We start from the raw sequence: 112,951 nt of genomic DNA, 5'->3' as shown, positions 1-112,951 counted from the left end.
ACGGCTCCGGTCAGGCCGCGGTCGGTGAGGATCGGCGGGTGGATGCCGCGCACCACGTGCCGCAGCTCGGCCAGCGCCTCCTCGGCCTGCGTCTGCGCGTCGTCGAGGAGCCGGCGCGCGGTCGCGGGATCGGACGCGTACGCCCGCCGGGCGAGCCCGATCCGCATGGACAACGCCACCAGGCGGGCCTGTGCGCCGTCGTGGAGGTCGCGCTCGATCCGGCGCAGCTCGGCGCCGTGCGCGGCGATCGCGCCCGCCCTGGTCGCCGTGAGCTGCTCGACACGGGCGGCGAGGGCGGCGTCCCGGACGGCCGACGGGGCCGGCGTGAGCAGCGCCCGCGACCAGTCCGCCGCCAGGCCGGCGAGCCGGCCGATCAGCGGCAGGGCCACCGGTCGCCGCCCCGCGAGCCCGGTCCACACGCCGTCGACCAGCAGCGCGGGCACCCAGACGATCAGCGAGAGGTACCAGAGCACCATGCCGTAGAGCAGTTGCGCGGCGGCCCAGACCAGGTCCTGCCGGGTGCCCGGGTCGGTGACCGCGGTCCGCACGCGCGCGGGGAGGGGGCCTTCGAGCGCCGGGTACGCCTCGGGGACGGGGGTGCCGGTCCACGCGGCCGTACGGCGCCGCTGCCACCCGGCGAGGCGGCGCAGCAGCAGCACGCTCTCCGGGAGCACGCCGGCGCCGATGACGGTGAGGGTGAGGACCGCGGTGAAGAGGACGACGCCCACCATCAGGTAGCAGAGGAGGGAGACCGCGGCCCCGATCGTGAGGTGAAGCCACGCCCGTGCCGCTTCCTTGATCGCCTCGCGCATGGAGCCAGGGTAGGCGGCGCCGCGCGGGGCGGCGGTGGAGCGGGCTACACCCTCGCTCCGGGAGCGGGCACCGCTGTGCGCGGAGGCGGCGGAGACCAGGATCGAAGGGAGCCGGGAACGGCCCGGCGACCGAACGGAACCGCGTTCCGTCACCACCCATCCCACCCACCCCACGGAGGCACCCATGCGCGCGATTCTCTGGCTGCTGCTCACCGCGAGCGTTCTGGCCAACGTCTTCATCAGCACCTTCGCCGGCTGGAGCGCCGGACTCCAGATCGCCGGAAGCGTCTCCACCGGGGCGGTCCTCCTCGGCTCCGCGGCCGGACTGTGGCTGACCCGGCCCCGCAGCGGGGCCTGAGGGGGTTGTCCACAGGGCGGCGGGGGCTGTCAGAGCGCTGCCCCACAATGGAGGACGTACCTGAGGAGGGCGCAGACATGGCCGTATGGGACGACCTGGTCGGGCAGAGCCGGGTCGAGGAGCAGCTCGCCGCCGCCGCGCGCGATGCCGACGCGCTCGTGACCGCGCACGCCGCGGGCGAGCCGGAGCCCGAGGCCTCCAAGATGACGCACGCGTGGCTGTTCACCGGCCCTCCCGGGTCCGGGCGGGCGACCGCGGCGCGTGCGTTCGCCGCCGCGCTGCAGTGCGTCAGTCCCGACCGGGCGCTCGGCGGTGCCCCGGGCTGCGGTTTCTGCGACGGCTGCCACACGACCCTCGTCGGGACGCACGCGGACGTCGAGATCGTCCGCACGGACCTGCTGTCCATCGGCGTGAAGGAGACCCGCGACCTCGTCCGGCGCGCCCAGCTCTCCCCGGCGGGCGGCCGCTGGCAGGTGATCGTCCTGGAGGACGCCGACCGGCTCACCGAGGGCGCGGGGAACGTGCTCCTGAAGGCCGTCGAGGAGCCCGCGCCGCGCACGGTCTGGCTGCTCTGCGCGCCCTCCCTGGAGGACGTGCTGCCCACGATCCGCTCCCGCTGCCGGCACCTGACCCTGCGCACCCCGCCGGTGGAGGCCGTCGCCGACGTGCTCGTGCGGCGCGACGGCATCGAGCCGGAGCTCGCGCAGGCCGCCGCCCGCGCCACCCAGGGCCACATCGACCGGGCCCGGCGGCTCGCCACCGACGAGCGGGCCCGCGCGCGCCGGTCCGTCGTCCTGAAGCTGCCGCTGCGGGTCGACGACATCGGCGGCTGCCTCAAGGCCGCGCAGGAACTGGTCGACGCGGCCGCGGAGGACGCCAAGCAGGTCGCGGAGGAGATCGACGTCAAGGAGACCGAGGAGCTGAAGGCGGCCCTCGGCGCGGCGCAGGGCGGGCGGATGCCGCGCGGCACCGCCGGGGCGATGAAGGAGCTGGAGGAGCGGCAGAAGCGGCGCAGGACGCGGACGCAGCGCGACAGCCTGGACCTCGCGCTCACCGACCTGACCGGCTTCTACCGTGACGTGCTCGCCCTCCAGCTCCGCTCCCGCGCGGCCCTGGCGAACACGGACGTGCGGGACGCGATCGAGCGGATCGCCCACGACACCACCCCGGAGCGGACCCTCCGCCGCATCGAGGCGGTCCTCGCCTGCCGGAAGGCCCTCGACCGGAACGTGGCGCCGCTGCTCGCCGTGGAGGCGATGACGATGGCCCTGAGAGGCTAGATCCCTTGCGCCCCCGGGCGATTGGACACGGTCCGTACCGGTACGGATACGCTCCTGGGATGGATTCCAGGCGCTTGCTCCGTACGTCCGCCACGGCCCTCGCGGCCGCCGGTCTGATCCTCTCCGGCTGCTCGGGCGGAAGCGACGCCGCCGCCTCCAGGTCGTCCGCGCCGGCGTCCTCCCCCGCGTCCCAGGCGCCGAAGCTGAAGAAGTACTACGAGCAGAAGCTGAAGTGGCGCGACTGCGGCGTAGAGGGCTTCCAGTGCGCCACCCTGCGCGCCCCGCTCGACTACGCGAAGCCGGACGGGGAGGAGGCCCGGCTCGCGGTGTCCCGCGTCCGGGCCACCGGCCCCGGGAAGCGGCTCGGCTCGCTCCTGGTCAACCCGGGCGGCCCCGGCGGCTCCGCCGTCGGCTACCTCCAGGGGTACGCGGGCATCGGCTACCCGGCGCCCGTCCGCGCCCGCTACGACATGGTGGCCGTCGACCCCCGCGGAGTGGCCCGCAGCGAGCCCGTGGAGTGCCTGACGGGCCCGCAGATGGACACGTACACGCAGGTCGACCAGACCCCCGACGACACGGCGGAGGCCAACGCGCTGAGCGCGGCCTTCAAGGACTTCGCGGCGGGCTGCGAGAAGAAGTCGGGCAAGGTCATGCCCCACGTCTCCACGGTCGAGACGGCCCGGGACATGGACGTCCTGCGGGCGGTGCTCGGCGACGAGAAGCTCACCTACGTGGGGGCGTCGTACGGCACGTTCCTCGGCGCCACCTACGCCGAGCTGTTCCCGGACCGGGTCGGCCGGCTCGTCCTCGACGGGGCCATGGACCCCTCGCTCTCCGCACTCGACCTGAACCGGGACCAGACCGGCGGCTTCGAGACCTCCTTCCGCGCCTTCGCCGCGGACTGCATCGGCAAGTCGGACTGCCCCCTGGGCACCAAGTCCGTCGACGCGGCCGGGGAGGCGATGAAGAGGTTCTTCCGCGACGTCGACGCCAAGCCCCTGCCGACGGGCGAGAGCCGCCTGCTCGGCGAGTCCCTCGCCACCACCGGCGTGATCGCCGCGATGTACGACGAGGGCGCCTGGCCGCAGCTGCGCGAGGCCCTCTCCCAGGCGAGGGGCGGCGACGGCTCCGGGCTCCTGGCCCTGGCCGACAGCTACTACGAGCGCGAGGCGGACGGCACGTACGCCAACCTCATGTTCGCCAACGCCGCCGTGAACTGCCTGGACCTGCCGCCGGCCTACACCGGCCCCGCGGACGTCGAGAAGGCCGTCCCGTCCTTCGAGAAGGCCTCCCCGGTCTTCGGGAAGGGCCTCGCCTGGGCCGCCCTCAACTGCACCTACTGGCCCACCCCGCCCACCGGCCGCCCGCACCGCATCACCGCCGAGGGCGCCGCCCCGATCCTCGTCGTCGGCACCACCCGCGACCCGGCCACCCCGTACCACTGGGCCCGGTCCCTGGCCGACCAGCTCTCCTCCGGCACCCTGCTGACCTACGTGGGCGACGGCCACACCGCGTACGGCCGGGGCAGCGACTGCATCGACACGGCGATCAACACCTACCTCCTGGAAGGCACCCCTCCGGCTGAGGGAAAGCGCTGCTCGTAGGCATGATCCGGGGGTGGTCGGAGCACCCCGAGAAACTGTGTAGACTTGGCGACGCTGCTGCACCACGATGTGTCTGCGCAGCGCGCCGCCTTAGCTCAGTTGGCCAGAGCAACGCACTCGTAATGCGTAGGTCTCGGGTTCGAATCCCGAAGGCGGCTCAGAAGAAGGCCAGGTCAGATGATTTCTGACCTGGCCTTTTCTGTTGCCCTGTCCGGTCACCAGTTGGGGTCGAGGAGCAGCGGGGCGTCTTCGGCCGCCATCCAGGCGTCGAACTCCTCCGGTGTCAGGAAGACGGGGCGGCCCGCCTCCGTGGACGTCAGGGTCGCCAGGGCGGACAGTGCGGTCGTCGGGTCGGTGCCCGCGAGCCGGTTCCGTACGGACTCCAGGCCGGGCAGGACGACGGACGACGCGCGGGTCGTCGGGCCCAGGGCCGCCGCCGCCGAGGCGAGGAGGCCCGAGGTCAGGGAGGCCGTGAGGAGCTCGCGCTCCAGGAGGTGCGCGCCCGGTTCGTCGGTGCCCCGGATCGCCACCAGGGACGCCTGGAGGCCCTGGGTGATCAGGGCGCCCGCCGCCTGGCCCACCAGGCCGCCCACCAGCGCCCCGACCACCGGCACCGGGATCACCGTCTGGGCCACCGCCCCGCAGGCCCAGCCCAGGCCGGTCCGCAGGGTGGCCTCCGCGCTGCGGGCCGCGAACTCGCCCGCGTCGATCTGCCCGCGCGCCAGGGCCACACCGGCCTCCGCCACCGCGTACGCGGCGCCGGCCGTCGCGAACGACAGGTCCCCGCCGCCCAGCACCGCGGGCAGACGCCCTGCCCGCGAGGCCGTACGGATCACCGAGCCGAGACCCGCGACGGCCCCCGACCGCGCCGCGGCCTGCGCCGCCGAAGCGGCCGCCGTGAGGGCCGCCGCCGCGGCCGAGGTCTCGCCCGCCCGCACCCGGGCCAGCTGCCCGGCGGCGGACACGGCCCCGGTGACGAGCCCGCCGACCGCCGCCGCCGTCCCCGCCGCGGCCACCGCCTCCCGGCCGGCCGTCCGTACCGCCTCACCGCGCGCCCAGCGCATCGGGTCGCGGGCCGAGCGGTGCGCGTCGGCCAGGTCGACCGGGTCGGAGGCGACGTCCCCGTACGTCAGCCGGTCCGTCAGATGCGCGTGGGCGTCGGCGTAGTCGGTGAACCCCACCCCCTCGGGGGACATGGTGAGCCGGCGCCCGAGGAGGCCGTCCACGGCGGCGACCCGGTCGCCCGCCACCAGCCGCGTCATCCCCTCGTAGTCCGGCCGCGCCATCTGGTGCGCGGTCGTGGAGACGCGATCCACCAGCTTGGCCTGCGCCTGGCCCACGAGGCGGCCCCGGTCGACGAGGTGCAGATCGGCCGCGGCCGTCTGCGAGCCGCCTTGGGCCCACTCCGTGACCACGGCCCGGACCGACGCGCCGGCCCGGATCGCGTTCTGGTTGAAGGAGAGCGCGTGCCGGACCTCGAAGAGGTGTCCGGCGCGCTGGGCGTTGCCGATGTCGACGTACCGGCGTGCCAGTCGCTCCACCGTCTCCCGGGTGCGCAGCGTCTCCACCGTGGCCTCGGCAAGGCGGCGGGTGGCGGCGTCCGCGACCGTCCAGGCGGCCTGGTCGGCGGCGCCGGGCAGGAACGTACGGCTCATGCGGCGGAGGCCAGTTCGGCGAGGCGGGCGCGGGCGTCCGCGACGACGCGGCCGGACAGCTCGCTGACCCGGCCGTCCTCTCCGGCCGGCGGGGCTCCCATCACCGTGACCGTCGTGCAGGCGAGGTCGAAGATCTCCTTGACCCGGGCGCGCTGCCGCGTGTCGTACGTGCCGTAGTCGTCGTGGTCGGCGACCAGTTCGACGAAGGCCGGGAGCCGTTCCTCCATGGCCGCGCAGAGGTCCTTGAGCACGAGGCGGATCTCGCGGCTGCGCCGGAACACCTCGGACAGGGTCCCGCGGGCCGCGGTCAGTTCGGCCTCCGCCTCGTCCAGCTCCTCGGCGAGCTTCTTCTGGTCCTCGCGGGCCGAGCGGCCCCGCCATTCGAGGAGGGCGCCGGTCGCGAGGAGCGCGGGGAGGGCGACCGCCGCGGCCAGGACCGCCGTGCCCGCGGCCATTCCTCCGCCGCCCGCCGCGAGCGAACCGCCGCCCAGCCAGGCCAGGGTGGCGCTGCTCGCGGCGGCCCCGGAGAGACCCGAGATGGCCGTGCCGGTGGACGCGGTGGCGAAGGCGCCGACGGCCATGTAGGTGGCCGCGCCGACGCCCGCTCCGGTGGCTCCGCCCCCGACGATCGACCCGATCGCGGACACCGCGAGCTGCTGGACCTCCCGCAGCTCGACGTCGGCCGTGGCGTGCCCGGCCGGTTCCACCGGGGCCAGTTCGGCGAGGTCCACCCGCTTGAGCCGCTCGAACGCGTCCCGGAAGGGGACGAGGGCCCGGTCGTACGTGGCCTGCCGCCGCTCCTCCTGCGCCGCGCCCTCCTGGGCGACGTGCCGGTCGAGCTTCCTGCGGCGGGCCGCCAGCTTCTCGTGGCGCTGCTGGTTCTTCCGCGCGAGCATGACGGCCTGGTACATGGCGACGGCCATGCGGCATCCCCTCCCCTGGACAGTCGAACTGACCAGGCGTCAAGTTACCGCCGATCGCGCGCCCGTCCGCCACTTCCGGTCGTTCAGGCCCGTCCGCCACTTCCGGTCGTCCAGGCCCGCCCGCTACTTCCGGTCGTCCAGGCCCGGCTGGTCGAAGGTGTCCGGGACGGGGAGGCCCGACCAGTGGGGGACCGGCCAGGCGACGACGACGGCGCGGCCCACGACGTCCGTCACGGGCACCATGCCGCCGCGGGGGTCGTTCTGGTGGTAGCGGGAGTCCTGCGAGCTCTGCCGGTGGTCGCCCATCACCCAGAGGCGGCCGGCGGGCACCGTGACCTTGAACTGGCCTTCCGGGTCCGTGCTGCAGGCCGTGTTGCCCTGGAAGACGTACGGCTCCGTCAGCGCCTTGCCGTTGACCTTCAGGGGGCCCGTGCCCTTGCACTCGACCGTGTCGCCCGCCACGCCGATCACCCGCTTGATGAGGTGCTGTTCCCCCGCGGCCGGCATCAGGCCCACGAAGCCCAGGGCCTTCTGGACCGTCGTGGGCTGCTTCGCCGGCCGTCCCGCGAGCCAGTCGCCGGGGTCGCGGAAGACCACGACCTCGCCCCGGTCGGGCTCCCCGCCGAACCACGGGGTGAGCTTGTCGACGAGGACCCGGTCGTCGACCTGGAGGGTGTTCTGCATCGAGCCCGAGGGGATCAGGAACGCCTGCAGCAGGAACGTCTTGATCAGGAAGGCGAGGACGAGCGCGATCACGGCGAGGAACGGCAGCTCGATCCAGAAGGGGCGCTTCCGTTTCGGGGCGCGGCCGGAGGCCGGGGCGGCCTCGTCCGGAGCGCCGCCCTCCGCACCCTCCCCGTCGGATCGCTCCTGGGTCGCCAAGTCGCTCATGTCCACCCTGACTTCGTCGCGTCTGTGCTGTCTGCACGGACCTTATGCCTCGGTGGTGTACGGGCGGTGTCAGCGAGCCGCTCTTCACCACGTACGGGTGACCCGGCGGCCCCCGTCAGGGGCTCGGCTGTTCGCGGTCCTGCTGGGCGAGCAGGTAGCCCGCCTGGAAGCGGCTCTCCGCACCGAGCGCGGCCATCACGTCGGCGACGTGGCGGCGGCAGCTGCGGACCGACAGGCCCAGGCGTCGGGCGATCGCCGCGTCCGTCAAGCCCTCGGTGAGCAGCCGGACGATGGTCTGCTTCAGCTCGTCGGAGATGTCCATGATGGTCTGCCGGTCCCACTCCGTCTCGAACGGCAGGGCCTCCAGCCACAGTCGTTCGTACGCGCCCACCATGAACGCGACCACGTGCGGCTCGCGGATCAGGACCGCCGCGTGCGGATCGTCCGGGACCGGGATGACCGCCGTCGTACGGTCGAAGACCAGCATCCGCGGGAACTCGTCGTCCAGGGTGCGGACCTGCGCGCCCAGCCGCCCCACCCGCTCCACATAGGCGCAGGTGCCCGAGGAGAAGCGGGCCGTGTGCTGGTAGAGGACGCGCATCCGGACGCCGCGGCGCAGGAGTTCCTCGTCGCGGGCCACCGCCTCCTCCAGGACCTCGGCGCGCCGGCCGCCGCCCGGCTGCGCCGTCATGACCTCGCGCTCGCAGGTCCGGCCCAGTTCGGTGATGGCCTCCCGCACCGCGCGCAGATCGGTGAGCAGCTCCACGTACTCCGCCTGCCGCAGGTGTGTGAGGCGCAGCAGGTGCGACTCGTACAGCGGCATGAAGGCCATCAGTTGTTCGCGGGTGCGTTCCATGTGCTGGCGCCGGGCCCGCATCTCGCGCTCCAGCGGTCCCAGGGTGCGCTGGACGGCCTCGTCCGGTGCCACCGGGAGCACGGCCCGCTCCGGCGTGCGGCGCAGCAGGCCCATGTCGAGGAGGGCCGAGACGGCCGACTCCACCCGGGCGAGCGGCAGGTCCAGTTCGTCCGCGAGGTCGGCCGGGTGCGCCGGCTCGCGGGCCGGGTCCCGGGCCAGGAGGGAGGTGTAGACCCGGGTCAGGGGGTCGTCGGGGTCCTCGGAGGGCGGCGGGGGCGCGGGCGGTCCCACCGCGCCGATCGCCGCCAGGGCGGTGACCTCCGGGTCCGGGGAAGGGCCCGGCCGTGCCTCTTCCGGCGTCCCCGCGGCACCATCCGCCCGCCCGATGTCTGCTATCGCCATCTTTTCCCCCGTTTGTGACAGCGTCCTCTTGCTGCCATGCAGCCTAATGAGCCATGCACTCCGCCCCATAGTCATGCCGTGGTGGATACGTTCGTACCACCGCCCACGAGGTCAAAGCGCATCAAGCTCGCACAGCCCGCGAAGCTCGCGAACCAGCACGGAAACCCACGAATCAAGCGGAAAGAGAGCACACGACATGAAGCGGCGGATCCGCACCACCCTCCTCACCACCCTCGTCGTCGGCCTCGCGGGCCTGGCCACCGTCACCACCGACGCCGTCGCCGGCGGCACCCGCACCGACGACACCGGCTGGGGCGCTGCCGCCCTCACCGGCGCCTACGACACCGGCTGGGGCGCCCCCGCGGCCGGCGCCGGCACGAACGACACCGGCTGGGGGTGATCCGGATGACCCTGCTCGACTGCACCCTGCGCACCGGCGGACGGCTCACCGGAGGAGCCGTACCCCCCGCGCTGGCCGCCGACTACCTCGCGGTCTGCGCGCGGCTCGGCATCGACGTCATCGAGCTGGGCAGCGTCCACGACCCCGCCGACCGCACCGCCCCGCGCGGCGCGCTGCTGCCGGTCCCACCCCCCGCGCGGTACGGCCCCCGCTTCTCCGTCCTCCTCGACACCGCCGCCCTGCCCGCCACGGACGCCGCCGCCACGGCCTCCGCCGGGCGGATCGCCGACACCCTGGCCACCGGCCCCGTGCCCGTCGGCCTCGTCCGCCTCGCCGTCCGCTACGACCGGGTGGCCCGCGCCGCCGCCCCGCTGCACCGCCTGCGGGAAGCCGGCCTCGGCGTCTGCCTCTTCCTCACCGACATCGACCTCGCCTCCTACCCGGAGCTCGACCGCTGCCTCGGCGAGAGCGCGGCCCTCGGCCCGCTCGACGCCGTCTTCCTGGTCGACTCCCTCGGCTCGCTCCGCCCCGAGCGCGTCATCGAACTCGTCCAGTCCACCCGCGCCGCCGTGTCCGCCCCCGTCGGCATCCACGCCCACGACAACCAGGGCTTCGCCCTGCACAACACCGTCGTGGCCCGGAGCGCCGGCGCCACCTGGCAGGACGCCGCCGTGCACGGGATCGGCCCGGGCGCAGGACTGACCCGTACCGAGCAGCTCCTCGCCCTCCTCGGCGCGACCCCCGCCGACCTCGCGCCCCTCCTCGCGCTCATCGCCACCCACGTCGCGCCGCTCAAGCAGCGGTACGGGTGGGGGGCCGGCCCCCGCCAGGTCATGGCCGGCCTCGCCCGCATCCCGGTCGCGTCGGTGCAGGGCCTCGACTCGCCGTAGCCGGCTCGCCGCCCGCCCTTTCCGTGAGACCAGGCCGCCCCGCGCCTCATCCCTTCCGTGAGACCCGGCCGCCTCGCACCCCGATCCTTCCGGGAGACCCGGCCGCCCCTCGCATCGCCCTTTCCGGGAGACCCGACCACCCCGCGCCTCGCCCTTCCGTGAGACCAGGCCGCCCCGCGCCCCGCCCTTCTCAGGAGACCTCCATGCCCTTCACCTCGCCCATCCTGCCGCCCGGAGAACCGGCCCTCGCCCCCACTCCGTACCGCGACCTCCCCCCGAAGACCGGAGCCGCCCCCATGGCCGACCGCCGCCTCCGCATCGACCGCAGCGCCGCCACCGAGGAGTTCGGGCTCGCCTGCCAGCGGCTCATCCCCTGGCCCGGCGGGGACGCCGAGCCGCCCGTCGGCGCCATGGCCTGCTTCCTGAAGCCCGGCGGGGACTCCGACCCCGACTGCCACGACCAGGACGAGGTCATGCTCATCCTCTCCGGCACCGGGAGCGTGACCCTCGACGGCCGCCTGGAGCCGCCGTTCCGCACCGGCGACCTCGTCGTGCTGCCCCGGAACCAGGAGCACGTCGTCCACAACACCGGCGACACCGAGCTGAGCTGGGTCTCCCTCTACTGGCCGCTGCGCGAGCCCGCCGTCCGTACCGACAACGACAACGAGGAGGTCGCCGCGTGAGCGCCGACGTGTCCGCCCACTGGATCACCGCCACCCCGCCCACCCCCAACGGCGACCTCCACATCGGTCACCTCGCCGGGCCCTACCTCGCCGGCGACGTCCTGCGCCGCTTCCTCGCCGCCGAGGGCGCCGGCCCCGTCCGCTACACCACGGGCCTCGACGACCACCAGAGCTACGTGCCCGTCCGCGGTCTCAACGACGGCGGACGCAAGGGCGAGGAGGTCGCCGACGGCTACGGCGCCTCCATCGAGTCCGTGTGGCGGCAGGCCGGCGCCGACTTCGACGCCATCATCCGACCGCGCCGGGACGTCGGCTACCAGCCGGCCGTCCAGGAGTTCTTCCAGCGCCTGTACGACGCCGGGCACATCGTCGCCCGTACGCGCCCGCTGCCGTACTGCACGGGCTGCGAGCGCTGGCTGTACGAGGCCTACCTCAAGGGCGACTGCCCGCACTGCGGCTCCGGCTCCAACGGCAACGCCTGCGAGCCCTGCGGCCGCCCCAACGACTGCGCCGACCTCGCGAACCCCGTCTGCACCGGCTGCGGCGCCACCCCCGAACTCCGCGACTGCGAGCGGCTGTACTTCCCGCTCGCCCCCTGGGAGGAGCAGCTCGCCGCCTTCTGGGACGAGGTCGACATGCCGCCGCACCTGCGCTCCCTCTGCGAGCGGATGCGGGCCGGCGGGCTCCCCGAGATCGCCGTCAGCCACCCCTCCGAGTGGGGCGTGCCGGTGCCCGTCGAGGGCTTCACCGAGCAGCGGATCTACGTCTGGTTCGAGATGGCCCCCGGCTACCTCCTGGAGTGGACCGGCGCCGGCGAGACCGGACCCGCGCCCGCGCCCGTCCAGTTCTTCGGCTTCGACAACGGCTACTTCCACGCCCTGCTGTTCCCCGCCGCCTTCCGGGCGTACGACCCGGAGATCGCGCTGCCGAAGGCCTTCGTCGTCAACGAGTTCTACCGGCTCGAAGGCCTCAAGTTCTCCACCAGCAGGCGGCACGCCATCTGGGCGCACGAGGAGCTCGCCCGGACGAGCGCGGACGTCCTGCGCTACCACGTCCTGTCCGACCGGCCCAACGGCCGCCAGACCAGCTTCGGTTCGGCCGCCCTCGAACTCAGCCGCACGCGGCTCGCCGAGCGCTGGGACGGCTGGCTCGGCCGACTGCTCACGGCCGTCGCCGAGTCCGGTGGTGCCGCTTCCTCCGAGGTGCCGCAGGGCCCCGCGTGGGAGCGGCTGCGCGCCCGGCTCGTCGAGACCGTCGGGCAGCTGCGGGACGCGTACGGCATCGAGGGGTACGACGCGCGGCGCGCGATCGCGCTGCTCGACGAAGTGGTGTGCCTCGCCGAGGACTTCGGTCACGTGAACGGCTTCGAGGCCGAGCGTCCGGACGGCGCCTCCGCGTACCGCTCCGCGCTCTCCGCCCAGCTCGCCGTCGCCGCCGCCCTGTCCGCCTGGGCCGCGCCCGCCCTCCCGTACGGCTCCGCCCGGCTCGCCGCCCTCCTCGGCCTCGCGCCCCAGCCGCGCCGCGTGGACGCGGAGGCCCTCGCGCCGCTCGCCCCGGGGACGCCGGTGGCGGCCTGGCCGGGGGCGGTCTTCAGTGCCTGAGGTGGCTGAGGTCCTGCCGCGCGGTGCCGTCGTCGGGCCCTTCTCCGGGCCCCGGGCCGTCTGGGGCGAGCACCTGGAGCGGGCGGCCGAGCGGTACGGCACCGCCGTGAACTGGGAGCTGTACGACGACCGCGGCGAGGCCGAGACGGCCCGGCAGATCGCCGAGGCGGTCGTCGCCGAGGGCCGGCACGCCCTGGTCGTCGGCCACTTCAACAGCGCCGGCGCGGCCGCCGCCCTCCCCGTCTACCGGGCGGCCGGACTCCCCGTCCTCCTCCCACTGGCCACCACGCCCGGCCTCCTCGCCGACAGCGCCGGCACCCTCCTGCGCTGGTGCCCGGACGACCGGGCCCAGGCCGTCGACCTGCTCGCCGCCGTACGGGACGCGGGGCACACCCGGGTCGCCGTCACGCACGACGGCAGCGCGTACGGGGAGCGGCTCGCCCAGCTCGTACGGGACGCCTCGCGGCTCGCGAGGCCCGCCGTCCCGTCGGGGGCCGTGGTCTCCGACGGGAGCGGGCCCGCGACGGGCGCCGTGCCGGTGCCGGCGGCCCTGGCCGAGCCCTCCCTCGACGTCGTGGACGCGCCCTCGGGGCGGGACGTCACCGCGCTCGTCGTCTGCGGCACCCATGTCGGGGCCGCGCGGGTGGGGCGGGAGTGGCGGGCGGCCGGGTTCACGGGTGCGTTCTGGTTCACCGACGACTGCGCGGTGGACGAGTTCGCCGAGCTGCTCGGGGCGCCTTCCGGTGCCGCTTCCGTGGCCCGGATGCGCGGCGGGCCCGAGGCCCATGTGGACGCGGCCTTCGCCGCCGCCACGGCGGCGCTCGCCGAGGACCCGGGCCGCACCGGGCGCACCCTGCTCGCCGCCGTACGGGCCCACGCGGACCGGGGGTTCACGGCGAGCGGGGAACCGGAGGCGGGGAGCGTGGGATGGGACTTCGTGCCGGTACCGGTGCCGGCAGCGGCTGAGGCGCCGAACCGCGCCCGTGCCGGCGGGCGGCACGGGCGGGCGTACGACGTCATCGTCGTCGGCGCCGGGGTCGTCGGCTCCGCCACCGCCTCCGCCCTCGCCCGGCACGGCGCCCGGGTCGCGCTCGTCGCGCCCATGGACGGCCGCCAGGACCACGCCACCGCCTGGTCCGGCGGGCTCGTCCGCTCCTTCGAGGCCGACCCGTACCTGCGCGGGCTCGCCCTCCGCAGCCACCGGCTCGCCTGGGGGCCCGCCGCGCTCGCGCCGGGACCGTACGGCTTCATGACCACCGGGTCGCTCGTCCTCTGCGGCGACGCCGACCTGGAACAGGCCGAGAAGGGCGTCGCCGAGCTCAACGGGGCGGGTGTGCCCGCGGAGTTGCTGGACCCGGGCGTGCTCGGGGCCCGCTTCCCCGGGCTCTCCGTCGACGGCGTCACCGCCGCCGTGTGGGAACCCGAGGCCGGGTACGCCGACCCGCCCCGCACCGCGCGCGTCTACCGCGACCGCGCCCTCGCCCACGGCGCCCGGCTGCTGCCCGCCCGCGTACGCGAACTCGACGCCCCGCCCGGGGCCGACCGGGTCCGCGTCCTCCTCGAACCCGGCGGACCCGTCGAGGCCCGCGCCGTCGTCCTCGCGGCCGGCGGAGGCACCGGGGAGATCGCCGGACACCGGCTGAGCGGCGCGGACGCCGGACGCACCAAGAGCATCCGGTACGGCTTCTTCCACCACCCCGCCGCCGCCGGCCTGCCGACCGTCGTCGACATGGTCAGCGGCGTCTGGGGCCGGCCCCAGCTGTACGGCGAGGCGGCGGGCGGCTACATGGCCGGGCGGCCCGTCGACGAATGGGACGTCCCCCCGGGCGGGCTCGCCACGCTCACCGACGAGCACGTGGCGTACATCCGCACCGGCGCGGCCGCGCGGTGGCCCTGGCTCGCCGACCCCGCCACCCGCTTCCTCGGCGGCCGCCAGGGCGTCGACCTCTACACCCCGCACTCCCGCCCCCACCTCGGCCGCGAACACCCCGACAGCCGGATCGTCCTCGCGACGGGATGGTCGGGGGCGGGCTTCAAAACGGCCCCGGCGGCAGGGGAGCTGGCGGCGGCGGAGGCGCTGGATGTCCTGGGGGACGGGTGAGGCGCGCGCCCACGGTGCCGGGCCCGCCCCGGCGGAACGCATGACCACAACGATCGGGCGCAGGCCCGCGCCCGGCGGAACGCATGCCCACGACTCTCCGGAGGTGACACCATGACCGATCTGCTGCAGCGGCCCGACGCCGCCCCGGCCCCCACCCCCCTCGGCGTCCGCGCGCTCGTCGTGTTCTACGTCAGCAGTCTCGTCGGGACCGGCATCCTTCTGGTGCCGGGGCTGACCGAGCGGCAGGCCGGGCCCGCCGCGCTGCTCGCGTGGCTGGCGCTGGCCCTGAGCTCGTACCCCTTCGCCCGTTTCTTCGCGGAGATGTCGGCCTGGCGTCCCGACGCCTCCGGGCTCGCCGCGATGGTGGAGGCCGGGTTCGGCCGCCGCCCGGGCCGCGCTGCGGCGCTGCTGCTCGTCGCCACGTACGTCATCGGGAATCCGGTGATGGGCATCGTGTCCGCCCGCTGCCTGCTCGGGCTCCTCGGCCAGCCCGACGGGCCCGTGTACCCGCTCGCGATCGGCTTCATGGCGCTGTCGGCCGCGTTCACGCTGCTCGGCCTCACCGCCGGCGCCCGCGTGCAGACCGCCGCCCTGCTCGTGCTGCTCCTCGGCCTCGGCGGCGCCGTCGTGCTCGCGGTGCCGCGGTTCGACGCGGGGCAGTACACCCCGTTCCTCACGCACGGCTGGGGCGGCGTCGGCATCGCCGTCGTCACCGCCTTCTTCTCCTTCCTCGGCTGGGAGAACGTCTCCACCCTCGCCGAGCAGGTCGACGACCCGGCCCGCAGCTACCGGCGGGCGATCCGCTGGGCGGTGCCCATCGTCGGGCTGCTGTACGCGGCGGTGACGGCCGCCTACCTGGCCGTCCCCGGCGACGAGCCCGTCGTCATCACCGCCCTCCTCGGCGCCTCGCTCGGCGACGCCGGCGCGGTCGCCGGTGACCTGCTCGCCCTCGGGCTCGCGGTGGTCGCCACCAACGCCTGGGTCCTCGGCGCCACCCGCGTCGTCCGGGCCGCCGCCCGCGAGCGGATCCTGCCGCGCGCCCTGGCCGACCGCCCGGTGCGGGCGACCGTCGCCCTGGCCCTCGCCTACGCCGCCGTCCTCGGCACCCTGACCCTCACCGGCACCGGCGAGGAACTGGTGCTCGTCGTCACCAGCAGCGCCTTCCTGCTCCTGTACGTGGCCGCCGCCGCGGCCGCCCTGCGGGCCCGCGGCACCGGCCGCGCCCTGCGCGCCACCGCCGTCGTGACCCTGCTGATCGCGGCCGCCTTCCTCTCCTTCGCCGGTACGGGACTGCTGCTCGCCCTGCTCCTCGCCGCCGGATGCGGCGCCCTCGCCGGCCGCGCCCGTACTCGCTGAACCTCCCTCCACCGAAAGGCACTTCGCCATGAACGAGACCTCTGACGAGACCTCGAACGAGACCGTGAACGAGACCACCCCCGTCTACGACGTCGTCGGTGTCGGCTTCGGGCCCGCCAACCTCGCCCTCGCCATCGCGATCGAGGAGTACAACGAGCAGGCCGCGCCCGACGAGCGGCTCACGGCCGTGTTCCTGGAGAAGCAGCCGCGGTTCGGCTGGCACCGGGGGATGCTGATCCCGGACGCCACCATGCAGGTCTCGTTCCTCAAGGACCTGGCCACGATGCGCAATCCGCGCAGCCGCTTCGGGTTCGTGCCGTACCTCCACGACCGGGGCCGTCTCGTCGACTTCATCAACCACAAGGTGCTGTTCCCGACCCGCGAGGAGTTCCACGACTACCTCCAGTGGGCCGCCGACGGCGTGGACCACATGGTCCGTTACGGCCTCGAGGTCACCGCCATCCGGCCCGCGGGGACGTCCGGCCCCGTCGTCGAGGTCGACGTCGCCGCCGTCGGCGAGGCCGAGGCCGTCACGTACCGCGCGCGGAACCTCGTCATCGGCACCGGCCTCGTGCCCCGCCTCCCCGAGGGCGTCACCTCCTCCGAACGCCTCTGGCACAGCAGCGAGTTCCTGCACCGCCTCGCCGCGCTGCCCACCGCCGAGCCGCGCCGTTTCGTCGTCGCCGGGGCCGGGCAGAGCGCCGCCGAGATCGCCGACCACCTGCACCGCACGTACGAGGACGCCGAGGTCGTCGCCGTCCACACCCGGTACGGCTACAGCCCGGCCGACGACAGCCCGTACGCGAACCGGATCTTCGACCCGGAGGCCGTCGACCTGTACCACGCGGCCGAGCCGTCCGTCCGCCGCACGCTCATGGACTACCACCGCAACACCAACTACGGCGTCGTCGACATGGACCTCATCGAGGAGCTCTACCGCCGCTCGTACCAGGAGAAGGTCCGCGGCGAGCAGCGGCTGCGGATCCTCGGCGTCACCCGGCTCACCCAGGTCGAGGAGGGCCCCGACGGGGTCCGCGTCCAGGTGCGGAACCTCGCCACGGGCGAGACGGAGACGATGGACGCCGACGCCGTCGTCTACGCCACCGGCTACTCCGAGCCCGACCCGGGCCGGCTGCTCGGCGAGCTCGACGCCGCCTGCGCGCGCGACGAGGACGGCCGGCTGCGGGTGCGCCGCGACTACCAGGTGGAGACGGCGTCCGGGGTGGAGGCCGGGATCTACCTGATGGGCGGCACCGAGCACTCGCACGGCATCACGGCCAACCTGCTGTCGATGGCCGCCGTCCGCGCCGGCGAGATCTGCGACTCCCTGGCGGCGCGCCGCCGTTCCGACAGGCGGGCGCCGGTGGCGGTGTCGGGCTGATTCCCCGTACAACAACACCTACGACCACACTGCGAGGAGAGCTCACCATGAGCACCACCACCGACGCCGGCACCGACGGCGACGGCGCGATCACCGTCACCGAGCGGACCCGGCTGCGCCGGATGCGTCACAAGGGCAGCCACCGGCGGGCCGACCTGGACGCCGTGCTCGCCGCGGGCTTCCTGTGCCACCTCGGCGTCACCGTCGACGGCACGACGATGGTGGTGCCCACCGCGTACGGAGTGGACGGCGACCGGCTCTACCTGCACGGTTCGGTCGCCAGCCGCAGCCTGGTCCAGGCCCCCGACACCACCGTCTGCGTCACGGTCACGCACGTCGACGGCCTCGTCCTCGCCCGCTCCGTCTTCGAGCACGGGGTCAACTACCGCTGCGCGATGATCTACGGCGTGCCCGAGATCGTCACCGACCCGGAGGAGAAGCTCCGCGGCCTGCGGGCCCTGACCGAGCAGAGCTCCCCGGGTCAGTGGGAGTACGCGCGGCAGCCCAGCCGCAAGGAGCTGGCCGCGACGGCGGTGCTCGCGCTCGACCTGACCGAGGCCTCGGTGAAGACCGCCTCCGGCCCGCCGGACGACGGCGAATCGGAGGACGCGGCGCTCGGCCTGTGGGCGGGGGTGCTCCCGGTGGTGACCACCTTCGGCGAGCCGGTCACCGACCCGGTCCTCCCCGCGGACTTCGCCCCGCCGGCCCACGTCGCCTCGCGGGCGGGCCGGATCCTGGGAGGCGAGCCGGCGGCCGCCCAGGCGTGACCGGAGCGCGAGCCGGAACCGGAGCCGGACCAAGCCCAGCCGAGTACGGCTGGGCTTTTCTGGGTCAGGGGCCGAGGGGGCGGGCCTCAGCCGGTCCGGGATCGGTCGGGGACCGGTCGGTCCGCGGTCAGTCGCCGTGTCCGGTGCCTCCGCTGCCGAAGCCACCGCTGGAGATGCCGCCCCACTTGCGCTTCTCCTCGGTGGGTGGATCGGTGGAGGCCTCTCCGGCGTTCTTGAGCTGGTAGGGCATGAGCCGGTGCTCGCCGTCGGTCTGCGGCATCTCGGAGGGCTTGCGGTACTCCTCCACCTCGCCGGGCAGCGCGTCGGTGTCGGGCCGGTGCGGCTGTTCCTCCGGTTTCGGCTTCTTGGACTCGCGGTCGCTGATCCGGAAGCCCAGCCAGACGGCGCCGATGAGCACGGCGACGACGACGAGCCCGCCGACGACCTGGGCCAGACCTGACTGCCACACCCCAGCGGCCAGGTTCTCTGCTGCGCTGACAGTGTTCATACCAACAGGATTACCCGATTCCGCTTCTTCGGATACGTCAGGCTGAAACATTTCCTCTCCCCCGTCGCGTCAATGAGGTGTACGGCGACCACACCACGTGACCGCGAGGGAAAGGAGGGGCATGAGAAAGTCCCGCGCGGACGAGTTCCTGGAGTTCGCCTCCGCACGCACGGGGCACCTGTTCCGCTCGGCGTGCCTGCTGACCAGCGGTGACACGCATCTCGCCGAGGACCTCACCCAGGAGACGCTCGGCCGGATGTACGCCCACTGGGGCCGCATGGCCCGGATCGGGAACCCCGCCGCGTACGCCCAGACCGTGCTCGTCCGCACGTTCCTCACCCACCAGCGGCGCCGCTCGGCCACCGAGCGTCCCCTCGGCGAGCTGCCCGACCGCGCCCCCGAGCACGGCGAGGACCCCGCCCTGCGGATCGCGCTGCTCGACGCGCTCGCCGGGCTCGCGCCGAAGGACCGGGCGGTCGTGGTGCTGCGGTACTGGGAGGACCGCAGCATCGAGGAGACCGCCGACGCCCTGCACGTCAGCTCCGCCGCGGTACGCACCCGCTCGGTGCGGGCGCTCGCGAAGCTGCGGGACCGACTCGGCGGCAGCGTCGCCGAGTTCGCCACCCGCTGACCACGTACTTTTCCTACCGACCGGAGACGGTGATCTCGGCATGCCCCAGAACGAAGAAAACCAGCGGTTCGAGGAGGAGCTCGGCGCGGTCCTGCGCAGCGCCGGCGACGGCTTCGCCGTCGACGACCGGCGCGAGCTGGTCGCGGGCGGGCTCCAGCGCGGTCGGCGCCGTCTGGTGCGCCGCCGCCTCGCGGTGACCGGCGGCGTCCTCGCGCTCGCCGCCGTCGGCATCGGCGGCGCGTACGGCGGCTCGCTGCTCGGCCCCGCCGGGCAGGCGACGACGACCTCGGTGGCGGCGCCCCCGCAGCAGAGGCAGTCCAGCGGAACCGCCACCTCCGGCAAGGAGCCGCGGCCCGAGGCGCAGATCCTGGTGAAGGACATCGCCGCCGTCCTCAAGGCCAACACCCCGGCCGGCCAGTGGCAGTTCGACGACCTGAACGGCACGGGCCAGCACGCCACCGGCGTCTACGACGACGGCGACGGCAAGGCGGGCGTCAGCATCGGCTTCTACCGGGCGGGGGACACCGCCGAGTCCGGTACGGGCCAGGTCACGTGCCCCGACAAGGCCTTCATCCCCTTCGACTCCTGCACCACCGAGCACCTGCCGGGCGGTGACCGGCTCATGGTCATCCGGGGGTACGAGTACGCCGACAAGCGCGAGGAGACCAAGAACTGGCGGGCGGTCCTGCTCACCAAGGAGGGCATCCTGATCGACGCGAGCGAGTACAACGCCGCCGCCGAGAAGGGCGCCCCGATCAGCCGCGAGAACCCGCCCTTCAGCCCCGCCCAGCTGAAGACCCTCGTCACCGCCGAGGCCTGGCGGCCGCTGATCGCCCAGCTGCCCGCGTCCCCGAAGAAGCTCCGACCGGACGAGGTCCGGATGCCCGCCGTGCCGAGCGCGGCCGCCGTCCAGTCCACCCTGCGCTCCCTCCTGCCCCAGGGCCTCACCGTGAAGTCCCACGGCGGCGGGGACGGCCACGGCTACGTCGTCGTCGACGACGGCAAGGGCGCGAGCATGGTCGGCATCGACGTCCAGCCAAAGAGCGGGAAGATCGCCGATCTCTTCACCGGCGACGACGTCGTCACCCTGCCCGACGGCACCAAGGTCAAGTCCAGGCAGCAGCCCGGTGAGAAGGGCGGCGCCGGGGTCGTCTGGTGGAACGTCGACACCCTGAGCCCGCAGGGCTTCCGGGTGATCGTCTCCGCCTTCAACTCGGGCGCGCAGTACCAGGCCGCGACGCGCGCCGAGCCCGCGCTGACGATGGAGCAGCTGAAGGCGATCGCGCTGAGCCCGAAGTGGAAGAAGCTGCCGCTGAAGTAGGCGTACGAGGAGGAGGGTGGGCCGACTCGCGGTCCCGCCCTCCTACTTCGCGTCCGCGTACCGCTCGACCGTCGCCGTCGTGAACGGGAAGCGGACCGGCGTCTCCCCGAACGCGATCCGCCCGGCCTCGTCCCCCGCCGCCCTGATCGCCTCCGTCGCCGCCCCCGCCTCCTCCGCCGGGCAGTGCACGATCACCTCGTCGTGCTGGAAGAACACCAGCTCCGCCCGCATCCCCGCGAGGGAGCGCCGCAGCGCCGCCAGCATCAGCAGCGCCCAGTCGGCGGCGCTGCCCTGCACGACGAAGTTACGGGTGAAACGGCCGCGCGCCCGCGCGTTCCCCGAGGCGTACCCGGGGACGAACTCGCCGCTCTCCGCCTCCGGTTCGCCGCCCTCCTGCGGCAGGCCCGCCTCCTCGTCGTCGCCCGAGCCGACCGCCCGCGGGCTGGTCCGGCCCAGCCAGGTCCGTACGAGCCGGCCCTCCTCGCCCGCCTTCGCCGCGTCGTCGACATAGGCCACCGCGCGCGGGAAGCGGCGCCGCAGCGCCGCCAGGTTCTTCAGGCCGTCGCCGCTGGTCTGCCCGTAGATCGCGCCGAGCAGCGCGAGCTTGGCGTGGTCGCGGTCGCCGGAGAAGGCGCGGTCGGAGAGCCGGGTGTACAGGTCGTCGGGGTGCCCCGCGACCTCCATCAGGCCCGGGTCGCGGGAGATCGCGGCGAGGACGCGCGGCTCCATCTGGTCGGCGTCGGCCACCACGAGCCGCCAGCCCTCGTCGGCGACCACCGCCCGCCGGATCACCTTCGGGATCTGCAGCGCCCCGCCGCCGTTCGTCGTCCAGCGGCCGCTGACCGTGCCGCCCGGCAGGTACTCCGGCCGGAAGCGGCCGTCCCGCACCCAGTCGGCCAGCCACGACCAGCCGTGCGCCGTCCAGATCCGGTACAGCTTCTTGTACGCGAGGAGCGGCTCCACGGCCGGGTGGTCGAGCTCGGCGAGCTCCCAGCGGCGCGTCGATCTCACCCGGATCCCGGCCTGCGCGAAGGCCTTCACCACGTCCGCCGGCAGATCCGGCCGGACCCGGCGGCCGAACGACGCCGACACCGCGTCCGCGAGCTCCGCCAGGCGGCGCGGCTCGCCCCCGCCCGCGTACCGCTCGCCGAGCAGCTCGTTCAGCAGGTCCCGGTGCACGTCCGCCCGCCACGGCAGCCCGGCCCGGTGCATCTCGGCGGCCACCAGCATCCCCGCCGACTCGGCGGCCGTGAGCAGCCGCATCCTGCCCGGATGCTCCGCCCGGTCGTGGCGGCGCAGCTGCTCCGCGTAGACCGCGAGGAGCCCGTCGAAGGGCACGGAGACGGTGGGGCGCGGCTCGAAGAGGGAGTCCTGCGAGCCGGGCTCGGCGGCGCGCTGCGGCGGATCCGGCGGTACGGGGGCCTCGCGCAGGCGCGCCCAGGCGGCGGCGGCCGACCGGGGCTCGCCGAGCCGCCCCTCGTGGCCGAGGAGGAGCTGCTCGGCGTCCTCGATGTCGTAGCAGCGCTCGACGCGGACGCCGGCGGCGAGGAGCCGGGGATAGACCTCGGCCGTCGACCGCCACACCCAGCGGGCCACGTCGGGCCGCGCCCGCACGGCCGCGACGAGGTCCGGCTCGCGCCGCACGGGCCCGGCGGGCAGCCCGTCCGCCCCGAGGGGCACGAGCAGCGCTCCGTCCCCCTCGGCCTCGGCGTCCAGCGCCCACCTCTCGCTCATGGGTGCGAGTCTGGCACCCGCCACTGACAGCCCCGGGGAGGCGCTACGCGGCCGCGTGGAAGAGGGCCGCCGCTTCGCCGCGGGAGTCGACGCCCAGCTTGTTGAGGATGTTCGCGACGTGGAACTTCACCGTCGACTCGCTGATGTGCAGCTCCTCCGCGATCCGCCGGTTCCGGTGCCCGAGCGCCAGGTGCCGCAGCACCTCCACCTCCCGCTCCCCGAGTCCCGTCAGGGGGTGGGCGGCCTCGACGGGCGCCTCCGGGGTCGCGAGGGGGATGACGGCGGTGATCGTCGTGCCCCAGCCCGGCACCGCGTCCATGTCGAGCCGCCCGCCGAGGACGTCGAGCCGGTCCCGGATCGTCCCCGCCCCCAGGTCACAGGGGGCGAGCGCGCCCGCGCCGTCGTCGCGCACGGAGGCCCGGAGTTCGTGCTCGGTGAGCTGCCAGCCGACGTGCACCCGGTGCACGGACTCCTGCTCCAGGACGATCAGGAGCAGCGACCGGACGATGGCCCGCGCGCTGTGGGCGACGTCCGCCGCGAGCGAGCGCGTGGAGTCGGGCGCGCCGAGTTCGAGCCGGACCTTGCTGTGCCGGAGCATCGGCCGGAGCTCGCCGGCGAGCCGCTCGAAGGCGTCCTCGGCGGGCTCCTCCGCGATCGCCCGGTCCCGCCGCTGCTCGGCCCGCATCTCGATGAGCGCGGAGGCGGCCAGGTCGGTCGCGGTGGTCCGGGCGGTCCTGTCGTCGAGGGCCCGGCTGCGCAGCACCCCGAGGACCCCGGAGAGCGCCGCCGCGTGGGAGGCGGTGAGCTCGGCGATGACCCGGGCCCGGGTGTCTGCGGCGGCCCGTGAGCGGGCGAGGGCGCCCGGCATGGCCTCCGTGGCGAACCGGTCGAAGTGCGCGGCGACCAGGTCCCACAGCGCCTGCGCGGCGGTGAGGGCGGCCGTGTCGGCGGGGGCGGCGCCGTCCTCCCGCACGAGCACGAGGACCGCCCCGCGCCGGGTCGCGTGGCTGGTGACGGCGACGACCTCGCGCTCCCGGCCGCCGATCACGGCACGGCCCTGCCAGGGCGCGCCGGGGACGCCGGCCGCGAGCAGCGGGGCGAGTTCGGCGGCGGTCAGCAGCTCCGTACCGCCGAGGGTCTTGAAGGGGGAGTGGGCGCAGTGGGTGGAGAGTTCGGCCGCGTCGACGTGCGGGACGAGGGGGGCGAGGGCGGCCGAGACCCGGGGGAGGATCTCCCCGAGCGGCTGCCGGATGATCTCGTACGCGGTGGTCAGCGTGGGCGCGTCCATGCGGTTCAGCCTAATCGGGGGCGGTCAGGTGACGGCCCGTCTTTCGGCCAGGTGGGACTGGCCGTTGGGAGGGCGGGGGAGAGGGGTCCGTCGGCGCAGAGTGGGGTCATCGAAGAGAGATCGAAGACGCAACGGGCAGCGACGGAGGCTGACATGGAAGCGATCGTGTACGAGGAGTTCGGCGGTCCCGAGGTGCTGCGCCACGAGGCCGGCGTCGCCGAGCCGGAGCCGGGCCCGGGTGAGGTGCGGGTCAAGGTCGCGGCGGTCGGGCTCAACCCGGTGGACTGGAAGCGGCGTTACGGCTGGGTCGAGCAGTTCTACCCGACGACCTTCCCCGCCGTCCCGGGCCTGGAGTTCGCCGGCACCGTCGACGCGCTCGGCGAGGGCGTCACCGACCTGGCCGTCGGCGACGAGGTCCTCGGCTGGACGAAGACCGGCGCCTACGCCGAGTACGCCATCGCCGGCACCGTCGCCCCCAAGCCCGCCGGGCTCTCCTGGGAGGCCGCCGCGAGCCTCCCGGTGGCCGGCGAGACCGCGCAGCGCGTCCTGGACCTGCTCCGGGTGCGGGAGGGCGAGACGCTGTTCCTGCACGGCGCGGCCGGCGTCGTCGGCTCGGTGGCCGTCCAGCTGGCCGTCGCGGCCGGGATCACGGTGATCGGCAGCGCCTCGGAGTCCAACCACGGCTACCTGCGCGAACTCGGCGCGATCCCCGTCGCGTACGGGGACGGCCTCGCCGACCGGGTCCGCGCCGCCGCCCCGCAGGGCGTCGACGCGGTCTTCGACGCGGCCGGGCACGGCGTGCTGCCGGTCGCCATCGAGCTGCTCGGCGGCGGCGAGGCGGCGAAGGAGCGGATCGTGACGATCGCGGCGACGGACGCGGAGGAGCACGGCATCGTCTTCTCGGGCGTGACGGGCGACCCGGAGGCCGTACGGGCGGGGCTCACGGCCCAGGCCCGCCTGGCGGCGGAGGGCGCGCTGACGGTCCGGCTGGCGGAGTCCCTGCCGCTCAAGGAGGCGGCCAGGGCACAGGAATCGAGCGAGTCGGGGCACGTACGGGGCAAGATCGTCCTGATCCCGTAAGGCGGGTCCGGACGAGAAAGGCGATGCTGCCGATGTACGCGATGTCCCTGGGAGACGACGGCGCGGAGCTGCGCCCGCTGGAACCGTGGCAGGCCGAGGAGTTCCTCGCGCACATGGACCGGGGGCGGGAGTTCATCGGCGCGCGCAACGGGCTCCCCGACGTGGTGACGGACCTGGAGTCGAGCCGGGCGTACCTCAGGCTGTACGCGGAGAAGGTCGCGACCGACACGGGCCGGATCCACGGCATCTGGTCGGACGGCACGCTCGTCGGCGCGGTGATCCTCCGGAGGCTCGACGTGCCGGGCGGCTACGCCGAGGCGGGCTGCTGGCTGGAGCCGGCGGCCGTCGGCAAGGGCCTGGTGACCCGGGCGGCGCGGGCCCTCATCGACTGGGCGATCCGGGTACGGGGCGTCCACCGGGTCGAATGGGTCGTCTCCTCCGACAACGAACCGAGCATCGCGGTGGCGCGGCGGCTGGGGATGACGCGCGACGGGGTCCTCCGGGCGAGCTACGCGTACCGGGGCGCGCGACACGACGAGGAGATCTGGTCGATCCTGGCCCCGGACTGGCGCGGCGCCCCTGCGGGGTAGCCGTTGCGGGCCCGCGCCACACGGGGGTGGGTGCGGGCCCGGGCTGCCGCCAGGCTCCGGCCCGCTCGGACGGGGCGGTGACCCGGCTCCGACCCCGGTCACCACCCCGTCGTCCCACCATGGACGCTCAGCGCGTGAGCCGCCACGCGGGGATCGCCGACGCGGCGATCGCGACCGTCGCGCACACGCCCGCCGCCGTGCCGGCCACCGGCCACGGGACGACCAGGGCCACCGGCGCCGAGAGGGTCGCCAGGCCCGCTCCCAGGGTGCCCAGGACGACTCCCGTCACCATCAGCCCGAGCACCGTCCCGATCGCGACGGCGAGCGCCGCCTCGCCCGTCACCACCCGCAGGATCTGGCCGCGGGTGGCCCCGGCGAGCCGTAGCGAGGCCAGTTCTCCGCCCCGTACCGACGTCGCCATGAGCAGGGTGTTGGCGAGCCCGATCACCGTGTAGACGAGGGCGATGCCGAGGACCAGGACCATCCCGAGGCGGTTCGGAGAGGCGCCGGTCACCAGGTGTCCGACCGTCCCGCCGCTCGCCTCCAGGGCCCGGACCGTCGCCGCCCCGCCGCCCCGCGCGTCGATCCGGTCGAGGACGGCGCCGGGCGCGTTCGCCCGGGTGACGTACGGCCCGTTGTCGCCGGTTCCGAGCGTGAGGACGGCCACGATCCGGAGCCGTACCGGACCGCTCCCGTCCGCCCGCCACACGTCCACCGTCTCCCCGACCCGCCGCCGCTCGAACTCCTCGTTGACGACGATCGACCGGTCGTCCAGGTCCCGCAGGTCCCCGGCGACGACCGGAAGCCGGGCGAGTTCCGCGAAGGCGGCCGGGTCGGCGACCGCCCGCGCCCCGTACTTCACGACGGCCTCGTCCCCGTCCCGTACGAAGACGGAGGTCGCCCCGGTGGGGGACACCACGGCTCCTTCCGGCGCCGCCACCGCGGCCAGGCCCTCCCCCCTCGCCACGTACTGGGCCGCCGTCTGCTCCCGTGCCTCGACCTCCTTCGCGCGCGTGACGCTCGCCGCCGAGCCGAACAGCGTCCCGGCGAGCGCCACGGTCACGAGGACGGGCGCGGCGACGGCGGCGGTGCGGCGGACGGCGGCCGCGCTGTTCTCCCGTACGAGCGTGCCCACCGCCCCGCGCGCCCGAAGCAGCCGGGCCGCCGGCCGGACGAGGAGCGGGGACAGCAGGGCGACGCCGCTGGTCAGGAGCATCGGGAGCGTCGTGTACGTCTTCCGCTTGAGCAGCGCGGACGGGTCCGTGGCGCAGGTCCAGGCGAGGAGCCCGAGACCGGCCAGGAGCAGGGCCGTGCCGAGGACGGCCCGGCCGAGGGGCAGGGCGTCGGCGTCGACGTCCGCCTCGCGCAGCGCGGCCGCCGGGCCGACCTTCCCGGCCCGCCGGGACGCGGCGACGGCCCCTGCGAGGGCGACGGTCACACCGGTCCAGAAGGCCGCGTGGAACGGCCAGGCGGCGTCGCCGATCGTGAACCACGCGGGCGCGAGGCCGCCGTCGACGAGGGTCCGGGCGAGGAGGGGCGCGCCGAGGGCGCCGAGCGCGCACCCGGCGGCGGAGGCGAGCACGCCGAGCACCGCCGCCTCGGCGAGGAGGAGCCGTCGGATCTGGCCGGGGGTGGCGCCGGCGGTCCTCAGGAGCCCGAACTCGCGGCGGCGCAGTGCGACGGCGAAGGCGAAGGTGGAGGCGACGACGAAGACGGAGACGAAGGCGGTGACGCCGCCGGAGGTGCCGAGGAGGGCGTTGAGGGTGACGAGGGCGCGGGCGTCCCGCTCGGGGTCGGGGTCGGCCCGGGCCCGTTCGTTCCCGGTGAGGACCCGGGCGCGGTCGCCGACGAGCGCCCGGACGTCGGCGGCGGGCGCGTCGACGCCGACGGCGTCGGGGCCGCCGGAGGCGGTGACGGTCCAGCGGGCGCGGAGTGCGCGGAGCACATCGTCGTCCACAGGCTGTGGACGGTCGAGCCGCTGCTCCACGGGCACGGTGTCGGGCCCGCGCCGCACGTCCACCGTCAGCCGGTCCCGGCCCTGGACGACGACGGGTGAGGAGGCGAACCGCTGGGGAGAACGCTCGGGCGCGTGAAAGGTGGCGGAGAGCCCGAGCCCCATGGTGACGAGCAGCCCCACACCGAGCGCGAGCGCGACGAACCCCCCGAGGAACGAGGCCCACCGGTCACGAAGCCCGGACAGCACGACGCTCAGCACGCCGCACCTCCGGCGGAGGCGCCGACGCGGTCCGTCTCGAGGCCCGTCATCCGTGCCGTCACCGTCTCCACCGTCGGCCCCGTCAGCTCGCCCGCGACCCTTCCGTCGGTCAGGAAGACCACGCGGTCCGCGCGGGACGCCGCCACCGGGTCGTGGGTGACCATGACGATCGTCTGGGACTCGCGGTCGACGAGGTCGCGCAGCATGTCGAGGACCTCTCGGCTCGTCGTCGAGTCGAGCGCGCCGGTCGGTTCGTCGCCGAAGAGGACCGCGGGACGCGTGATCAGGGCCCGGGCGATCGCGACCCGTTGCTGCTGGCCGCCGGAGAGTTCGCCGGGCCGGTGGCGTTCCCGGCCGGCGAGCCCCACGCGCGCGAGTGCCTCCCGGACCGCGGGACGGGACACGCGGCGGCCCGCGAGCCGGAGCGGCAGGGCCACGTTCTGGGCGGCGGTCAGGGAGGGCAGCAGGTTGAAGGACTGGAAGACGAAGCCGATCCGGTCCCGCCGCAGCAGCGTGAGGCGCCGCTCGCTCAGGCCCTCCAGGGCGACGCCGCCGACCTCCACGGTCCCGGCGGTGGGCCGGTCGAGCCCGGCGGCGCACTGGAGGAGGGTGGACTTGCCGGAGCCGGACGGCCCCATGACGGCGGTGAAGGTCCCGGCGTGGAAGTCGAGGTCGACGCCGTCGAGGGCGTGGACGTCACGGTGGTGCCGGGTGAGCCGGCGGAGCCGTACGGCGGCGTTCGGGGTCATGGCTCAAGCGAACCGTTTCGGCCCGCGCCGATCACGACCACCAGAGGGCGTCCGGGGGGTGGGGCCAGGCATACCGTTCCCGTACGGCTGAGACCATCGTGAGCAGGAGGCGCACCGGTGTCGGAGCAGCATGCGGGGCCCACGGAGCGCCGCCGACGGAGTACGCGAGAACGGGACGCGAGGGGCACGGCGTGAGCACCACCATCGACAAGGCCTTCGAGGCGCTGTACGCGAGTGACGACGGCTCCCTCGACACGGCGGCGTCCCTGCTCGCCGCCACCCCGGGCGCGGACGCGGAACTGTCCCGGCGGGGCGAGGAGTTCGTACGGACGCTGTGGGTACGGGGCTGGCAGCCGGCGGACCTGATGCGCATGGCCCGCCGCGAGCTGTCGGACGAGCACGTACGGCTCCTGGCGGGGCTGATCAGGTCCGAGACGGCCGGCTACGAACGGCTCCCGCACCGCTGGCAGGCGCAGCTCGACGCACTGGACGCGGCGGAGGGGCGCCCGACGGACCGCTTCTCGCGGGCGACGGCCGTCCTGGAGCTGTACCGGCTGCTGGTCCGGCTGCCGCGCCTGGACGCGGTCGGCCCGGTACCGGGGGAGGCCCTGCCGCCCGCCGCGGCCGGCGAGCCCCGGATGCTCACCCGGATCAGGGCGCTGCTCGCCAAGGCGGAGGCCACCGGATACCCGGAGGAGGCGGAGGCGCTCACCGCGAAGGCCCAGGAGCTGATGGCCCGGCACAGCCTGGACGAGGCCACGCTCGCGGTGGGCGCGCCGTCCCCGGAGACGCCGGGCGCGATCCGGATCGGGGTCGAGCCGCCGTACGAGCAGGCGAAGGCGATCCTGCTCGACGCGGTCGCGACGGCGAACCACTGCCGGGCGGTGTGGAACGAGACGTACGGCTTCTCGACCGTCGTCGGCTTCGAGGCGGACCTGGACCCCGTGGAGCTGCTCCACACCTCGCTGCTCGTGCAGGGGACGGCGGCGATGACGCGGGCGGAGGCGGAGCAGCGGGCGGGCGGCCGCAAGCGCACGAAGTCCTTCCGGCAGTCCTTCTTCCTCGCGTACGCGAACCGGCTCGGCGCCCGGCTCTCGGCGACGTCCCGCCGGGTCGCCGCCGAGGCCCCGACGCTCCTCCCGGCCCTCGCGTCCCGGGAGGTCGCGGTCACGGCCCGCACGGACGAACTCTTCCCGGAGACCCGCACGACGCGGGTCCGGGCGGCGTGGGACGAGGCGGGCTGGACGCACGGCGCGACGGCCGCCGACGCGGCCGGCCTCCACCCGAACAGGCCCCACTTGCCGTAGGCCCCACCGAGGAGCGAAAGTCCGTTTTGGGGGGTTTCGTGGATACGCTCTCGACATGAGCTGGTTTCGGGCGCTGAAGGAGACCGCCCGTTCCGGGCTCACCGTCGAGCGGCGGCGGCTCGAGCCCGCCGTCGCGGCCCGAGGGGCACTCGGCCTCGCGCTCGTCGTCGGCGTCTCGCTCGCCCTCTTCGGCCCCGCCGTCGCCGCGTCGTCCGCCTTCGGCGCCTTCCAGGCCGCCGTCGCCACCTTCCAGCGTTCCTGGCGCCCCCGCCCCACCCTGGCCCTGGCCTCCGGCGGCAGCCTCGCCGTCTCGACGTTCCTCGGCTACGTCACGGGCGCCCACGACGCGCTCTTCCTCGCCCTCCTGCTCTGCTGGACGTTCCTGTCGGGTCTGGCCTGGGCCGCGGGCCCGACCGCCGGGATCATCGCCTCCTCCAACGTGGCGATCATGCTGGTGACGGTCACCCTCCCGACCTCCGTCGCGACCGCCGCCGGCCACGCCGTCATGATCTTCGCGGGCGGTGTCGTCCAGGCCGCCCTGGTCGTCCTCCTCCCGGTCCGCCGCTGGGGCGCCCAGCGCGACGCCCTCGCGGACGCGCTCGCCGCGGAGGCGGACTACGCCCGCCGGCTGCGCCACGACCCGGTCGCCCCGTTCGACCCCGTACCGCTCATGACGGCGAGGAGCGCCGCCGCCGTGACACCGCGCCAGGCCCGTACCCGCCCGGCGGAGCTGCACGGCGCGCGGGGCCTCGCGGAGCGGATCCGGCCGGTCCTGGCCTCGCTCGCGGACCCGGCGGTCGGCGTGCCGACGGAGGGGGCGCAGCGGGACCGGGCGCGGGAGCTGCTCGGCGCGGCGGCCGACGTCCTGGACGCCGCCGCGCACGCGATCCGGCACGGCGAACCGGTCGTGCTGCCGCCGGCGGCCCTCGCCGCCCTCCGCACCCCGGACACCGGCGCGATCCTCAAGGGCCCGCCCCGCCGCGCGGCCTCCCGTCTGGCGGCGCTGCTCGGCGACGTCGTCGAGACGGCGGAGCCCCGTACGGAGACGTCCACGGAAGCGGCAGGGGCCCGCAGCCGCCCGACCCTCCTCCGCCTCGCGCCCCTCGTCCTCGCCGCGATGCGCGCCGAACTGCGCCCCGACTCCCCGATCCTGCGGCACGCGGTCCGCGTCTCGGCGGTCACGGCGGCCGGCTACCTGCTGGGGACGTGGCTGCCGTTCGGGCACGGCTACTGGGCGCCGATGGCCTCGGTGATGGTGATGCGCCCGGACTTCTCGCAGACGTACGCCCGCTCGGTGGCGCGCTTCGGCGGCACCCTGGTCGGGGTGGCCCTTGCGACGGCGGTGGTCCAGTCGGCGCACCCGGGCACGTATCCGTCGGCCGTGCTCGCGGTGGTGTGCGCCTTCTGCATGTACCTGCTGATGCGGACGGGGTACGCGGCCGCGCAGACCTTCGTCTCCGCGTACGTCGTCTTCCTGCTCGGCATGGTGGGCGAGGGCCTGACCCAGACCGTACGGGAGCGCGTCCTGCTGACCCTGCTCGGCGGGCTCCTCGCGATGCTGTCGTACGCCGTCTACCCGGCCTGGGAGACGCCCCGGCTGCGCGGCCGGCTAGCGGACTGGCTGGCGGCGGTCGGCGCGTACGCGGCCGTCGTCACCGCGCGGTACGCCCATCCGGCCGGCCCGGCCAGCCCCGACGTACGGGAGGCGCTCCTGAAGACCCGCGAGGCCCGGGTCGCCTGGCGGGAGGCGGTGGAGCGGGCGACCCACGAACCGGTGCGGCACCGGGGGCTCTCGCACGCGGCGGTGGAACAGGCCGAGCACGCGCTCGCCGAGTTCGGCCGGGTGGCGATGCTCATGGAGGCCCACCTGCCGGAGCACGGCGCCCCGCCGCTGCCCGAGGCGGCGACCCTCGCCGAGTCCCTGCGCCGGTCGACGGAGCGGGGCGCGAAGGAGGTACGGGAACGCAGGGAGCCGCACTGGGACGACCTGCGCGAGACGGCCACCGCCTGGTCGGCCGAACCGCCGGACCACTTCCTGCTCCACAAGGGCGCGACCCTGCTCCTGGAGTCCCTGGAGGAGCTCACGACGGCCCTGACGGGGTCGAGGAGATCCGGATAGATCCTGGCGGCATGCCATCCGGGCCTCTCCTGCGGGACCCGGGCGTCCGGCCGGGTGACGCACGTCTCCCGGCAGCTATTGGCAATGGGATTCATTTTCGTTTACTCTCCACAGCATGGCACGCAATGAGCTCCGCCCCGTCGTCAAGCTCCGTTCCACCGCTGGAACCGGATTCACCTACGTCACCCGCAAGAACCGCCGCAACGATCCCGACCGTCTCAGCCTGCGCAAGTTCGACCCGGTCGCCGGCCGGCACGTGGACTTCCGCGAGGAGCGCTGAACCGGGCGGCCTACCCGTCGGTAGAACTCTCCGTCGCGTAGCCGCTACGCCACCCCCTGTGCACGTGCATCTGCTCATGCATCCGCATATGAACACAGCTATGATCCGAGGAAGTTGACACCTGCACCAAGCAACTCGGGGAGCTACCAGTGCATCATGCGCATCACGCGTACAACGGCATGGCGGCCACAGAGCTGCGAGGAGTCGTGTGGCAGAAGAGCCGGCACAGCAACTCCCAGGGATCCTGCGTGGAGTTCGCCAAGCTCCCCGGCGGCGACGTCGCCGTGCGCAACTCGCGCCACCCCGACGGGCCCGCGCTCGTCTACACGCCCGCGGAGATCGAGGCGCTCCTGCTGGGCGTGAAGGACGGGGAGTTCGACCACCTGGTCTGAGACGCGAGAAGGGCCCCGACGGTTTCCGTCGGGGCCCTTCCCATGTCCGTGGCGCTACTCCGGGCCGATCCGGAACAGCGCCCACACCACCTTGCCCTGGAGCGTGCCCGCGAGCGGGTGCCAGCCCCAGCTGTCGCTGAACGAGTCCACCAGGAACAGACCGCGCCCCGACTCGGCGGCGAAGTCCTCCTCGCCGCCGCGCGCCTCCGGGCTCTCCCTGCTGGGGTCGCGCACGGCGCACACCAGGCGCGAGGCCCAGCGCATCAGGTGCAGCCGGACCGGCGGGTTCTGGCCCTCCTCCGGGGTCGCGTCGGCGGGCACCGCGTGACGCAGCGCGTTGGTGACGAGTTCGGAGACGACCAGGGCCACGTCGTCGAAGCGCTCCGTCAGGTCCCAGCGGTCGAGCGTGGCGCTGGTGAACTTGCGGGCCCCGCGCACGGCTTCGTACCGGGCGGGCAGGGCGCAGGAGGCGGAGGTGGAGACGGCGCCGGGATCGATCGGCGGCAGGCCCTGCCGTAACGGCTCGAGCACGGTCGATCCATTCGTCCCCATGCGAGGCACTCCCGGGAATCGCGACTGTGGTGCGACAACACGACAACACGAACGAGTACGCGGCTGCGCGAGCTCCATGGTTCCGAATGCGTCCACTGGATGCAAGGGCAGATGCACGTGCACGCGCCGGACCTGTCCGCCCGCGTGCCGAATCTGTGCATAAGTCGTCCACACGATGAGGCGAACTTCCCTCGATCCGCACGTACTGTGCCCGCATTGTGCGCCCGGATGCCCGGAACTCGCCGCCTTTCCGTAATCGAATGTGTACGCGCTGAAGCGTTTGATGGCAGAATCCGGGGCTCGACGGGGGCTCGACACCGTAAAGGGGAGGCGAAGAGCCGTGACCGCAGGCGAATCGAGCGGAGCGAGCGGGAGCGTGGTGCGGCGCATCCTGCTGGGCTCCCAGCTGAGGCGACTGCGCGAGTCGCGCGGGATCACCCGTGAAGCGGCGGGCTATTCCATCCGCGCGTCCGAATCAAAGATCAGCCGTATGGAGTTGGGACGGGTGAGCTTCAAGGCCAGGGACGTCGAGGATCTGCTCACCCTCTACGGGGTCGGGGACGAGGCCGAGCGCGGCGCGCTCCTCGGGCTCGCCCGGGAGGCCAACGTCGCCGGCTGGTGGCACAGCTTCGGCGACGTCCTGCCCGGCTGGTTCCAGACGTACATCGGCCTGGAAGGCGCCGCCTCCCTCATCCGCGTCTACGAAGTGCAGTTCGTCCACGGCCTGTTGCAGACCGAGGCGTACGCCCAGGCCGTCGTCACCCGCGGCATGCCCGACGCCTCGCGCGCCGAGATCGACCGTCGCGTCGCCCTGCGCCTGGAACGCCAGAAGGTCCTCGTCTCCGAGCGCGCCCCGCAGTTCCACGCCGTCCTCGACGAGGCCGCGCTGCGCCGCCCCTACGGCGACCGGTCCGTCATGCAGGGGCAGTTGAGGCATCTCATCGAGATCTCCGAACACCCGGGCGTCACGCTCCAGATCATGCCCTTCAGCTTCGGCGGTCATGCCGGCGAGAGCGGCGCCTTCACGATGCTGAGCTTCCCCGAGTCCGACCTCTCCGACATCGTCTACCTCGAACAGCTCACCAGCGCCCTCTACCTCGACAAGCGCGAGGAGGTCGCCCAGTACCGGCGGGTGATGGAGAAACTCCAGAAGGACGGACCGGATCCGGCCGAAAGCCGGGACCTTCTCCGGGGCCTCCTTCAACTCTCCTGATACATCAGTACGATGACGCCACATCAGTCGCACTGCAGGTAGCCGGTAGAGGGGTCTCCACCATGTCGCACTTCACCGACCTGGCCCACCAGTACATCGACGGCGAGTGGAAGCCCGGAAGCGGTTCGTGGGACATCATCGACTTCAACCCGTACACCGGGGAGAAGCTGGCGTCGATCACCGTCGCCACCGCCGACGAGGTCGACCGCGCCTACCGGGCCGCCGCGCGCGCCCAGACCGCGTGGGCCGAGACCAACCCCTACACGCGCCGGCTGGTCTTCGAGCGCGCGCTGCGGATCGTCGAGGACCGCGAGGAGGAGATAGCCGAGACGATCGTCGCCGAGCTCGGCGGCACCCGTCTCAAGGCGGCCTTCGAGCTGCACCTCGCCAAGGAGTTCCTGCGCGAGGCGATCCAGCTGGCGCTGCGCCCCGAGGGCCGCATCCTGCCCTCGCCGGTCGACGGCAAGGAGAACCGGGTCTACCGCGTCCCGGTCGGTGTCGTCGGCGTCATCTCCCCCTTCAACTTCCCCTTCCTCCTCTCCCTCAAGTCGGTCGCGCCGGCGCTCGCGCTCGGCAACGCCGTCGTCCTCAAGCCGCACCAGAACACCCCGATCTGCGGCGGCACGCTGGTCGCGAAGGTCCTGGAGGAGGCCGGTCTGCCGGCCGGCCTGCTGAACGTCGTCGTCACCGACATCGCCGAGATCGGCGACGCGCTCCTCACCCACCCGGTCCCGAAGGTCATCTCCTTCACCGGCTCCGACAAGGTCGGCCGCCACGTCGCCACGGTCTGCGCGCAGAACTTCAAGCACGCGGTCCTCGAACTCGGCGGCAACAGCGCCCTGATCGTCCTCGACGACGCCGACGTGGACTACGCGGTCGACGCGGCGGTCTTCAGCCGCTTCGTGCACCAGGGCCAGGTCTGCATGGCCGCCAACCGCATCCTGGTGGACCGCACCCTGGAGGAGGAGTTCACCGAGAAGTTCGTGGCGAAGGTGAAGACCCTGCGCGTCGGCGACCCGGCCGACCCCGCCACCCACATCGGTCCCCTCATCAACTCCCAGCAGGCGGAGTCCGTCTCCTCGGTCGTCGAGCAGACGGTGGCGGCCGGCGCGACGGCCCTGCTGCACGGCACGGTCGACGGCAACCTCGTCTCCCCGTCCGTCCTCACCGGCATCGCCGCCGACGCCCCGGTCCTGAGCCAGGAGATCTTCGGCCCGGTCGCGCTGATCGTCCCCTTCGACGGCGAGGAGGAGGCCGTGCGGATCGCCAACGACACCCCGTACGGGCTCAGCGGCGCCGTCCACACGGGCGATGTGGAGCGGGGCGTACGGGTCGCCAAGCGCATCCACACCGGCATGATCCACATCAACGACGGCACCGTGCACGACGAGCCGATCGTGCCCTTCGGCGGCGAGAAGCACTCGGGCGTCGGCCGGCTCAACGGCGAGGCGATGGTGGACTCCTTCACCACCCAGAAGTGGATCTCGATCCAGCACGGCCGCAGCCGCTTCCCCTTCTAGGACAGCATCTGGCCTACATGGCCTCTACGTTGGTCGGTGTCGGGGAAACGGCACCGACACCGACCGGCGTACGGACGACAGAAGGCGGACATCATGGTGGCCCTTGTTCCCGCGGAGCAGCCCGGCGACGAGCGCGGCGCGTTCCTGAACTTCCTGGAGGCGCAGCGCGAGGCGGTCGTGCGGGCGTCCCTCGGCCTCACCGAGGAGCAGGCGTCGAGCCGCCCGAGCGCGAGCGAGCTGAGCCTCTCCGGGCTGATCAAGCACGTCGCCGAGGCCGAGCTCAACTGGCTGCGGATGGCGCAGCAGCAGCCGAACGAGCTGCGCCGGGACGAGTCGACCTGGCACGAGAGCTTCCAGCTCGTCGGCGACGAGACCCGCGCGGGCACGGTGGCCTTCATGGAGCGGGTGGCGAAGGAGACGGAGGAGTTCGTCCGGGGCGTGCCCAGCCTGGACGACACCTTCCCGCTGCCCGAGGCGCCCTGGTTCCCCAAGGACGGGCGGGTGTCGATCCGCTGGATGCTGCTGCACCTGGTCCAGGAGATGGGCCGGCACGCCGGCCACGCGGACGTCATCCGCGAGTCCCTGGACGGCAAGGGCTCCTTCGACCTGATCGCGGAGGAGAACGGCGCCGCTTAGTCAATATTGACTAACATCGACGCATGTCAGCCATCCGTCTTCTCGTCCTGGGCGCGGTCAAGCAGCACGGCCGCGCCCACGGCTACCAGGTGCGCAACGACCTGGAGTACTGGGGCGCGCACGAGTGGTCCCACGCCAAGCCCGGCTCGATCTACCACGCGCTGAAGCAGATGGCGAAGCAGGGACTGCTGCACGCGCACGAGGTCGCGCCGAGCGCGGTCGGCGGGCCGCCGCGCGTCGAGTACGAGCTGACGGAGGCCGGCGCGGAGGAGTACTTCGCGCTGCTGCGCGAGGCGCTGACCACGTACGACCAGAAGATGGACGTCCTGTCGGCGGCCATCGGCTTCATGGTGGACCTGCCCCGCGAGGAGGCCGCGGAGCTGCTGCGCCGGCGGGTGCGGGCGCTCGACGAGTGGCGGGCGTCGGTGACCGGGTACTACACGCCGGAGGGCGGCCCGGAGCAGCTCGGGCACATCGGCGAGATCATGCACATGTGGGTCCACTCGGCCGACGCCGGCAAGGAGTGGACGCTCGGCCTGATCGAGCGGATCGAGGCCGGGGCGTACGTGTTCGCGGGGGAGGGCGAGGCCTTCGTGGGGGTGCTCGCGGAGGGCCAGGAGAATCCGTACGCGAGCTAATCAAGTTTGATTAATCGCTCCGGAGGGCATACCGTCCTCCGTCATCGGTGCGTCGTCATGAGCAACTGGTCAAATTTGACTACGAGGCTACGGGAGGAAACGGATGCCATCGGAAGCGGTCCTCGTGGAGGGTGCGCGCAAGCGGTACGGCGACAAGGACGCCCTGGACGGACTCGACCTCGCCATCGGGCGCGGCACCGTCCACGGCCTGCTCGGCCCCAACGGCGCGGGCAAGACCACGACCGTACGGATCCTGGCCACCCTGCTGCGCCACGACGAGGGCCTGGTGCGGGTCGCGGGCCACGACGTACGGACCGGGGCCCGGGAGGTGCGGCGGCGGATCGGGCTCCTCGGGCAGCACGCCGCCCTCGACGAGGAGCTGGGCGGCCGGCAGAACCTGGAGATGTTCGGCAGGCTCCACCACCTGGGCGCCCGGCGCGCCGGCACGCGGGCCGACGAGCTCCTGGAGCGCTTCGGCCTCGCGGACACCGGCCGCAAGCCCGTCCGGCACTACAGCGGCGGCATGCGCCGACGCCTCGACCTGGCCGCCTCGCTGATCACCGAGCCCGAGGTCCTCTTCCTCGACGAGCCGACGACCGGACTCGACCCACGCGCGCGCGGGGAGGTCTGGGAGGCGGTGCGCTCCCTGGTCGGCGGAGGGGTGACCGTCCTGCTCACCACGCAGTACCTGGAGGAGGCCGACCGGCTGGCCGACCGGATCTCGGTCGTGGACCGGGGGAGGGTCGTCGCCGACGGCACGCCCGACCAGCTCAAGGCGCGCGTGGGCGCCGACCGCGTCGACGTGGTCGTCCGGGACGCGACCCGGCTCGACGAGGCGGCGGGACTGCTGCCCGTGGCGCGGGCCGAGGTCACCGTGGACGTCGACCGGCGGCGTGTCGGCGCCCCGGTCGCGGACCGGATGGCCGCGCTCGCCGAGACCGTACGGGCGCTCGGCGCGGCCGGCATCGAGGCGGAGGACATCGCCCTGCGGCGGCCGACGCTCGACGAGGTCTTCCTGCGGCTGACGGCGGACGAGAAGGAGGCGGCGGCATGAGCGCGGTGGGGACGACGGAGGCGGGCGCGGTGCGGGCCGGGGCGGGGGCGAGCCCGGCGTACGCGCTGAGCGACTGCCTGACGATGACCCGGCGGGAACTCGCCCACTGGGCGCGGCAGCCGGTGCAGGTCCTCGTCGGACTCGTCTTCCCGGTGATGCTGCTGCTGATGTTCGGCTATCTGGTCGGCGGCGGGCGGACCGTCGACGGCGACTACGTCGACTACCTGGTGCCCGGGATGCTCACCCTGACGATGGTCTTCGGTCTCGAAGGCACGATGACGGCGGTGACGCGGGACCTGGAGAAGGGCGTGATCGACCGGTTCCGGTCCATGCCGATGGCCGACGGGGCGGTCCTGGTGGGGCGGGCGGCCGCCGACATGCTCCAGTCGGCGGTGGGACTGCTCGTGCTGGCCGGCGTGGGGTACGCGATCGGCTGGCGGGCGACGGGCGGCCCCGCGTCGTTCCTCGGGGCCCTGGGACTGCTGCTCCTGCTCCGGTTCGCGATGCTGTGGATCGGGATCTTCCTCGCCCTGGTCGCCGGGCGGCCGGAGCTGGTGCAGGCCGTGCAGATCCTGGTCTGGCCGGTCGGCTTCCTCTCCAACGCCTTCGCCTCGCCGGACTCGATGCCGGGCTGGCTCGGCACGGCCGTGGAGTGGAACCCGATGTCGGCGACCGCGACGGCGGTGCGCGACCTCTTCGGCAACCCGGGCGGCGAGCCGGGACACCTGACGGCGGCGGTGGTCTGGCCGCTGGCGCTCCTGCTGCTCTTCTTCCCGCTGGCGGTACGCAGGTTCGGGCGGCTCGGGAAGTAGCGGCCGGTCTCAGTGCAGGGAGTGGCCCTCGTGGTCGAGCTGCAGCTCCGGACGGCCGGTGACGATCAGCCAGGCCGGGAGGGAGGCGAGCACGAGCACGGCGAGCATCGAGGGGGAGGCGGCGAGGACGGCGCCGGTGAAGAGGCTGATCCAGCCCTGCCGGGTGGTGGCGAGCAGGACGCCGAGGACGGCGGAGGAGACGGCGACGGCCGGCGGGACCTCGGGGACGAGGGCCTGGGCGCACAGGCCGAAGGCGGCGCCGATGAAGACGGCGGGGAAGATCCGGCCGCCCGGGAAGCCGCAGGAGGCGGCGACGAGGAGGGCGAGGAGTTTGACCACGGCCAGCTTGATGAGCTCGCCCGAGGACCAGCTGCCGACCGAGGCGGCGAGCTCCTTGGTCTCCGCCAGGCCCTTGAAGAGGGTCAGCTGCCCGCCGAAGGCGCCCAGGAGGCCCAGGACGAGGCCGCCGACGGGCAGCATCACCAAGGGGTGCCGCAGGCGTCGGAAGACGGCGTGGACGTACGGGAAGAGGTAGCAGGCGACGAGCCCGAACACGGCCGCGGCGCAGGCGATCACCACGGCGGCGAGGACGTCGTCGAAGCCGGGGTCGTCCAGCGGCGGGAGCCCGATGTCGAAGCTGGGCCGGGACAGCAGCTGGGTGGTCAGGGCGCCGGTGCCGGCGGCGACGAGCGGGGCGAACAGCCGGTCCCAGAGGGAGCCGCGGCCCGGCCGGCCCGCCAGGGCCTCGGAGAGGACGAGGGCGGCCGCCACCGGGGTGCCGAAGAGGGCTCCGATGGTGGCGGCCGAGGCCAGCGCGACCCAGGACGCGCCCGGCATGGCGGGTTCCGCCTTGCGGCCGAGCCAGTAGGCGAGCGCGATGTTGGTGGCGATGATCGGGTTCTCGGGGCCGAGGCTGACGCCGCCCGCCAGCACGAAGGTGGCCCCGAGCAGCAGCCCCGGCAGCACCGCGGGGGCGAGCGGCGCCCCGCCGAGCCCCTCCGAGGACGGGTCGGGGCCGGCGTGGCCGGGCACCTTCCACACGACCAGACCCACGGCGATGCCCGTCGCCGTGAGCATGGTGATGGTCCAGAGGGAGGAGTAGTTCCCGATGCCGAGCGCGTCCGGCAGGTTGTTCCAGAGCACGTGCTGGAACTTCTCCGCGAGGGCGCTGACCCCCAGGAACAGCAGGCTCGCGCCCACCCCGACCAGGAGCGCGGGCAGGATCTGCGGGATCAGGAGCCGGGCGGGCGACTCGACGGGCGGCGGAGCTTGATCGGTGGCCACCGGCCCACCATAAGTGACCAAAAGCTGCACAACGCCCTGAAAGATGGTCAAGACGGCATCCGGGCCGGGACTTGCACCTCACGTCGCGTCAGGACCCAGGCTGAACGGCGTACCGACAGAGAAAGGGCGGACGGCCGATGGGCTACTCCGTGGGACAGGTGGCCGGCTTCGCCGGGGTCACGGTGCGCACCCTGCACCACTACGACGCGATCGGGCTGCTCTCACCGGGCGGCCGCAGCACGGCGGGCCACCGCCGCTACGACGACGCGGACCTCGACCGGCTCCAGCAGATCCTGTTCTACCGGGAGCTCGGCTTCCCCCTCGAAGAGGTCGCCGTCCTCCTCGACGACCCGCACGCCGACCCGCAGGAACACCTGCGGCGCCAGCACACGCTGCTGACCGCGCGGATCGGCGAGCTCCAGAGGATGGCGGCGGCCGTCGAGCACGCCATGGAGGCGAAGAAGATGGGCATCAACCTCACACCCGAGGAGAAGTTCGAGGTCTTCGGGGACAAGGACCCCGAGCGCTACGCGGAGGAGTCCGCCCGCCGCTGGGGCGGCTCGTACTCCCACCAGCAGGCCCAGGAGCGCGCCGCCGGGTACTCCAAGGAGGACTGGCAGCGGATGAAGGACGAGGTCGACGCCTGGGGCGCCGCCTACGCCGCCCTGATGGACGAGGGCCGCGACCCGCGGTCCGAGGAGGCGATGGACCTCGCCGAGGCCCACCGCCGCCACCTCACCACCTGGTTCTTCGCATGCCACCCGAGGACCCACGTGGAGCTCACGGAGATGTACGTCGCCGACGAGAACTTCCACGCGTTCTACGAGTCGATCCACCCCGGCCTCCCCGAACACCTCAGGGAGTCCGTCCGGGCGAACGCCGAACGGCAGACGGCCTGAACTCAGGCGCGCGGCGCGATCACCACCGCCGTGCCGTACGCGCACACCTCCGTGCCCACGTCCGCCGCCTCGGTCACATCGAAGCGGAACATGAGCACGGCGTTCGCGCCGCGCGCCTTCGCCTGCTCCACCAAGCGCTCCATCGCCTGGTTGCGGGTCTGCACCAGGGTCTTCGTCAGACCCTTCAGCTCACCGCCGATCATCGACTTCAGACCCGCGCCGATCTGGCTGCCCAGATGGCGGGAGCGGACCGTGAGACCGAAGACCTCACCGATCACCTGCCGGACCTCGAAGCCCGGCACGTCGTTCGTCGTCACGACCAGCACCTCGGGATGCGGCCCCTGACCGCCCCCGTACTCGTCGATGCCCATCGGCATGCACCTCCTGACCCCCAAGCCTCGGGCCCGCGGCCGGGGTCCGCATCCCGTGAGGGCCGGGGGAACCGGGCGCCTCCGGCCCACGTTGATAGCTTGGGGCCGCCGTCCCCCACGTCACGGGGCCGGCCGTCCCCACGCCGTGGGGCTGTCGTTCCCACGCCGTGGGGCAGTCGTCCCCAAGCCCCCACCGACCGCAGGAGCCCGGAAGCCCGTGAACACGCTTGCCCTCGGACCGAGCTGGCTGGACCCGGACCATCTGATCCAGACCTTTGGTCTGATCGGTGTCCTCGTCATCGTCTTCGCCGAGTCCGGACTCCTCATCGGGTTCTTCCTGCCCGGCGACTCGCTGCTCTTCACGACCGGCCTGCTCGTCACCACGAACAAGCTGGACACGCCGCTGTGGATGGTGTGCACCCTGGTCGTGGCCGCCGCCGTCCTCGGCGACCAGGTCGGCTACCTCTTCGGCCGCAAGGTCGGCCCGTCCCTCTTCAAGCGCCCCGACTCCAAGCTGTTCAAGCAGGAGAACATCGAGAAGGCGCACGCCTTCTTCGAGAAGCACGGCCCCAAGTCGCTGATCCTCGCCCGCTTCGTGCCCATCGTCCGCACGTTCACGCCGATCATCGCCGGCGTCAGCCGGATGAACTACCGCTCGTTCATCATCTTCAACCTCATCGGCGGCATGCTGTGGGGCGCGGGCGTGACCCTGCTCGGCGCCTCCCTCGGCAACGTCGACTTCGTCCACAAGCACATCGAGCTGATCCTCGTCGGGATCGTCCTGATCTCCGTGATCCCGGTCGCGATCGAGTTCCTCCGCGCCCGCTCCCACGCGAAGAAGAACCCGTCGCACAGCGACCACGACGCCCCCGGCACCCCGAACCCGCCGGGCGGCTCCCGCGGCCGCCACGCCAAGCGGTAGTCCGTACCCCTAGAAACCCCGGGTGCGCTTCGCCGCGCGCCGCGCCGCCGCCGCGCCCGGGGCCTGCATGAACAGCCGGGCCAGCTCGCTCCCCAGGTTCACGCCGATCGCGATCGCCAGCGCGAGCGCCGCCGCCTTCGCCAGCGACGTGAAGCCCTGGTCCAGATTGTTCTGCGCGATCGCGAGCACCCCGAAGTACGTCGCGGAACCGGGCAGCAGCGGCCCGATCGCCGCCGTCACGTACGGCAGCGACGACGTGTGGTGATAGCGGGCGATCAGCTGCCCGAACAGGCCCACGAGCCCGGCCGCCACCGCCGTCGCCATCACCGCCGAACCCCCCGCGGTCACCGATATCGACGCGTAGATCACCCACGCCACCCCGCCGTTCAGCGTCGCGAACAGCACCGTCGACCGCGACTGCTGCAACAGGATCGCGAACGTCGCGCACAGCACCATCGACGCCAGGATCTGCACCACCGGCCGCTCCACCGGCCGCAGCAGCCCCTCCGGGTTCAGCTGCGCGTCGAACTGCACCGCGATGTACAGCACCGACAGCACGCCCACCACGATCGCCACGAAGAAGTACGCGACCTCCAGGAGCCGCGCCGAGGCCGTGATGTAGAAACCGGTCAGACCGTCCTGCACCGCCGCCACGAGCGCCCGCCCCGGAATCAGCGCGAACAGACCACCCGTGATCACCGCCGACGGCAGCAGCTCCGCGTGCAGCAGCGTCAGGAGCACCCCCATCGCCGCCGGCGGCATCGCCGCCACCAGGAACTGGTAGAACTCCGGCATCCCCCGCCCCGCGAACAGCCACGCCAACCGGTCACCCAGGACCGCGCCGAGCGCCGCCACGAAGAACACCGTCGCACCACCGCCCAGCAGCACCGACGCCGCTCCGGCCAGCACACCGGCCGCCGCCGTCAGTACCCAGCCCGGATACGGATGCCGGTTCCGCCGGATCTCCGCCAGCCGCCGGTACGCCTCCTCGGGCGTCACCTCGTGCGCCTGCGCGTTGATGTCCGAAAGCAGCTGGTACACGGCCGCAAGCCGCGTGTAGTCCGTACCCCGGCGCCGCACCGTCCGGTTCGCCGTGATCGGATCGTCCACCAGCGACGGCTGATACGTGACGGACAGCAGGGTGAACGTGACCGTCGGCTCCACCCGGTCGAGCCCGTACGAACGGCAGATCGCGAACATCGCCGCCTCGACGTCCTCCGCACCCTCCCCGCCCGCGAGCAGCAGCTCACCGATGCGCAGCGTCAGGTCGAGCACACGCGGCACCGAAGGCCCCGACTCGTCCTCCTTGCGCGGCGCCTCCGGCACCGGCCGCTCACCCACCGGCAGCCGCAGCATCGTCCGCATCCGGTCCTGCCACGGCGCGTCCTGCGGAAGCCGCACCAACGGCACCCCGTACGCCGGCGTGAACGCCGGAGGAGAACTCTTCGCCGAGTACGTCGCCGGCGGAGCGAACGCCGAACCCTCCGGCTCCTGCGGCGGCTCCGGCGTCAGACCCGGCGGAAGGGCGAACTCGGAGGTCGGATGCTCCTCCTCCGGCGGCGCGGGCTGCTCCACCCCGGCCGGAGGCACGAACGCGCTCCGCGCCTCGTCCGACTGCGGCTTCCGGTCCTCAGGAACACCGTCCTCCGGCTCCGCCACCACGCTCTCCGCCTCATCCCCGGGGAATCCTGGATTCCAGTATGAAGGTCCGACGGATGCGCGAAAGGCGGTGCACCCCAAGAGGTGCACCGCCTTCAGACGATCAAGGGATCAGGGGCTCAGTGGCCGCCCTGCTCCTTGGCGCGCTGGTACGACTTCTCGATCTCGGCCTCGGCCTCGGCGCGACCGACCCAGTCGGCACCCTCGACCGACTTGCCCGGCTCCAGGTCCTTGTAGACCTCGAAGAAGTGCTGGATCTCCAGGCGGTCGAACTCGGCCACGTGGTGGATGTCCCGCAGGTGCTCCATGCGCGGGTCCGTCGCCGGCACGCACAGCAGCTTGTCGTCGCCGCCGGCCTCGTCCGTCATGCGGAACATGCCGATGGCGCGGCACTTGATGAGGCAACCCGGGAAGGTCGGCTCGTCGAGGATGACGAGCGCGTCCAGCGGGTCGCCGTCCTCGCCGAGGGTGTTCTCGACATAGCCGTAGTCGGTCGGGTAGGCCGTCGACGTGAAGAGGCGACGGTCCAGACGGATGCGGCCGGTCTCGTGGTCGACCTCGTACTTGTTCCGCGATCCCTTGGGGATCTCGATGAGAACGTCGAACTCCACGGGTGGCTCCTCCTGAATCAACACAAGTGAATGCTCGCGACGACGCGCGGTGATTAAGTGTCCCTCACGCACGTGTGTGATCGCGAAAGGGGCTGGTCAGCAATGCCGGAGCCGGGAACGTGGCAGTTCACGGCGGGCTCCGCCGCCCTTGGTCTCGCCCTGGCCGCCGCCGCGGTGACCGCGGCCGGACCATGGGACGGTGGCCAGCGTACGGCCGAGCGGGCCCGCGCCGCCGCCCATACGACGGGTGGCACGCATCACGCCCCGTCCGCCGCCCCCGCACCACCCCGCCGCCCCGCGCCCGCCCCCAGCGCCCCCGGCGTCCTCACCGCCCTGCACGCCCCCGCCGCCGGGCGCGCCGCCGACCTCGCCGCCGTCCTCGTACCGCTCCTCGCCGACCCCGGCCTCGGCCCGCTCCGCACCGCCTCCGTCGTCGACACCACCACCGGCAAGCAGCTGTACGGCGAAGGCGCCGGCACCCCCATGACCCCCGCCTCCACCGTCAAGATCGCCACCACCGCCGCCGCGCTCTCCGCCCTCGGCCCCGACCACCGCATCCCCACCACCGTCACCGCCGGCCCCGACGGCACGAGCATCACCCTCACCGGCGGCGGCGACCCCACCCTCGACCCGGCCCGCCTCAAGGCCCTCGCCGCCGACACCGCCCGCGCCCTCAAGGCCCGCGGCCACACCTCCGTACGCCTCGCCTACGACACGAGCCTCTACCGCGGCCCCGCACTCCACCCGATCGGCCCCAACGAGAACCTCGCCCCCGTCGTCGCCCTCATGACCCGCGAAGGACGCCTCGACGACAGCCCGAGCGGCCCCGCCCCCCGCACCGCCGACCCCGCCGGCGACACCGCCACCGCCTTCGCCGACCTCCTCACCCGGGCCGGCATCAAGATCACCGGAACGCCCGCCCCCGGCCCCACCCCCAGGACCACCCCCCTCGCCCGTACCGAATCCGCACCCCTCGCCGACCTCGTCGAGCACACCCTCACCCACAGCGACAACGACCTCGCCGAAGCCCTCGCCCGCCAGACCGCCCTCGCCCGCAGACAGCCCGCGAGCTTCCAGGGCGCCCAGAAGGCCGTACGCGACGAACTCGCCCGACTCGGCCTCCCCGTCGCAGGAGCCCGCTTCGCCGACGGCAGCGGACTCGACCGCCGCGACCGCGTCTCCGCCGCCCTCCTCACCGGACTCCTCACCCGCGCCGCCGACCCCGCCCACCCCGACCTGCGGCCCCTCCTCACCGGACTGCCCGTCGGCGGCTTCACCGGCACCCTCGCCGGCCGCTTCGACACCGGCCCCGCCACCGCGGGCGCCGGACTCGTCCGCGCCAAGACCGGCACCCTCACCGGCGTCAACACACTCGCCGGAACCGTCGTCACCCCCGACGGACGCCTCCTCGCCTTCGCGTTCCTCGCCGGCCGCACCTCCTCCCCGTACGAGGCACAGCCCGCCCTCGACCGCCTCTCCGCCGCCCTCGCCGGCAGGAAGTGACCCCACACACCCCCCATCGAACCCTCACCGAACAGGCCCCGAGCCCGTACGGTTGACGCATGACGAGCATCGGTGGCGCAGGCACATCCGGGATGGTCGACTGGAACCTCGCGGTCGCGACCGCGACCCGCCTCGTGCGGCCCGGACCCGAAGTCAGCCGCGACGAGGCCCGCGAGGTCGTCGCCGAACTCCGCAGACACGCCAAGGCCTCCGAAGAACACGTCCGCGCCTACACCCGGATGATCCCCGAAGGCGCCGAACCGCACGACACACCCGTCCTCGTCGTCGACCGCGCCGGCTGGATCAAGGCCAACGTCGCCGGCTTCCGCGAACTCCTCACCCCGCTCCTCGGCAAGATGCAGGAACGCCGCGCCACCACCCCCGGCAACGCCCTCCTCGGCACCGTCGGCGGCAAGGTCACCGGCGTCGAACTCGGCATGCTGCTGTCCTTCCTCGCCTCCCGCATCCTCGGCCAGTACGAGACCTTCGCCCCCGCCACCCGCGACCTCCCCGCCGGAGCCGACGGCGGCGGACGCCTCCTCCTCGTCGCCCCCAACATCGTCCACGTCGAGCGCGAACTCGACGTCACCCCGCACGACTTCCGGCTCTGGGTCTGCCTCCACGAAGAGACCCACCGCACCCAGTTCACCGCCGTCCCCTGGCTCCGCGACCACCTCCAGGGCGAGATCCAGTCGTTCCTCGCCGCCACCGACGTCGACCCCGGCACCGTCGTCGAACGCCTCCGCGACGCCGCCCAGACCCTCGCCGGCGGCCGCCCCGAAGGCGAGGAGGGCGAACCCTCCCCCTCCCTCGTCGAACTCGTCCAGACCCCCGAACAACGCGAGATCCTCAGCCGCCTCACCGCCGTCATGTCCCTCCTCGAAGGCCACGCCGACTACGTCATGGACGGCGTCGGACCCCAGGTCGTCCCCTCCGTCGCCGAGATCCGCGAGAAGTTCCAGGCCCGCCGCGCCCGCGGCGCCTCCCGCCTCGACCTCGCCCTGCGCCGGCTCCTCGGCCTCGACGCCAAACTCCGCCAGTACCGCGACGGCGAACGCTTCGTCCGCGCCGTCGTCGACCAGGTCGGCATGGACGGCTTCAACCGCGTCTGGACCTCCCCCAACACCCTCCCCACCAAGACCGAGATCGCCGCACCCGCCGACTGGATCGCGAGGGTGCACCGTAAGGCAGACTCCTGAGGCGGATGCGGCACACGACACAGGAACACCTGAGAACAACCCGCCAATCACCCATCCGAGGGACCCTGGGCATGGGGTGAGGCGTGCAATGCTCGGGTAACGGCCGGGTTTCTGTCACCATCGACGCACTCTGAGTGACCGAACCCCCCTTTCCGACCGTTAAGACACCGACCGAGGCACCCCACCCCCATCACGAAGGGCACCGGACATGGGTCCCCATCCTGCGGTCGCGGCGATACGCCTGGCGGTCCGCCGCGTACTCCACGACGTCATCACCGACGACACGACCGGAACCGAACCGCTCGTACTCGTCGCCTGCTCCGGAGGCGCCGACTCCATGGCGCTCGCCTCCGCCCTCGCCTTCGAGGCCCGCAAACTCCCCGTACGCGCCGGCGGCATCACCGTCGACCACGGCCTCCAGGACGGCTCCGACACCCGGGCCGCCGAGGTCGCCGGACGCATGACCGCCCTCGGCCTCACCCCCGCCGAGGCCGTCGCCGTCACCGTCGGCCGCGAAGGAGGACCCGAGGCCGCCGCACGCGACGCCCGGTACACCGCCCTCGACGCCGCCGCGGCCCGCCACGGCGCCACCGCGATCCTCCTCGGCCACACCCGCGACGACCAGGCCGAGACCGTCCTCCTCGGCCTCGCCCGCGGCTCCGGCATCCGCTCCCTCTCCGGCATGGCCGCCGTCTCCGGCACCTCCGGCCGCTACCGGCGCCCCTTCCTCCAGCTCGACCGCCAGACCGTCCGCAAGGCCTGCATCGCCCAGGAACTCGCCGTCTGGGACGACCCCCACAACAGCGACCCCGCCTACACCCGCTCCCGGCTCCGCCACGAAGGCCTCCCCGCCCTCGAGAAGGCCCTCGGCAAGGGCGTCGTCGAAGCCCTCGCCCGAACGGCCCAACTCTCCCGCGACGACGCCGACGCCCTCGACACCTGGGCCGCCGACGCCGAGACCGCCGTACGCGACGAGGCGGGCACCCTCGAATGCGCCAAACTCTTCGGCCTGCCCCCCGCCGTACGCCGCCGCGTCCTGCGCCGCGCCGTCATCGCCGAGGGCGCCCCCGCCGGCTCCCTCTTCGCCCGCCACATCGAAGAAGTCGACCGGCTCATCACCGGATGGCGCGGCCAGGGAGCCATCAACCTGCCCGGCCGCGTCGAAGCCCGCCGCCAGGGTGGCAGACTGGTCATCCGGCAAGGCTGACGCACGCTGCAACGAAAGTGACCCGGGTGAACGAGAAGGACATGGGCACCGACCTCCAGTCGGTGCTCATCACCAAGGAAGAGATCGACGCCAAGCTGGCAGAGCTGGCCGCGAAGATCGACGCGGAATACGCGGGCAAGGACCTGCTCATCGTCGGCGTCCTCAAGGGCGCCGTGATGGTGATGGCGGATCTGGCTCGCGCCCTTTCCACCCCCGTCACCATGGACTGGATGGCCGTCTCCTCCTACGGAGCAGGCACCCAGTCCTCCGGCGTCGTACGGATCCTCAAGGACCTCGACACCGACATCAAGGGCAAGCACGTCCTGATCGTCGAGGACATCATCGACTCCGGCCTGACCCTGTCCTGGCTGCTGTCGAACCTCGGCTCGCGCGAACCCGCCTCCCTCGATGTGGTCACCCTCCTGCGCAAGCCCGAAGCCGCGAAGGTCGCCATCGACGTCAAGTGGATCGGCTTCGACATCCCCAACGAGTTCGTCGTCGGCTACGGCCTCGACTACGCCGAGAAGTACCGGAACCTTCCGTTCGTCGGCACGCTCGCCCCGCACGTCTACGGCGGCTGAGACCCCCGCCTCACGGGGAACCCGCACCGCCTTCCCTCCGTTGAACCACGGGAAGGCGGTCGCGGGCGACGATGCTGAGGTACCGTCCGAAGAACAGCTTTTTCACACAGCAGCTCTCACAGCAGCATTTACCTACGGGCAGGAGGGACGGGGCGTCATCGCTCCGTATGGATGGACGTGAAGCGATACTTCCGTGGGCCGGTCATGTGGATCGTGCTGGCCGTCCTCGCCGTGGTCGTGCTGATGCAGGTCGTCGGCTCGTCCGAGGGCTACAAGACGGTGGACACCGGCCAGGTCGTCCAGGCGATCGACAAGAACCAGGTCAAGCAGGCAAAACTCACCACCGGTGATGAGCAGCTCATCAAGATCGACCTCATCGACGGTCAGAAGATCAACAAGTCCGACAAGCTCCAGGCCAGCTACATCGGCACCCAGGGCGCGGACCTCGCGGACAAGCTCCAGGAGAAGTTCGAGGCCGGACAGATCGAGAAGGGCTACACCGTCTCCCCGACGAAGCAGTCGCCCTTCGTCTCGATCCTGCTCTCGCTCCTCCCCTTCGTCCTCATCGTGGTCGTCTTCCTCTTCCTGATGAACCAGATGCAGGGCGGCGGCTCCCGCGTCATGCAGTTCGGCAAGTCCAAGGCCAAGCTCATCACCAAGGACACGCCGAAGACCACCTTCGCCGACGTCGCAGGCGCGGACGAGGCCGTCGAGGAACTCCACGAGATCAAGGAATTCCTCCAGGAGCCCGCCAAGTTCCAGGCCGTCGGCGCCAAGATCCCCAAGGGCGTCCTGCTCTACGGCCCGCCCGGAACCGGCAAGACGCTCCTCGCGCGCGCCGTCGCCGGCGAGGCCGGCGTCCCGTTCTACTCGATCTCCGGCTCCGACTTCGTCGAGATGTTCGTCGGCGTCGGCGCCAGCCGCGTCCGCGACCTCTTCGAGCAGGCCAAGGCCAACGCACCGGCGATCGTCTTCGTCGACGAGATCGACGCCGTCGGACGCCACCGCGGCGCCGGCCTCGGCGGCGGTCACGACGAGCGCGAGCAGACCCTCAACCAGCTCCTCGTCGAGATGGACGGCTTCGACGTCAAGGGCGGCGTCATCCTCATCGCCGCCACCAACCGCCCCGACATCCTCGACCCGGCCCTCCTGCGCCCCGGCCGCTTCGACCGGCAGATCGCCGTCGACCGCCCGGACATGCAGGGCCGCCTGGAGATCCTCAAGGTCCACCAGAAGGGCAAGCCGGTCGCCCCCGACGTCGACCTCGGCGCCGTCGCCCGCCGCACCCCCGGCTTCACCGGCGCGGACCTCTCCAACGTCCTCAACGAGGCGGCGCTCCTCACCGCCCGAGGCGACCAGAAGCTGATCGACAACAAGGCTCTGGACGAGGCGATCGACCGCGTGGTCGCGGGCCCGCAGAAGCGGACCCGGATCATGTCGGACAAGGAGAAGAAGATCACCGCCTACCACGAGGGCGGCCACGCCCTCGTCGCGGCGGCCTCGCCCAACGCCGACCCCGTCCACAAGATCACCATCCTGTCCCGCGGCCGCGCCCTGGGCTACACGATGGTGCTCCCGGAAGAGGACAAGTACTCCACCACGCGCAACGAGATGCTCGACCAGCTGGCGTACATGCTGGGCGGGCGCGCGGCCGAGGAGCTCGTCTTCCACGACCCGACCACGGGCGCCGCGAACGACATCGAGAAGGCCACCGGCACGGCCCGCGCGATGGTCACGCAGTACGGCATGACCGAGCGGCTCGGCGCCATCAAGTTCGGCGGCGACAACACCGAGCCCTTCCTCGGCCGCGAGATGGCGCACCAGCGCGACTACTCGGAAGAGGTCGCGGCGCTGGTCGACGAAGAGGTCAAGAAGCTCATCGAGACCGCGCACAACGAGGCCTGGGAGATCCTCGTCGAGAACCGCGACGTCCTCGACAACCTGGTCCTCGCCCTCCTGGAGAAGGAGACGCTGGGCAAGGAGGAGATCGCCGAGATCTTCGCCCCCATCGTCAAGCGCCCGGCCCGCCCGGCCTGGACCGGCTCGGCCCGCCGCACCCCCTCCACCCGCCCGCCGGTCCTCTCCCCCAAGGAGCTGGCCCTGACGAACACCGCCAACGGCACGGCGACCCCGGCGGTCGACACCACCAAGGGCATCGACATCGCCCCGGTCGACACCCCCGAGGACTGACCGTCCCGGCACCCCGGAATGGATGCCGCGCCCCCACAGGTTCTAGCCTGTGGGGGCGCGGCTATTTCGCGCGCACACAGTCAGACGGAACGAGGCACAGGATGACCGACCCGGTGACGCTGGACGGCGAGGGCACGATCGGCGAGTTCGACGAGAAGCGCGCCGAGAACGCCGTACGGGAGCTCCTCATCGCGGTCGGTGAGGACCCGGACCGCGAGGGCCTCCGCGAGACGCCGGCGCGGGTGGCGCGGGCGTACAGGGAGCTTTTCGCGGGGCTACGGCAGACTCCCGAGGACGTTCTCACGACGACGTTCGATCTCGGACACGACGAGATGGTTCTCGTGAAGGACATCGAACTGACGTCCATGTGTGAGCATCATTTGCTGGTATTCCATGGCGTAGCTCACATTGGTTACATTCCAGCTGAATCGGGCAAAATCACCGGCCTGTCGAAGCTGGCGCGCCTGGTCGACGTCTTCGCTCGTCGCCCCCAGGTGCAGGAGCGCCTGACGACGCAGATCGCCGACTCGCTGATGGAGATCCTGGAGGCGCGTGGTGCGATCGTCGTGATCGAGGCCGAGCACATGTGCATGTCTCTGCGTGGAGTCCGCAAGCCGGGCGCGAAGACGACGACCTCGGCGGTACGTGGCCAACTTCGTGACGCTACCACCCGTGCTGAGGCTATGTCCCTGATATTGGCCCGCTAGTAGCGGACTGTCCGCCTTGCTCCATAGCGTCCTTGATCAGCGGAACTCATCGCTGATCAAGGGGGCGGTATGGGGTACGGACCGACCAGCAAGATGCTGGTCAACCTGGTGGACGGCTGCGCACAGGCCAAGAACGTGGTGCCGGGCAGCGCGATGTGGACGCTGGACGGCGACCGGACGGTGCAGACCACGGTCGTGGACGTGACGGCGGTGAAGGGGCGACAGGCCGTCGACGTGGTCACGGACCACATGACCTTCACCGCCAGCCCGGACCTGCTGCTGCTCACACCGGACGGGTGGGCACGGGCGGCGGATGTGGCGGGGACGGCGGTCGCCTGGACGCATGCGAAGAAGCTGTGCCGGGAGCGGCCGACGATCCGACCGGGGTACGAGTTCGGCTATTTCGTCGGTGCCACCTGCGCGGACGGAACCGTCTACAAGAACTACGTGTCGCTGATCGTGAACGAGGAGGCCTTTGCGGCCCGGTACGCGGCCGCGCTCACGGCCTGTACAGGGCTCCCCGCCCGTCTTGAGGCGGTGACCCGGCCGTCCGGCTATCTGAAGCGGGACCTGCCCGGCTTCCGTGTACGGGTGGTCTCCTCGTACCTTGCCGACGCGCTGCGGCACTACGTGGGCGGGGATGCCCACCACATGCGGCAGCGCTTCCCGCGCGTCGTACTGCGCGACATCGATACCTTCAAGGGTTTTCTTGACGGGTACGTCGACGGCGACGGTTTCACCCCCAAGCACGGATGGGGGCGGATGATCGCAAGCGCCAACGTGCAGTTTCTAGTCGAGCTGGCGCAGGTCATCGGCGCGCGCTTCACGCCGGCGAAGCGGGGGCTGGCCTCACAGCTCTATGTGTCGAACCGCTGGACCGACCGTGGCACCTTCCACCCCGAACACCACCCCCTGGACCCGCCCGAGTCCTCCTGGGTCAAGGTCCAAGAGGTCCGCCCCCGCCCCGCCCTCGGCGCCAAGCCCTTCACCTTCTACAGCTACCGCCTCGCCCCCCACCCCACCTTCCTGGTGAACGGGCACCTCGCGCGGGAGCCCTGGTAGGGGGCTAGGCCGCCGGGGCGTGGTTCTTGTCGTCGTCCTCCGGGAGCTTGCAGACGCGTTCCAGGAAGAGGGCGGCGGCGATGACGGCGATGCCCGCCGCGACCGAGAAGGCCGCGTAGAGGGCCTGGTCGCGGCGGGCGGGGATGTCGAGGGAGCCGAGGAGGAAGACGCCCGTGCCGCCGTACATGCCGGCGACGAGGGCGGCGACGAGGGCGCTCGCCTGGCCGAAGACCACCGCGCGGGCCGCCATGAGGGGTTCGACGCCCTTGGCGCCGGGGCGGCGTTCGCGCTGGGCCTTGAGGCGGACGCGGATCGAGAGGGCGGTCGCGGTGAGGACGACGGCGATGACGGCGAGGACGATCGGTGCGGCGAGCGGAACGCTGGGGAGGGTGCCGACCGAGTCCCAGAGCCGGGCGGCGCCCCAGGAGAGGACGCCGGCGACGAGGAACAGTCCGGTGAGTACCTTCAGCCGCAGTTGTTTCACCGGGTGTCCTTCGTGTGGTCGTCGGGCGGTCTCCCCGAGCGTAACGACTACTCGGGGAGACGGAGTTCCAGGTCGGCTCGGGGGGTGACGCCTTCGTCGCCGAGGGCGGCGAGGAGGTCGGCGACCGGGCCGTGGCCGGGGAGCTGGGCGTCGGGGTCGACGTCGTGCCAGGGGGCGAGGACGAAGGCGCGCTGGTGGGCGCGGGGGTGCGGGAGGGTGAGGAGGGGGTCGTCGGAGACGACGTCCGCGTACGCGACGATGTCGACGTCGATGGTGCGGGCGCCCCAGCGTTCCTCGCGGACGCGGTGGAAGGCCTCCTCGACGGCGTGGGCGCGCTCCAGGAGGGAGGAGGGCGGCAGGGTGGTCCGTACGAGGGCGACGGCGTTGAGGTAGGAGGGCTGGGTGCCCGGTTCGACGCCCCAGGGGGCCGTCTCGTAGACGGGGGAGACGGCCTTGACCCGGAGGCCGGGCGTGTCGCCGAGGGCGTCGACGGCTCCCTGGAGGTTCTCCAGGCGGTTGCCGAGGTTGGCGCCGAGGGCGAGGACGGCCCAGCGGGGGTTGGAGAGGGTGGTGTCGGCGGCGTCGACGGTCTCGACGACGGAGGCCGGTACGGGCTGGACGGTGGGGTCGCTCTGCGTCGGCTTCATCGTCGGCTCCGGGTGATCGTGATGGTCACGTCGTCGAAGGGCACGGTGATGGGCGCGTCCGGCTTGTGGACGACGACCTCCACTTCTTGTACCCCGGCGTGGCTGAGGCATTGCTGGGCGATGCGCTCGGCGAGGGTTTCGATGAGGTCGACGGGCTCGCCCTGGACGACGTCGACGACCTCTTCGGCGACGATTCCGTAGTGGACGGTCTTCGTCAGGTCGTCCTCGGCGGCCGCCGGGCGGGTGTCCAGGCCGAGGACCAGGTCCACGATGAAGGTCTGGCCCTCCTCGCGCTCCTTGGGGAAGACGCCGTGGTGGCCTCGGGCCTTGAGGCCGCGCAGCGCGACACGATCCACGCGAATCACTCCTGCTGTCGTAGTTCGGGTGGCCACGCAGCCGGGTGCGGACGGCCGGGTGTCCACTTCGAATCTACCTGCGGGGGCCGACAGCGCTTGCTCTTGGGTGGCCGGGGGCGGGTCAGGCGGGTGGTTCCGAAGGTTCGGAGCCGTCTTCCGGGCTGCTTGTCTCCGTGGTCTCGCCGAGGACGGGGGAGGCGTGGTGGGACCAGATCTTCCAGCCGGCGGGTGTGCGGCGGAACACGTTGGTGGCGACGACGAGCTGGCCGACGAGGGGGCCGAGCTCGGCGCCGTCCTCGGCGGGGCCGCCGCTGAGGATGTTCTCGGTGCAGGTGACGAGGGCGGTGTCGCCGGTGAGGGAGATCCGGAGGTCGGTGAGGAAGAACTGGATGTAGTCGGTGTTCGCCATGATCAGGGCGTACGAGCGGAGCACCTCGCCGCGGCCGGTGAGGACGGGCCAGCCGGGGTGGACGCAGGTGATGGGGGTGGCTCCGTCGTCGAGCCAGAGGGCGGAGAGGCGTTCGAAGTCGCCGGTCTCCATGGCCTCGTAGAAGGCGGTGTTGGCGGCTTCGACGGCTGCTTCGTCGGTGGTGCGGTCCGTGGGGCTCACGCGGCTCCTTCGACGGCCCTGGCGACGCGTACGGCGTCGGCGGTGGCGCGTACCTCGTGGACGCGGACGGCCCAGGCGCCGGTGTGGGCGGCGATGGCGGAGACGGCGGCGGTGGCGGCGTCGCGTTCGCGGGCGGGGGGCGGGGTGGCGCCTTCGCGGGTGAGGACGTGGCCGAGGAAGCGTTTGCGGGAGGCGGCGACGAGGAGGGGGCGGCCGAGGGCGCGGAGCTCGGGGAGGTGGGCGACGAGGGCGAGGTCGTGGGGGGCGAGTTTGGCGAAGCCGAGTCCGGGGTCGATGACGATCCGCTCGGGGGCGATGCCGCCGTCGACGACGGCTTCCATGCGGGTGCGGAGTTCGGTGAGGACTTCGCGGAGGACGTCGTCGTAGACGGCGAGGCTGTTCATGTTGTCGCTGAAGCCGCGCCAGTGCATGACGACGAAGGGGACTTCGGCGGCGGCGACGGTGGGGATCATGGCGGGGTCGGCGAGGCCGCCGCTGACGTCGTTGACGAGGAGGGCGCCGGCGTCGACGGCGCGGGCGGCGACGGTGGCGCGCATGGTGTCGACGGAGACGGTGACGCCTTCGGCGGCGAGGCCGCGGACGACGGGGATGACGCGGCGGAGTTCTTCGTCCTCGTCGACGCGGGTGGCGCCGGGGCGGGTGGATTCGCCGCCGACGTCGATGAGGTCGGCGCCTTCGGCGACGAGGTCGAGGCCGTGTTTGACGGCGGCCGTGGTGTCGAACCAGCGGCCGCCGTCGGAGAAGGAGTCGGGGGTCACGTTGACCACGCCCATGACCGCGCAGCGGTCCCACTCCGGCAGGCCGAGTGCCGTGCCCCGGTCGATCGTCGTACTCATGTGTCCAGCGTAGGGCCCAGGGGCGATATCAGGCCGCGTGGACCTGGCGCTGGGGGCGTGTGCGTGAGGGTGGGGCGGGTCCGGTGGCCGGGCTGGTCGGGTGTCGCGGTCGGGTGGCGTGGGGCGGGTGCCTGGGCCGGGTGGGTGGTTCGGTCAGGCGGCGCGGACCTCGTGGTCTCCGGTCTGGGCGGGGACGATGTGGGTGCAGGGGCGGGGGCCGGGGGTGGGGCGCCTGCGGGTGAAGGGGCGGGGCAGGGAGAGGTTCACGAAGCCTTCGGCCTGCATGGCGGCGAAGCCGATGCGGGGGAGGTCGCCGCTCTTGCGGTAGACGACGAAGCGGGGTTCCCAGCGTGGCCGGAACTTGGCGTTGAACTTGTAGAGCGACTCGATCTGGAACCAGCGGGAGAGGAAGACGAGGAGTCCGCGCCAGATGCGCAGGACGGGGCCGGCGCCGATCTTCTCGCCGCGGGCGAGGGCGGCGCGGAACATGGCGAAGTTGAGGGAGACGCGGGTGATGCCGAGGTCGGGGGAGGCCTGGAGGGCGGCGACGATGAGGAGCTCGTTCATGCCGGGGTCGGCGGAGCGGTCGCGGCGCATGAGTTCGAGGGACATGCCGTCGGGGCCCCAGGGGACGAAGTGGATGATCGCCTTGAGGTCTCCGTAGGGCGAGTCGGTCCCTTCGGTGTCGTCGGTCTTGTGGGCGGTCGCTATGACGGCGTCTCCGTCGCCGGGGGCGCCGATGCGGCCGAGGGCCATGGAGAAGCCGCGTTCGGTGTCGGTGCCGCGCCAGTCGGCGGCGGCGCGGCGGACGCGTTCGAGTTCTTCGTCGTCGAGGTCGCGGACGCGGCGGACGCGGGTGGTGTAGCCGTTGCGTTCGATGCGTTTGACCATCTGGCGGACGTTGCGCATGGCGCGGCCGGTGAGGGAGAAGTCGGCGACGTCGACGACCGCCTCGTCGCCGAGTTCGAGGGCGTCGAGGCCGGTCTCGCGGGTCCAGACCTGGCCGCCGGTCTCGGAGCAGCCCATGACGGCGGGGGTCCAGGAGTGGGCCTTGGCTTCGTCCATGAAGCGTTCGATGGCGCCGGGCCAGGCTTCGACGTCGCCGATGGGGTCGCCGCTGGCGAGCATGACGCCGGAGACGACGCGGTAGCAGACGGCGGCCTTGCCGCTGGGGGAGAAGACGACGCCCTTGTCGCGGCGGAGGGCGAAGTGGCCGAGGGAGTCGCGGCCGCCGTGCTGGTCGAGGAGGGCGCGGAGGCGGGTCTCGTCCTCGTCGGTGAGGCGGGCGGCGGGGTGTTCGGGGCGGAAGGCGAGGTAGATGGTGGTGAGGGCGGTGAGCATGCCGAGGGCGCCGAGGGAGTAGCCGACGGTCCAGTCGACGCCCCGGGTGTAGGCGACGGGGCCTTCGATGCCGAGGAGTCCGTAGAGGACGTGTTCGAGGCGGTCGGCGAGGCTGGGGCTGCCGATGATGCGGCGGGGGTGGGCGCTGACGATGACGAGGCCGAGGGCGATGGATCCGGCGCCCATGACGACGAAGTTGGCGAGTGCCCGCCAGCGGCTGCGGGGGTCGGGGAGGGCGTTGAACTCGCTTCGGTGGCGTACGAGGGGGGTGAGGAGTGCGAGGGAGAGGAGGGCGCCGAGGACGGAGTGGCGCCAGGCGAACTGGGCGGCGGCGCCGAGGGGGAGGAGGACGACGGCGGCGCGCCAGGCGCGGCGTTTGTGCCGCTTGAGGCCGTGGGCGAGGAGCAGGAGGAGGACGCCGGCGCTCAGGGAGAGGGCGGCGGAGAGGGGGCCGAGGGTGCCGGGGAGGACTTCGGCCGCGTGGTGCATGCGGCTGGCCCGGAAGCGGGGGAAGACCCCGGCGGCGATGTCGATGAGGCCGATGAGGGTGCAGGCCGTGCCGATGAAGGTCGGGACCTTCTCGGGGCGGGGGCCGCGGAGAATCTGCCGCACCCGAATCGGAACCGATCCCGATTTGTCCCCATCTACCGTGACAGACATGGCTTCCCGTACTTCCCGTGGTCCTGCGCAGGGTCTTTGACTCCGGTCGGGCCCTGCGGCTCGTTCGGCGGGCCGTCCCGGCTGGTGCGCCTTCTATGACGAAGGCGTACGGGGTCGGGTTCATTCACGCACGGGAAAATCTCGGAAAGAAGGCTCGGTCGTCCCATGGGTCTCACCAGTAACAAAGTCCTCGTGTCGGCCGTGGCGCTGGCCGTGGTGCTGTTCCTGGCCACGGTCTGGCTGTGGCCGCGGCTGGCGCGCCGCGGTTGGCGGCCGGTGGTGGGCCGGGTGGGGCTGCTGCTCGTGACGCAGGTGACGCTGTTCGCGGCGGTCGGCCTGGCGGCGAACCGGTCGTTCCTCTTCTACGGCTCGTGGGCCGATCTGTTCGGGCAGGAGCAGGACATGGGTGTGGTCGTCGACCACGCGGCCGGCTCGAAGCACCTCCGGGTGCTGGGGACGCAGGGGCTGGACGTGCCGGGCGGTGGCCGTCCTTCGGTCGGGGGGCAGATCCAGAAGGTCATGGTGGCGGGCGACCGCTCGGGGATCGTCTCGCCGGCCTATGTGTACCTGCCTCCGGAGTACTTCCAGCCGCAGTACGCCAAGCGGACGTTCCCGGCCTCCGTGGTGCTCACCGGGTATCCGGGGACGGCGGAGAACCTGATCAAGGGGCTCAACTATCCGAAGACGGCGTACCTCCAGGCGAAGGCGGGGCGGATGCAGCCGATGATCCTGGTGATGCTGCGTCCGACGGTGGCGCCGCCGAGGGACACCGAGTGCGTGGACGTTCCCGGGGGCCCGCAGACGGAGACCTTCTTCGCCCAGGACCTGCCGAAGGCGGTCTCGGAGAGGTACCGGGTGGGGAAGAGGGCGCGGAACTGGGGGTTCATGGGGAACTCGACGGGCGGCTACTGCGCCCTGAAGATGGCGCTCCACCACCCGGACCGGTTCACGGCGGGGGCGGGTTTCTCCGCGTACTACCGGGCGGCGGAGGACGTCACGACCGGGGACCTGTTCCACGGGGACGACGCGCTGCGCAAGCGGGGCGACCTGCTGTGGAGCCTGGATCACCGGCCGCGGGGGGAGACGTCGTTCCTGGTGACCTCGTCGAAGCGGGGCGAGAGCAACCTGAAGGGGACGCGGCAGTTCATCAAGAAGGTGAAGAGCCCGGCGACGGTCTCGTCGATCATCCTCGACAGCGGCGGCCACAACTTCAACACGTGGAACCGCGAGCTGCCGCCGGGCCTGATCTGGATGGGTGGAAGGCTCAGCGCGAACTAGGGTCCGCGGGCGCCGAGGCCCGGCGCAGGGCGCGGTGGACGCCGGCCGGGGTGAGGACGCCGAGCGGCCGGCCGTCGTCGCCGGTGACGGTGAGGCGGCCGGTGTCGTGCTGGAGGAGCACGGCGAGGGCGTCCTTGAGGGAGGTCCCGAGGGGTACGTGGGCGTCGCCCTGGTCGCCGGCCGGGCGGGGCGCGGGGTCGAGGTCGGCCTCGGTGACGGGGGTGACCGCGAGGCGCTTGAGGCCGCGGTCGCTGCCGACGAAGTCCGCGACGTACGGGGTGGCGGGGGAGCCGAGGACGGTGGCGGGCGTGTCGAACTGCTCGATGCGGCCCTGCCCGTAGACGGCCATGCGGTCGCCCATGCGGACGGCCTCCTCGATGTCGTGGGTGACGAGGAGGACGGTCTTGCGGACGGTGGCCTGGAGCGCGAGGAACTCGTTCTGGAGGCGCTCGCGGACGACCGGGTCGACGGCGCCGAAGGGCTCGTCCATGAGGAGGACGGGCGGGTCGGCGGCGAGCGCGCGGGCGACGCCGACGCGCTGGCGCTGGCCGCCGGAGAGCTGGGCGGGGTAGCGGGAGCCGTAGACGGCCGGGTCGAGGCCGACGAGGTCGAGGAGTTCGGCGGCACGCGCGCGTGCGGCGGCCTTCTTCCAGCCGAGGAGGGCGGGGACGGTCGCGGTGTTGTCGAGGACCGTGCGGTGGGGGAAGAGCCCGACCTGCTGGATGACGTAGCCGATCTTGCGGCGCAGGGCGACCGGGTCGACGCCGGATATGTCCCGGCCGTCGACGAGGACGCGGCCCGAGGTCGGCTCGACGAGCCGGTTCACCATCATCATCGTGGTCGTCTTGCCGCAGCCCGACGGGCCGACCAGGGTGACGAGTTCGCCCTCGGCGACCTCGAAGGAGAGGTCGTCGACGGCGGTGGTGCCGTCGTCGTACCGCTTGGTCACGTGCTCGAACCGGATCATGGTTCCCCATTCTGTCCCCTGGGCGACGGCCTTGTGTGAAGGGCGTGTTGCCGCATGGTGGCGGATCTCGGGGATTGTCGGTGCCGGGGGTTAGGGTCGTCACACAAGCGTTCGGGAGGGCGGACGACCCGGGGGGAGGGACGATGAGCGCGCCGAACTGTCTGGTCGCGAACGACTGGATCTGCGGTGAGTACCTGCGCACGCGCAGCGGGGAGTTGACGGAAGCGCTGCTCCAGCATGTGGGAATCACGGTCGTGTCCGTGCTGATCGCGCTCGCGGTCGCGGTGCCCCTCGCGCTGCTCGTCCGCGCCCGGCCCCGCTTCGCGGGACCGGTCCTCGGACTGACCACCCTGCTCTACACGGTGCCGTCGCTGGCGATGTTCTCGCTGCTGCTGCCGTTCTTCGGCCTGTCGGCGGCGCTCGTCGTCACCGGCCTCGTGCTGTACGCGCTGACGATCCTCGTGCGCAACACCCTGGCGGGGCTCGCCGCCGTGCCGGCCGAGACGCGGGAGGCGGCCCGGGGCATGGGGTACGGCTCGCTGCGCATGCTCTGGCAGGTCGAACTGCCGCTGGCGCTGCCGGTGCTGATGGCGGGCATACGGATGGCGACGGTCTCCACGATCGCCCTGACGACGGTCGGCTCGGTCGTCGGCCGCGGGGGCCTGGGCAACCTCATCGACGACGCGCTGCCGACCTTCTTCAAGGCGCAGATGCTCGCCGCCTCGGTGCTGTGCGTGCTGCTCGCCGTCACCGCCGACCTGCTGCTCCTGGGCCTCCAGCGGCTGCTCACGCCCTGGACCCGGATACGGACCGCGCCGGGAGGCGGGTGACATGGGCATCGTGACGGACGCCTGGGGCTGGCTCGCCACCGGCGCGCACTGGACGGGCGAGGAGGGCATCGGGCGGCGGCTCGCCGAGCACGTGTACGTGAGCGGGGCGGCGCTGCTGATCGCCGCGGCGCTCGCGCTTCCGCTCGGCCTGTGGCTCGGCCACCTCGGCCGCGGCGGGACGCTCGCCGTGAACGTGTCGAACGTGGGGCGGGCGATCCCCGTCTTCGCGGTCCTCGCGCTGTTCATGGTGTCGCCCCTGCGGAACGCCGGCTATGTGCCGACCGTGGTGGCCCTCGTGCTGTTCGCGATGCCCCCGCTCCTCACCAACGCGTACGTGGGGGTGCGGGAGGTCGACCGGGCGGCGGTGCGGGCGGCGCGGGGCATGGGGATGACGGGCGGACAGCTCTTCCTGCGCGTCGAACTCCCGCTGGCCCGGCCCGTGGTGATGACCGGGATCCGCTCGGCCGCCGTGCAGGTCGTCGCCACGGCGACGGTCGCCGCGATGGTCGGCCAGGGCGGTCTGGGCCGGATCATCACGGCCGGCTTCGCCACGTACGACACCGCGCAGGTGGTCGCGGGCGCCGTGCTCGTGGCGCTGCTGGCGCTCCTGGTGGAGGGCGTCCTGGTGGCCGCGGACCGCCTTTTGACACGTGACAGACGAATGACCGAACGCTGACTGGGATGGGTGATCTCGTGAACAGGGTCTCGCGTATCGCGGGCGCGCTGCTGGGGACGGCGGCGCTGACCGTCGCCCTCGCCGCGTGCGGCGGCGACAGCCTGGAGGAAGGCAAGAAGAAGGACTCGGGCGGCTCCGGCGACTCCGCTGCCGGGAAGAAGGGCTCGCTGGTGGTCGGCGCGGCCGCCTTCACGGAGGCCAAGGTCCTCGCCGAGCTGTACGCGCAGTCGCTGAGGGCCGAGGGCTACTCGGTGTCGATCACCACCGTGAAGAATCGCGAGCTGTACGAACCCTCCCTGGAGAACGGCGAGATCGACGTCGTCCCGGAATACGCGGCGACCGTCGCGGAATTCCTCAACGCGAAGGTGAACGGCCCGAAGGCGCCCGAGGACAAGCCGGTCGCCTCGGGTGATGTGACGCCCACCGTCGACGCCCTGCGGAAGCTCGCCGAACCGCGCGGTCTGAAGGTCCTCGCGGCCGGAGAGGCCGTCGATCAGAACGCCTTCGCGGTGACGAAGGAATTCGCCGCGAAGAACAAGCTGACGACGCTTTCGGATCTCGGCCGGGCGAAGCTGAAGGTGAAGATCGCGGCCGGTGACGAATGCGCGGTGCGGCCCTTCTGCGCGCCCGGTCTGAAGAAGACGTACGGGATCGACGTGGCCGGGATCGACCCCAAGGGCGTCGGTACGCCGCAGGCCAAGCAGGCCGTCAAGGACGGGGTGGACCAGCTGGTCCTGACGACCACCACGGACGCCACCGTCGACGGCTACGGCCTCGTCTTCCTCGCCGACGACAAGAAGCTGCAGAACGCCGACAACGTCCTGCCGGTGGTCAACGCCAAGGACGCCGGCGCTCCGGAGATAGCCGCCGCCCTCGACAAGATCACCAAGGTGCTCACCACAGCGGATCTCGCCGAACTCAACCGCAAGGTGGACGCCGAGCGGGCGAAGCCGGAGGACGTCGCCAAGGAGTATCTGGAGACGAAGGGGCTGCTCAAGAAGTAGACGGTGGGGGAGGGGAGTCGGCCCGAAACGGAACCGGAACCGTCGATATCCACTTCTGGTGGCGAGAAGTGGCCAAGAGATTGCCGGGCCGACGCCCCACATGGCGCCTACGCACGGTAAATTTCAGGCCATGCCACGTGGACGCCATCGCCATTCCCCGCCTCTGCACAAGCTGATGCCGCCGTCCGCGGTCGCCGGCGCCGCGGTCGTGTGCGCCGCGGCCGCCTGGCTGCCCGGCGACCCGGTGATCGCGCGGCTGCTCGCGGTCGCGGCGGCCGCCGCGGCCGTCACCGGCGCCGTCCTCATGCGCAGTTGGGACCGGAACGCCGGCCTCAAGGTCGCCGAACTCGACCGGGCGCGCGCCGCCGAGGTGTGGAAGGCCGAGGAGCGGACCGCCGAGCTGGAGGCCGACCTCGAGGAGTCCCGCGCGCTGCGCTCCCGGCTCGACGCCAAACTCCGCGCCAAGCGCGTGGAGCTCGCCGGACTGCGCGGCGAGCACGCCGACCTGCTCCGCCGGTACGCCACCGCGGAGACCGAGCGCGCCAGCGCCCTGGAGGGCCGCCGCGTCCTCGCCCTGGAGACGAGCGCCGCCGCCCCCGACGCCAAGGCGCTGCCCGCCGCCGGATCCACGCCCACCCCGGAGGCCTTCCGCCGCGCCGCCCAGGCCCTGCGCGACCTCCCGCGCAACGCCGCGGCCCAGCAGGCCCGCCGCACCGCCGAGGCCGCCCGCGCCCGCGACCTCGCCGAGCGCGCCCGGGACACGGAGGAGCCGCAGGGGAAGCACGCGGCGGCCGCCGGAACCGAGCAGCACACCCGCCCGGCCGCCGCCACCCCCTCCACCGCCCTGCCCGCCGTCCCGGTCGCCTCCGCGGTCGTCCCGTACGCGGCCCGCAGGCCCGTCCCGCGCCCCGAGGGCGGCTTCGACTTCTTCGGTACGCAGAAGGCGGCGGCCGCGATCGAGGCCGTGCAGAACAGCGACCTCGCCGACGTCGTGGGCGAGGAGGTCCTCGCCTCCGCCACCCCCCTCCTCACGCCGGTGCCGCCGGCCCCCCGCACGATCGGCCAGGTCATCGACCTGACGGCGCACGACGAGACGGAACAGCTGGACGTCGCCGAACTCAGGGGCGCGGTCAGCTCCTGACGGCCCCGGCCCGGGTGGGCGGCTACTTGTCGATGTCGCCCACCACGAAGAACAGCGAGCCCAGGATCGCCACCATGTCCGCGACGAGGGTTCCCGGGAGCAGTTCCACCAGCGCCTGGATGTTGTTGAAGGACGCCGAGCGCAGCTTCAGCCGGTACGGGGTCTTCTCGCCCTTGGACACCAGGTAGTAGCCGTTGACGCCGAGCGGGTTCTCGGTCCAGGCGTACGTGTGGCCCTCCGGTGCCTTGAGCACCTTCGGCAGCCGCTGGTTGATGGGCCCCTGCGGCAGCTCGGCCATCCGGTCCAGGCAGGCGTCCGCCAGGTCGAGCGAGTTGTGCGTCTGGTCGAGGAGGCACTCGAAGCGGGCGAGGCAGTCGCCCTCCTGCCGCACGGCCACCTTCAGGGTGTCCTGGAGCTCCCCGTACGCGAGGTACGGCTCGTCACGGCGCAGGTCGAAGTCGACGCCCGAGGCGCGGGCGATGGGCCCGGACACCCCGTACGCGTGGACGGTCTCCGGGGCGAGGACGCCGACCCCGCGCGTACGGCCCCGGAAGATCTCGTTGCCGAGGACCAGCCGGTCGTACACGTCCATCCGCGACCGCACGTCCGCGACGGCCTGCCGCGCACGGCCCAGCCAGCCCGCGGGCAGGTCCTCCTTGAGGCCGCCGACCCGGTTGAACATGTAGTGCATCCGGCCGCCGGAGACCTCCTCCATCACCGCCTGGAGCTCCTCGCGCTCCCGGAAGGCGTGGAAGACGGGCGTGATGCCGCCCAGTTCGAGCGGGTACGAGCCGAGGAACATCAGGTGGTTGAGGACCCGGTTCAGCTCGGCGAGCAGCGTCCGCGTCCACACGGCCCGCTCCGGGACCTCCATGCCGAGCATCCGCTCGACGGCCATGACGACCCCGAGCTCGTTGGAGAACGCGGACAGCCAGTCGTGGCGGTTGGCCAGCATGATGATCTGCCGGTAGTCCCGCGCCTCGAAGAGCTTCTCGGCGCCCCGGTGCATGTAGCCGATCACCGGCTCGGCGTGCCGGACGACCTCGCCGTCCAGCACGAGCCGGAGCCGGAGCACGCCGTGGGTCGAGGGATGCTGCGGTCCGATGTTCAGCACCATGTCGGTGCTCTCCGCCGCGCCGCCGATTCCGACCGTCGTCTCCGTCATGCGGTCAGTATCCCCTGCCGTCCCGGGCCACCGGGCCCCCGTCCCAGGGGCGGACGCGGCAGCTCAACCAGAGGAAGTCGCCGAGACCGCCGCGGGCGGTCAGCTCGGCCGCCTCACCGGCGGAGGCGAGCGCACGGACGTACCCGGCGGGGTCGGTCGAGGCGAGCGAGAGCGGCGGCCGCGCCCCGGACACCCCGAGCCGACCCAGCGCCTCCCGCTGCGTGACCAGCTCGGCGCCGGGCGCACCGGAGTCCCCGCACGCGTCCAGCGCCACATGGGACGTCACGTCGCAGCTTCCGTCCGGGACCGGCGGGACCTCGCGGCCGTCGCGGAAGCCGGTCAGGGTCCCGAAGGGCGGCCGGGCGGCCCGTACGTGCGCGTAGTCCACGGCCACCGCGCGGCCCGCCGCCAGCGAGGCGACCGCCGCCGCCCAGGCCTCGTCGCGGGGGCGCCCGATCTCGGCCCGCGCGCCCGGTTCCCGCAGCGGCCACCAGCGGTCCAGCCAGTCGGCGTCCGGGCCGGTGACGGGGGCGCCGAGCCGTTCGGTGCCGTCCGGCGCGACCTCCACGTACCGGACCGTGCCGCCCGCGTCCGCCTCGGCGACGTCCACCGGCACGTTGTCGAGCCACTCGTTCGCGAAGAGCAGCCCGCGCACGCCCCGCGGCACCCGGTCCGTCCACTCCACCCGTGGGTCGAGCCCGTCCGGGCGGGCGGCGCGCTCGACCGCGACCGCCCGCACCGTGAGCGAGGACCCGACCGCCGCGAGCACCGACGTCAGCAGCTCGCCGCGGCCCGCGCCCACGTCCACCAGGTCGACCTCGTCCGTCCCCAGCTCCTCGGCGACCTCGGCGAGCAGCCGGGCCACGGCTCCCGCGAACAGCGGGGAGGCGTGCACCGAGGTGCGGAAGTGCCCCGCCGGCCCCTCGGGGCGCAGATAGAAGCCCCCGGGGCCGTACAGCGCCCGCTCCGTGGCCTCACGCCACCCCTGCCACTCCTGCCCCTGACACGTCTCGTCCGTCACGTGCCCCAGTCTCCACCTCGGGGAGTACGGGTCCCGCGCCAAGGATCGACCCCACGGTTGATCCGGACACCTGTCGGCCTTCCCTACTCTGGGTGACGTGCAGCGCCTCTACGACTTCATCCGCAGACACCCGACGGGCGTCGACGGCTTCTGGGCCGTCGTCCTCCTCGGGATCTCCCTGCTGTGGGTGGGGCAGACCTACCCGACGGTGGACCAGCCCGTCGCGTACGGCGTGATCGCCGCGCTGTTCTCCCTGGTCGTGGCCCTGCGCAGACGGGCCCCGGAGAAGATGCTGCTGCTCGCGGTCGCCCTGGGCGTGGCCCAGCTCGTCCTCGGCGTGGTGCCGTTCCTGGCCGACTTCGCGATGCTCGTGATCATCTTCACCGTCGCCGCGCACGACGGACCCCGCTGGGCGTCCCGGCTCGCGCTCGTCGGCGGACTGAGCGCCTCCACGCTCTCGCAGATCAGATGGCCCATGGAGGCGCCGGGCTCGGACGCGGCGAAGGTCTTCTTCACGATCATCATGACCGTGCCGTTCGCCCTGGCCTGGGTCCTCGGCGACTCGCTCAGAACCCGCCGGGCGTACTTCGCGCAGCTGGAGGAGCGGGCCTCCCGCCTGGAGCAGGAGCGCGAGGCCCAGGCGAAGGTCGCGGTCGCCGCCGAGCGGGCCCGGATCGCCCGCGAGCTGCACGACGTCGTCGCGCACAACGTGTCGGTGATGGTGGTCCAGGCGGACGGCGCCGCCTACGTCATGGACTCCTCCCCGGAGACCGCCAAGCAGGCCCTGGAGACGATCTCCACCACGGGCCGGCAGGCGCTCGCCGAGATGCGCAGACTCCTCGGGATCCTGCGCACCGGCGAGCACCAGGAGGCCGGGGAGTACGTGCCCCAGCCCGACGTCGGGCAGATCGAGGACCTCGTGGAGCAGGTCCGGGGCGCCGGGCTCACGGTCGACTTCGCGATCGAGGGGAGCCCGCGCCCGCTGCCCAGCGGCGTCGAGCTCACCGCGTACCGGATCGTGCAGGAGGCCCTCACCAACACGCGCAAGCACGGCGGTCCCGACGTCGGTGCCAGCGTGCGCCTCGTCTACTTCGACGACGGCCTCGGCCTGCTCGTCGAGGACGACGGCCGGGGCGCTCCGCAGGAGATGTACGAGGACGGCGGCGCCGACGGCCGGGGCCACGGTCTGATCGGCATGCGGGAGCGGGTCGGCATGGTCGGCGGCACCCTGGACGCGGGCCCGCGTCCGGGCGGCGGTTTCCGGATCAGCGCCCTGCTCCCCCTCAAGCCCGCTCACTGAACCCCTAAGGAACTGACCTGATGTCCATCCGCGTGATGCTCGTCGACGACCAGGTGCTGCTGCGGACCGGTTTCCGCATGGTGCTCGCCGCCCAGCCCGACATGGAGGTCGTGGCGGAGGCCGGCGACGGCGTCGAGGCCCTGGAGGTGCTGCGTTCCACGGCGGTCGACGTCGTCCTGATGGACGTGCGCATGCCGAAGCTGGACGGGGTGGAGACGACCCGGCGGATCTGCGCGGAGCCGGGGGCGCCGAAGGTGCTGATCCTGACGACGTTCGACCTCGACGAGTACGCCTTCTCGGGCCTGAAGGCGGGCGCGAGCGGCTTCATGCTGAAGGACGTGCCGCCGGCGGAGCTGCTGGGCGCGATCCGCTCGGTGCACAGCGGCGACGCGGTGGTGGCGCCCTCGACCACCCGCCGGCTGCTCGACCGCTTCTCGCCGATGCTGCCGTCCTCGGGCAAGGAGCCCGAGCACAAGGGGCTGGAGCGGCTGACGGACCGGGAACGCGAGGTGATGATGCTGGTCGCGCAGGGCCTGTCGAACGGCGAGATCGCCGCCCGGCTCGTCCTCTCCGAGGCGACGGTGAAGACGCACGTGGGCCGCATCCTGACCAAGCTGGGCCTGCGCGACCGGGTCCAGGTCGTGGTCCTGGCGTACGAGACGGGCCTGGTCCGGGCGGGCGGCGGCGCGCTGTAGAGCGCCTCGGAGGCCCTAGCGGAGCACCGACTCCAGGAAGTCGCTGCCGAGCCGGGCGACGACGGAGACGTCGAGCTGGTGGAGCACGTACCGGCCGCGGCGCTGCGTGGTGGTCAGCCCGGCCTTCTTCATGACCGAGAGGTGGCGGGAGACCTCGGGGGCGGTGATGCCGTACGCGTCGGCCAGCTCGCTCGTCGTGTACGCGCCCCGGGCGAGGCTGCGGCACATGCGCATCCGCATCGGGTGCGCGAGCGCCTCCAGGCGCAGCTTCACGGCCTCCACGGGGGCGCCGCCGCCGAGGTCGCGGGCGGGCACGGGGTACTGGACCACCGGCTGCCAGCCGGGCGCGTGCAGCGCGAAGAGGTGCGGCCAGCCGAAGGCGGTCGGCAGGAACGTCACGCCCGAGCCCTCGGCGCTGGTGCGGCCGTGGATCAGCTTGTCCACGACGATCCGGGTGCCGGCCGCGTCCTCCTCCAGGACCATGGCGGAGGAGGCGTCGGCGACGGCCTCGGCCAGCCCCTTGCGGCGCATCAGCTCGGTCTTGTGGCGGGCGTCGGCGGCGAGCTGGATCCGGACGCGGTGCCAGGTGTCGGCGAAGAAGGCCTCGTCGCAGTCCTCCAGGAGCCGCCGGACCCACGCGCGCGTGGCGGGCGGGTCCGCGAGCATCCGCTCGGCGAAGGCGGCCTGGCGCGGGCCGCGCGCGGCGGCGAGGTCGAGGGCGCGGCGCCGCATCCGCTCGTCGACGAGCGGGGAGGGGGCGCCGTGCGTGTAGTGGCTGGCGCAGGAGATCTCCAGGGCCGAGGCCACGTACTTCTCGTCGTCCATGCGGTCGAGGTCGTCCAGTTCCTCGGCGAGGGTCTCGCGGGGGAGGGACGGCAGCAGGATGTCGGAGCGGGTCGAGCGCCACATGAAGTCGGCCTCGTGGAGGCGGTCCGCGAGCTCCGGCTTGAGCGCGGCGGCCGTCGTGGTGGTCCAGGCGTGCAGCCGGGGGTGGTGCGTGGGCTCGGCGAGGGCGTGCAGGGCGGCGCCCAGCTCGGCCAGCGGCGAGGGGCAGAAGGCGATCCGCTCGTGCGGCAGTCCGGTGATGTCGATGGTCACGCTCACCCGTCCATGGTGCGGGGTGCGGCGGGGGAGCTGTCGTCCCGTTTGACGGCCCCCGTCAATCGGCGGGCCCCGGATTGACGGGGGCGGTCAATCCGGGGGCCGGGCCGTGGCGGCGCGGCGCACGGTGAGGCCATGAACGCGCTGCACCAGTACCTCTTCGACACCTACCGCGCCGCCCGCCTCGGCGAACCGCTGCCGCCGGAGCCCGGCACCCACGACGTGGCCGTGCTGCGGGCCGTCCGGGACCGCCGCCGCTTCGAGCGGGTGCCGGCGGGCCGCCGGACGCACGGCACCGTCCGCGCGGCCCTGCGCCGCTGGATGCGGCCCACCGCCTGAGGCCGGGCGGGGGTCAGCCCCCGACGCGCGCCAGGAAGTCCCGTACCGCCTCCTTCACGTCCTTCGCCGTCCACTCCAGGCCGGATCCGGCCACCGTCAGTTCCGTGAAGGACACCCCCGGCGGGCCGGCCGCGCCCGGGGTGAACCAGCGGCGGAAGAACGCGGTGCCGGTGTCCTCGGTCTGGGCGAGGGCCGCCGCCGTCAGGACGTCCGGGTCGTACGGCAGCCAGACCTGGAACTGGTGGGTGTGCGGGGTCTCCGGGTGGACCCGGAACCAGCCGGTGCCCGCCTCCGCGAAAGCCTCCCGGACCGCGTCGGCCACCACGCGCGCGTGCGCCACGTACGAGGGCAGCCGGGGCAGTTCGACGTCCAGGCCCCGGAGCGCGGAGAGCGCCGCCGGGTACTGCTGGAAGACCATCCCGCCGTACCGGTGCCGCCAGATCCTCGCCTCCTCCATCACGTCCTCGGGGCCGGCGAGCGCGGCCCCGGACATGCCGCCGAGGGACTTGTAGAACGAGACGTACACGCTGTCGGCGAGCCCCGCGATCTCCGCGAGCCCGCGGCCGAAGTGCGTCGTGGTCTCCCACAGCCGGGCCCCGTCGAAGTGGACCACCGCGTCCCGCTCCCGGGCCGCCTCCACGGCCTCGGTCAGCTCCTCCCAGGACGGCAGCACGAAGCCGGCGTCCCGCAGCGGCAGCTCCAGCATCAGCGTGCCGAAGGGCTCCGGGTGGTCCCGTACCTCCTCGGCGGTCGGCAGCCGGGGCGCGTCGGTCGGGTGGACCGTGCGGAGCCCCGAGACGGCCCCGAACGCGCCGTTCTCGTGGACCTCGGGGTGGCCGAGCGGATGGAGGGCGACGACGGGGCTTCCGGTGCGGCCGGCCCAGCAGCGCAGCGCCACCTGCTGGGCCATGGTGCCGGTCGGGAAGAAGACGGCGGCGGGGAAGCCGAGCTCCTCGGCGACGCGCCGCTCCAGCTCCTCAACGAGCCCGTTGCCGTACGTGTCGAGCGGGGCCTCCTCGTGGCCGGCGGCCTCCGTCCAGGCGGCCAGTTCGCGCAGCCGCGAGCCGACCGTGCCGTCGACCGAGGTGTTCCACAGGGTGCGCTCGGCGCCGCCCCACACCTTCGCCCGGTGGAGCCGGGCCGCTTCCTCGTCCACAGGGGTCTCGACAGAAGTCCCGTCCACAGAAGTCTCGTCCACAGGAGCCTCGACGGGAGTGTCCACAGGAGTCTCAGGATTCATGGGCTGATCATCACACCACCGCCCACACCCTGTGGACAGTCACGGAGGCAGGTCGAAACGCTGGCGTAGCATGACCAGAAATCGTCCGGTACCCGCCGAGGACTGGAACGGAAGGCCGTCCCCACCGTGAACGCACCAGCAGCGCCAGAGCCCAGGGCATCGGAGCCCCGGGCCGAGGACCGACCCGCCCGGCTCACCGTCGGAGTCGTCGGAGCCGGCCGGGTGGGCCCCGCCCTCGCCGCCTCGCTCCGGCTCGCCGGGCACCGCCCCGTCGCCGTCTCCGCGGTCTCCGACGCCTCCCGGCGCCGCGCCGCCGAGCTCCTGCCCGACGTCCCGGTCGTCGAGCCCGCCCGCGTCCTCGCCCTCGCCGACCTGGTCCTGCTGACCGTGCCGGACGACGCGCTGCCGGGCCTGGTCGAGGGCCTCGCCGACACCGGAGCCGTACGTCCCGGCCAGCTGCTCGTGCACACCTCCGGCCGGTACGGGGCGCGGGTCCTGGACCCCGCCCGCCGGGCCGGCGCCCTGCCGCTCGCCCTGCACCCCGCCATGACCTTCACCGGCACCGCCGTCGACGTGCAGCGGCTCGCCGGCTGCTCCTTCGGCGTGACCGCGCCCGAGGAGCTGCGGCTCGCCGCCGAAGCCCTGGTGATCGAGATGGGCGGCGAGCCCGAGTGGATCGCGGAGGAGGCCCGGCCGCTCTACCACGCGGCCCTGGCCCTCGGCGCGAACCACCTGGTCACCCTGGTGGCCCAGTCGATGGAGCTGCTCCACAAGGCCGGGGTCGCCGCCCCCGACCGGATGCTGGGCCCGCTCCTGGGCGCCGCCCTGGACAACGCGCTGCGGTCCGGGGACGCGGCCCTCACCGGGCCCGTCGCGCGCGGTGACGCCGGCACGGTCGCCGCCCACGTCGCCGAGCTCCGCAAGCACGCGCCCGCCACCGTCGCCGGCTATCTGGCGATGGCCCGCACGACCGCCGACCGGGCGCTCGCGCACGGCCTGCTCAGGCCCGAGCTGGCCGAGGACCTCCTCGGCGTGCTGGCCGAGCCGTCGGGCGGAGCCGCCCACCCCGCAGACCCCGCCGACGGGCCGCAAGGAGACGAGCGATGACCCTGTCCGCCCGCAAGGACACCGAGGGCGCCGAGGGCGGCCGGTCCGTCCGCCACGAGCCGGCCGAGCTGCTGCCCGCGGTCGAGGACCTCCGCGACGCCGTGGCCCACTGGGGCGTGCCCGGCCGCACCGCCGTGGTCATGACCATGGGCGCCCTCCACGAGGGCCACGCCACCCTGATCCGGGCCGCACGCGAGCGCGTCGGCGCCAAGGGCTTCGTCGTCGTCACCGTCTTCGTCAACCCGCTCCAGTTCGGTGCCGGCGAGGACCTCGACCGCTACCCCCGCACCCTCGACGCCGACCTCGCGCTGGCCTTCGAGGCGGGCGCGAGCGCCGTTTTCGCGCCCTCCGTCGACGAGGTCTACCCGGGCGGCGAGCCGCAGGTCCGGATCACCGCGGGCCCGATGGGCGAGCGCCTCGAAGGCGCCTCCCGGCCCGGCCACTTCGACGGCATGCTGACGGTCGTCGCCAAGCTGCTCCACCTCACCACGCCCGACCTGGCCTTCTTCGGTCAGAAGGACGCCCAGCAGCTGGCCCTGATCCGCCGCATGGTCCGCGATCTGAACTTCCCCGTCGAGATCGTCGGCGTGGAGACCGTCCGCGAGACCGACGGCCTCGCCCTCTCCAGCCGCAACCGCTACCTGTCGGCGGGGGAGCGCCGGACGGCCCTGTCGCTGTCCCGCGCGCTGTTCGCCGGCCGGGAGCGGCTCGCCGCGCAGGAGGCGCTGCGCGCGCGTGCCGTCTCGCTGCCCGGCGCCCAGGGCCGGGCCGAGAACCGCGCCGAGGCCCTGTCGCGGCTCGGCGAGGCCCGGGCCGCCGCCGACGCCCACGCGGTCGCGCAGGCCGCCGAGGGCGGCGCCGCCGGGGCCGTGCGGGCCGCGGCCCGTGCCGTCCTGGACGAGGCGGCCAAGGCCGATCCGCCGCTCACCCTCGACTACCTGGCCCTCGTGGACCCTGCCGACTTCACCGAGGTCGCCGACGGCCACGAGGGGGAGGCGGTCCTCGCGGTCGCCGCGCGCGTGGGGAGCACGCGGCTCATCGACAACATCCCCCTGACCTTCGGAGCCACCAAGTGACCGGAATACGGCTGCACGCGCCCACCCCGGGCTGGGCCATCGACGCCGACGTCGTCGTGGTCGGCTCCGGGGTCGCCGGGCTCACCGCCGCCCTGCGCTGCACCGCCGCCGGGCTCCGTACGGTCGTCGTCACCAAGGCCCGGCTCGACGAGGGCTCCACCCGCTGGGCCCAGGGCGGCATCGCGGCCGCGCTCGGCGAGGGCGACACCCCCGAGCAGCACCTCGACGACACCCTCGTCGCCGGTGCCGGGCTCTGCGACGAGCGGGCCGTGCGGGCCCTGGTGACGGACGGCCCCGACGCCGTCCGCCGCCTGATCGCGACCGGCGCCGACTTCGACAGGACCGCCGACGGCGAGATCGCGCTGACCCGGGAGGGCGGCCACCACCGCCGCCGGATCGCCCACGCGGGAGGGGACGCGACCGGCGCCGAGATCTCCCGCGCCCTGGTCGAGGCGATACGGGACCGGGGCGTGCGCTTCATCGAGCACGCCCTCGTCCTGGACCTCCTCACGGACGCCGAGGGCCGCACGGCGGGCGTGACCCTGCACGTCATGGGCGAGGGGCAGCACGACGGCGTCGGCGCCGTCCACGCGCCCGCGGTGGTCCTCGCCACCGGCGGCATGGGGCAGGTCTTCTCCGCCACCACCAACCCGGGCGTCTCCACCGCCGACGGCGTCGCGCTCGCGCTGCGGGCCGGCGCCGAGGTCTCCGACCTGGAGTTCGTCCAGTTCCACCCGACGGTGCTCTTCCTCGGGGCCGGCTCCGAGGGCCAGCAGCCGCTGGTCTCCGAGGCGGTACGGGGCGAGGGCGCCCACCTGGTCGACGCCGACGGGGTCCGCTTCATGCTCGGGCAGCACGAGCTGGCCGAGCTGGCGCCCCGGGACATCGTCGCCAAGGGGATCATCCGCCGGATGCAGGAGCGGGACGCCGAGCACATGTACCTCGACGCCCGCCACTTCGGCGCCGAGATGTGGGCGGAGCGCTTCCCGACGATCCTGGCGGCCTGCCGCTCCCACGGCATCGACCCGGTGACGGAGCCGATCCCCGTGGCCCCCGCCGCCCACTACGCCTCCGGCGGCGTCCGTACGGACCTGTCGGGCCGGACGACCGTGCCGGGCCTGTACGCGTGCGGGGAGGTCGCCTGCACGGGCGTCCACGGCGCCAACCGGCTCGCCTCGAACTCGCTCCTCGAAGGCCTGGTCTTCGCCGAGCGGATCGCCGAGGACGTCGTGGCGAGCGCCCCCGGCCGCGGCCCCGCCGTCCCGGTGGAGCACCCGGCCCCGGTGGTCCTCCCGCTGCTCGACCCCGGCGCCCGGCGCCGCATCCAGCGCACCATGACCCTGGGCGCAGGAGTGCTCAGGTCCGCCGAGAGCCTGCGTACGGCCTCCCGGGAGCTGGAGGCCCTCCACCTCCCGCCCGCCGCGCCCGACGACGAGGCCGGCGACCGGAAGTCCGCCGAGCCGGGCGTCGAGTCCTGGGAGACCACCAACCTGCTGACCGTCGCCCGCCTCCTGGTCGCGGCGGCGGACCGCCGCGAGGAGACCCGCGGCTGCCACTGGCGCGAGGACCACCCCGACCGGGACGACGCGCGCTGGCACCGGCACCTCGTCGTCCGTCTCACCCCGGAGCGGACCCTCGACGTCCGCACCACCGACACCTCCGACTTTCCCCCCACCCTCGACGCCCCAGGGAGCCGTAAGTGAGCACGCCCGAGGAAGCCCGTCCGCAGCCCGTGGACGTCCCTCTCATCCAGATCAACACGGTCTCCTCCGACGAGACCGGCGGCTGCGGCGACGGCTGCGGCTGCGGCGACGGCGAGGAGTTCGAGTGCGGGCTCGACCCCGCCCTCGCGCAGCTGCTCGCCGACGCCGGTCTCGACCCCGTCCAGGTCGAGGACGTCGCGCACCTCGCGATCGCCGAGGACCTCGACGGCGGGGTCGACGTCACGACCGTGGCGACCGTCCCCGAGGACGCCGTCGCCACCGCCGACTTCACCGCCCGCGAGGCCGGTGTCGTGGCCGGTCTGCGGGTCGCCGAGGCCGTCCTGTCGATCGTCTGCGCCGACGAGTTCGAGGTCGAGCGGCACGTCGAGGACGGCGAGCGCGTCGAGGCCGGGCAGGTGCTCCTGAGCGCCACCGCCCGCACCCGCGACCTGCTCACCGGTGAGCGCAGCGCCCTGAACATCCTGTGCCGCCTGTCCGGCATCGCCACCGCCACGCGCGCGTGGGCGGACGCCCTGGAGGGCACGGAGGCGAAGGTCCGCGACACCCGCAAGACGACGCCGGGCCTGCGCGCCCTGGAGAAGTACGCGGTCCGCTGCGGCGGCGGCGTCAACCACCGCATGTCGCTGTCCGACGCCGCCCTGGTGAAGGACAACCACGTGGTGGCGGCCGGCGGCGTCGCCGAGGCCTTCAAGGCCGTCCGCGAGATGTTCCCCGAGGTGCCGATCGAGGTCGAGGTCGACACGATGCACCAGGTCCGCGAGGTCCTGGACGCGGGCGCCGACCTGATCCTGCTCGACAACTTCACCCCGATGGAGACCGAGGAGGCCGTCGCGCTCGTCGCGGGCCGCGCCGTCCTGGAGTCCTCGGGCCGGCTGACCCTGGAGAACGCGCGGGCGTACGCGGAGACCGGCGTCGACTACCTGGCGGTCGGCGGCCTCACCCACTCCTCCCCGATCCTCGACATCGGCCTGGACCTGCGCGAGGTGCGCGCCTGATGCTGCTCACCATCGACGTCGGCAACACGCACACGGTGCTCGGTCTCTTCGACGGCGAGGAGATCGTCGAGCACTGGCGGATCTCCACGGACCCGCGCAGGACCGCCGACGAGATGGCGGTCCTGCTCCAGGGCCTCATGGGCATGCATCCGCTGCTCGGCGTCGAACTGAGCGACGGCATCGAGGGGATCGCCATCTGCGCGACGGTCCCCTCGGTGCTGCACGAGCTGCGCGAGGTGACCCGCCGGTACTACGGGGACGTGCCGGCGGTCCTCGTGGAGCCGGGCGTCAAGACGGGGGTGCCGATCCTCACGGACAACCCCAAGGAGGTCGGCGCCGACCGCATCGTCAACGCGGTCGCGGCCGTCGAGCTGTACGGCGGCCCGGCGATCGTCGTGGACTTCGGCACGGCGACGACGTACGACGCGGTCACCACCCGCGGCGAGTACGCGGGCGGCGCGATCGCCCCGGGCATCGAGATCTCGGTGGAGGCCCTGGGCGTCAAGGGCGCCATGCTCCGCAAGATCGAGCTGGCCCGCCCGCGCAGCGTGATCGGCAAGAACACGGTCGAGGCCATGCAGTCGGGCATCGTCTTCGGGTACGTGGGCCAGGTCGACGGCGTCGTGGCCCGGATGAAGCGCGAACTGGTCGGTCCGAAGGGCGACCCCTCCGACGTCACGGTGATCGCGACCGGTGGCCTGGCGCCGATGGTCCTCGCCGACTCGAAGGAGATCGACGCGCACGAGCCCTGGCTGACCCTGATCGGCCTGCGCCTCGTGTACGAGCGGAACGTGTCCCGCATGTGAGGGTGGGCCCGGCGCGCCGCGATGATCGCTAAGAGGAAATTGTCCGATTAGCGCGTAGTGTCGGCCCATGCCCACGCCATACGGATCCCGCGGCGGCATGGCGTTCAGCGCGGACGAGCTGCGTGTGCTCCGCCGCGCCCTTGCCACTGCCCTCCATCCCGCCCCCCTCCAGGACGAGGACGTCCGGGACTGCCTGTGCCTGGCCCAATCCGTGGACGAGGCGGTACGCGAGGCCGGCCGGCAGCGCGCCTTCCTCCTCGACGACCTGGTCCGCTACCGCGAGGCGCTGCCCGGGTCCCTCAGCGGCTACCTGGAGCTCCTCCGGGACGCGCTGGCCGCCGGGTACGACCCGGTCGCCGACGACCTCGCCGCCCTGCGCGCGCTGCGCCGCAACCCGGTCGCCGCCGAGCTGCTCGCCCGCTGCCAGATCCTCGCCGAGCGCTCCGTACGCGCGCGCCTGGCCCGGGTCTCCCAGGCCACCGCCTCCAGTGCGCCCTCCCGGGCCCGGCTGCTCGCGCTGCCCGGCGGGCGCGCGGCGGGCGACGAGCCCAAGCCGACCCCGCCCGCCCCGGTCAAGCGCCCGGCCCCCAAGCCCTCCGAGGTCTTCCCGCCACGCCGACGCCCGGTTCCGCCGCCCCCGCCCGAGCAGCGGGTCGCCGGATAGCTACTCTGGACGGCATGGACTACGTATCCGCGCTCCTGCCCCCCGTCGTGATGGCGGCGTTCTTCATCGCCCTCGTCACCGTGATCGTCAAGAGCCAGGGCGGCCCCAACAAGGCCAAGGAGGACGCGGTCGTGGACGCCGCCCTCGCCCGCGCCGAGGCCGCCCGCCAGGCGGACGGCTCCTAGCTCCACCCCGTACAGCGCCGAGGACGTACGACCCTTCGAGGTCGTACGTCCTTTTTGTTGGTTTTCTGGAGCGGATATCCCCATACCTGCCTTTTGCGCACTATGGTGACGCTGTGCCGCGCCCCTTGGGAGAACTCGAAGACGCCGTCATGACGCGCGTCTGGCAATGGAACCGCCCCGTGACCGTCCGGGAGGTTCTGGAGGACCTCCAGCAGGAACGGTCCATCGCCTACACCACCGTCATGACCGTCATGGACAATCTCCATCAGAAGGGCTGGGTCCGCAGGGAAGTCGAAGGCCGCGCCTATCGATATACGGCGGTCTCCACCCGCGCCGCCTACTCCGCCGCCCTCATGAACGAGGCGTGGGCGCAGAGCGACAACCCCGCCGCCGCACTCGTCGCCTTCTTCGGGATGATGTCGCCGGAACAGCGCGAGTCGCTGAACGACGCCATCCGCATCGTCCAGCGCGACAACCCCCTCCCCGCCGCCCCGCGCGAGGCCGAGGGTGGCGAAGGACAGGCCGCTCCGTAGCGATAGCGTCCCCCCATGTCGACCTCCGCCAAAGCCGTCACCGTACGCAGGGCCCGCACCAGCGATGTGGCCGCGGTCCGCCGTCTCGTCGATCCATTCGTGCAGCGCGGCATCCTGCTCGACAAGGCGACCGTGACCCTTTACGAGTCCATCCAGGAGTTCTGGGTCGCGGAACGCGACGAGGACGCCGTCGTCGTCGGCTGCGGCGCACTCCACGTCATGTGGGAAGACCTCGCAGAAGTCCGTACTCTCGCCGTCGATCCCGACTTCAAGGGCGCCGGCGTCGGACATCAGGTGCTGGACAAGTTGTTGCACACCGCCCGTTGGCTCGGGGTGCGGCGGGTATTCTGCCTGACCTTCGAAGTCGACTTCTTCGCGAAGCACGGCTTCGTCGAGATCGGCGAGACCCCGGTCGACGGAGATGTCTACAGCGAGCTCCTCCGTTCCTATGACGAGGGAGTCGCCGAGTTCCTCGGTCTCGAACGAGTGAAGCCGAACACCTTGGGCAACAGCCGGATGCTTCTGCACCTGTGACGCGGAACCCCGTGATCCTCTCGTGGAACCCTATGTCCGAATCGCGCACGTTTCCCGCGTTGCCAGGGATCTGAACCTCTCCCAGGGGTTTGTGTTTTTCCGGGAAAAGCGGTTTCCTTTCCGCGTACTGCATTTTCGATGAAAGGAAATCCGGTGGCACAGAAGGTTCAGGTCCTTCTTGTCGACGACCTCGACGGCGTCGAGGCGGACGAGACCGTGACGTTCGCGCTGGACGGCAAGACCTACGAGATCGACCTCACCACCGCCAACGCGGAAAAGCTCCGTGGCCTGCTCGAGCCGTACACCACGAGTGGCCGTCGCACCGGCGGCCGCACCACCGGCGGACGCGGCAAGGGCCGCGCCGTGGCGACGGGCAGCCAGGACACCGCGAAGATCCGCGCGTGGGCCAAGGAGAACGGCATGAACGTCAACGACCGCGGTCGCGTTCCCGCCGACATCAAGGCCGCCTACGAGGACGCGAACCGCTGAGGCGACAGCTGCTGAGACGCCCCACGGGTACGGGCACTCAGCAGCCGCACCCGGTGGCACTCCGCCGCGGCGGCGGCCACGAGGCGCACCAGGCAGGGGGCGTCCGCAACGCCCCACGGCGCGGACCGCAGCGCCGGAAGCGAGGCCTCGACCTCGCGACCCGGCGCGGGCGCCCGCAGCCACACCGCGGCGCCCGGCGCGCCGGATCCGCCCCGCCCCGGGGGAAGGGGTGCGGTCATCCGGCCGTCGGCACCGAGGATCGCGAGATCCAGTGAGATCCCGCCCCACTCCAGCCAGTCGAGCAGCCCCGGCAGCTCCTCCGCGCTCCCCGCGGCCACGAGCAGCCCCATCCGGCGCCCCACCAGGGCCACGGGACCGGTCGCCGCGCCCATCCGGCACAGCACCCCCCGGCCGGCCTCGGCAGGCACCTCCAGGACGTCGAAGCGCAGCCCCGTGACCAGACCCACCGGCGGGCCCGCCACCGTCGCCCAGCCGAGCTCGTCCTCGTACCACCGCGCGAGACCGCCGTCGATCGGCGAACGGGGCGGCGGAACGGTGAAGGACATGCCGGGGGAACTCCCGAGAAGGCGCGTTGGTTACGCCCGGCGGTGACACAGCGTCCCCCGGGGGTCGCGCAAGGTGTCCGGGATGGGGGTGTGCGAGTGCATTCGGGCGCGCAAGGGTGTTCGCTGGTAGCGGAGGGAACCGGGGTGCGCCGCATGGAGTGTCAGTCCTTACGGGTAAGACATTCCTAGTGGAGAGGGGCGACTCGCGGGCTTCGGCGTCTCACGTTCGCCATCGGCGTAGTGAAGGCGCGGGTAACTACTTGGCCTGCGGGAACATCGTCTCGCACCATCGGGTTGGAGCATTTGTCGGCTGTTCGGCAGCAGGTCTCCCCACTGAGAAGGGGGTGATCCGGACGGATGTCGGCAGTTGGAATGAGCGGTCCCCGCTTGCGGGACTAAGCTGCGGAAGGACAGGGAGGGGATCGACCCCTAACTGACTGACCGCTCTGAGGAGCGATTAACGATGTTCGAGAGGTTCACCGACCGCGCGCGGCGGGTTGTCGTCCTGGCTCAGGAAGAAGCCCGGATGCTCAACCACAACTACATCGGCACCGAGCACATCCTTCTGGGCCTTATCCACGAGGGTGAGGGTGTCGCCGCTAAGGCCCTGGAGAGCCTCGGGATTTCGCTCGAGGCGGTCCGCCAGCAGGTGGAGGAGATCATCGGCCAGGGCCAGCAGGCCCCGTCCGGGCACATCCCCTTCACCCCTCGTGCCAAGAAGGTCCTGGAGCTGTCGCTCCGGGAGGCCCTCCAGCTCGGCCACAACTACATCGGCACCGAGCACATCCTGCTCGGCCTGATCCGCGAGGGCGAGGGCGTCGCCGCCCAGGTCCTCGTGAAGCTGGGCGCCGACCTCAACCGGGTGCGGCAGCAGGTCATCCAGCTGCTCTCCGGCTACCAGGGCAAGGAAGCCGCCACGGCCGGCGGTCCTGCCGAGGGCACCCCCTCGACGTCCCTGGTCCTCGACCAGTTCGGCCGGAACCTCACCCAGGCGGCCCGCGAATCCAAGCTCGACCCGGTCATCGGGCGCGAGAAGGAGATCGAGCGGGTCATGCAGGTGCTGTCCCGCCGCACCAAGAACAACCCGGTCCTCATCGGCGAGCCCGGCGTCGGCAAGACCGCCGTCGTCGAGGGCCTGGCGCAGGCCATCGTCAAGGGCGAGGTGCCCGAGACCCTCAAGGACAAGCACCTCTACACCCTGGACCTCGGCGCGCTGGTCGCCGGCTCCCGCTACCGCGGTGACTTCGAGGAGCGCCTGAAGAAGGTCCTCAAGGAGATCCGCACCCGCGGCGACATCATCCTGTTCATCGACGAGCTCCACACCCTCGTGGGCGCGGGCGCCGCCGAGGGCGCGATCGACGCCGCGAGCATCCTCAAGCCGATGCTCGCCCGCGGTGAGCTCCAGACCATCGGTGCCACCACGCTCGACGAGTACCGCAAGTACCTGGAGAAGGACGCCGCCCTCGAGCGCCGCTTCCAGCCCATCCAGGTCGCCGAGCCGTCGCTGCCGCACACCATCGAGATCCTCAAGGGTCTGCGCGACCGGTACGAGGCCCACCACCGGGTCTCCATCACCGACGAGGCACTCGTCCAGGCCGCGACCCTGGCCGACCGGTACATCTCGGACCGCTTCCTCCCGGACAAGGCGATCGACCTGATCGACGAGGCCGGCTCCCGGATGCGCATCCGCCGGATGACCGCGCCGCCGGACCTCCGCGAGTTCGACGAGAAGATCGCCGGCGTCCGCCGCGACAAGGAGTCCGCGATCGACTCGCAGGACTTCGAGAAGGCCGCGTCCCTCCGCGACAAGGAGAAGCAGCTCCTCGCCGCGAAGACCAAGCGCGAGAAGGAGTGGAAGGCCGGCGACATGGACGTCGTCGCCGAGGTCGACGGCGAGCTCATCGCCGAGGTCCTCGCGACCGCCACCGGCATCCCGGTCTTCAAGCTGACCGAGGAGGAGTCCTCGCGTCTGCTCCGCATGGAGGACGAGCTCCACAAGCGCGTCATCGGCCAGAAGGACGCCGTCATCGGCCTCTCGCGGGCCATCCGCCGTACCCGTGCGGGTCTGAAGGACCCGAAGCGCCCCGGTGGCTCGTTCATCTTCGCCGGCCCGTCCGGCGTCGGTAAGACGGAGCTCTCGAAGGCGCTCGCCGAATTCCTCTTCGGCGACGAGGACGCGATGATCTCCCTCGACATGTCGGAGTTCAGCGAGAAGCACACGGTTTCCCGTCTCTTCGGTTCGCCGCCCGGATACGTCGGCTACGAAGAGGGCGGCCAGCTCACCGAGAAGGTGCGCCGCAAGCCGTTCTCCGTCGTCCTCTTCGACGAGGTCGAGAAGGCCCACCCCGATATCTTCAATTCCCTTCTCCAGATCCTGGAGGACGGTCGCCTGACCGACTCCCAGGGCCGGGTCGTGGACTTCAAGAACACGGTCATCATCATGACCACCAACCTCGGGACCAGGGACATCTCGAAGGGCTTCAACCTGGGCTTCGCCGCCCAGGGCGACACGAAGTCCAACTACGAGCGGATGAAGGCGAAGGTCAGCGACGAGCTGAAGCAGCACTTCCGCCCGGAGTTCCTCAACCGTGTGGACGACATCATCGTCTTCCCGCAGCTGACGCAGGAGGACATCCTCCAGATCGTCGACCTGATGATCAGCCGCGTCGACGAGCGCCTCAAGGACCGGGACATGGGCATCGAGCTCTCCCAGTCCGCGAAGGAACTGCTCGCCAAGAAGGGCTACGACCCCGTGATGGGCGCCCGGCCGCTGCGCCGGACGATTCAGCGCGAGATCGAGGACACACTCTCGGAGAAGATCCTCTTCGGCGAGCTGCGCCCCGGTCACATCGTGGTCGTGGACACGGAGGGCGAGGGCGAGGAGCGCAAGTTCACCTTCCGCGGCGAGGAGAAGTCGGCCCTGCCGGACGCCCCGCCGATCGAGGCAGCGGGCGGCTCGGGCCCGAACCTCTCGAAGGAAGCGTGACGCACGCGCTGAGCCCGTAGCGCTGTGAGGGGCGGCCCCGGAACCTTGATGGTGTTCCGGGGCCGCCCCTTTGCTGCCTGTGGACGGGCCCTGAGCCGGTCACCGAGGACGGTCAGCTCATGCGAGGACTTTGACGGTGGGCGCGAGGGCTTCGGTGCCGGCGAGGCGGACGCCGAAGCCGTTGACGTACCGGAGCCCGGCCAGGGACGCCAGCGGTGTGAGGTCGTGGACCTCTCCTTCGCGGTCGCTGTGGAGGGTCAGCAGACGCAGGGCGGGGAAGGACCGGGCGATGGCATCCAGTGGTGCGGTGCGGCCGGAGCAGTCCACGAGCAGATTCTCCGTCTGCGGCAGCCTCAGCGATTCCGGGAGGCTCTGCAGGCTCTCGGCCGGCAGTTGAAGCTGCGAGAGGCGGTCCGGAGCAGCCACGGCGTGCCAGTCCTCCTCGCTCATGACGGCTTCGATGATGGCGAGGACCTGGAGACCTGCCAGGCGGCGGAGGAAGGCGAGCCCTCCTGCGGGAGGGCTGGTCAGGGTGAGACTGCGCAGCCTGTTGTCGGAGGGGAGGTGGCTGAGGGACGGGGCCAGTGTTCCGGGCATCCGCGCGATACGCGCCTCGCCCAACGCCATGCGGAGCATGGCCGTGCCGTCGAGGGTGAGGCTCGGACTCATGCGCAGTTCGAAGCGCTCGGGGCGCAGCCCGAGGCGGGCGATCTGGGCCGCCTGGTCGTCGGACACGAGGGTGAAGTCGAGGTCGCTCGGATCGAGCCGGGCGATGATCTCCTCCGCGTAGGGCGCGGTCGCGAACCGGGCCCACCCCCACATCAGCTGGGAGCGGACCCCTAGGGACAGATGGTCCGTGAACCGCGCGAGGTAGGGCAGGGTGGCGTCGTCCGTGATGTGGGTCGCCGTGATCACCACATCCTCTGCCACGTCGTCCTCAAGACCCTCAGGACCCGGCAGCAGGTCCAGGACCGCCCGTCCCACCCTCGCCAGCTCCCGGGCCTCGTCCGGGCCGTGCGGCGGGATCACCTCGGCCGTGCGGGCCAGGATCCGTTCCCGGATCTCCGGTGCCACCTCCGTCGCGTGGTGCAGCGCCGTCGCCGCCACCACCAGGACGCGGAGCTGGGTCCGGCGGTCCGGTGCCGCGTCCGCCGCCTTCAGCAGCTCGTCGAAGATCTCCGCGCACTCGCGCGGGCGCGCGTGCCCGACGGCCATGCGGATGACGTCCTCCCACTGGTCGTCGGCGGCGTGGCGGACCAGGACACCGATGTCCCAGCGGTCCACCAGGGCTTTCGCGGCCAGGTAGTCCTGGAAGGTGCGGTGGACGAAGTCGACCGTGTCCGCCGTCGGCTCGCGCAGGAGGCCGCTGCGGTGGAGGAGGTGGGTGAAGACCAGGGCGGGGTCGTAGCCGGCCGCCTCCGTGATCGCGGGCACGGCCTCCCGTACGACGTCCTGCGCGTGCGCGCGGTCCATCGTCGTGCGGCCGTTGAGCGTCAGCCAGTACGCGATCCGCTGGATGAGCTGGATCTGCGGGGTCTCGCCGAGGTCGATCCCGTACGGGGTCCCCATGTCCCGCTCGCGGTCGCGGCGCGAGAGCAGCATCGCGAGGGCCGCGTCGTACAGCGCCTTCCGGCCGCGCGGCAGGAAGCCGCGCCTGCCGTGGTGCAGGGCGCAGATCAGTCCGCACATGAGGGGGTTGGTGGCGAGCTGGGCGACGTCCGCCGTCGTGCGCAGGGCGTCGAGGAGGGGCTGTTCGTACGGTGCCGCGTCCGGTCCGGCGGCCCGGTGCCAGCGGCGGACGAAGGTGGCGACCTCGGCGGAGGACATCGGGGCGAGGGTGAGTTCGGCGAAGCCGTCCGGGGCGAGCCAGTCGTCGCGTACGGCGGTGGGGCGGGAGGTCACGAGCCAGCGGTTGCCGTCGTAGGAGTCGAGGAGGTCGCGGAGCCAGCGGCGCGCGCGGTCCCGCTCGGCCTCGGGGATCTCGTCGATGCCGTCGACGAGGACCAGGCCGCGCCCGGCGGCGAGGACGCGGTCGGCCCAGCCGTCGGGTGCGGAGAGCGGGCAGCCGACGGCGGAGAGGAAGCGGTCGGGGGCGGGGAGCCGCTCGCCGTGGCGGGTGAGGGCGCGCAGGGGGAGGACGAAGGGGATGCGGTCGCGGAGGTACCCCATGCCGTCGGCGAGGTCCTCGCGTGCGGCGGAGACGGCCAGCCACTGGATGAGGGTCGTCTTGCCGGAGCCGGCCGTGCCGCGCAGGAGGACCTTGTCGTGCCGGGTGAGGATCTGGTCGGCGCGGCAGCCGGACGGGTCTCCCCGGAGGATGGTGATGTCGGTGAACCCCGCCGAGTCGGCCGACTCCACGTACTCCCTGTACTCCCGGCGCAGGCGGCTCGGGGACACGAGCCCTCCCGTCGCCTCCAGCGACAGGTACGCCACGTCCAGCGGCCACTTCTCCGGGGCGTCCCGGAGGTCCACGCCGTAGATCGTCAGGCGCCCGTGTTTCTTGGCGAGGTGGGCCAGGTAGCGGCGCTCGAAGTCCGCGTCCCGGGAGTCGGTCCGGGGTGTCCGGCGGATGACCTCGTCCATCTTCGCGATGAGTTCTCGCTGGCCGCGGGTCTGTTCCACCAGGCTGCGGGCCACGAAGGTGGAGCGCTGGGTGAAGAAGTCGAGGACGTGGAGGCAGGCCCACTCCGTCATCGACTCCAGGTAGAGGACCGAGTCCGTCGACAGGCCGTCCGGGGCGGGGGCCGCCGCACGGAGGCGGCGGGCGAGGTCGAGGTGGCCGAGGCGGACCGCCTGGACGTCGTCCATGTCGAGGTCGCCGAGGGCGAGGAGGGTCCGGGTCAGGGTCTCGACGAGCGCCTCGGTCTCGTCGGCGGGGAAGGGGCGTTCGCCGTCCCCGCTCAGGGACCGCTCGACCAGGGTCGCGGCGAGCTTCCGGACGTCCTTCTCCGTGAGCGTGCGCTTCTCGCCGCGGAAGGTGACCAGGGAGGAGAGCCGGATCTTCTGCGACGAGCCCGTGAGACCGGCGCCCGGACCCTCGCTGACCAGCAGTTTCTTCAGCAGCGGGCCGATCGCGGCCGAGGCGAGGCGCGTGCCGATGAGTGCCGGTTCCATGCGTGGTCCCCCCGTGGATTCCCTGGATTCCCGAAGCGGTCAGCGTAGTGCGGGACGGGCTTCGGGGCGGTCCGGTTGCGTGACCCAGGTCCCATTCGGGGTGGGGCGCTGGTGACCTCGCGCACAGGCGTTTCGGGGGGTACTAACCGGAATAGTGGCGACGTTTGGGGTCGATTCGGGACGTTCAGGTGTGAACCGTAGGGGCTTTGGTCCCGATGTGGGCAGAACCGGGCGTCGGGCAGCGTTTCAGGTGGTTCCGGACCCCCGCGACGTGGGCGTAAACCGATTCTCTTGTTCCGGTATGTCCGTTTTCGCGACCCCTCTCCGGGGTCGTCGAAGGGTGAACTTCCGGGGAGATCGCTACGACGCTATGTCGTAGATGGGGTGTTTTGGGCTTGCTGGGGGTCCGGGTTACCAAGGATGAGCAAGCCCGGCGCAGCGCACCGTCCGCGCCGGGTCCCGTACGTCCCGGAGGTTTTCCCCCGTATGTCGAAGCGCGTTATGAACCCCGCCGCCCGTATCACCGCCGTTGCTCTCGCCGCCGCGGGTCTGGGAGCGACGCTGGTGGCCGGAGCAGGGTCCGCCTTCGCTGCCGAGGGCAAGGCCGCCCCGGCCGCGCTGACCGTGTCCGCCGCCGTGGCCGCCCAGGCCGACGCCCAGGCCCACGTCGCCGCCCAGGTGAAGGCCGCCGTCGCCAAGGCCGCCGCCGTGAAGGCCACGCCCGTGAAGGCCGTCAAGAAGGCCACCCCGGCCTGGGTCAAGCCGGTCACCACCTACGCCCTCAGCGCCAGCTTCAACCAGGGCGGCGCCATGTGGGCCCACAAGCACTCCGGCCAGGACTTCGCCGTCCCGGTCGGCACCCCGGTCAAGGCCGCGTCCGCCGGCACCGTCGTGAAGGCCGGCCCGAACGGCGGCGGCGACGGCCCCGCGTACGGCAACGCCATCGTGATCAAGCACGCCAACGGCACGTACTCGCAGTACGCCCACCTGTCGAAGATCCAGGTCAACATCGGCCAGAAGGTCGGCGCCGGTCAGCAGATCGCCCTCTCGGGCAACACCGGCAACTCCTCCGGCCCGCACCTTCACTTCGAGATCCGTACGACCCCGAACTACGGCTCCGCCGTCAACCCGATGGCCTTCCTGCGGGCCCACGGCGTCGGCGTCTGACGCACCCCGTAGAGCTTCAGGCCCGCTCGGCCTGCTCGATCAGATCGAGGGCGACCTCGAGGACGGCTTCCTGCTTCTCCTCGGGGTCGCCCTCGATGTTTTCCATGAAGAAGGTCCCGGCGTGCAGTGCGAAGACCGCGCTCACGGCGCGGACCTTGTCCTTCACCGGGGCGTCGGGTTCCTGGACGAACTTGTTGAGCGCGATGAAGCGCTCCTTGAAGGTGAGCCCGATGCTCAGGTCCCGCACGGTCGCCTGGTTCTCGTGCATGAAGCGGAACAGCGGGGCCGCGGCGAGCAGGGCCTTCTGGTAGCGGCGCAGGATCTCCTGCTTCGTCTCCAGGGTGCGCGGCTGCTCGCCCGCCCAGGCGACCAGCTCGTCGATCGGGCGCGCCAGGTCCTGGAAGATCCCGATGATGATGTCTTCCTTGGTCTTGAAGTGGTAGTAGAGCGCCGCCTTGGTGACGTCGAGGCGCTCGGCGATCTCGCGGAGCGAGGTCTTCTCGTAGCCCTGCTCGGCGAAGAGTTCGAGAGCCACGTCCTGGATGCGCTGGCGGGTGTTGCCTCGGGCCATGGCTGCTCACTCCACATTCCACAAAACTTACTTGACGACCGGCAAGTTACCGGCCTACCTTCCTCAGTGTAGTAACTAGCCGGGCGGCAAGTAAGGGATCGAGATGACGACGAAACAGAACGTTCAGGCAGCACAGGGGGAGGCCGCGGACCCGCAGCCGCGCAGCGTACGGGTCGTCCTCCTCGCCCTCATGATCGCGATGCTGCTCGCGATGCTGGACAACATGATCATCGGCACCGCGATGCCGACGATCGTCGGCGAGCTCGGCGGCCTCGAGCACCTCTCCTGGGTCGTCACCGCCTACACCCTGGCCACCGCCGCCTCCACCCCGATCTGGGGCAAGCTCGGCGACATGTTCGGCCGCAAGGGCGTCTTCCTCACCTCGATCGTGATCTTCCTGATCGGCTCGGCGCTCAGCGGCATGGCCCAGGACATGGGCCAGCTCATCGGCTTCCGCACCGTCCAGGGCCTCGGCGCCGGCGGCCTCATGGTCGGCGTCATGGCGATCATCGGCGACCTGATCCCGCCCCGCGAGCGCGGCAAGTACCAGGGCATGATGGCCGGAATCATGGCCCTCGCGATGATCGGCGGCCCCCTCGTCGGCGGCACCATCACCGACCACTGGGGCTGGCGCTGGTCCTTCTACATCAACCTGCCGCTCGGCGCCGTCGCCCTCGCCATGCTCACCACGGTCCTGCACCTGCCGAGGAAGGAACGTGCCACCGGCACCCGGATCGACTTCCTCGGCGCCGCGCTGCTGACCGTCGGCATCACCGCGATCGTCCTCGTCACCACCTGGGGCGGCACCGAGTACGCGTGGGGCTCGGCCACCATCGTCGGCCTCGTCATCGGTGGCGTCGCCGCGCTCGCGGCCTTCCTCTTCGTCGAGACCCGGGCGAGCGACCCGATCATGCCGCTGCACATCTTCCGCAGCCGCAACTTCACCCTGATGTCCCTGATCGGCTTCATCACCGGCTTCGTGATGTTCGGCGCGGTCCTCTACCTGCCGATCTTCCAGCAGTCCGTCCAGGGCGCCTCGGCCACCAACTCCGGCCTGCTGCTCCTGCCGATGCTGCTGTCGATGATGGTCGTCTCGCTGCTCGTCGGCCGCTTCACCACCAGCACCGGCAAGTACAAGGTCTTCCCGATCGTGGGCGGCGCGCTCATGGTCGCCGGCCTCTTCCTGCTCTCCACCATGGACACCGGCACCTCGCGCCTCGTCTCCGGGATCTGGATGGCCGTCCTCGGCGCCGGCATGGGCTTCCTCATGCAGATCACCATGCTGGTCGCCCAGAACAGCGTGGAGATGAAGGACATGGGCGTCGCCTCCTCCTCCACCACCCTCTTCCGGACGCTCGGCTCCTCCTTCGGCGTCGCGATCATGGGCGCGCTCTTCACCAGCCGCGTCCAGGACGAGATGGCGTCCCGCGGCGGCGGCGGGCTCACCGAGCGGACCGCCCAGCTCGACGCGGCGAGCCTCGCCAAGCTGCCGGCCGCGCTCCGCGAGGCCTACCAGCACGCGGTCGCCACCGGCACGCACGGCGCCTTCCTCGTCGCCTCGGCCGTCGCCGTCCTCGGCTTCGTCCTCGCCTTCTTCGTCAAGGAGGTGGCGCTGCGCGGCGCCGGACCGGCCGCGGGCCCGAAGGCGGAGTCCGGCGACGACGCGCCCAAGGTCGCCGAGACCGTCTGATCCCGCGGAGCGATCTCCTGTACGGGAAAGGGGGCCGGGTCCTGTCATGGACCCGGCCCCCTTTCCCGTACCCCTCGGTCCGCCGGCCGCGGCGCCGGGATCGCGTCCCGTCAGTCCGCCGGTCGCAGCACCGGGAAGCTGCCCGTGTTCGTCGGCGCGTGGTCCGGCAGCCACAGCACCGCGATGGCCCCGCCGACCCCGCCCGGCGACCCCTCCGCGGCCACGTTCCGGAAGGTCAGGCGGGCGCCGAGGACCCGGGCCTGGCCCGCCGCGATCGTCAGGCCCAGGCCGTGGCCCTGGCCCGCGCGGTCGCTCGTCCCCGTACGGAACCGGCTCGGGCCCTCCTTGAGGAGCGCCTCCGGGAAGCCGGGACCGTGGTCGCGGACCCGGACCACCCGGCCCTCGACGGTGACCTCGACCGGCGGCTTGCCGTGCTTGGCCGCGTTCGCGAGGAGATTGCCCAGGACCCGCTCCAGGCGGCGCGGGTCGGTGTTCACCCAGGACTCGTGCACGACCCGGACCTCGACCTCCGGGTCCAGGGCCCGCACCCGCCGCTCCACGAACTCGCCGAGCGCGATCTCCTGGAGCTCGGCCCGCTCCGACGCGCTGTCGAGCCGGGCCACCTCCAGGACGTCCTCGACCAGCGTCCGCATGGCCTGCGCCCGGTCCCGTACGAGCTCGGTCGGCCGCCCCGGCGGCAGCAGCTCGGCCGCCGTGAGCAGCCCCGTGACGGGGGTGCGCAGCTCGTGCGCGATGTCGGCGGTGACCCGCCGCTCGGCCTCGATCCGCTCGTTCAGCGCGTCGGTCAGGGCGTCCACCGCCCAGGCCAGGTCGTCGGTCTCGTCCCGTACGACCCCGCCGACGGCGTCCCGCACCCGGACCTCCGTATTGCCCTGGGCCACCCGGCCGGCCGCGACGGCGGCCTTCCGCAGCCGTCGCGAGAGCCCGCCGCCGATGAGCACGCCGAGCGCGCAGCCGCCGAAGACCACGGACACCGAGCCGATGACGAGGGCCCGGTCCAGATCGTTCATGATCGTCGCGCTGCGGTCGGCGAAGGGGATGTGCAGCGACAGCACGTCGCCGTTGGCGAGCGGCACGGCCGCCCACACGTCCGGCGGCCCGCCGTGCCGGTGCTCCTGCACGTACGTCCCGCGCCGCTTGTCCCGCATCAGCTGGTGGAGCTGCGGCGGCAGCGCCGGGTCGTTGATCTTCGTGCCGAAGCGGGGCTCCTTCGGCTTGGACGTCTCGTACATCCGCTGGGCGAAGAGCAGCCGCTCCATCTGCACCTCGCGCGCGTTGTCGAGCATCGAGATGCGGGCGGCGTTGTGCACGACGATGCTCAGGGTGACCGCGATGAGCGCGCCGACCGCCGCGATGGCGACGGCGATCTTCCAACGGACCCCGGTACGCAAGGGGCGCAGCTTCACATGCACAAGTACGGGCCCTAGTTCTTGAGCTTGTAGCCGAAGCCGCGGACCGTCTCGATCCGGTCCTGGCCGATCTTGGCGCGCAGCCGCTGCACATGGACGTCCACGACCCGGGTGTCCCCGCCCCAGCCGTAGTCCCAGACCCGCTCCAGGAGCTTGTCCCGGGACAGCACGGTGCCCGGCGCCGACGAGAACTCCAGGAGCAGCCGCATCTCCGTCGGGGTCAGCGCCACCGGCGCCCCGCCCCTGCGGACCTCCATGCCCTCGGTGTCGACCTCCAGGTCGCCGAAGACGAGGAGCCCGCCGCCGTCCGGCGCGTCCCCCTGCTCGCCGTTGCCGGCGCCGCCCGCGTGCCCGAAGCGGCGCAGCACGGCCCGGATGCGGGCCATGAGCACCGAACCGTCGAAGGGCTTGGTGACGTAGTCGTCGGCCCCCGCCTCCAGACCGAGCACGACGTCGATGGAGTCGGCGCGCGCCGAGAGCATGATGACGGGCACGGTCGACTCGTCGCGGATGCGACGGCAGAGGCTGACCCCGTCCATCCCCGGCAGCATCACGTCGAGGAGCGCGATGTCGGGGCGCTGTGCCCGGAAGGCGTCCAGACCGGAGAGCCCGTCGGGCATGGCGGTCACCCGGAAGCCGTCCCGCTCCAGGGCGAGCTGGGTGGCCTCACGGATGACGTCGTCGTCCTCGACGAACAGGACATGGGTTTCGGCCATCGTGATGTGCCCTTCGGGGTCTGTACGGTCTTTCGGCCGGCGGCGGTCCGCGGCGGTCTTACGGCTCAGTTGGCGGCCGGCTCGCTCGGTGCGGGCTCCGCGGTGGGGGCGTCGCCGTCGCCGACGGCCCGGCTGTAGTCGTTGTGCACCCAGTCGTGCTGGGTGAACGTGTTCCCCGACCAGCGGTAGGTGATCACGTCCTCGCCCGAGGGGTACGCGACCGGGTCGCCCTTCGCGTACACCTGCTTGGTGACGACGAGATCGCCCCGGTCGATCGTCGCGTAGACCGCCGCGTCCTCGGCCATGAACACGTTCTCGTACCGGTCGTTCTCCTTGCGGTACACGTACGTGCCGATGCCGACGGCGTCCCCGCAGGTCATCACGTTGACGACGACGTCGGGGGAGGCGGTGTTCGTGAGATTGCCGTACGAGGCGTCCACCGGGTACGCGTCGGCGACGCACGGCTTCAGGTCGTCCTTGAGCCGCGCGCCGATCTTCGGGTCCGCCTTCAGGAGCGCGATCGGATCCACCCGCTCGGCCGACTGCGGTCCCGCCGTGCCGGAGACGGACGGGGTGGGCGCGGCGGCGGCGATCTCGTCGGTGCGGGCCGCGCCCTCGTCGCGGGAGCCGGTGCCCCCGGTGGAGCAGCCGGCCAGGGACAGACCGACGGCGACGAGCCCGGCCGTGGCCGTGATGCTCGCCGCCCTGACGGTACGCCGCGGGCGGCGCCGTCCGGTCGGACACCGGTCGTCGCCGCCGCTCACACAGTGGTGGCCTTCCTGCGGTCTGCCACAGGGGTCGCCGTCTACGCCGCGCACCGCTCCCGACCCCCTTCGTCACCTCGTACGGTCGCCCGCTCCCCGGTCCGCCCCAGGGCACGGGCGTCGAGGTCACGGCTCTCCAGCTCCTGGCGGAGCCGGGCGAGCGCACGATGGAGCGTCGACTTCACCGTACCCGTCGACATGCCGAGCGCCGCCGCCGTCTCCTCCGTGCTCATCTGCTCCCAGTGGCGCAGGACGACGACGCTGCGCTGCTTCGGCGCGAGCACCTTCAGGATGTCCATGAGCAGGGCGCGGTCGGCGTGCTGCTCGGTCGGGTCGTCGACGCACGCGTCGGGCAGCTGCTCGGTCGGCACCTCTTCGAGCTTGCGGGAGCGCCACCACTCGGTCCGCGTGTTGATCATGACGCGGCGCAGGTAGGCGTCGGCGAGGGACTTGTCGGCGATGCCGTCCCAGCGCCCGTACGTACGGGCCAGAGCCGTCTGGAGGAGGTCCTGGGCGTCGACGGGGTCGGCTACGAGACGGCGGGCGCTGCGCAGCAGCGCGTCCTGCCGCGTGCGTACGTACTCCTCGAAGTCGAGCACCTCGCCGCCGTGCCTCATCCGAACCGCCTCCGTTCCCCGTGCCCTGCTTGTCCTCGTGTCGTGGACGACGCTACGGAGCGCTTGTCACGGGGCTGTGCGGGGCAGCCGTCGGTGGACGCACGGCTACCCATCGGTTGTGTAACAGCGGGGGCGGAAAAGGTTTGAGGCCCCGCTCTCGGGAGAGCGGGGCCTCAAGACGTCCAGGGCTCAGGACAGCGGCAGCCGGTACCGGCCGCCCTCCAGCGGCTCGACGAGACCGTCCGCGACGAGCCCGTCCAGGGCCCGGGCCCGCTGCACCGGCTCGTTCCAGACCGCGTCGAGCGCCGCCTGCGCCACCGGTTCCGCCGAATCCCGCAGCACCGCGAGGAGCCGGCCGCGCACCTGCCGGTCGGTCCCGGCGTACGTCTGGCCGCGCCGCGGCGGACCGTCGTGCGCCGGCTTGCCCGAGAGCCGCCAGGCGCACCGCTCGGCGATCGGGCAGCGCCCGCAGTCCTCGTTCTTCGCCGTGCACACCAGGGCGCCCAGCTCCATGGAGGCGGCCGCCCAGCGGGACGCCGTCGTCTCGTCCTCCGGCAGCAGCGCGCGGGCGAGCCGCCGCTCGGCGGCCGTGGTCGCGTTCGGCGGGTACTGGACGCCGGTCGCCGCCCGCGCGAAGACCCGGCGCACATTGGTGTCGAGGACCGCGTGCCGCTGCCCGTACGCGAAGGAGGCCACCGCCGCCGCCGTGTACTCGCCGATGCCGGGCAGCGCGAGCAGCTGCGCGTGGTCGCTGGGCACGTCGCCGTGGTGCCGTTCCGTTATCGCGACGGCCGCCGCGTGCAGCCGCAGCGCCCGGCGCGGGTAGCCGAGCCGGCCCCAGGCGCGGACCGCCTCGCCGGGGGCCTCGGCGGCCAGGTCGGCCGGGCGCGGCCAGCGGGCCAGCCACTGCTCGTACACCGGGAGGACCCGGACCACCGGGGTCTGCTGGAGCATGAACTCGCTGACCATGACGCCCCAGGCACCGGCCTCGGGGCGGCGCCAGGGCAGGTCGCGGGCGTGCCGGTCGAACCAGGCGAGGACGGGCCCGTGCAGCTCGGCGGGGAGCACGACGGGGGCCTCGGACGTGGGGGGAGTGTCGATGGAAGTCATGGCACCTCCGATCCTGGCACGTCCCCGGCGCGATCAGTACGCGCCGTGGCGCGCGCGCGAGCGCCGCTCGGAGTGCGCGGGGGCGTGCGCACTCGGCCCGCGCCCCGCACACCACGCCACGGCCGAGCTCCGGCTCGACCTGGCCGTCTCCACCAGCGCCCGGACGGGGCGCTCCGCCGCCCGCATCACGACGAAGGCGACCAGGGCGCCGACGAGCAGGCCGACGGTCACGTCGTGCGGGTAGTGGACGCCGACGAAGACCCGGGAGAAGGCCATGAGCAGCGCCATCGGCACGGTCAGCCAGACGATCCCGCGCCAGGACAGGGCGAGCGCGATCGCCGCGGCGCCCGCGATGGCGGAGTGGTTGCTGGGGAAGGACCAGTCGCCGTGCGGCGGGCAGGCGACGAGCGAGACGGGCGCTTCGGCGACCGCCCGGCACGGACGTTCCTCGTCGATCAGCGACTTCAGGGCCTCGCTCACCACGTAGCCGAAGCCGGTGGCGATCGGGGCGAGCAGCGCGAGCGCCATCGCCCGGCTCGAACCCTCCCGGGTACGCCACCAGCCGGCGAGGAACAGCACGCCGAAGAGCAGCAGCCCGAGCTCCGTCCACGCCTCGGCGATCCACTGGAACCAGTGGGGCGTGGAGTGGGCGAAGTCGGCGACGTCGAGATACAGACGGTCGGAGAGGTCGAGAAGGGTGTTCATGGGGTACGACGCTAACCGGAATCCGGAGTCCGCCACCCCGGGCCGTCGGCCGGAGCGATCTCCGGCGACAGCGGGGGGCTGCGATTCGGCCCGGTTCCCTACGGTTTCCCTCGGGTTTCGGACGGGATGCCGTACCGGATCCGCACCGGATCGGGGAAAGTTCCCGGAACCCACGGATGTGATCATCGGCAAAACTTGAGGCCTGGGGCGGCGGGTGGGGCGGGAGTTGGGCCGGATCTCTCGTAAGGTTCGGGTCGTGGGATCTTTGCGCAATCCGGTCGGGCCGCTTCCCTCCACCATCTACTGGCGACGGAGGGCGGTGGCGGCGTGCCTGGTGGCGCTGCTCGCGCTGCTCGCCGTATGGGCGGTCACCTCCGGTGACGGCGACGGGAAGAAGCCGAACGACGCCGCCAACGGCTCGTCGCCGACCCCGCCCTCGATCACCCCCGGCCCCTCCGGCACCGGCCCGGCGATCAGCCAACAGCCCGGCGGACGCGACGAATCGGGCGACTCCGGCGAGACCGCGGGCGACAACGGCGGCTCGGCGGGCTCCGGTACGGACGCGGGCGCCGACGCCGGCACGGACTCCGGCACCGAGGGCGCGGGAGGCACCACCGGCACCGGCAAGAACGGCGACACCGACGGCGCCGGCGCCGACGGCGGCGCGGGCACCGGCGCGGGCCGGCAGGTCCCGGCGAACTCCCCGCTCCCGAACTGCCCCGCCGGAGCGCTGCAGTTGGAGCTCCGCTCCACCAAACTCACCTACGAGGCGGGGGAGAAGCCCCGCTTCCACCTCGTCGCGAAGAACACCTCGAACACCACCTGCAAGGCCGACTTCGGACCCCGCAGCACGGTTCTGACGGTCAGCGACGACCGTGACGGCGAGGTCTGGTCCACCGCCGACTGCCCGCGCTCCGGCGCCCCGGTCCTGCTGAGCGTCCCCGCGCACACCACCATCACCCACACCGTGGAATGGGACCGGGGTCACAGCGCCCCGCAGTGCGCCAGCGCCCCGGCGGGCCAGGCCGGCCCGGGCACCTACCTGGTGGAGGCGAAGGTGCCGGGCGCGAAGGTGCTCGCCGCCTCGTTCACGCTCGCCAAGGACTGAGCGGGCGGCGCGTCCTAGACGTACCGCTCCAGGATCGAGGACTCCGCGAGGCGCGACAGGCCCTCGCGGACGCTGCGGGCACGGGCCTCGCCGACACCGTCGACGGTCTGGAGGTCGTCCACGCTCGCCGCGAGCAGCTTCTGCAGCCCGCCGAAGTGCTCCACCAGACGCTCGATGATCGCGCCCGGCAGCCGCGGCACCTTCGCCAGGAGCCGGTAGCCGCGCGGCGAGACCGCCGAGTCGAGGGTCTCGGGCGAGCCGCTGTAGCCGAGGGCACGCGCCACGACCGGAAGTTCGAGGAGCTCGGTGTGGGTGAGCGCGTCCAGCTCGGTGAGCGCCTCGGCGACCGTCCGCGAGCGCTTCGCCGTCGGCTCCGGCACGTAGTCCCGGATCACCAGCTCGCGCTCCGGCTCCACGCCCGCGATCAGCTCGTCGAGCTGGAGCGAGAGGAGCCGCCCGTCGGTGCCGAGCTCGACGACGTACTCGGCGATCTCGGTGGCGATCCGGCGGACCATCTCCAGGCGCTGCGCGACCGCGGTGACGTCCCGGACCGTGACCAGGTCCTCGATCTCGAGTGCCGAGAGCGTGCCGGCCACCTCGTCGAGCCGCAGCTTGTACCGCTCCAGGGTCGCGAGCGCCTGGTTCGCGCGGGACAGGATCGCGGCCGACTCCTCCAGGACCCGGCGCTCACCGTCCACGTACAGCGCGATCAGACGCATCGACTGGGAGACGGAGACGACCGGGAACCTGCACTGCTTGGAGACCCGGTCCGCGGTGCGGTGGCGGGTGCCGGTCTCCTCGGTGGGGATGGAGGCGTCCGGGACCAGCTGCACGCCCGCGCGGTGGATCTTGGTGATGTCCTTGTCGAGGACGAGCGCGCCGTCGAGCTTGCACAGCTCGCGCAGGCGCGTGGCGGTGAACTCGACGTCCAGCTCGAACCCGCCGGTGCACATCGAATCGACCGTCTTGTCCAGGCCGAGGACGATGAGACCGCCCGTGTTCCCCCGGAGGATCCGCTCCAGGCCGTCACGCAGCGCGGTGCCGGGAGCGACCGCGCTGAGGGCTGCGCGCATCAGCGCTTCGTTCCCGTCCTTGGCTGCCACTGCTCTCCTCCGGCTCGTACGGATGGGCGAGACCAGGGCAAAGTCTAGCGACACCACCCCGGCCCGGTTGTGGGCATGCGCTCCGCCGGGGCGGAAAGGGTGGGCACAACCTTGCCGAAACGGCTCCCTGATCGGTGCGGTACGCCGCCGGGCCCAGCCCCTCGTCAGCTCCCCGCAGCCTCCTCCGCACCCTTCGCCCGCCGACTCCGCGGCAGCACCCGCAGCGCATCCCCCACGTCCGCGACCTCCGTCACCTTCATGCCGGCCGGCACCTTCCCCGGGTCCCCCGGCACCAGCGCGTGCGTGAAGCCGAGCCGGTGCGCCTCGGCGAGCCGCCGCTGCACGCCCGTCACCCGCCGCACCTCGCCGGCGAGCCCGACCTCGCCGATCGCGACCAGGTTCTTCGGCAGCGGGGTGTCGCTCGCCGCGGAGGCCAGCGCCAGCGCGATCGCCAGGTCGGCCGCGGGCTCGGTGAGCTTCACGCCGCCGACGGTCGCGCTGTAGATGTCCCGCTTGCCCAGCGCGCTGATCCGGCCGCGCTGCTCCAGGACCGCCAGCATCATCGAGACCCGGGAGGTCTCCAGACCCGAGGTCGTCCGCCGCGGCGACGGGATCTGCGAGTCGACCGTCAGCGCCTGCACCTCGGCGACCAGCGGACGCTTGCCTTCCAGGGTGACCGTCAGGCAGGTGCCGGGCACGGCCACGTCGCGCCGGGTCAGGAAGAGCCCGGAGGGGTCGGCGAGTCCCGTGATGCCCTCGTCGTGCAGCTCGAAGCAGCCGACCTCGTCGGTCGCCCCGTAGCGGTTCTTCACGCCCCGGACCAGCCGCAGGCGCGCGTGCCGGTCACCCTCGAAGCTGAGGACGACGTCGACCAGGTGCTCCAGGAGCCGGGGCCCGGCGATGGCCCCCTCCTTGGTGACGTGACCGACGAGGAGCGTCGACATGCCGCGCTCCTTGGAGGCCCGGATGAGGGCCCCCGCGACCTCGCGGACCTGCGCCATGCCGCCGGGCGCGCCGTCGATCTCGGGGGAGGCGACGGTCTGCACCGAGTCCAGGACCAGCAGGGAGGGCTTCACCGCGTCGAGGTGCCCGAGGACGGCCGACAGGTCGGTCTCGGCCGCCAGGTACAGGTGGTCGCTGAGCGCGTTGATCCGGTCGGCGCGCAGCCGGACCTGGCTCGCGGACTCCTCGCCCGTCACGTACAGCGTGCGGTGCTCGTCGCTCGCCGCCTTGGCGGCCACGTCGAGCAGGAGCGTGGACTTGCCGACGCCGGGCTCGCCCGCGAGCAGCACGACGGCGCCGGGCACCAGGCCGCCGCCGAGGACCCGGTCCAGCTCGTCGACGCCGGTCGAGCGGGCGGTCGCCTGCCGGCCGTCGACCTGCCCGATGGGCAGCGCGGCGGTGGAGACGCGGCCGGCGGCGGTCGTCCGGACGGCGGGCGCGCCGTACTCCTCGACCGTCCCCCAGGCCTGGCATTCGGGGCAGCGGCCGAGCCACTTGGCCGTCTGCCAGCCGCACTCGGTGCAGCGGTAGGACGGCCGGTCCTTGGCGGTTTTCGTACGGGCAGCCATGAGCCACACCGTATCCGCCGCCACTGACAACGGGCCCCGGCCGTCCACAGGGGCGGCCCCACGGCACCGGAACGCCCGCCTCCTGTCCCCTTTCGAGCGATACCTTCACCCGTAAGAATGAGAATGGAGCAACCGGTACGAAGAGTGCCCCCGGCCTTGCCTACGGTCGCCCAGTGACGAGCAGCAGGCTGGAATCCCCCGCACGCACCACCGGCGCACACCGGGCGCACCGCGCCACGGACCAGGGACCGCGCACGCTCGGCCGGCGTCCCCCCGCCCGTTACGAGGCCGCCCTCGACGGCCTCTTCACGTACTGCCTCTCCGTGCTCTGCGACCACGACACGGCCACCGCCGTCCTCGGCGACGTCCTCGCCGTCGCCGAGCGCCACCACGGCCGCTGCCCCTCCGACGAGGACGGCCGCACGGCCTGGCTGTACGCCCTCGCCCGCTGGGCCTGCCTGCGCAGCCTCGGCGAGCAGCGACGCAAGCGCCAGGGCGCCCACACCGGCCGGCCCGCCGTCACCGCCCCCGAGCCGCCCCGGGTCTCCGAGGAGACCGCCGAGCGGCGCCGCGCCGAGCTCGCCCTGCTCGCCTGGCCCGAGGCCGCCGGCACCACGCCCGAGCAGCGGGAGGCCCTGGAGCTCGCCGTGCGGCACGGCCTCAGCCACCGTCAGGTCGCCGCCGTGCTCTCCCTCGACCCGCTCGCCGCCCGGGAGCTCCTCGCCACCGCCGGCTGCGAGGTCGAACGCACCCGCGCCGCCCTCGCCGTCGTCGAGACCGGCAGCTGCCCCACCGTCGCCCGGCTCACCGGCGACCACCAGGTGCTCCTCTCGGCCGCCCTGCGCGCCGAGCTCGTCCGGCACGTCGACGACTGCCCCCGCTGCCGCCGCGCGGCCGAGCGGGTCGGCGCCGCAGGCCCCTGGCCGGGGGCCCCGGCCCTCCCGGCGGACCGGCTGCCGCTCGTCGAGGCGCCCAGGGCCGCCGCGTACATGGCGATGCTGCACGTCCCGCGCGCGCGTGCCGGCGCCCCGCGCTTCGCGCCGACCGGCTTCCCCATGGACCCGAAGGACCACGTCGCCCGCCGGGACCGGATGCGGGCCCGCGCGGTGACCACCACCGTCGTCGCCGCCGTGGTCGCCGCCCCCGTCCTCGCCCTGTGGACCTCGTACCGGGGCACCCCGGCCGCCGACGAGACCGGCCACGACGGACGCAGGATCAGCGCGCGCGAGGCGGACGAACCGGTGGGCCCGGACGGCAGCCCGTACGACCGCTACGAGAACGCGGGCAACGCGAGCGCCGCCCCGGAGCCCCGCTTCACCCAGGGCAGCCGCGCCCCCGACGTCTCCGTCGAGGTCGTCAGCCCCGGCGCCCCCACCGAACCGGCCCGCCCCGGCGAACCCGCCGCCGGCTGGATCACGGTCACCGCCGCCGGCCACGGCGACGTCACCCTGCTCACCCTCACCGCCGCGGGCGGCTCACCCGTCGACTGGTCGCTGTGGACGGACGCCCCCTGGCTGTACGTCAGCCGGGCCTCCGGCACGCTCCGCCCCGGCGAGCGGATCACGATCACCGTCCGCGTCGACCACGGCCGGACACCCGCGGGCCCGTGGAGCGCGCGCGTGGGGGTGAACCCCTCGGGCGCGGTCGTACGGATCGACGGCCACGGCCCCGCCAAGCCGCCGACCGGCCGGGTCATCACGCCCCCGCCGGCCACGACGACGGAACCGACGACCCCGCCGACGTCTCCGCCGACGACGGAACCGACCGACCCGCCCACGACCCCGCCCACCACGGAACCGACGACGCCGCCCCCGACCGAGCCCACGACCTCGCCGCCGACCACCGAGCCGACGCCGGACCCGAGCACCACACCGCCGGCGACCGAGGAACCCACGCCGACGAACCCGGACCCGGCCACGACCCCGCCGGCGACCGAGACGCCCTAGACGGGGTCCGCCGGATGCGGGGCCACCAGCGGCAGCTGCGAGGCGAGCCGCGCCTCGCACAGCCCGGCGAGCACCCCGTACGCCTCCTCGCCCATCATCTCGACCAGCTCAGGCCGGTACGAGACGTACACCGGCTCCCCGCCGACGTGCGCCGACGACGCCGTCGTGCAGTACCAGTGCAGGTCATGGCCGCCCGGACCCCAGCCGCGCCGGTCGTACTCGCCGATCGACACCTGGAGCACCTTGGTGTCGTCGGGGCGGTCGATCCAGTCGTACGTCCGCCGCACCGGCAGCTGCCAGCACACGTCCGGCTTCGTCTCCAGGGGCTCGCGGCCCTCCTTCATCGCCAGGATGTGCAGCGAGCAGCCCGCGCCGCCCGCGAAACCGGGCCGGTTCTGGAAGATGCAGGACCCCTCCCAGCGGCGGGTCTGCCGGTCGCCGTCCTCGTCGAGCTGCACCCAGCCCGACTCCGTACCGACGTCGTGGAACTGCCACAGCTCGGGCGTCAGCCGGGCCACGTGCCCGGCGACCCGCTTCTCGTCGTCCTCGTCGGAGAAGTGCGCGCCCAGCGTGCAGCAGCCGTCGTCGGCGCGCCCCTCCTGGATGCCCTGGCAGCCGTTGCCGAAGATGCACGTCCAGCGAGAGGTCAGCCAGGTCAGGTCGCAGCGGAAGACCTGCTCCTCGTCGGCCGGATCGGGAAACTCGACCCACGCGCGCGCGAAGTCGAGCCCCTTCTCGTCGGGCTCGGTCCGCTTCTTCTGCTTCTTCACGGCCTTCGCCGCGTGCGCGGTCCTGGCGTCGTTCACGCGCACGCCTTCGTTCTCTTTGCCCGGCTTCGCCTTTTTCGTCTTTGGCACAACACCAAGCGTATGCGGGTCGGCGCAGTAGCGTTCCGCCCATGAGACTCGGAGTCCTCGACGTCGGTTCGAACACAGTGCACCTCCTCGTGGTGGACGCCCACCCCGGCGCCCGGCCGCTGCCCGCCCACTCGCACAAGGCGGAGCTCCGGCTCGCCGAACTGCTCGACGAGCGGGGTGCCATCGCGCCCGGCGGCGTCGAGCGGCTCATCGCGACCGTGCGGGACGCGCTCCTCGCCGCCGAGGACAAGGGCTGCGAGGAGGTGCTGCCCTTCGCGACCTCCGCCGTGCGCGAGGCCAGCAACGCCGACGCGGTCCTCGCGCGCGTGAAGGACGAGACCGGGGTCGACCTCCAGGTCCTCACCGGCGAGGAGGAGGCCCGGCTCACCTTCCTCGCCGCCCGCCGCTGGTTCGGCTGGTCCGCCGGCAAGCTGCTCCTCCTCGACATCGGCGGCGGCTCCCTCGAAGTCGCGTACGGCATCGACGAGGACCCGGACGCGGCGGTCTCCCTGCCCCTGGGTGCCGGGCGCCTCACGGCGGGCTGGCTGCCCGGCGACCCGGCGGACACCGCCGACGTGAAGGCGCTGCGCCGCCACGTGCGCGCGCAGATCGCCCGCACGGTCCACGAGTTCAGCCGCTTCGGCCGCCCCGACCACGTCGTGGCCACCTCCAAGACCTTCAAACAGCTCGCCAGGATCGCGGGCGCGCCCGGCTCGGGGGAGGGCCTCTACGTCCAGCGGATCCTGTCCCGCAAGTCCCTGGAGGAGTGGGTCCCGCGCCTCGCCGGCATGACCGCGCCCGAGCGCGCCGCCCTCCCCGGCGTCTCGGAGGGCCGCGCCGGCCAGCTCCTCGCGGGCGCGCTCGTCGCGGAGGGGGCGATGGACCTGCTGGGCGTCGAGGAACTGGAGATCTGCCCCTGGGCCCTGCGCGAGGGCGTCATCCTCCGCCGCCTGGACCACCTGCCGGAGCACTGACGGCCCGCACCCCGCACCGGCCGGGGCGTGACCGGAACCACCCTCCGGCCCCCCGGCCCGCCCCGTACCCTTACCCCGTGGCAGAACCAGTGGTGCGCATCCCGGATGCGAAGGTCGCCCTGTCGACGGCCTCGGTCTATCCGGAGTCGACGGCGACGGCCTTCGAGATCGCCGCGCGCCTCGGGTACGACGGCGTCGAGGTCATGGTGTGGACCGACCCGGTCAGCCAGGACATCGAGGCCCTGCGCCGGCTCTCCGACTACCACCAGGTCCCGATCCTGGCCGTGCACGCCCCCTGCCTCCTCATCACGCAGCGCGTCTGGTCCACCGACCCGTGGGTCAAGCTCCAGCGCGCCCAGGCCGCCGCCGAGCGGCTCGGCGCGTCGACGGTCGTCGTGCACCCGCCGTTCCGCTGGCAGCGCCAGTACGCCAAGGACTTCGTGACCGGCATCTGGCGGATGGCGGACGAGACGGACGTGCGCTTCGCCGTCGAGAACATGTACCCGTGGCGGTACAAGGACCGCGAGATGCTCGCGTACGCCCCCGAGTGGGACGTCACCAAGGACGACTACCGGCACTTCACCGTCGACCTCTCGCACACCGCGACCGCCCGCACCGACGCCCTCGCGATGATCGACCGCATGGGCGACCGGCTCGGCCACGTCCACCTCGCCGACGGCAAGGGCTCCGCGAAGGACGAGCACCTCGTCCCGGGGCGCGGCACGCAGCCCTGCGCCGAACTCCTGGAGCGGCTCGCGCTCACCGGCTTCGACGGGCACGTCGTCATCGAGGTCAACACCCGCCGCGCGATGTCAGCCGCCGAACGCGAGGCCGATCTCGCGGAGGCCCTCGCCTTCACCCGCCTCCACCTGGCCTCGGCGCCCGCCCGCCCGACGACCGAACGGGCTCCCCGCCCATGACCGACCCGGCCCCGCGCCGGCGCGGCCGCCCGTCCCGTACCGAGGAGGAGAGCGGCCCGGGCGCCCGGACCCGCATCCTGGAGGCGGCCCGCGCCCAGTTCGCCGAGCGCGGCTACGACAAGGCCTCGGTGCGCGGCATCGCCAAGGCCGCCGGCGTGGACCCGGCGCTCGTGCACCACTACTTCGGCACGAAGGACGAGGTCTTCGCCGCCGCGATCGAGGTCTCCTTCGAGCCCGCGGCAGTCCTCCCGGCCATCCTCGGCGGCCCCCGCGAGGCCATCGGCGAGCGGCTCGCGCGCTTCTTCATCGGCGTCTGGGAGAACCCGGCCTCCCGCGCCCCGCTCCTCGCGATCGTCCGCTCCGCGCTCACCCACGAGGCGGCGGCCAAGGTGCTGCGGACCTTCGTGCTGCGCCGGCTCCTGGAGCGGATCGCGGCCGAGCTCGACGTGCCGGACCCGGGCTTCCGCGCGGAGCTGGCCGCCTCGCACATGATCGGGATCGTGATCATGCGGTACGTGATCCAGGTCGAGCCGCTGGCCTCGGCGGACCCGGAGCGGATCGTCGAACAGGTGGCCCCGACCCTCCAGCGCTACCTGACCGAAGGCTGAACACCCGTCCCGCATTTCGGACGCCCTGTCCAGATCTTGGAGCACCGGCGTACGCTCGAATGCAAGCACACCCATCACGAGGAGCGAGCGACGATGCCCGAGCTGAGGTCCCGCACTGTCACCCACGGCCGCAACATGGCGGGCGCACGCGCCCTTATGCGCGCCTCCGGTGTACCCGGCGCGGACATCGGCCGGAAGCCGATCATCGCCGTCGCCAACTCCTTCACCGAGTTCGTCCCCGGCCACACCCACCTCCAGCCCGTCGGCCGGATCGTCTCCGAGGCCATCACCGCCGCCGGCGGCATCGCCCGCGAGTTCAACACGATCGCCGTCGACGACGGCATCGCCATGGGCCACGGCGGCATGCTCTACAGCCTGCCCTCCCGCGACCTGATCGCGGACAGCGTGGAGTACATGGTCGAGGCGCACTGCGCCGACGCCCTCATCTGCATCTCCAACTGCGACAAGATCACCCCCGGCATGCTGATGGCCGCCCTGCGCCTCAACATCCCGACGGTCTTCGTCTCCGGCGGCCCGATGGAGTCCGGCCGCGCCACGCTCGTCGACGGCTCGGTCCGCACGCTCGACCTGGTCGACGCGATCTCCGACGCCGTGAACCCGAAGATCTCGGACGAGGACATCTCCCGCATCGAGGAGAACGCCTGCCCGACCTGCGGTTCCTGTTCCGGCATGTTCACCGCCAACTCGATGAACTGCCTGACCGAGGCGATCGGCCTCTCCCTCCCCGGCAACGGCACGGTGCTCGCCACCCACACCGCCCGCAAGGCGCTGTACGAGAACGCCGCCCGCACGGTCGTCGACCTCACCCGCCGGTACTACGACGAGGACGACGACTCCGTCCTGCCCCGCTCGATCGCGACCCGCGGCGCCTTCGAGAACGCCATGGCCCTCGACATCGCCATGGGCGGCTCCACCAACACGATCCTGCACCTGCTCGCCGCCGCCCAGGAGGCCGAGCTCGACTACGGCCTGCCGGACATGGACGAGGTCTCCCGCCGGGTGCCCTGCCTGGCCAAGGTCGCCCCGAACGTCGCCAAGGACCGCACGTACTACATGGAGGACGTGCACCGGGCGGGCGGCATCCCCGCCATCCTGGGCGAGCTCTACCGCGCGGGCCTGCTGAACGAGGACGTCCACTCCGTCCACGCCCGCTCCATCAAGGAGTGGCTGGACACCTGGGACGTGCGCGGCGGCTCCCCCTCCGAGGAGGCCGTCGAGCTGTGGCACGCGGCCCCCGGCTGCGTCCGCTCCGCGACCGCCTTCTCCCAGTCGGAGCGCTGGGACACCCTCGACACGGACGCCGCGAACGGCTGCATCCGCGACGCGGCCCACGCGTACTCGAAGGACGGCGGCCTCGCCGTCCTGCACGGCAACCTCGCCGTCGACGGCTGCGTCGTGAAGACCGCCGGCGTCGACGAGTCCATCTGGACCTTCGAGGGCCCGGCCGTCGTCTGCGAGTCGCAGGAGGAGGCCGTCGAGAAGATCCTGAACAAGCAGGTCAAGGACGGCGACGTCGTCGTCATCCGCTACGAGGGCCCCAAGGGCGGCCCCGGCATGCAGGAGATGCTCTACCCGACCTCCTTCCTCAAGGGCCGCGGCCTGGGCAAGACCTGCGCCCTCGTCACCGACGGCCGCTTCTCCGGCGGCACCTCGGGCCTCTCCATCGGCCACGCCTCGCCCGAGGCGGCCTCGGGCGGCACGATCGCGCTCGTCGAGGACGGCGACCGCATCCGCATCGACATCCCGAACCGCTCGATCGAGCTCCTCGTCGACGACACCACCCTGGCGGCCCGCCGCGAGGCCCTCGGCGGCGTGTACGCGCCGAAGAACCGGCAGCGCAAGGTGTCGGCGGCGCTGCGGGCGTACGCGGCGATGGCGACGAGCGCCGACAAGGGCGCGGTCCGGGACGTGACGAAGCTGGGCTGACCCCGGCGAAGGACGTACGACGAAGGGGAGCGGGTCCTCGGACCCGCTCCCCTTCGTCCTACGTGGTCACCAGGACGCCGGATCGCGCGCGTCCACCGCGAACACGGAGCCGTCCGGCGCCGTCCCGAAGACCCGGTCCCCGGCGACCACGGGCGCGGGGACGGTCGTCGCGTACCCGAGGCGGCCGTTGCGCAGCCGGGGCCGGGTCTGGCCGACGAGCGCGCCGCGCACGGTGTCGACGGCGAGCAGCCGGCCGTCCTGGACGGAGAAGTAGAGCCGGTCGCGGGGGCCGAGGACCGGCGGGGAGACGTTCCCGGCGGCCGTCTCCAGGTCCCACAGCACCTTCCCCTTCGGCGCGGCGGTGTCGAAGGCGGTGAGGTGCCCGTCCGCGTCGAGCAGATGGACGACGGCTCCGCTCACCGCGACGCCCCGGAGGTCCATCCGGTACGGCAGGGACAGCCTGCGCACGGCGCCGTGGTCGCCGCCGGGCCCCAGGAGGACGAGGGCGTCGACCAGCGAGGCGTCGGCGCCGTAGAAGGCCGCGAGGACCAGCGTGCCGTCCCCGGTGCGGCCCAGCGGGTCGAGGTTGCCGTCCAGGTTCCGCTGCCAGACCACCTCGCCGGTGGCGGGCCGGATCGCGGCGACCCGGGTGTGCGTCGCGTCCTCCGACGCCTCGGACACCGTGAGGAGCCCGGAGGGCGCGTCGTACGGTCCGGGGCGCGGCACCCCGAAGCCGGTCAGGCCGTGCCGCCACAGCTCCTTGCCGCCGCGCGCGTCGACCGCCCGGATGCCGCCGACGCCGTCCGACAGGACCACGGCCTCGCCGGCCGGCCGGTACACCTCGGGGAGCTTGCCGCGGGCGGTCCAGCCGGGCGCGCCGTCCCCGGCCGCGTACGCCCGCAGGGGACCCGTCGGAGCGGCGGCCCCGACCAGGCCCTCCGCGAGGGGCACGGGGACCTCGGGCGACCCCTGCTCGACGGGCGCGGTCCGCGACCAGAGGATCCGGCCGGTCACCGGGTCGAGCCGGGCGAGCCCGACGCCCCGCGCCGCGCAGTACAGCGCGCCCGCGTCGTGCGTACAGGCGGGCGCGGACGACGGACCGTACTTCTGGAGCCCGGTGGTCCAGCCGGTGAACGAGGTCGCCACCTCGTCCGGGCTCGTCGGGGTCTCGGGCCGGTCCGCGGGCCGGCTGAGCGCCGCGTACAGACCGGCCGCGGTCAGCGCCAGCGCGGCGGCGACGGCGATCGTCGGACGCGGCCGGATCCGCGGACCGCGCCGGGGCACGGCCGGCGCGGGGGCCCGGACCGGCGTGTCCGCGTCCCACGCGGGCGCGTGGCCCGCGTCCTCGTCCTCGGGCAGCGCGGGCCGCCGCCGCTGCGCCGGTATGAAGGCCTCGGCCGCGTACGAGGGAGGCAGCAGCGCCTGCATGATCTGCGCCGGCGTCGGCCGCGCGACCGGCTCCTTGGCGAGGCAGCGCGCGACGAGCGGCGCCAGGTCCGCCGGCACCCCCGTCAGGTCCGGCTCGTCGTGGACGACCTGGTACGCCACGATGTACGGGCTGTCGGAGTCGAACGGCCCGTGCCCGGTCGCCGCGTGCACCAGCACGGAACCCAGCGCGAACACGTCCGCCGCCGGCCCGACCTCCCGGGGCCGCTGGAACTGCTCGGGCGCCATGAACGGCGGCGAGCCGATGAGCTTGCCCGTCTCCGTGTGCAGATCGCTGTCGACCGGCCGGGAGATCCCGAAGTCGATGACCTTCGGGCCGGTGTCGGTCAGCAGGACGTTGCTGGGCTTGAGGTCCCGGTGGACCACACCCGCCCGGTGGATGTCGCGGAGCGCCTCGGCGAGCCCGGCGGTGAGCCGGCGCAGTTCGGCCGGGGACAGCGGGCCGTTCCGCTTCACCTGGTCGGCGAGGGTCGGGCCGGGCACGTAGAGGGTCGCCATCCAGGGGCGTTCGGCATCGGGATCGGCGTCGACGACCGGCGCCGTGAAGGCCCCGCTGACCCGGCGGGCGGCCGCGACCTCCTGGCGGAAACGCGCCCTGAACTCGGGGTCCTCCGCATACCGAGCGTGTACGACCTTGACCGCGAGCCGCAGCCCCGAGGCGGAGCTCGCGAGGTGCACGACGCCCATGCCGCCGGATCCCAGACAGGCCTGGAGACGGTAGTCGCCCGCGTACTCGGGCTCTTCCGCATACCGTTCGGCACCGGTGCCGCGCAACGGTGGCATCGCCCACCCCCGTGTGATTCCCCGTCACATCGCGCGCACGTGCGCGACCCGACGGAGCCTAGTCCATGGTGCCCGCGATGTCGGTGGAGCTTGCTAGCCTGCGCGTCGCGGAGAGTGAAACTCGGCGGAGCGCTTTTGCGCCACAGGGGGAGGACACCATGACCACGCGCTACGAGGTCGCACCCGGCTACCGGGTCAACGTGCGCTCGGGCCCGAGCACCAAGTACCCGATCGTCCGGGTGCTGCCGCTCGGCGCCACCGTCGCCATCTACTGCCAGAAGTACGGCGAGTGGGTCGGCGGCCCGTACGGCACGACGAACATCTGGGATAACATCGCGCCGGGCGAGTACGTGGCCGACGCGTACGTCCACACGGGCAGCGACGAGATGGTCGCACCGCGCTGCTCCTGAGCTCCGCTCCGCCGCCCCGGGGATAATCGATCCCGTGAGCGACGAAGAAAAGCAGCCCAGCGGCCCGCAGCCTGAGGAGATCCGCTTCTTCGGCACGACCTGGGTCGACCACAGCGGCCACTACGCGCTGCGCCGCGCCGGCCTCGCCGCCGGCGCGCTCGCCGCCGCCGTCGCGGCCTGCTTCGTGCTGCGCTTCGCCTATGAGGGCCTGCAGATCGCGGACGTCGGCGGCGTCGTCAACACGCTGGTCGTCATCATGTTCGCGGTCTGCAGCGCCATCGCCTTCGCCAAGACCTGGGAGGGCTTCGTCCGCCGCCCGGCCGACCCGGCCCGCGAGGAGTCCCTCCGCAGCCTGAAGGCCATCGGCTTCATCGGCTCCCTCCTGGCCTACGCGGCCCGCTGCTTCATCGAGGCCCCAGGCGAAAGACTCCACCGCACGGAACACGAAGCGGCAGTGAAGCAGTACGAAAACCGCCGAGCCTCCCGCACGGGCAACCCGTCAACCCGCAAGAAGCCGAAGCGCAAGTAACGGCACCTGCGGGCCCGCACCCGCTGCCGTGCGGGCGATCGTCCCGCCTTGCGGGACGGGCGGGCACACGGGACGGTGCCCCTTGCCGGGCCCAGGCTCCCGCGCCTGAACCCGCACCACATGCACCCGCAGGAACCCAAGACCCAGATCCTTGACGCCCGGACACCCCCAGCCCCACTATTCATCACATGATGAATTACGCGGCCGCAGGCGACTCGGCCGACACGGCCGACTCAGGCGACCCCGCACAAAGCACGGCGGCGATCATCGCCCAATCCCTCACCACAGTCCGAGGCGACCGCCAAGTCCTCAAAGCCCTCGACTTCACCGTCCCGACCGGCCAGGTCACCGGCCTCCTGGGCCCCTCCGGCTGCGGCAAGACCACCCTCATGCGCGCCATCGTCGGCACCCAGGCCAAGGTCACCGGCACCCTCCAGGTCCTGGGCCGCCCCGCCGGCGACCCCGCCCTCCGCTCCCGCATCGGCTACGTCACCCAGGCCCCGTCCGTCTACGACGACCTCACCGTCCGCCAGAACCTCGACTACTTCGCCGCCGTCCTGCTCCCCGGCCGCGCCCACCGCCATGACCGTCGCACCGCCGTCGACCGGGCCATCGAGGACGTCGACCTCGCCGACCACGCGGACGCCCTCGCCGGCCGGCTCTCCGGCGGCCAGCGCAGCCGCGTCTCCCTCGCCGTCGCCCTCCTCGGCACCCCGGAGCTCCTCGTCCTCGACGAGCCCACGGTCGGCCTCGACCCCGTTCTCCGCCGCGACCTGTGGAACCTCTTCCACCGGATCGCCGCAGACCGGGGCACCACCCTCCTCATCTCCTCCCACGTGATGGACGAGGCCGAGCGCTGCCACCGACTGCTCCTCATGCGCGAGGGCGAGATCCTCGCCGAGGACACCCCCGACGACCTCCGCCGCCGCAACGACACCGCCACCGTCGAGGAAGCCTTCCTGCACCTCGTGGACGCGGCGAACGAACGAGCCGCCCGAGCCGCAGTCGAAGAGCAGGAGCACCGCCCGTGAACGCGAACCGCACCCTCGCCACCGCCGCCCGCGTCCTGCGCCAGCTGCGCCACGACCCGCGCTCGATCGCGCTGATGCTCCTCGTCCCCTGCCTGATGCTCTTCCTGCTCCGCTACGTCTTCGACGGCAGCCCGGGCACCTTCGACAACATCGGCGCCTCGCTCCTCGGCATCTTCCCGCTCATCACGATGTTCCTGGTGACCTCCATCGCCACCCTCAGGGAACGCACCTCCGGCACCCTGGAACGCCTCCTCGCCATGCCCCTCGGCAAGGCCGACCTCATCGCCGGCTACGCCCTCGCCTTCGGCCTCGTCGCCGTCCTCCAGTCCGTCCTGGCCACCGGCCTCGCCGTCTGGCTCCTCGGCCTCGACGTCATCGGCTCCCCCTGGCTCCTCCTCCTGGTGGCCCTCCTCGACGCCCTCCTCGGCACCGCCCTCGGCCTCTTCGTCTCCGCCTTCGCCGCGTCCGAGTTCCAGGCCGTCCAGTTCATGCCGGCCGTGATCTTCCCGCAGATCCTGCTCTGCGGCCTGTTCACCCCGCGCGACCGCATGGCCCCCGCCCTGGAGGCGATCTCGAACGTCCTGCCCATGTCGTACGCCGTCGACGGCATGAACGAGGTCCTGCGCCACCCCGACATGACCACCGCCTTCGTCCGCGACGCCCTCGTCGTCGCCGGCTGCGCCGTCCTCGTCCTCGGCCTCGGCGCGGCCACCCTCCGCCGCCGCACCGCCTGACCGCCCCTCGGACACCCCACGCACCCCGGCCCCCACCGGTGAAAGGATGTCGAAAAGGCCCCCTCCGGCGAGGTGAACAGACCCATGACCCAGACCGTCGCAGTCCTCGGCACCGGCAAGATCGGTGAAGCGCTCCTCAGCGGCATGATCCGCGCCGGCTGGCGCCCCACCAACCTCCTGGTCACCACCCGCCGCGCCGAACGCGCCGAGGAACTCCGTACCCGCTACGGCGTCGAGACCGTCACCAACGCCGAGGCCGCCAAGCGCGCCGACACCCTCATCCTGGCCGTCAAGCCGCAGGACATGGGCCGCCTCCTCGACGAGCTCGCCCCGCACGTCACCGCCGACCGCCTGATCATCAGCGCGGCGGCGGGCATCCCCACGTCCTTCATCGAGGACCGCCTCACCTCCGGCACCCCCGTCGTCCGCGTCATGCCGAACACGCCCGTACTCGTCGACGAGGGCATGTCCGTCATCTCGGCCGGCAGCCACGCCACGCCCGAGCACCTCGCCCACACGGAGGAGATCTTCGGCGGCGTCGGCAAGACCCTCCGCGTCCCCGAGTCCCAGCAGGACGCCGCCACCGCCCTCTCGGGCTCGGGCCCCGCGTACTTCTACTTCCTCGTCGAGGCGATGACCGACGCCGGCATCCTCCTCGGCCTGCCCCGCGCCCAGGCCCACGACCTCATCGTCCAGGCCGCCATCGGCGCCGCCGTGATGCTCCGCGACAGCGGCGAGCACCCGGTCAAGCTCCGCGAGGCCGTCACCTCACCGGCCGGCACCACCATCAGCGCCATCCGCGAGCTGGAGAACCACGGCGTACGGGCCGCCCTGATCGCCGCACTGGAAGCGGCCCGCGACCGCAGCCGCGAGCTCGCCTCCGGCAACAGCTGAGCGCCCGCCCCGACTACGCAGCCGACGCACCCTTCACCACGTCCTCCGTGGTCACGACCCGGGCGAAGCGCCCACCGTGCAGCGACACCGCCGTCGCCCGGGTCAGCTCCTCCGCCGTCTGCGTCCACTCGAACGGCCCGGCCAGGTCGAAGGTGTGCATGGCGTCGATCGCGAACAGCACGTCGTACCCGAGGTTCCCGCCCATCCGCGCGGTGGTCTCGTTGCACATGTTGGTCTGGATCCCCACCACCACGAACTGCCCACGCTGTCCATCAGCGGCTCCGCCGCGGGCGACCCCCTTCAGCCAGGCATCCAGATCGGGCTCCCCGTAGAAGGCGGAGTTCACGGACTTCGTGACGAGCAGCTCAGGACCGGTCCCCTTCCCCCGCCGCTCCTCGACGAAGTCCTTGAACTCGTTGCCCTCGGTCCCCGGCTCCAGCGGCGACCCGGCCCGCGGCGAGTCGTGCCGTACGAAGACGACCGGCCGCCCCGTCTCCTGCCACACGTCGATCAGAGCCGCGATGTTCCGCTCGGCGTCCGGGTTGTCCCGCCGGCCCCAGAACTCCGACTCGAAGCCCTTCTGCACGTCGATGACCACCAGCGCCGCGTTCTCGTTGATCTCCATGACAACGATCCTCCCGCCGCCGGCCCCCGCGTCCCAGAGGGACGAATGCCAGCGATCGATGCTTTACTGCCAACCGTGCCGCAGACACCCACACCACGCCCCCAGCGCATCGCCCTCGTCGCCTTCCCCGGCATCCGCGCCTTCGACGTCTCCGTCATCACCGAGGTCTGGGACAGCGACCGCACCCTCCGCGGCGTCCCGCCCTTCGAACTCCGCAGAACCGCCGCAGAGCCGGACACCCCCGTCCCCCTGCGCGGCGGCCTCACCCTCACCCCCGACCGCCCGCTCACCTGGATCGACGACCTCACCCCCACCGACCTCGTCGTCGTCCCCGGCATCGAAGACCCCTACGCCGACCTCCCGGCCCCCGTCCTGGACGCCCTCCGCCGCGCCCACACCGCCGGCGTCCCGGTCGCCTCGCTCTGCGCCGGCGCCTTCGTCCTCGCCCGCGCCGGCCTCCTCGACGGCCGCCGCGCCGTCACCCACTGGCACCTCGCCGGGACCCTGGCCGCCCTCCACCCCGCCGTCCAGGTCCAACCCGACGCGCTCTTCGTCGAGGACACCGGCGTCTGGACCTCGGCCGGCACCGCCGCGGGCATCGACCTCTGCCTCCATCTGATCCGCACGGCACACGGAGCGGAGGCGGCGGCCACCGTCGCCCGCTCGATGGTCACGGCCCCCTTCCGCACGGGGACCCAGGCACAGTTCATCGAGCACCCCACGCCCCGCGCCGACCGCGACGCCGACGCCCTCGCCGCCGTACGCGCCCACGCCCTGGCCCACCTCGCCGACCCCCACACCGTCGCGAGCCTGGCCGCCGTCGCCGGCATGTCCCCCCGCTCCTTCGCCCGCCACTTCCAGGCCACGACCGGAACGACCCCTCTCCACTGGCTCATCACCCAGCGCGTGGCGGCAGCCCAGAAGCTGCTCGAACGGACGGACCACCCCCTCCCCGAGGTGGCCCGCCGCGCGGGCTTCGGCAGCGAGGTCACCATGCGCCAGCACTTCGCCTCCCACCTGGGCACCAGCCCCCGCGACTACCGCAACGCCTTCCGTCACCCGGGCAGAGGAACCCCCACGGACCAGGGTTGACACGGAACCCCCTGATCCGTAAGGTTCTCCGAGTTGTCCGACGTGAGCACCGACTCCGGTCGGCCCCGGACAGCCATTCCGCAAGATCCACTGAACCTGACGGTGCTTTGCCATGCCGTCGTGCTTTCCGTGCGTTTTTGCGAAATGAGGAATTCGCGTTCGAAGGTCTGGGCGCATGTCGCCCGATTAGCGTCGGACGGCAGGAATCCGCTAAAGTCTCACTCGTCGGAACGGCCGAACAGCCGGAAAGACAAACCCCGCTGACTGGGAATCAGACGCCGAAAGGATCTGATAGAGTCGGAACCGCCGGAAGGGCCC

The 112,951-nt window shown here is 72.8% G+C and carries 107 protein-coding genes and 1 tRNA gene (1 of these 108 cut by a window edge); 68 read left to right on the top strand and 40 right to left on the bottom strand.

What is annotated here, in order from left to right; translation table 11 throughout:
• Positions 1-812 carry the 5' portion of a sensor histidine kinase gene (locus GGE06_RS14560; RefSeq protein ID WP_184931033.1) on the bottom strand. It extends 373 nt beyond the left edge of the window, so only the first 812 of its 1,185 coding nucleotides appear in the window; it begins with the start codon at positions 810-812; its stop codon lies beyond the left edge, outside the window.
• A gap of 184 nt (positions 813-996) precedes the next feature.
• On the opposite strand from GGE06_RS14560, the gene GGE06_RS14555 reads away from it, so the two are divergent.
• The 4 genes from GGE06_RS14555 to GGE06_RS14540 all read left to right on the top strand — a co-directional run bounded on the left by GGE06_RS14555 (position 997) and on the right by GGE06_RS14540 (position 4,212).
• Positions 997-1,170: a hypothetical protein gene (locus tag GGE06_RS14555; protein ID WP_181924598.1), complete on the top strand. Its 174-nt coding sequence runs from the start codon at positions 997-999 to the stop codon at positions 1,168-1,170.
• Between the two features lie 77 nt (positions 1,171-1,247).
• Entirely contained in the window at positions 1,248-2,450 is a 1,203-nt protein-coding gene (locus tag GGE06_RS14550; protein ID WP_184931032.1) for a DNA polymerase III subunit delta', read from the top strand.
• 59 nt (positions 2,451-2,509) lie between these two features.
• Positions 2,510-4,054 carry an alpha/beta hydrolase gene (locus GGE06_RS14545; RefSeq protein ID WP_184931031.1) on the top strand — a complete coding sequence of 515 codons (1,545 nt, stop codon included), beginning with the start codon at positions 2,510-2,512 and terminating at the stop codon, positions 4,052-4,054.
• Between the two features lie 84 nt (positions 4,055-4,138).
• Positions 4,139-4,212: transfer RNA gene (locus GGE06_RS14540), tRNA-Thr, on the top strand.
• A 57-nt stretch (positions 4,213-4,269) separates the two neighbouring features.
• Here the strand turns inward: GGE06_RS14540 and GGE06_RS14535 are convergent.
• The 4 genes from GGE06_RS14535 to GGE06_RS14520 all read right to left on the bottom strand — a co-directional run bounded on the left by GGE06_RS14535 (position 4,270) and on the right by GGE06_RS14520 (position 8,781).
• Positions 4,270-5,709, bottom strand: a complete 1,440-nt coding sequence (locus GGE06_RS14535; protein WP_184931030.1) for a hypothetical protein — start codon at positions 5,707-5,709, stop codon at positions 4,270-4,272.
• Positions 5,706-6,632 (bottom strand): hypothetical protein, encoded by a 927-nt coding sequence (locus GGE06_RS14530; protein ID WP_184931029.1) that lies wholly within the window; start codon positions 6,630-6,632, stop codon positions 5,706-5,708. The genes GGE06_RS14535 and GGE06_RS14530 overlap by 4 nt, the downstream gene beginning before the upstream one ends.
• Positions 6,633-6,755: 123 nt before the next feature.
• Entirely contained in the window at positions 6,756-7,523 is a 768-nt protein-coding gene (gene lepB / locus GGE06_RS14525; RefSeq protein WP_116165454.1) for a signal peptidase I, read from the bottom strand.
• 115 nt (positions 7,524-7,638) lie between these two features.
• The gene (locus GGE06_RS14520) at positions 7,639-8,781 is read right to left on the bottom strand and encodes a helix-turn-helix transcriptional regulator (RefSeq protein ID WP_246532563.1); all 1,143 of its coding nucleotides are present in this window, start codon (positions 8,779-8,781) and stop codon (positions 7,639-7,641) included.
• A gap of 196 nt (positions 8,782-8,977) precedes the next feature.
• On the opposite strand from GGE06_RS14520, the gene GGE06_RS14515 reads away from it, so the two are divergent.
• The 8 genes from GGE06_RS14515 (at position 8,978) to GGE06_RS14480 (ending at position 17,960) form a co-directional block, all read left to right on the top strand.
• On the top strand, positions 8,978-9,181 hold the full coding sequence (locus GGE06_RS14515) for a hypothetical protein (RefSeq protein ID WP_116160276.1): 204 nt from the start codon (positions 8,978-8,980) through the stop codon (positions 9,179-9,181).
• Positions 9,182-9,186: 5 nt separating this feature from the next.
• A complete protein-coding gene (locus GGE06_RS14510) occupies positions 9,187-10,071 on the top strand; it encodes a hydroxymethylglutaryl-CoA lyase-like TIM-barrel protein (protein ID WP_147321087.1) in 885 nt (294 codons plus the stop codon).
• Between the two features lie 203 nt (positions 10,072-10,274).
• Positions 10,275-10,754, top strand: a complete 480-nt coding sequence (locus tag GGE06_RS14505) for a cupin domain-containing protein (RefSeq protein WP_184931028.1) — start codon at positions 10,275-10,277, stop codon at positions 10,752-10,754.
• On the top strand, positions 10,751-12,355 hold the full coding sequence (locus GGE06_RS14500; protein ID WP_184931027.1) for a class I tRNA ligase family protein: 1,605 nt from the start codon (positions 10,751-10,753) through the stop codon (positions 12,353-12,355). Before GGE06_RS14505 ends, GGE06_RS14500 begins: the two co-directional genes overlap by 4 nt.
• Position 12,356: 1 nt before the next feature.
• A complete protein-coding gene (locus tag GGE06_RS14495) occupies positions 12,357-14,456 on the top strand; it encodes an FAD-dependent oxidoreductase (protein WP_181924600.1) in 2,100 nt (699 codons plus the stop codon).
• 111 nt (positions 14,457-14,567) lie between these two features.
• Complete coding sequence (locus GGE06_RS14490) at positions 14,568-15,812, top strand: APC family permease (RefSeq protein WP_116160280.1); 1,245 nt, start codon at positions 14,568-14,570, stop codon at positions 15,810-15,812.
• Between the two features lie 28 nt (positions 15,813-15,840).
• Positions 15,841-17,193 (top strand): lysine N(6)-hydroxylase/L-ornithine N(5)-oxygenase family protein, encoded by a 1,353-nt coding sequence (locus GGE06_RS14485; protein ID WP_116160281.1) that lies wholly within the window; start codon positions 15,841-15,843, stop codon positions 17,191-17,193.
• Between the two features lie 47 nt (positions 17,194-17,240).
• Positions 17,241-17,960 (top strand): pyridoxamine 5'-phosphate oxidase family protein, encoded by a 720-nt coding sequence (locus tag GGE06_RS14480; protein ID WP_116160282.1) that lies wholly within the window; start codon positions 17,241-17,243, stop codon positions 17,958-17,960.
• 127 nt (positions 17,961-18,087) lie between these two features.
• Here GGE06_RS14480 and GGE06_RS14475 read toward each other — a convergent pair whose 3' ends face one another.
• Entirely contained in the window at positions 18,088-18,468 is a 381-nt protein-coding gene (locus tag GGE06_RS14475; protein WP_116160283.1) for a DUF6479 family protein, read from the bottom strand.
• Positions 18,469-18,589: 121 nt separating this feature from the next.
• Between GGE06_RS14475 and GGE06_RS14470 the strand changes: the two genes are divergently transcribed.
• Positions 18,590-19,099 carry a SigE family RNA polymerase sigma factor gene (locus GGE06_RS14470; RefSeq protein ID WP_116160284.1) on the top strand — a complete coding sequence of 170 codons (510 nt, stop codon included), beginning with the start codon at positions 18,590-18,592 and terminating at the stop codon, positions 19,097-19,099.
• A gap of 40 nt (positions 19,100-19,139) precedes the next feature.
• On the top strand, positions 19,140-20,420 hold the full coding sequence (locus GGE06_RS14465; RefSeq protein ID WP_184931026.1) for a hypothetical protein: 1,281 nt from the start codon (positions 19,140-19,142) through the stop codon (positions 20,418-20,420).
• 42 nt (positions 20,421-20,462) lie between these two features.
• Here GGE06_RS14465 and GGE06_RS14460 read toward each other — a convergent pair whose 3' ends face one another.
• Both GGE06_RS14460 and GGE06_RS14455 read right to left on the bottom strand, forming a co-directional pair.
• On the bottom strand, positions 20,463-22,154 hold the full coding sequence (locus GGE06_RS14460; protein WP_116160286.1) for a bifunctional 3'-5' exonuclease/DNA polymerase: 1,692 nt from the start codon (positions 22,152-22,154) through the stop codon (positions 20,463-20,465).
• Between the two features lie 43 nt (positions 22,155-22,197).
• The gene (locus GGE06_RS14455) at positions 22,198-23,442 is read right to left on the bottom strand and encodes a helix-turn-helix transcriptional regulator (protein WP_116160287.1); all 1,245 of its coding nucleotides are present in this window, start codon (positions 23,440-23,442) and stop codon (positions 22,198-22,200) included.
• Positions 23,443-23,595: 153 nt separating this feature from the next.
• Here GGE06_RS14455 and GGE06_RS14450 point away from each other — a divergent pair, with 153 nt between their 5' ends.
• Positions 23,596-24,522 carry an NADP-dependent oxidoreductase gene (locus tag GGE06_RS14450; protein WP_116160288.1) on the top strand — a complete coding sequence of 309 codons (927 nt, stop codon included), beginning with the start codon at positions 23,596-23,598 and terminating at the stop codon, positions 24,520-24,522.
• A gap of 32 nt (positions 24,523-24,554) precedes the next feature.
• Positions 24,555-25,112 carry a GNAT family N-acetyltransferase gene (locus GGE06_RS14445; RefSeq protein ID WP_116165457.1) on the top strand — a complete coding sequence of 186 codons (558 nt, stop codon included), beginning with the start codon at positions 24,555-24,557 and terminating at the stop codon, positions 25,110-25,112.
• 127 nt (positions 25,113-25,239) lie between these two features.
• On the opposite strand, the gene GGE06_RS14440 is transcribed toward GGE06_RS14445, so the two are convergent.
• Both GGE06_RS14440 and GGE06_RS14435 read right to left on the bottom strand, forming a co-directional pair.
• On the bottom strand, positions 25,240-27,327 hold the full coding sequence (locus tag GGE06_RS14440; protein WP_116160289.1) for an FtsX-like permease family protein: 2,088 nt from the start codon (positions 27,325-27,327) through the stop codon (positions 25,240-25,242).
• The gene (locus tag GGE06_RS14435) at positions 27,321-28,076 is read right to left on the bottom strand and encodes an ABC transporter ATP-binding protein (RefSeq protein WP_184931025.1); all 756 of its coding nucleotides are present in this window, start codon (positions 28,074-28,076) and stop codon (positions 27,321-27,323) included. The genes GGE06_RS14440 and GGE06_RS14435 overlap by 7 nt, the downstream gene beginning before the upstream one ends.
• Before the next feature lie 191 nt (positions 28,077-28,267).
• Here GGE06_RS14435 and GGE06_RS14430 point away from each other — a divergent pair, with 191 nt between their 5' ends.
• The 4 genes from GGE06_RS14430 to GGE06_RS14415 all read left to right on the top strand — a co-directional run bounded on the left by GGE06_RS14430 (position 28,268) and on the right by GGE06_RS14415 (position 32,174).
• The gene (locus GGE06_RS14430) at positions 28,268-29,383 is read left to right on the top strand and encodes a DUF2786 domain-containing protein (protein ID WP_184931024.1); all 1,116 of its coding nucleotides are present in this window, start codon (positions 28,268-28,270) and stop codon (positions 29,381-29,383) included.
• Between the two features lie 55 nt (positions 29,384-29,438).
• On the top strand, positions 29,439-31,502 hold the full coding sequence (locus tag GGE06_RS14425; RefSeq protein WP_184931023.1) for an FUSC family protein: 2,064 nt from the start codon (positions 29,439-29,441) through the stop codon (positions 31,500-31,502).
• 115 nt (positions 31,503-31,617) lie between these two features.
• The gene (rpmG, locus tag GGE06_RS14420) at positions 31,618-31,782 is read left to right on the top strand and encodes a 50S ribosomal protein L33 (RefSeq protein WP_041129871.1); all 165 of its coding nucleotides are present in this window, start codon (positions 31,618-31,620) and stop codon (positions 31,780-31,782) included.
• 179 nt (positions 31,783-31,961) lie between these two features.
• Positions 31,962-32,174, top strand: a complete 213-nt coding sequence (locus tag GGE06_RS14415) for a DUF397 domain-containing protein (protein WP_063992029.1) — start codon at positions 31,962-31,964, stop codon at positions 32,172-32,174.
• A gap of 54 nt (positions 32,175-32,228) precedes the next feature.
• Here GGE06_RS14415 and GGE06_RS14410 read toward each other — a convergent pair whose 3' ends face one another.
• Positions 32,229-32,726 carry an ATP-binding protein gene (locus GGE06_RS14410; RefSeq protein ID WP_116160293.1) on the bottom strand — a complete coding sequence of 166 codons (498 nt, stop codon included), beginning with the start codon at positions 32,724-32,726 and terminating at the stop codon, positions 32,229-32,231.
• Between the two features lie 340 nt (positions 32,727-33,066).
• On the opposite strand from GGE06_RS14410, the gene GGE06_RS14405 reads away from it, so the two are divergent.
• From GGE06_RS14405 to GGE06_RS14380, 6 genes are all read left to right on the top strand, one after another.
• Entirely contained in the window at positions 33,067-33,939 is an 873-nt protein-coding gene (locus GGE06_RS14405; protein WP_184931022.1) for a Sco1979 family transcriptional regulator, read from the top strand.
• Between the two features lie 62 nt (positions 33,940-34,001).
• Positions 34,002-35,459, top strand: a complete 1,458-nt coding sequence (locus GGE06_RS14400; RefSeq protein WP_184931021.1) for an aldehyde dehydrogenase family protein — start codon at positions 34,002-34,004, stop codon at positions 35,457-35,459.
• A 93-nt stretch (positions 35,460-35,552) separates the two neighbouring features.
• Complete coding sequence (locus GGE06_RS14395; RefSeq protein WP_184931020.1) at positions 35,553-36,095, top strand: DinB family protein; 543 nt, start codon at positions 35,553-35,555, stop codon at positions 36,093-36,095.
• Between the two features lie 23 nt (positions 36,096-36,118).
• Positions 36,119-36,733, top strand: coding sequence for a PadR family transcriptional regulator (locus tag GGE06_RS14390; RefSeq protein ID WP_116160297.1), 615 nt, complete (start codon positions 36,119-36,121; stop codon positions 36,731-36,733).
• Positions 36,734-36,836: 103 nt separating this feature from the next.
• The gene (locus GGE06_RS14385; RefSeq protein WP_184931019.1) at positions 36,837-37,787 is read left to right on the top strand and encodes an ATP-binding cassette domain-containing protein; all 951 of its coding nucleotides are present in this window, start codon (positions 36,837-36,839) and stop codon (positions 37,785-37,787) included.
• Positions 37,784-38,599 (top strand): ABC transporter permease, encoded by an 816-nt coding sequence (locus tag GGE06_RS14380; RefSeq protein ID WP_376773543.1) that lies wholly within the window; start codon positions 37,784-37,786, stop codon positions 38,597-38,599. Before GGE06_RS14385 ends, GGE06_RS14380 begins: the two co-directional genes overlap by 4 nt.
• Positions 38,600-38,608: 9 nt before the next feature.
• On the opposite strand, the gene GGE06_RS14375 is transcribed toward GGE06_RS14380, so the two are convergent.
• Positions 38,609-39,883, bottom strand: coding sequence for an ion channel protein (locus GGE06_RS14375; protein WP_184931018.1), 1,275 nt, complete (start codon positions 39,881-39,883; stop codon positions 38,609-38,611).
• 137 nt (positions 39,884-40,020) lie between these two features.
• Here GGE06_RS14375 and GGE06_RS14370 point away from each other — a divergent pair, with 137 nt between their 5' ends.
• Positions 40,021-40,782, top strand: coding sequence for a MerR family transcriptional regulator (locus tag GGE06_RS14370; RefSeq protein WP_116160301.1), 762 nt, complete (start codon positions 40,021-40,023; stop codon positions 40,780-40,782).
• 2 nt (positions 40,783-40,784) lie between these two features.
• Here the strand turns inward: GGE06_RS14370 and GGE06_RS14365 are convergent, their stop codons facing one another.
• A complete protein-coding gene (locus GGE06_RS14365) occupies positions 40,785-41,153 on the bottom strand; it encodes a YbjQ family protein (RefSeq protein ID WP_116160302.1) in 369 nt (122 codons plus the stop codon).
• Positions 41,154-41,370: 217 nt separating this feature from the next.
• Between GGE06_RS14365 and GGE06_RS14360 the strand changes: the two genes are divergently transcribed.
• The gene (locus GGE06_RS14360) at positions 41,371-42,075 is read left to right on the top strand and encodes a DedA family protein (RefSeq protein ID WP_116160303.1); all 705 of its coding nucleotides are present in this window, start codon (positions 41,371-41,373) and stop codon (positions 42,073-42,075) included.
• 9 nt (positions 42,076-42,084) lie between these two features.
• Here the strand turns inward: GGE06_RS14360 and GGE06_RS14355 are convergent, their stop codons facing one another.
• Both GGE06_RS14355 and GGE06_RS14350 read right to left on the bottom strand, forming a co-directional pair.
• Complete coding sequence (locus GGE06_RS14355) at positions 42,085-43,737, bottom strand: threonine/serine exporter family protein (protein WP_116160304.1); 1,653 nt, start codon at positions 43,735-43,737, stop codon at positions 42,085-42,087.
• 116 nt (positions 43,738-43,853) lie between these two features.
• Positions 43,854-44,345: an inorganic diphosphatase gene (locus GGE06_RS14350; protein WP_116160305.1), complete on the bottom strand. Its 492-nt coding sequence runs from the start codon at positions 44,343-44,345 to the stop codon at positions 43,854-43,856.
• A 102-nt stretch (positions 44,346-44,447) separates the two neighbouring features.
• On the opposite strand from GGE06_RS14350, the gene dacB reads away from it, so the two are divergent.
• The 7 genes from dacB to GGE06_RS14315 all read left to right on the top strand — a co-directional run bounded on the left by dacB (position 44,448) and on the right by GGE06_RS14315 (position 52,794).
• Complete coding sequence (gene dacB, locus GGE06_RS14345) at positions 44,448-45,848, top strand: D-alanyl-D-alanine carboxypeptidase/D-alanyl-D-alanine endopeptidase (protein ID WP_184931017.1); 1,401 nt, start codon at positions 44,448-44,450, stop codon at positions 45,846-45,848.
• Between the two features lie 59 nt (positions 45,849-45,907).
• Positions 45,908-47,047, top strand: a complete 1,140-nt coding sequence (locus tag GGE06_RS14340) for an Rv3626c family coenzyme F420 biosynthesis-associated protein (RefSeq protein ID WP_181924601.1) — start codon at positions 45,908-45,910, stop codon at positions 47,045-47,047.
• 208 nt (positions 47,048-47,255) lie between these two features.
• Positions 47,256-48,254 carry a tRNA lysidine(34) synthetase TilS gene (gene tilS / locus GGE06_RS14335; protein ID WP_116160308.1) on the top strand — a complete coding sequence of 333 codons (999 nt, stop codon included), beginning with the start codon at positions 47,256-47,258 and terminating at the stop codon, positions 48,252-48,254.
• A 41-nt stretch (positions 48,255-48,295) separates the two neighbouring features.
• Positions 48,296-48,835, top strand: coding sequence for a hypoxanthine phosphoribosyltransferase (gene hpt, locus GGE06_RS14330; protein ID WP_184931222.1), 540 nt, complete (start codon positions 48,296-48,298; stop codon positions 48,833-48,835).
• Positions 48,836-49,006: 171 nt separating this feature from the next.
• Positions 49,007-51,025: an ATP-dependent zinc metalloprotease FtsH gene (gene ftsH / locus GGE06_RS14325; RefSeq protein ID WP_116160309.1), complete on the top strand. Its 2,019-nt coding sequence runs from the start codon at positions 49,007-49,009 to the stop codon at positions 51,023-51,025.
• A gap of 101 nt (positions 51,026-51,126) precedes the next feature.
• On the top strand, positions 51,127-51,732 hold the full coding sequence (folE, locus tag GGE06_RS14320; RefSeq protein WP_116160310.1) for a GTP cyclohydrolase I FolE: 606 nt from the start codon (positions 51,127-51,129) through the stop codon (positions 51,730-51,732).
• Between the two features lie 69 nt (positions 51,733-51,801).
• Entirely contained in the window at positions 51,802-52,794 is a 993-nt protein-coding gene (locus GGE06_RS14315; protein ID WP_246532561.1) for a hypothetical protein, read from the top strand.
• Positions 52,795-52,798: 4 nt separating this feature from the next.
• Here GGE06_RS14315 and GGE06_RS14310 read toward each other — a convergent pair whose 3' ends face one another.
• The 6 genes from GGE06_RS14310 to GGE06_RS14285 form a co-directional block, all read right to left on the bottom strand.
• Complete coding sequence (locus GGE06_RS14310; RefSeq protein ID WP_116160311.1) at positions 52,799-53,278, bottom strand: DUF3180 domain-containing protein; 480 nt, start codon at positions 53,276-53,278, stop codon at positions 52,799-52,801.
• A gap of 47 nt (positions 53,279-53,325) precedes the next feature.
• Positions 53,326-53,925 carry a 2-amino-4-hydroxy-6-hydroxymethyldihydropteridine diphosphokinase gene (gene folK / locus GGE06_RS14305; RefSeq protein ID WP_116160312.1) on the bottom strand — a complete coding sequence of 200 codons (600 nt, stop codon included), beginning with the start codon at positions 53,923-53,925 and terminating at the stop codon, positions 53,326-53,328.
• Positions 53,922-54,281, bottom strand: coding sequence for a dihydroneopterin aldolase (folB, locus tag GGE06_RS14300; protein WP_116160313.1), 360 nt, complete (start codon positions 54,279-54,281; stop codon positions 53,922-53,924). The genes folK and folB overlap by 4 nt, the downstream gene beginning before the upstream one ends.
• A 121-nt stretch (positions 54,282-54,402) precedes the next feature.
• Entirely contained in the window at positions 54,403-54,822 is a 420-nt protein-coding gene (locus GGE06_RS14295; RefSeq protein WP_246532590.1) for a nuclear transport factor 2 family protein, read from the bottom strand.
• Positions 54,823-54,887: 65 nt separating this feature from the next.
• Positions 54,888-55,748 (bottom strand): dihydropteroate synthase, encoded by an 861-nt coding sequence (gene folP / locus GGE06_RS14290; RefSeq protein WP_116160315.1) that lies wholly within the window; start codon positions 55,746-55,748, stop codon positions 54,888-54,890.
• A gap of 153 nt (positions 55,749-55,901) precedes the next feature.
• Complete coding sequence (locus GGE06_RS14285; protein WP_116160316.1) at positions 55,902-57,749, bottom strand: phosphatidylglycerol lysyltransferase domain-containing protein; 1,848 nt, start codon at positions 57,747-57,749, stop codon at positions 55,902-55,904.
• Between the two features lie 165 nt (positions 57,750-57,914).
• Here GGE06_RS14285 and GGE06_RS14280 point away from each other — a divergent pair, with 165 nt between their 5' ends.
• Positions 57,915-59,027 carry an alpha/beta hydrolase gene (locus tag GGE06_RS14280; protein WP_116160317.1) on the top strand — a complete coding sequence of 371 codons (1,113 nt, stop codon included), beginning with the start codon at positions 57,915-57,917 and terminating at the stop codon, positions 59,025-59,027.
• Here the strand turns inward: GGE06_RS14280 and GGE06_RS14275 are convergent.
• On the bottom strand, positions 59,014-59,994 hold the full coding sequence (locus GGE06_RS14275; protein WP_184931016.1) for an ABC transporter ATP-binding protein: 981 nt from the start codon (positions 59,992-59,994) through the stop codon (positions 59,014-59,016). The two genes, GGE06_RS14280 and GGE06_RS14275, sit on opposite strands and share 14 nt — an antisense overlap.
• Before the next feature lie 143 nt (positions 59,995-60,137).
• Between GGE06_RS14275 and GGE06_RS14270 the strand changes: the two genes are divergently transcribed.
• The 4 genes from GGE06_RS14270 to GGE06_RS14255 all read left to right on the top strand — a co-directional run bounded on the left by GGE06_RS14270 (position 60,138) and on the right by GGE06_RS14255 (position 63,645).
• Positions 60,138-60,824, top strand: coding sequence for an ABC transporter permease (locus GGE06_RS14270; RefSeq protein ID WP_116160319.1), 687 nt, complete (start codon positions 60,138-60,140; stop codon positions 60,822-60,824).
• Position 60,825: 1 nt separating this feature from the next.
• On the top strand, positions 60,826-61,500 hold the full coding sequence (locus tag GGE06_RS14265) for an ABC transporter permease (RefSeq protein WP_184931015.1): 675 nt from the start codon (positions 60,826-60,828) through the stop codon (positions 61,498-61,500).
• A 5-nt stretch (positions 61,501-61,505) separates the two neighbouring features.
• Entirely contained in the window at positions 61,506-62,504 is a 999-nt protein-coding gene (locus GGE06_RS14260) for an ABC transporter substrate-binding protein (protein ID WP_221518113.1), read from the top strand.
• Positions 62,505-62,634: 130 nt separating this feature from the next.
• Positions 62,635-63,645 carry a hypothetical protein gene (locus GGE06_RS14255; protein WP_116160321.1) on the top strand — a complete coding sequence of 337 codons (1,011 nt, stop codon included), beginning with the start codon at positions 62,635-62,637 and terminating at the stop codon, positions 63,643-63,645.
• Positions 63,646-63,667: 22 nt separating this feature from the next.
• On the opposite strand, the gene GGE06_RS14250 is transcribed toward GGE06_RS14255, so the two are convergent.
• Both GGE06_RS14250 and GGE06_RS14245 read right to left on the bottom strand, forming a co-directional pair.
• Positions 63,668-64,810: an NADH-quinone oxidoreductase subunit D gene (locus tag GGE06_RS14250; RefSeq protein WP_116160322.1), complete on the bottom strand. Its 1,143-nt coding sequence runs from the start codon at positions 64,808-64,810 to the stop codon at positions 63,668-63,670.
• Between the two features lie 4 nt (positions 64,811-64,814).
• Positions 64,815-65,831: an SAM-dependent methyltransferase gene (locus GGE06_RS14245; protein ID WP_184931014.1), complete on the bottom strand. Its 1,017-nt coding sequence runs from the start codon at positions 65,829-65,831 to the stop codon at positions 64,815-64,817.
• Between the two features lie 97 nt (positions 65,832-65,928).
• Here GGE06_RS14245 and GGE06_RS14240 point away from each other — a divergent pair, with 97 nt between their 5' ends.
• Positions 65,929-67,131 (top strand): sensor histidine kinase, encoded by a 1,203-nt coding sequence (locus GGE06_RS14240; protein ID WP_116160324.1) that lies wholly within the window; start codon positions 65,929-65,931, stop codon positions 67,129-67,131.
• A gap of 20 nt (positions 67,132-67,151) precedes the next feature.
• Positions 67,152-67,826 carry a response regulator gene (locus GGE06_RS14235; protein WP_116160325.1) on the top strand — a complete coding sequence of 225 codons (675 nt, stop codon included), beginning with the start codon at positions 67,152-67,154 and terminating at the stop codon, positions 67,824-67,826.
• A gap of 15 nt (positions 67,827-67,841) precedes the next feature.
• On the opposite strand, the gene GGE06_RS14230 is transcribed toward GGE06_RS14235, so the two are convergent.
• Positions 67,842-68,930, bottom strand: coding sequence for a DUF5937 family protein (locus GGE06_RS14230; protein WP_116160326.1), 1,089 nt, complete (start codon positions 68,928-68,930; stop codon positions 67,842-67,844).
• A gap of 132 nt (positions 68,931-69,062) precedes the next feature.
• On the opposite strand from GGE06_RS14230, the gene GGE06_RS14225 reads away from it, so the two are divergent.
• Positions 69,063-69,266 carry a hypothetical protein gene (locus GGE06_RS14225; RefSeq protein WP_116160327.1) on the top strand — a complete coding sequence of 68 codons (204 nt, stop codon included), beginning with the start codon at positions 69,063-69,065 and terminating at the stop codon, positions 69,264-69,266.
• 13 nt (positions 69,267-69,279) lie between these two features.
• Here GGE06_RS14225 and GGE06_RS14220 read toward each other — a convergent pair whose 3' ends face one another.
• Complete coding sequence (locus GGE06_RS14220) at positions 69,280-70,506, bottom strand: threonine aldolase family protein (RefSeq protein ID WP_116160328.1); 1,227 nt, start codon at positions 70,504-70,506, stop codon at positions 69,280-69,282.
• A gap of 126 nt (positions 70,507-70,632) precedes the next feature.
• On the opposite strand from GGE06_RS14220, the gene GGE06_RS14215 reads away from it, so the two are divergent.
• The 10 genes from GGE06_RS14215 (at position 70,633) to GGE06_RS14170 (ending at position 78,619) form a co-directional block, all read left to right on the top strand.
• Positions 70,633-71,613, top strand: coding sequence for a Rossmann-like and DUF2520 domain-containing protein (locus GGE06_RS14215; RefSeq protein ID WP_116160329.1), 981 nt, complete (start codon positions 70,633-70,635; stop codon positions 71,611-71,613).
• A complete protein-coding gene (gene panC / locus GGE06_RS14210) occupies positions 71,610-72,689 on the top strand; it encodes a pantoate--beta-alanine ligase (protein ID WP_184931013.1) in 1,080 nt (359 codons plus the stop codon). The genes GGE06_RS14215 and panC overlap by 4 nt, the downstream gene beginning before the upstream one ends.
• A complete protein-coding gene (locus GGE06_RS14205; protein WP_184931012.1) occupies positions 72,686-74,392 on the top strand; it encodes an L-aspartate oxidase in 1,707 nt (568 codons plus the stop codon). Before panC ends, GGE06_RS14205 begins: the two co-directional genes overlap by 4 nt.
• Entirely contained in the window at positions 74,389-75,408 is a 1,020-nt protein-coding gene (nadC, locus tag GGE06_RS14200; protein ID WP_116160332.1) for a carboxylating nicotinate-nucleotide diphosphorylase, read from the top strand. Before GGE06_RS14205 ends, nadC begins: the two co-directional genes overlap by 4 nt.
• Positions 75,408-76,214 (top strand): type III pantothenate kinase, encoded by an 807-nt coding sequence (locus GGE06_RS14195; protein WP_116160333.1) that lies wholly within the window; start codon positions 75,408-75,410, stop codon positions 76,212-76,214. Before nadC ends, GGE06_RS14195 begins: the two co-directional genes overlap by 1 nt.
• Before the next feature lie 97 nt (positions 76,215-76,311).
• On the top strand, positions 76,312-76,878 hold the full coding sequence (locus GGE06_RS14190) for a hypothetical protein (RefSeq protein ID WP_184931219.1): 567 nt from the start codon (positions 76,312-76,314) through the stop codon (positions 76,876-76,878).
• Positions 76,879-76,892: 14 nt separating this feature from the next.
• The gene (locus tag GGE06_RS14185) at positions 76,893-77,063 is read left to right on the top strand and encodes a hypothetical protein (RefSeq protein WP_181924602.1); all 171 of its coding nucleotides are present in this window, start codon (positions 76,893-76,895) and stop codon (positions 77,061-77,063) included.
• Between the two features lie 113 nt (positions 77,064-77,176).
• Positions 77,177-77,596 (top strand): BlaI/MecI/CopY family transcriptional regulator, encoded by a 420-nt coding sequence (locus tag GGE06_RS14180; protein ID WP_116160335.1) that lies wholly within the window; start codon positions 77,177-77,179, stop codon positions 77,594-77,596.
• Positions 77,597-77,611: 15 nt separating this feature from the next.
• Positions 77,612-78,130, top strand: a complete 519-nt coding sequence (locus GGE06_RS14175) for an amino-acid N-acetyltransferase (protein ID WP_116160336.1) — start codon at positions 77,612-77,614, stop codon at positions 78,128-78,130.
• Between the two features lie 153 nt (positions 78,131-78,283).
• On the top strand, positions 78,284-78,619 hold the full coding sequence (locus GGE06_RS14170; RefSeq protein ID WP_030324199.1) for a histone-like nucleoid-structuring protein Lsr2: 336 nt from the start codon (positions 78,284-78,286) through the stop codon (positions 78,617-78,619).
• On the opposite strand, the gene GGE06_RS14165 is transcribed toward GGE06_RS14170, so the two are convergent.
• A complete protein-coding gene (locus GGE06_RS14165) occupies positions 78,598-79,185 on the bottom strand; it encodes an SCO3374 family protein (RefSeq protein WP_116160337.1) in 588 nt (195 codons plus the stop codon). The two genes, GGE06_RS14170 and GGE06_RS14165, sit on opposite strands and share 22 nt — an antisense overlap.
• A gap of 463 nt (positions 79,186-79,648) precedes the next feature.
• Here GGE06_RS14165 and GGE06_RS14160 point away from each other — a divergent pair, with 463 nt between their 5' ends.
• The gene (locus tag GGE06_RS14160) at positions 79,649-82,171 is read left to right on the top strand and encodes an ATP-dependent Clp protease ATP-binding subunit (RefSeq protein WP_116160339.1); all 2,523 of its coding nucleotides are present in this window, start codon (positions 79,649-79,651) and stop codon (positions 82,169-82,171) included.
• 117 nt (positions 82,172-82,288) lie between these two features.
• Here the strand turns inward: GGE06_RS14160 and GGE06_RS14155 are convergent, their stop codons facing one another.
• Positions 82,289-85,285, bottom strand: coding sequence for an NACHT domain-containing protein (locus GGE06_RS14155; RefSeq protein ID WP_184931011.1), 2,997 nt, complete (start codon positions 85,283-85,285; stop codon positions 82,289-82,291).
• A 486-nt stretch (positions 85,286-85,771) separates the two neighbouring features.
• On the opposite strand from GGE06_RS14155, the gene GGE06_RS14150 reads away from it, so the two are divergent.
• Entirely contained in the window at positions 85,772-86,452 is a 681-nt protein-coding gene (locus GGE06_RS14150; RefSeq protein ID WP_116160341.1) for a M23 family metallopeptidase, read from the top strand.
• Positions 86,453-86,468: 16 nt separating this feature from the next.
• On the opposite strand, the gene GGE06_RS14145 is transcribed toward GGE06_RS14150, so the two are convergent.
• Positions 86,469-87,023 (bottom strand): TetR/AcrR family transcriptional regulator, encoded by a 555-nt coding sequence (locus tag GGE06_RS14145; RefSeq protein WP_116160342.1) that lies wholly within the window; start codon positions 87,021-87,023, stop codon positions 86,469-86,471.
• A 103-nt stretch (positions 87,024-87,126) separates the two neighbouring features.
• Between GGE06_RS14145 and GGE06_RS14140 the strand changes: the two genes are divergently transcribed.
• Positions 87,127-88,713 carry an MDR family MFS transporter gene (locus GGE06_RS14140; RefSeq protein ID WP_184931010.1) on the top strand — a complete coding sequence of 529 codons (1,587 nt, stop codon included), beginning with the start codon at positions 87,127-87,129 and terminating at the stop codon, positions 88,711-88,713.
• Between the two features lie 110 nt (positions 88,714-88,823).
• Here GGE06_RS14140 and cseC read toward each other — a convergent pair whose 3' ends face one another.
• From cseC to GGE06_RS14110, 6 genes are all read right to left on the bottom strand, one after another.
• Positions 88,824-90,269 (bottom strand): two-component system sensor histidine kinase CseC, encoded by a 1,446-nt coding sequence (gene cseC / locus GGE06_RS14135; protein WP_376773557.1) that lies wholly within the window; start codon positions 90,267-90,269, stop codon positions 88,824-88,826.
• Positions 90,158-90,859 carry a two-component system response regulator CseB gene (gene cseB, locus GGE06_RS14130; protein WP_116160345.1) on the bottom strand — a complete coding sequence of 234 codons (702 nt, stop codon included), beginning with the start codon at positions 90,857-90,859 and terminating at the stop codon, positions 90,158-90,160. Before cseB ends, cseC begins: the two co-directional genes overlap by 112 nt.
• A gap of 65 nt (positions 90,860-90,924) precedes the next feature.
• Positions 90,925-91,623, bottom strand: coding sequence for a hypothetical protein (locus tag GGE06_RS14125; RefSeq protein ID WP_181924603.1), 699 nt, complete (start codon positions 91,621-91,623; stop codon positions 90,925-90,927).
• A gap of 41 nt (positions 91,624-91,664) precedes the next feature.
• Positions 91,665-92,240 (bottom strand): SigE family RNA polymerase sigma factor, encoded by a 576-nt coding sequence (locus GGE06_RS14120; protein ID WP_116160346.1) that lies wholly within the window; start codon positions 92,238-92,240, stop codon positions 91,665-91,667.
• Positions 92,241-92,429: 189 nt separating this feature from the next.
• Positions 92,430-93,350: an iron-sulfur binding domain-containing protein gene (locus GGE06_RS14115; protein ID WP_116160347.1), complete on the bottom strand. Its 921-nt coding sequence runs from the start codon at positions 93,348-93,350 to the stop codon at positions 92,430-92,432.
• Between the two features lie 33 nt (positions 93,351-93,383).
• Positions 93,384-94,055: a phosphatase PAP2 family protein gene (locus GGE06_RS14110; protein WP_116160348.1), complete on the bottom strand. Its 672-nt coding sequence runs from the start codon at positions 94,053-94,055 to the stop codon at positions 93,384-93,386.
• 256 nt (positions 94,056-94,311) lie between these two features.
• Between GGE06_RS14110 and GGE06_RS14105 the strand changes: the two genes are divergently transcribed.
• On the top strand, positions 94,312-95,163 hold the full coding sequence (locus tag GGE06_RS14105) for a hypothetical protein (protein WP_184931009.1): 852 nt from the start codon (positions 94,312-94,314) through the stop codon (positions 95,161-95,163).
• 14 nt (positions 95,164-95,177) lie between these two features.
• Here GGE06_RS14105 and disA read toward each other — a convergent pair whose 3' ends face one another.
• Positions 95,178-96,236 carry a DNA integrity scanning diadenylate cyclase DisA gene (gene disA / locus GGE06_RS14100; protein WP_116165462.1) on the bottom strand — a complete coding sequence of 353 codons (1,059 nt, stop codon included), beginning with the start codon at positions 96,234-96,236 and terminating at the stop codon, positions 95,178-95,180.
• Positions 96,237-96,430: 194 nt separating this feature from the next.
• Positions 96,431-97,837, bottom strand: a complete 1,407-nt coding sequence (gene radA / locus GGE06_RS14095) for a DNA repair protein RadA (RefSeq protein WP_116160350.1) — start codon at positions 97,835-97,837, stop codon at positions 96,431-96,433.
• A 173-nt stretch (positions 97,838-98,010) separates the two neighbouring features.
• Between radA and GGE06_RS14090 the strand changes: the two genes are divergently transcribed.
• Positions 98,011-99,783, top strand: coding sequence for a BACON domain-containing protein (locus tag GGE06_RS14090; protein ID WP_184931008.1), 1,773 nt, complete (start codon positions 98,011-98,013; stop codon positions 99,781-99,783).
• Here GGE06_RS14090 and GGE06_RS14085 read toward each other — a convergent pair.
• Entirely contained in the window at positions 99,780-100,589 is an 810-nt protein-coding gene (locus GGE06_RS14085; RefSeq protein WP_376773542.1) for a DUF3109 family protein, read from the bottom strand. The genes GGE06_RS14090 and GGE06_RS14085 overlap by 4 nt on opposite strands.
• Positions 100,590-100,681: 92 nt before the next feature.
• On the opposite strand from GGE06_RS14085, the gene GGE06_RS14080 reads away from it, so the two are divergent.
• From GGE06_RS14080 to ilvD, 4 genes are all read left to right on the top strand, one after another.
• Complete coding sequence (locus tag GGE06_RS14080) at positions 100,682-101,614, top strand: Ppx/GppA family phosphatase (protein ID WP_116160353.1); 933 nt, start codon at positions 100,682-100,684, stop codon at positions 101,612-101,614.
• Positions 101,615-101,691: 77 nt separating this feature from the next.
• Positions 101,692-102,534, top strand: coding sequence for a sugar phosphate isomerase/epimerase family protein (locus GGE06_RS14075; protein ID WP_116160354.1), 843 nt, complete (start codon positions 101,692-101,694; stop codon positions 102,532-102,534).
• Complete coding sequence (locus GGE06_RS14070) at positions 102,531-103,142, top strand: TetR/AcrR family transcriptional regulator (RefSeq protein ID WP_116160355.1); 612 nt, start codon at positions 102,531-102,533, stop codon at positions 103,140-103,142. Before GGE06_RS14075 ends, GGE06_RS14070 begins: the two co-directional genes overlap by 4 nt.
• 93 nt (positions 103,143-103,235) lie before the next feature.
• A complete protein-coding gene (ilvD, locus tag GGE06_RS14065; RefSeq protein WP_184931007.1) occupies positions 103,236-105,089 on the top strand; it encodes a dihydroxy-acid dehydratase in 1,854 nt (617 codons plus the stop codon).
• Positions 105,090-105,155: 66 nt separating this feature from the next.
• Here the strand turns inward: ilvD and GGE06_RS14060 are convergent, their stop codons facing one another.
• Positions 105,156-107,318: a serine/threonine-protein kinase gene (locus GGE06_RS14060; RefSeq protein WP_116160357.1), complete on the bottom strand. Its 2,163-nt coding sequence runs from the start codon at positions 107,316-107,318 to the stop codon at positions 105,156-105,158.
• 77 nt (positions 107,319-107,395) lie between these two features.
• Here GGE06_RS14060 and GGE06_RS14055 point away from each other — a divergent pair, with 77 nt between their 5' ends.
• From GGE06_RS14055 to proC, 5 genes are all read left to right on the top strand, one after another.
• Positions 107,396-107,728, top strand: a complete 333-nt coding sequence (locus GGE06_RS14055) for an SH3 domain-containing protein (protein ID WP_184931218.1) — start codon at positions 107,396-107,398, stop codon at positions 107,726-107,728.
• A 34-nt stretch (positions 107,729-107,762) separates the two neighbouring features.
• Entirely contained in the window at positions 107,763-108,257 is a 495-nt protein-coding gene (locus GGE06_RS14050) for a hypothetical protein (RefSeq protein WP_181924604.1), read from the top strand.
• Positions 108,258-108,445: 188 nt separating this feature from the next.
• Entirely contained in the window at positions 108,446-109,288 is an 843-nt protein-coding gene (locus tag GGE06_RS14045) for an ABC transporter ATP-binding protein (protein WP_184931006.1), read from the top strand.
• Positions 109,285-110,022: an ABC transporter permease gene (locus tag GGE06_RS14040; RefSeq protein WP_184931005.1), complete on the top strand. Its 738-nt coding sequence runs from the start codon at positions 109,285-109,287 to the stop codon at positions 110,020-110,022. The genes GGE06_RS14045 and GGE06_RS14040 overlap by 4 nt, the downstream gene beginning before the upstream one ends.
• A gap of 84 nt (positions 110,023-110,106) precedes the next feature.
• Positions 110,107-110,916, top strand: coding sequence for a pyrroline-5-carboxylate reductase (gene proC / locus GGE06_RS14035; RefSeq protein WP_116160361.1), 810 nt, complete (start codon positions 110,107-110,109; stop codon positions 110,914-110,916).
• 13 nt (positions 110,917-110,929) lie between these two features.
• On the opposite strand, the gene GGE06_RS14030 is transcribed toward proC, so the two are convergent.
• Entirely contained in the window at positions 110,930-111,541 is a 612-nt protein-coding gene (locus GGE06_RS14030) for a cysteine hydrolase family protein (protein WP_116160362.1), read from the bottom strand.
• Positions 111,542-111,586: 45 nt separating this feature from the next.
• Between GGE06_RS14030 and GGE06_RS14025 the strand changes: the two genes are divergently transcribed.
• The gene (locus tag GGE06_RS14025) at positions 111,587-112,633 is read left to right on the top strand and encodes a GlxA family transcriptional regulator (RefSeq protein WP_184931004.1); all 1,047 of its coding nucleotides are present in this window, start codon (positions 111,587-111,589) and stop codon (positions 112,631-112,633) included.
• Positions 112,634-112,951: the final 318 nt, after the last annotated feature.

It is taken from the genome of Streptomyces nymphaeiformis (assembly GCF_014203895.1).
Taxonomy (GTDB): domain Bacteria; phylum Actinomycetota; class Actinomycetes; order Streptomycetales; family Streptomycetaceae; genus Streptomyces; species Streptomyces nymphaeiformis.
The sequence above is the reverse complement of the archived record's forward strand: the minus strand, read 5'-3'. Positions and strand labels throughout refer to the sequence as shown.

Coding starts and splice junctions, on each gene's coding strand:
- GGE06_RS14555 (WP_181924598.1), top strand. CDS start 997: ATGCGCGCGATTCTCTGGCTGCTGCTCACCGCGAGCGTTCTGGCCAAC.
- GGE06_RS14550 (WP_184931032.1), top strand. CDS start 1,248: ATGGCCGTATGGGACGACCTGGTCGGGCAGAGCCGGGTCGAGGAGCAG.
- GGE06_RS14545 (WP_184931031.1), top strand. CDS start 2,510: ATGGATTCCAGGCGCTTGCTCCGTACGTCCGCCACGGCCCTCGCGGCC.
- GGE06_RS14535 (WP_184931030.1), bottom strand. CDS start 5,709: ATGAGCCGTACGTTCCTGCCCGGCGCCGCCGACCAGGCCGCCTGGACG.
- GGE06_RS14530 (WP_184931029.1), bottom strand. CDS start 6,632: ATGGCCGTCGCCATGTACCAGGCCGTCATGCTCGCGCGGAAGAACCAG.
- lepB (WP_116165454.1), bottom strand. CDS start 7,523: ATGAGCGACTTGGCGACCCAGGAGCGATCCGACGGGGAGGGTGCGGAG.
- GGE06_RS14520 (WP_246532563.1), bottom strand. CDS start 8,781: ATGGCGATAGCAGACATCGGGCGGGCGGATGGTGCCGCGGGGACGCCG.
- GGE06_RS14515 (WP_116160276.1), top strand. CDS start 8,978: ATGAAGCGGCGGATCCGCACCACCCTCCTCACCACCCTCGTCGTCGGC.
- GGE06_RS14510 (WP_147321087.1), top strand. CDS start 9,187: ATGACCCTGCTCGACTGCACCCTGCGCACCGGCGGACGGCTCACCGGA.
- GGE06_RS14505 (WP_184931028.1), top strand. CDS start 10,275: ATGCCCTTCACCTCGCCCATCCTGCCGCCCGGAGAACCGGCCCTCGCC.
- GGE06_RS14490 (WP_116160280.1), top strand. CDS start 14,568: ATGACCGATCTGCTGCAGCGGCCCGACGCCGCCCCGGCCCCCACCCCC.
- GGE06_RS14485 (WP_116160281.1), top strand. CDS start 15,841: ATGAACGAGACCTCTGACGAGACCTCGAACGAGACCGTGAACGAGACC.
- GGE06_RS14480 (WP_116160282.1), top strand. CDS start 17,241: ATGAGCACCACCACCGACGCCGGCACCGACGGCGACGGCGCGATCACC.
- GGE06_RS14475 (WP_116160283.1), bottom strand. CDS start 18,468: ATGAACACTGTCAGCGCAGCAGAGAACCTGGCCGCTGGGGTGTGGCAG.
- GGE06_RS14470 (WP_116160284.1), top strand. CDS start 18,590: ATGAGAAAGTCCCGCGCGGACGAGTTCCTGGAGTTCGCCTCCGCACGC.
- GGE06_RS14465 (WP_184931026.1), top strand. CDS start 19,140: ATGCCCCAGAACGAAGAAAACCAGCGGTTCGAGGAGGAGCTCGGCGCG.
- GGE06_RS14460 (WP_116160286.1), bottom strand. CDS start 22,154: ATGAGCGAGAGGTGGGCGCTGGACGCCGAGGCCGAGGGGGACGGAGCG.
- GGE06_RS14455 (WP_116160287.1), bottom strand. CDS start 23,442: ATGGACGCGCCCACGCTGACCACCGCGTACGAGATCATCCGGCAGCCG.
- GGE06_RS14450 (WP_116160288.1), top strand. CDS start 23,596: ATGGAAGCGATCGTGTACGAGGAGTTCGGCGGTCCCGAGGTGCTGCGC.
- GGE06_RS14445 (WP_116165457.1), top strand. CDS start 24,555: ATGTACGCGATGTCCCTGGGAGACGACGGCGCGGAGCTGCGCCCGCTG.
- GGE06_RS14435 (WP_184931025.1), bottom strand. CDS start 28,076: ATGACCCCGAACGCCGCCGTACGGCTCCGCCGGCTCACCCGGCACCAC.
- GGE06_RS14425 (WP_184931023.1), top strand. CDS start 29,439: ATGAGCTGGTTTCGGGCGCTGAAGGAGACCGCCCGTTCCGGGCTCACC.
- rpmG (WP_041129871.1), top strand. CDS start 31,618: ATGGCACGCAATGAGCTCCGCCCCGTCGTCAAGCTCCGTTCCACCGCT.
- GGE06_RS14415 (WP_063992029.1), top strand. CDS start 31,962: ATGGCGGCCACAGAGCTGCGAGGAGTCGTGTGGCAGAAGAGCCGGCAC.
- GGE06_RS14410 (WP_116160293.1), bottom strand. CDS start 32,726: ATGGGGACGAATGGATCGACCGTGCTCGAGCCGTTACGGCAGGGCCTG.
- GGE06_RS14400 (WP_184931021.1), top strand. CDS start 34,002: ATGTCGCACTTCACCGACCTGGCCCACCAGTACATCGACGGCGAGTGG.
- GGE06_RS14395 (WP_184931020.1), top strand. CDS start 35,553: ATGGTGGCCCTTGTTCCCGCGGAGCAGCCCGGCGACGAGCGCGGCGCG.
- GGE06_RS14390 (WP_116160297.1), top strand. CDS start 36,119: ATGTCAGCCATCCGTCTTCTCGTCCTGGGCGCGGTCAAGCAGCACGGC.
- GGE06_RS14385 (WP_184931019.1), top strand. CDS start 36,837: ATGCCATCGGAAGCGGTCCTCGTGGAGGGTGCGCGCAAGCGGTACGGC.
- GGE06_RS14380 (WP_376773543.1), top strand. CDS start 37,784: ATGAGCGCGGTGGGGACGACGGAGGCGGGCGCGGTGCGGGCCGGGGCG.
- GGE06_RS14370 (WP_116160301.1), top strand. CDS start 40,021: ATGGGCTACTCCGTGGGACAGGTGGCCGGCTTCGCCGGGGTCACGGTG.
- GGE06_RS14365 (WP_116160302.1), bottom strand. CDS start 41,153: ATGGGCATCGACGAGTACGGGGGCGGTCAGGGGCCGCATCCCGAGGTG.
- dacB (WP_184931017.1), top strand. CDS start 44,448: ATGCCGGAGCCGGGAACGTGGCAGTTCACGGCGGGCTCCGCCGCCCTT.
- GGE06_RS14340 (WP_181924601.1), top strand. CDS start 45,908: ATGACGAGCATCGGTGGCGCAGGCACATCCGGGATGGTCGACTGGAAC.
- tilS (WP_116160308.1), top strand. CDS start 47,256: ATGGGTCCCCATCCTGCGGTCGCGGCGATACGCCTGGCGGTCCGCCGC.
- hpt (WP_184931222.1), top strand. CDS start 48,296: ATGGGCACCGACCTCCAGTCGGTGCTCATCACCAAGGAAGAGATCGAC.
- ftsH (WP_116160309.1), top strand. CDS start 49,007: ATGGACGTGAAGCGATACTTCCGTGGGCCGGTCATGTGGATCGTGCTG.
- folE (WP_116160310.1), top strand. CDS start 51,127: ATGACCGACCCGGTGACGCTGGACGGCGAGGGCACGATCGGCGAGTTC.
- GGE06_RS14315 (WP_246532561.1), top strand. CDS start 51,802: ATGGGGTACGGACCGACCAGCAAGATGCTGGTCAACCTGGTGGACGGC.
- folK (WP_116160312.1), bottom strand. CDS start 53,925: ATGAAGCCGACGCAGAGCGACCCCACCGTCCAGCCCGTACCGGCCTCC.
- GGE06_RS14295 (WP_246532590.1), bottom strand. CDS start 54,822: ATGGAGACCGGCGACTTCGAACGCCTCTCCGCCCTCTGGCTCGACGAC.
- folP (WP_116160315.1), bottom strand. CDS start 55,748: ATGAGTACGACGATCGACCGGGGCACGGCACTCGGCCTGCCGGAGTGG.
- GGE06_RS14285 (WP_116160316.1), bottom strand. CDS start 57,749: ATGTCTGTCACGGTAGATGGGGACAAATCGGGATCGGTTCCGATTCGG.
- GGE06_RS14280 (WP_116160317.1), top strand. CDS start 57,915: ATGGGTCTCACCAGTAACAAAGTCCTCGTGTCGGCCGTGGCGCTGGCC.
- GGE06_RS14275 (WP_184931016.1), bottom strand. CDS start 59,994: ATGATCCGGTTCGAGCACGTGACCAAGCGGTACGACGACGGCACCACC.
- GGE06_RS14270 (WP_116160319.1), top strand. CDS start 60,138: ATGAGCGCGCCGAACTGTCTGGTCGCGAACGACTGGATCTGCGGTGAG.
- GGE06_RS14265 (WP_184931015.1), top strand. CDS start 60,826: ATGGGCATCGTGACGGACGCCTGGGGCTGGCTCGCCACCGGCGCGCAC.
- GGE06_RS14260 (WP_221518113.1), top strand. CDS start 61,506: ATGGGTGATCTCGTGAACAGGGTCTCGCGTATCGCGGGCGCGCTGCTG.
- GGE06_RS14255 (WP_116160321.1), top strand. CDS start 62,635: ATGCCACGTGGACGCCATCGCCATTCCCCGCCTCTGCACAAGCTGATG.
- GGE06_RS14250 (WP_116160322.1), bottom strand. CDS start 64,810: ATGACGGAGACGACGGTCGGAATCGGCGGCGCGGCGGAGAGCACCGAC.
- GGE06_RS14235 (WP_116160325.1), top strand. CDS start 67,152: ATGTCCATCCGCGTGATGCTCGTCGACGACCAGGTGCTGCTGCGGACC.
- GGE06_RS14225 (WP_116160327.1), top strand. CDS start 69,063: ATGAACGCGCTGCACCAGTACCTCTTCGACACCTACCGCGCCGCCCGC.
- GGE06_RS14220 (WP_116160328.1), bottom strand. CDS start 70,506: ATGAATCCTGAGACTCCTGTGGACACTCCCGTCGAGGCTCCTGTGGAC.
- panC (WP_184931013.1), top strand. CDS start 71,610: ATGACCCTGTCCGCCCGCAAGGACACCGAGGGCGCCGAGGGCGGCCGG.
- GGE06_RS14195 (WP_116160333.1), top strand. CDS start 75,408: ATGCTGCTCACCATCGACGTCGGCAACACGCACACGGTGCTCGGTCTC.
- GGE06_RS14190 (WP_184931219.1), top strand. CDS start 76,312: ATGGCGTTCAGCGCGGACGAGCTGCGTGTGCTCCGCCGCGCCCTTGCC.
- GGE06_RS14185 (WP_181924602.1), top strand. CDS start 76,893: ATGGACTACGTATCCGCGCTCCTGCCCCCCGTCGTGATGGCGGCGTTC.
- GGE06_RS14175 (WP_116160336.1), top strand. CDS start 77,612: ATGTCGACCTCCGCCAAAGCCGTCACCGTACGCAGGGCCCGCACCAGC.
- GGE06_RS14165 (WP_116160337.1), bottom strand. CDS start 79,185: ATGTCCTTCACCGTTCCGCCGCCCCGTTCGCCGATCGACGGCGGTCTC.
- GGE06_RS14160 (WP_116160339.1), top strand. CDS start 79,649: ATGTTCGAGAGGTTCACCGACCGCGCGCGGCGGGTTGTCGTCCTGGCT.
- GGE06_RS14155 (WP_184931011.1), bottom strand. CDS start 85,285: ATGGAACCGGCACTCATCGGCACGCGCCTCGCCTCGGCCGCGATCGGC.
- GGE06_RS14150 (WP_116160341.1), top strand. CDS start 85,772: ATGTCGAAGCGCGTTATGAACCCCGCCGCCCGTATCACCGCCGTTGCT.
- GGE06_RS14145 (WP_116160342.1), bottom strand. CDS start 87,023: ATGGCCCGAGGCAACACCCGCCAGCGCATCCAGGACGTGGCTCTCGAA.
- GGE06_RS14140 (WP_184931010.1), top strand. CDS start 87,127: ATGACGACGAAACAGAACGTTCAGGCAGCACAGGGGGAGGCCGCGGAC.
- cseB (WP_116160345.1), bottom strand. CDS start 90,859: ATGGCCGAAACCCATGTCCTGTTCGTCGAGGACGACGACGTCATCCGT.
- GGE06_RS14120 (WP_116160346.1), bottom strand. CDS start 92,240: ATGAGGCACGGCGGCGAGGTGCTCGACTTCGAGGAGTACGTACGCACG.
- GGE06_RS14115 (WP_116160347.1), bottom strand. CDS start 93,350: ATGACTTCCATCGACACTCCCCCCACGTCCGAGGCCCCCGTCGTGCTC.
- GGE06_RS14110 (WP_116160348.1), bottom strand. CDS start 94,055: ATGAACACCCTTCTCGACCTCTCCGACCGTCTGTATCTCGACGTCGCC.
- disA (WP_116165462.1), bottom strand. CDS start 96,236: ATGCGCGCAGCCCTCAGCGCGGTCGCTCCCGGCACCGCGCTGCGTGAC.
- radA (WP_116160350.1), bottom strand. CDS start 97,837: ATGGCTGCCCGTACGAAAACCGCCAAGGACCGGCCGTCCTACCGCTGC.
- GGE06_RS14080 (WP_116160353.1), top strand. CDS start 100,682: ATGAGACTCGGAGTCCTCGACGTCGGTTCGAACACAGTGCACCTCCTC.
- GGE06_RS14070 (WP_116160355.1), top strand. CDS start 102,531: ATGACCGACCCGGCCCCGCGCCGGCGCGGCCGCCCGTCCCGTACCGAG.
- ilvD (WP_184931007.1), top strand. CDS start 103,236: ATGCCCGAGCTGAGGTCCCGCACTGTCACCCACGGCCGCAACATGGCG.
- GGE06_RS14060 (WP_116160357.1), bottom strand. CDS start 107,318: ATGCCACCGTTGCGCGGCACCGGTGCCGAACGGTATGCGGAAGAGCCC.
- GGE06_RS14055 (WP_184931218.1), top strand. CDS start 107,396: ATGTCGGTGGAGCTTGCTAGCCTGCGCGTCGCGGAGAGTGAAACTCGG.
- GGE06_RS14045 (WP_184931006.1), top strand. CDS start 108,446: ATGATGAATTACGCGGCCGCAGGCGACTCGGCCGACACGGCCGACTCA.
- proC (WP_116160361.1), top strand. CDS start 110,107: ATGACCCAGACCGTCGCAGTCCTCGGCACCGGCAAGATCGGTGAAGCG.
- GGE06_RS14030 (WP_116160362.1), bottom strand. CDS start 111,541: ATGGAGATCAACGAGAACGCGGCGCTGGTGGTCATCGACGTGCAGAAG.
- GGE06_RS14025 (WP_184931004.1), top strand. CDS start 111,587: ATGCCAGCGATCGATGCTTTACTGCCAACCGTGCCGCAGACACCCACA.